The organism is Trabulsiella odontotermitis, from assembly GCF_001188485.1.
GTDB classification, from domain to species: domain Bacteria; phylum Pseudomonadota; class Gammaproteobacteria; order Enterobacterales; family Enterobacteriaceae; genus Trabulsiella; species Trabulsiella odontotermitis_A.
The window spans coordinates 1-115,343 of sequence record NZ_JNGH01000105.1 but is presented as its reverse complement, the minus strand read 5'-3'; the positions used below and the strand labels follow the sequence as shown (position 1 = coordinate 115,343).

General features: G+C 55.5%; 87 protein-coding genes, 3 tRNA genes, 26 pseudogenes and 1 other annotated feature (1 of these 117 running past the window's edge). Of the genes and pseudogenes, 55 read left to right on the top strand and 61 right to left on the bottom strand.

Translation table 11 applies throughout. From position 1 onward, the window contains the following. From nhaR to GM30_RS18215, 3 genes are all read right to left on the bottom strand, one after another. Positions 1 to 2 carry a 2-nt sliver of a transcriptional activator NhaR gene (gene nhaR / locus GM30_RS18225; protein ID WP_049849780.1) on the bottom strand. Its footprint begins 898 nt before the window's first position, so a 2-nt sliver of its 900-nt coding sequence is all that appears in the window; the start codon is cut by the window's left edge — 2 of its three bases fall inside, at positions 1 to 2; its stop codon lies beyond the left edge, outside the window. Positions 3 to 57: 55 nt separating this feature from the next. Beyond that, entirely contained in the window at positions 58 to 1,203 is a 1,146-nt protein-coding gene (gene nhaA / locus GM30_RS18220) for a Na+/H+ antiporter NhaA (RefSeq protein WP_049849779.1), read from the bottom strand. Between the two features lie 149 nt (positions 1,204 to 1,352). Continuing rightward, positions 1,353 to 3,116: a glycoside hydrolase family 18 protein gene (locus GM30_RS18215; RefSeq protein WP_155484008.1), complete on the bottom strand. Its 1,764-nt coding sequence runs from the start codon at positions 3,114 to 3,116 to the stop codon at positions 1,353 to 1,355. A gap of 435 nt (positions 3,117 to 3,551) precedes the next feature. Between GM30_RS18215 and GM30_RS18210 the strand changes: the two genes are divergently transcribed. Then, positions 3,552 to 3,923 carry a winged helix-turn-helix domain-containing protein gene (locus GM30_RS18210; protein WP_238582679.1) on the top strand — a complete coding sequence of 124 codons (372 nt, stop codon included), beginning with the start codon at positions 3,552 to 3,554 and terminating at the stop codon, positions 3,921 to 3,923. A 57-nt stretch (positions 3,924 to 3,980) separates the two neighbouring features. Here GM30_RS18210 and GM30_RS18205 read toward each other — a convergent pair. Continuing rightward, positions 3,981 to 4,929, bottom strand: a pseudogene (locus tag GM30_RS18205) (molecular chaperone DnaJ). 84 nt (positions 4,930 to 5,013) lie between these two features. Further along, positions 5,014 to 6,933 carry a molecular chaperone DnaK gene (gene dnaK, locus GM30_RS18200; protein WP_049849776.1) on the bottom strand — a complete coding sequence of 640 codons (1,920 nt, stop codon included), beginning with the start codon at positions 6,931 to 6,933 and terminating at the stop codon, positions 5,014 to 5,016. Positions 6,934 to 7,222: 289 nt separating this feature from the next. Between dnaK and satP the strand changes: the two are divergent. Beyond that, positions 7,223 to 7,750: pseudogene (gene satP, locus GM30_RS18195) on the top strand (acetate uptake transporter); the annotation flags it as partial. Positions 7,751 to 7,787: 37 nt separating this feature from the next. Here satP and GM30_RS18190 read toward each other — a convergent pair. From GM30_RS18190 to tal, 3 genes and pseudogenes are all read right to left on the bottom strand, one after another. Continuing rightward, a pseudogene (locus tag GM30_RS18190) lies at positions 7,788 to 8,890 on the bottom strand (MFS transporter); the annotation flags it as partial. A gap of 112 nt (positions 8,891 to 9,002) precedes the next feature. After that, a complete protein-coding gene (gene mog, locus GM30_RS18185; RefSeq protein ID WP_049849775.1) occupies positions 9,003 to 9,590 on the bottom strand; it encodes a molybdopterin adenylyltransferase in 588 nt (195 codons plus the stop codon). A 110-nt stretch (positions 9,591 to 9,700) separates the two neighbouring features. Beyond that, on the bottom strand, positions 9,701 to 10,654 hold the full coding sequence (gene tal, locus GM30_RS18180; protein ID WP_049849774.1) for a transaldolase: 954 nt from the start codon (positions 10,652 to 10,654) through the stop codon (positions 9,701 to 9,703). 204 nt (positions 10,655 to 10,858) lie between these two features. Between tal and GM30_RS18175 the strand changes: the two are divergent. Then, positions 10,859 to 12,155, top strand: a pseudogene (locus GM30_RS18175) (alanine/glycine:cation symporter family protein). A 66-nt stretch (positions 12,156 to 12,221) separates the two neighbouring features. Beyond that, positions 12,222 to 12,998, top strand: a complete 777-nt coding sequence (yaaA, locus tag GM30_RS18170) for a peroxide stress protein YaaA (RefSeq protein WP_049849773.1) — start codon at positions 12,222 to 12,224, stop codon at positions 12,996 to 12,998. A gap of 39 nt (positions 12,999 to 13,037) precedes the next feature. On the opposite strand, the pseudogene thrC reads toward yaaA, so the two are convergent. The 6 genes and pseudogenes from thrC to yjjY form a co-directional block, all read right to left on the bottom strand. Beyond that, a pseudogene (gene thrC / locus GM30_RS18165) lies at positions 13,038 to 14,275 on the bottom strand (threonine synthase). Next, positions 14,275 to 15,110: pseudogene (thrB, locus tag GM30_RS18160) on the bottom strand (homoserine kinase). The pseudogenes thrC and thrB overlap by 1 nt, the downstream one beginning before the upstream one ends. Before the next feature lies 1 nt (position 15,111). Then, a complete protein-coding gene (gene thrA / locus GM30_RS18155; protein ID WP_072094167.1) occupies positions 15,112 to 17,403 on the bottom strand; it encodes a bifunctional aspartate kinase/homoserine dehydrogenase I in 2,292 nt (763 codons plus the stop codon). 24 nt (positions 17,404 to 17,427) lie between these two features. Then, positions 17,428 to 17,548, bottom strand: a sequence feature (Thr leader region). Then, positions 17,484 to 17,555, bottom strand: coding sequence for a thr operon leader peptide (gene thrL, locus GM30_RS26335; RefSeq protein ID WP_124966103.1), 72 nt, complete (start codon positions 17,553 to 17,555; stop codon positions 17,484 to 17,486). (Overlaps the previous feature by 65 nt.) Positions 17,556 to 17,763: 208 nt before the next feature. Then, positions 17,764 to 18,450 carry a tRNA/rRNA methyltransferase gene (locus GM30_RS18150; RefSeq protein WP_049849772.1) on the bottom strand — a complete coding sequence of 229 codons (687 nt, stop codon included), beginning with the start codon at positions 18,448 to 18,450 and terminating at the stop codon, positions 17,764 to 17,766. Between the two features lie 400 nt (positions 18,451 to 18,850). Beyond that, complete coding sequence (yjjY, locus tag GM30_RS26330) at positions 18,851 to 18,991, bottom strand: YjjY family protein (protein ID WP_152958365.1); 141 nt, start codon at positions 18,989 to 18,991, stop codon at positions 18,851 to 18,853. A 95-nt stretch (positions 18,992 to 19,086) separates the two neighbouring features. On the opposite strand from yjjY, the gene arcA reads away from it, so the two are divergent. Further along, the gene (arcA, locus tag GM30_RS18145; RefSeq protein WP_038155765.1) at positions 19,087 to 19,803 is read left to right on the top strand and encodes a two-component system response regulator ArcA; all 717 of its coding nucleotides are present in this window, start codon (positions 19,087 to 19,089) and stop codon (positions 19,801 to 19,803) included. 42 nt (positions 19,804 to 19,845) lie between these two features. Here the strand turns inward: arcA and creD are convergent, their stop codons facing one another. From creD to creA, 4 genes are all read right to left on the bottom strand, one after another. After that, positions 19,846 to 21,144, bottom strand: a complete 1,299-nt coding sequence (creD, locus tag GM30_RS18140) for a cell envelope integrity protein CreD (protein ID WP_049849771.1) — start codon at positions 21,142 to 21,144, stop codon at positions 19,846 to 19,848. A gap of 59 nt (positions 21,145 to 21,203) precedes the next feature. After that, entirely contained in the window at positions 21,204 to 22,610 is a 1,407-nt protein-coding gene (gene creC, locus GM30_RS18135) for a two-component system sensor histidine kinase CreC (RefSeq protein WP_049849770.1), read from the bottom strand. Further along, the gene (creB, locus tag GM30_RS18130) at positions 22,610 to 23,299 is read right to left on the bottom strand and encodes a two-component system response regulator CreB (protein ID WP_049849769.1); all 690 of its coding nucleotides are present in this window, start codon (positions 23,297 to 23,299) and stop codon (positions 22,610 to 22,612) included. Before creB ends, creC begins: the two co-directional genes overlap by 1 nt. Positions 23,300 to 23,310: 11 nt before the next feature. Beyond that, positions 23,311 to 23,784, bottom strand: a complete 474-nt coding sequence (gene creA, locus GM30_RS18125; RefSeq protein WP_049849768.1) for a protein CreA — start codon at positions 23,782 to 23,784, stop codon at positions 23,311 to 23,313. A 209-nt stretch (positions 23,785 to 23,993) separates the two neighbouring features. On the opposite strand from creA, the gene robA reads away from it, so the two are divergent. Beyond that, a complete protein-coding gene (gene robA, locus GM30_RS18120) occupies positions 23,994 to 24,863 on the top strand; it encodes an MDR efflux pump AcrAB transcriptional activator RobA (RefSeq protein WP_049849767.1) in 870 nt (289 codons plus the stop codon). A 6-nt stretch (positions 24,864 to 24,869) separates the two neighbouring features. On the opposite strand, the gene gpmB is transcribed toward robA, so the two are convergent. Beyond that, the gene (gpmB, locus tag GM30_RS18115) at positions 24,870 to 25,517 is read right to left on the bottom strand and encodes a 2,3-diphosphoglycerate-dependent phosphoglycerate mutase GpmB (protein ID WP_049849766.1); all 648 of its coding nucleotides are present in this window, start codon (positions 25,515 to 25,517) and stop codon (positions 24,870 to 24,872) included. Positions 25,518 to 25,570: 53 nt separating this feature from the next. On the opposite strand from gpmB, the gene yjjX reads away from it, so the two are divergent. Next, entirely contained in the window at positions 25,571 to 26,086 is a 516-nt protein-coding gene (gene yjjX, locus GM30_RS18110) for an inosine/xanthosine triphosphatase (protein ID WP_049849765.1), read from the top strand. Here the strand turns inward: yjjX and trpR are convergent. Both trpR and sltY read right to left on the bottom strand, forming a co-directional pair. Then, the gene (gene trpR / locus GM30_RS18105) at positions 26,077 to 26,406 is read right to left on the bottom strand and encodes a trp operon repressor (protein WP_049849764.1); all 330 of its coding nucleotides are present in this window, start codon (positions 26,404 to 26,406) and stop codon (positions 26,077 to 26,079) included. The two genes, yjjX and trpR, sit on opposite strands and share 10 nt — an antisense overlap. 90 nt (positions 26,407 to 26,496) lie before the next feature. Next, positions 26,497 to 28,376 (bottom strand): annotated as a pseudogene (gene sltY / locus GM30_RS18100) (murein transglycosylase). 181 nt (positions 28,377 to 28,557) lie between these two features. Here sltY and ettA point away from each other — a divergent pair. Next, positions 28,558 to 30,225 carry an energy-dependent translational throttle protein EttA gene (gene ettA, locus GM30_RS18095; RefSeq protein WP_049849763.1) on the top strand — a complete coding sequence of 556 codons (1,668 nt, stop codon included), beginning with the start codon at positions 28,558 to 28,560 and terminating at the stop codon, positions 30,223 to 30,225. 93 nt (positions 30,226 to 30,318) lie between these two features. Here ettA and GM30_RS18090 read toward each other — a convergent pair whose 3' ends face one another. After that, positions 30,319 to 31,218, bottom strand: coding sequence for a LysR family transcriptional regulator (locus GM30_RS18090; RefSeq protein ID WP_049849762.1), 900 nt, complete (start codon positions 31,216 to 31,218; stop codon positions 30,319 to 30,321). A gap of 108 nt (positions 31,219 to 31,326) precedes the next feature. On the opposite strand from GM30_RS18090, the gene GM30_RS18085 reads away from it, so the two are divergent. Next, the gene (locus GM30_RS18085; RefSeq protein WP_049849761.1) at positions 31,327 to 32,328 is read left to right on the top strand and encodes a zinc-binding alcohol dehydrogenase family protein; all 1,002 of its coding nucleotides are present in this window, start codon (positions 31,327 to 31,329) and stop codon (positions 32,326 to 32,328) included. A 54-nt stretch (positions 32,329 to 32,382) separates the two neighbouring features. On the opposite strand, the gene nadR is transcribed toward GM30_RS18085, so the two are convergent. From nadR to serB, 3 genes and pseudogenes are all read right to left on the bottom strand, one after another. Further along, positions 32,383 to 33,615, bottom strand: coding sequence for a multifunctional transcriptional regulator/nicotinamide-nucleotide adenylyltransferase/ribosylnicotinamide kinase NadR (nadR, locus tag GM30_RS18080; RefSeq protein WP_049849760.1), 1,233 nt, complete (start codon positions 33,613 to 33,615; stop codon positions 32,383 to 32,385). Between the two features lie 33 nt (positions 33,616 to 33,648). Then, positions 33,649 to 34,991 (bottom strand): annotated as a pseudogene (gene radA / locus GM30_RS18075) (DNA repair protein RadA). A 9-nt stretch (positions 34,992 to 35,000) separates the two neighbouring features. After that, positions 35,001 to 35,972 carry a phosphoserine phosphatase gene (serB, locus tag GM30_RS18070; protein WP_049849759.1) on the bottom strand — a complete coding sequence of 324 codons (972 nt, stop codon included), beginning with the start codon at positions 35,970 to 35,972 and terminating at the stop codon, positions 35,001 to 35,003. A gap of 104 nt (positions 35,973 to 36,076) precedes the next feature. On the opposite strand from serB, the gene GM30_RS18065 reads away from it, so the two are divergent. Beyond that, complete coding sequence (locus GM30_RS18065) at positions 36,077 to 36,724, top strand: YtjB family periplasmic protein (protein WP_049849758.1); 648 nt, start codon at positions 36,077 to 36,079, stop codon at positions 36,722 to 36,724. Positions 36,725 to 36,759: 35 nt separating this feature from the next. Next, positions 36,760 to 37,776, top strand: coding sequence for a lipoate--protein ligase (lplA, locus tag GM30_RS18060; protein WP_049849757.1), 1,017 nt, complete (start codon positions 36,760 to 36,762; stop codon positions 37,774 to 37,776). A 43-nt stretch (positions 37,777 to 37,819) separates the two neighbouring features. On the opposite strand, the gene deoD is transcribed toward lplA, so the two are convergent. From deoD to deoC, 4 genes and pseudogenes are all read right to left on the bottom strand, one after another. Continuing rightward, entirely contained in the window at positions 37,820 to 38,539 is a 720-nt protein-coding gene (gene deoD / locus GM30_RS18055; RefSeq protein WP_049849756.1) for a purine-nucleoside phosphorylase, read from the bottom strand. A gap of 66 nt (positions 38,540 to 38,605) precedes the next feature. After that, complete coding sequence (deoB, locus tag GM30_RS18050) at positions 38,606 to 39,829, bottom strand: phosphopentomutase (protein ID WP_049849755.1); 1,224 nt, start codon at positions 39,827 to 39,829, stop codon at positions 38,606 to 38,608. A 98-nt stretch (positions 39,830 to 39,927) separates the two neighbouring features. After that, positions 39,928 to 41,001 (bottom strand): annotated as a pseudogene (deoA, locus tag GM30_RS18045) (thymidine phosphorylase); the annotation flags it as partial. Between the two features lie 24 nt (positions 41,002 to 41,025). Continuing rightward, positions 41,026 to 41,805 carry a deoxyribose-phosphate aldolase gene (gene deoC / locus GM30_RS18040; protein ID WP_049849754.1) on the bottom strand — a complete coding sequence of 260 codons (780 nt, stop codon included), beginning with the start codon at positions 41,803 to 41,805 and terminating at the stop codon, positions 41,026 to 41,028. Between the two features lie 231 nt (positions 41,806 to 42,036). On the opposite strand from deoC, the gene GM30_RS18035 reads away from it, so the two are divergent. Next, positions 42,037 to 43,575 (top strand): YjjI family glycine radical enzyme, encoded by a 1,539-nt coding sequence (locus GM30_RS18035; RefSeq protein WP_049849753.1) that lies wholly within the window; start codon positions 42,037 to 42,039, stop codon positions 43,573 to 43,575. Further along, a complete protein-coding gene (locus GM30_RS18030; protein WP_049849752.1) occupies positions 43,547 to 44,410 on the top strand; it encodes a YjjW family glycine radical enzyme activase in 864 nt (287 codons plus the stop codon). Before GM30_RS18035 ends, GM30_RS18030 begins: the two co-directional genes overlap by 29 nt. On the opposite strand, the pseudogene GM30_RS18025 reads toward GM30_RS18030, so the two are convergent. The 9 genes and pseudogenes from GM30_RS18025 to GM30_RS17990 form a co-directional block, all read right to left on the bottom strand. Beyond that, positions 44,405 to 45,671: pseudogene (locus tag GM30_RS18025) on the bottom strand (NupC/NupG family nucleoside CNT transporter). The gene GM30_RS18030 and the pseudogene GM30_RS18025 overlap by 6 nt on opposite strands. Positions 45,672 to 45,820: 149 nt before the next feature. Next, the gene (locus GM30_RS18020) at positions 45,821 to 46,600 is read right to left on the bottom strand and encodes a metal-dependent hydrolase (RefSeq protein WP_049849751.1); all 780 of its coding nucleotides are present in this window, start codon (positions 46,598 to 46,600) and stop codon (positions 45,821 to 45,823) included. After that, positions 46,597 to 47,611, bottom strand: a pseudogene (locus tag GM30_RS18015) (patatin-like phospholipase family protein). The gene GM30_RS18020 and the pseudogene GM30_RS18015 overlap by 4 nt, the downstream one beginning before the upstream one ends. Positions 47,612 to 47,725: 114 nt before the next feature. After that, entirely contained in the window at positions 47,726 to 47,887 is a 162-nt protein-coding gene (locus GM30_RS24820; protein ID WP_007373037.1) for a DUF1328 domain-containing protein, read from the bottom strand. A 126-nt stretch (positions 47,888 to 48,013) separates the two neighbouring features. Further along, on the bottom strand, positions 48,014 to 48,607 hold the full coding sequence (gene osmY / locus GM30_RS18010; protein ID WP_049849849.1) for a molecular chaperone OsmY: 594 nt from the start codon (positions 48,605 to 48,607) through the stop codon (positions 48,014 to 48,016). Positions 48,608 to 48,736: 129 nt separating this feature from the next. Next, entirely contained in the window at positions 48,737 to 50,326 is a 1,590-nt protein-coding gene (gene prfC, locus GM30_RS18005) for a peptide chain release factor 3 (RefSeq protein WP_049849750.1), read from the bottom strand. 91 nt (positions 50,327 to 50,417) lie between these two features. Continuing rightward, positions 50,418 to 51,095: a pyrimidine 5'-nucleotidase gene (yjjG, locus tag GM30_RS18000; RefSeq protein ID WP_049849749.1), complete on the bottom strand. Its 678-nt coding sequence runs from the start codon at positions 51,093 to 51,095 to the stop codon at positions 50,418 to 50,420. Positions 51,096 to 51,111: 16 nt separating this feature from the next. After that, a complete protein-coding gene (gene rimI / locus GM30_RS17995; protein ID WP_049849748.1) occupies positions 51,112 to 51,558 on the bottom strand; it encodes a ribosomal protein S18-alanine N-acetyltransferase in 447 nt (148 codons plus the stop codon). Further along, on the bottom strand, positions 51,527 to 51,940 hold the full coding sequence (locus GM30_RS17990) for a DNA polymerase III subunit psi (RefSeq protein ID WP_049849747.1): 414 nt from the start codon (positions 51,938 to 51,940) through the stop codon (positions 51,527 to 51,529). Before GM30_RS17990 ends, rimI begins: the two co-directional genes overlap by 32 nt. Positions 51,941 to 52,043: 103 nt before the next feature. Between GM30_RS17990 and rsmC the strand changes: the two are divergent. The 4 genes and pseudogenes from rsmC to GM30_RS17970 all read left to right on the top strand — a co-directional run bounded on the left by rsmC (position 52,044) and on the right by GM30_RS17970 (position 53,242). After that, a pseudogene (rsmC, locus tag GM30_RS17985) lies at positions 52,044 to 52,788 on the top strand (16S rRNA (guanine(1207)-N(2))-methyltransferase RsmC). Positions 52,789 to 52,923: 135 nt separating this feature from the next. Further along, a tRNA-Leu gene (locus tag GM30_RS17980) sits at positions 52,924 to 53,010 on the top strand. Positions 53,011 to 53,038: 28 nt separating this feature from the next. After that, positions 53,039 to 53,125 (top strand) — tRNA-Leu (locus GM30_RS17975). 30 nt (positions 53,126 to 53,155) lie between these two features. Beyond that, positions 53,156 to 53,242: transfer RNA gene (locus tag GM30_RS17970), tRNA-Leu, on the top strand. Between the two features lie 31 nt (positions 53,243 to 53,273). Here GM30_RS17970 and GM30_RS17965 read toward each other — a convergent pair. Further along, on the bottom strand, positions 53,274 to 53,513 hold the full coding sequence (locus GM30_RS17965) for a DUF1435 domain-containing protein (protein ID WP_049849746.1): 240 nt from the start codon (positions 53,511 to 53,513) through the stop codon (positions 53,274 to 53,276). A 254-nt stretch (positions 53,514 to 53,767) separates the two neighbouring features. Here GM30_RS17965 and GM30_RS17960 point away from each other — a divergent pair, with 254 nt between their 5' ends. Next, positions 53,768 to 54,832 (top strand): GGDEF domain-containing protein, encoded by a 1,065-nt coding sequence (locus GM30_RS17960; RefSeq protein ID WP_049849745.1) that lies wholly within the window; start codon positions 53,768 to 53,770, stop codon positions 54,830 to 54,832. Between the two features lie 99 nt (positions 54,833 to 54,931). Continuing rightward, positions 54,932 to 55,720 (top strand): siderophore-iron reductase FhuF, encoded by a 789-nt coding sequence (fhuF, locus tag GM30_RS17955; protein ID WP_049849744.1) that lies wholly within the window; start codon positions 54,932 to 54,934, stop codon positions 55,718 to 55,720. Positions 55,721 to 55,759: 39 nt separating this feature from the next. Here fhuF and GM30_RS17950 read toward each other — a convergent pair whose 3' ends face one another. Beyond that, the gene (locus tag GM30_RS17950; RefSeq protein WP_049849743.1) at positions 55,760 to 57,103 is read right to left on the bottom strand and encodes a PTS sugar transporter subunit IIC; all 1,344 of its coding nucleotides are present in this window, start codon (positions 57,101 to 57,103) and stop codon (positions 55,760 to 55,762) included. A 323-nt stretch (positions 57,104 to 57,426) separates the two neighbouring features. Between GM30_RS17950 and GM30_RS17945 the strand changes: the two genes are divergently transcribed. After that, entirely contained in the window at positions 57,427 to 57,885 is a 459-nt protein-coding gene (locus GM30_RS17945) for a YbaK/EbsC family protein (protein WP_049849742.1), read from the top strand. Positions 57,886 to 57,897: 12 nt separating this feature from the next. Here the strand turns inward: GM30_RS17945 and bglJ are convergent, their stop codons facing one another. Together bglJ and GM30_RS17935 are read right to left on the bottom strand one after the other, a co-directional pair. Next, entirely contained in the window at positions 57,898 to 58,581 is a 684-nt protein-coding gene (gene bglJ / locus GM30_RS17940) for a DNA-binding transcriptional activator BglJ (protein ID WP_049849741.1), read from the bottom strand. Beyond that, positions 58,542 to 59,261 carry a helix-turn-helix domain-containing protein gene (locus tag GM30_RS17935; protein ID WP_049849740.1) on the bottom strand — a complete coding sequence of 240 codons (720 nt, stop codon included), beginning with the start codon at positions 59,259 to 59,261 and terminating at the stop codon, positions 58,542 to 58,544. Before GM30_RS17935 ends, bglJ begins: the two co-directional genes overlap by 40 nt. A 420-nt stretch (positions 59,262 to 59,681) precedes the next feature. Between GM30_RS17935 and GM30_RS17930 the strand changes: the two genes are divergently transcribed. The 6 genes from GM30_RS17930 (at position 59,682) to opgB (ending at position 65,385) form a co-directional block, all read left to right on the top strand. After that, the gene (locus GM30_RS17930; protein ID WP_049849739.1) at positions 59,682 to 60,458 is read left to right on the top strand and encodes a threonine/serine exporter family protein; all 777 of its coding nucleotides are present in this window, start codon (positions 59,682 to 59,684) and stop codon (positions 60,456 to 60,458) included. Next, entirely contained in the window at positions 60,449 to 60,922 is a 474-nt protein-coding gene (locus GM30_RS17925; RefSeq protein ID WP_049849738.1) for a threonine/serine exporter, read from the top strand. The genes GM30_RS17930 and GM30_RS17925 overlap by 10 nt, the downstream gene beginning before the upstream one ends. A gap of 96 nt (positions 60,923 to 61,018) precedes the next feature. Continuing rightward, positions 61,019 to 61,447, top strand: coding sequence for an organic hydroperoxide resistance protein (locus GM30_RS17920; RefSeq protein WP_049849737.1), 429 nt, complete (start codon positions 61,019 to 61,021; stop codon positions 61,445 to 61,447). Between the two features lie 129 nt (positions 61,448 to 61,576). Then, entirely contained in the window at positions 61,577 to 62,122 is a 546-nt protein-coding gene (dnaT, locus tag GM30_RS17915) for a primosomal protein DnaT (RefSeq protein WP_049849736.1), read from the top strand. Next, on the top strand, positions 62,119 to 62,856 hold the full coding sequence (gene dnaC, locus GM30_RS17910) for a replicative helicase loader DnaC (RefSeq protein ID WP_049849735.1): 738 nt from the start codon (positions 62,119 to 62,121) through the stop codon (positions 62,854 to 62,856). The genes dnaT and dnaC overlap by 4 nt, the downstream gene beginning before the upstream one ends. A gap of 237 nt (positions 62,857 to 63,093) precedes the next feature. Then, positions 63,094 to 65,385, top strand: a complete 2,292-nt coding sequence (gene opgB / locus GM30_RS17905) for a phosphatidylglycerol--membrane-oligosaccharide glycerophosphotransferase (RefSeq protein WP_049849734.1) — start codon at positions 63,094 to 63,096, stop codon at positions 65,383 to 65,385. Between the two features lie 28 nt (positions 65,386 to 65,413). Here the strand turns inward: opgB and GM30_RS17900 are convergent, their stop codons facing one another. After that, positions 65,414 to 66,226, bottom strand: a complete 813-nt coding sequence (locus tag GM30_RS17900; RefSeq protein WP_049849733.1) for a GNAT family N-acetyltransferase — start codon at positions 66,224 to 66,226, stop codon at positions 65,414 to 65,416. Positions 66,227 to 66,263: 37 nt separating this feature from the next. On the opposite strand from GM30_RS17900, the pseudogene GM30_RS17895 reads away from it, so the two are divergent. After that, positions 66,264 to 66,768, top strand: a pseudogene (locus GM30_RS17895) (GNAT family N-acetyltransferase). A 35-nt stretch (positions 66,769 to 66,803) separates the two neighbouring features. Here GM30_RS17895 and tsr read toward each other — a convergent pair. The 3 genes and pseudogenes from tsr to GM30_RS17880 form a co-directional block, all read right to left on the bottom strand. Next, positions 66,804 to 68,457: pseudogene (tsr, locus tag GM30_RS17890) on the bottom strand (methyl-accepting chemotaxis protein). Between the two features lie 141 nt (positions 68,458 to 68,598). Beyond that, the gene (locus GM30_RS17885) at positions 68,599 to 68,991 is read right to left on the bottom strand and encodes a M15 family metallopeptidase (protein WP_192901484.1); all 393 of its coding nucleotides are present in this window, start codon (positions 68,989 to 68,991) and stop codon (positions 68,599 to 68,601) included. 12 nt (positions 68,992 to 69,003) lie between these two features. Continuing rightward, positions 69,004 to 69,387 (bottom strand): putative holin, encoded by a 384-nt coding sequence (locus GM30_RS17880; RefSeq protein ID WP_049849731.1) that lies wholly within the window; start codon positions 69,385 to 69,387, stop codon positions 69,004 to 69,006. Positions 69,388 to 69,465: 78 nt separating this feature from the next. On the opposite strand from GM30_RS17880, the gene GM30_RS17875 reads away from it, so the two are divergent. The 3 genes from GM30_RS17875 to GM30_RS17865 all read left to right on the top strand — a co-directional run bounded on the left by GM30_RS17875 (position 69,466) and on the right by GM30_RS17865 (position 75,953). Further along, a complete protein-coding gene (locus GM30_RS17875; RefSeq protein WP_155484007.1) occupies positions 69,466 to 70,758 on the top strand; it encodes a hypothetical protein in 1,293 nt (430 codons plus the stop codon). Between the two features lie 67 nt (positions 70,759 to 70,825). Continuing rightward, a complete protein-coding gene (locus tag GM30_RS17870) occupies positions 70,826 to 74,704 on the top strand; it encodes an RHS repeat domain-containing protein (protein ID WP_049849729.1) in 3,879 nt (1,292 codons plus the stop codon). Between the two features lie 55 nt (positions 74,705 to 74,759). Next, the gene (locus GM30_RS17865) at positions 74,760 to 75,953 is read left to right on the top strand and encodes an RHS repeat-associated core domain-containing protein (protein WP_049849728.1); all 1,194 of its coding nucleotides are present in this window, start codon (positions 74,760 to 74,762) and stop codon (positions 75,951 to 75,953) included. A 734-nt stretch (positions 75,954 to 76,687) separates the two neighbouring features. Here GM30_RS17865 and GM30_RS17855 read toward each other — a convergent pair. Continuing rightward, the gene (locus GM30_RS17855; protein ID WP_049849726.1) at positions 76,688 to 77,539 is read right to left on the bottom strand and encodes a LysR family transcriptional regulator; all 852 of its coding nucleotides are present in this window, start codon (positions 77,537 to 77,539) and stop codon (positions 76,688 to 76,690) included. Between the two features lie 375 nt (positions 77,540 to 77,914). Between GM30_RS17855 and GM30_RS17850 the strand changes: the two genes are divergently transcribed. The 7 genes and pseudogenes from GM30_RS17850 to mdtM all read left to right on the top strand — a co-directional run. Continuing rightward, positions 77,915 to 80,068, top strand: a complete 2,154-nt coding sequence (locus GM30_RS17850) for a carbon starvation CstA family protein (protein ID WP_049849725.1) — start codon at positions 77,915 to 77,917, stop codon at positions 80,066 to 80,068. Between the two features lie 96 nt (positions 80,069 to 80,164). Beyond that, positions 80,165 to 80,368, top strand: a complete 204-nt coding sequence (locus GM30_RS17845; protein ID WP_038155920.1) for a YbdD/YjiX family protein — start codon at positions 80,165 to 80,167, stop codon at positions 80,366 to 80,368. A 10-nt stretch (positions 80,369 to 80,378) separates the two neighbouring features. Continuing rightward, positions 80,379 to 81,335 carry a GTPase gene (gene yjiA / locus GM30_RS17840; protein WP_049849724.1) on the top strand — a complete coding sequence of 319 codons (957 nt, stop codon included), beginning with the start codon at positions 80,379 to 80,381 and terminating at the stop codon, positions 81,333 to 81,335. A 9-nt stretch (positions 81,336 to 81,344) separates the two neighbouring features. Beyond that, complete coding sequence (locus GM30_RS17835; RefSeq protein WP_049849723.1) at positions 81,345 to 82,154, top strand: AraC family transcriptional regulator; 810 nt, start codon at positions 81,345 to 81,347, stop codon at positions 82,152 to 82,154. A gap of 48 nt (positions 82,155 to 82,202) precedes the next feature. Next, a pseudogene (locus GM30_RS17830) lies at positions 82,203 to 82,732 on the top strand (LysE family translocator). A 51-nt stretch (positions 82,733 to 82,783) separates the two neighbouring features. After that, positions 82,784 to 84,064: a DUF445 domain-containing protein gene (locus GM30_RS17825; protein ID WP_049849722.1), complete on the top strand. Its 1,281-nt coding sequence runs from the start codon at positions 82,784 to 82,786 to the stop codon at positions 84,062 to 84,064. Between the two features lie 68 nt (positions 84,065 to 84,132). Next, a pseudogene (gene mdtM, locus GM30_RS24815) lies at positions 84,133 to 85,356 on the top strand (multidrug efflux MFS transporter MdtM); the annotation flags it as partial. On the opposite strand, the pseudogene metC reads toward mdtM, so the two are convergent. Both metC and GM30_RS17805 read right to left on the bottom strand, forming a co-directional pair. Further along, a pseudogene (metC, locus tag GM30_RS17810) lies at positions 85,348 to 86,503 on the bottom strand (cystathionine beta-lyase). The pseudogenes mdtM and metC overlap by 9 nt on opposite strands. Positions 86,504 to 86,542: 39 nt before the next feature. Then, entirely contained in the window at positions 86,543 to 87,775 is a 1,233-nt protein-coding gene (locus GM30_RS17805; RefSeq protein ID WP_049849719.1) for a dicarboxylate/amino acid:cation symporter, read from the bottom strand. A gap of 226 nt (positions 87,776 to 88,001) precedes the next feature. Between GM30_RS17805 and GM30_RS17800 the strand changes: the two genes are divergently transcribed. From GM30_RS17800 to GM30_RS17780, 5 genes are all read left to right on the top strand, one after another. Next, positions 88,002 to 88,928 carry a LysR family transcriptional regulator gene (locus GM30_RS17800; RefSeq protein WP_049849718.1) on the top strand — a complete coding sequence of 309 codons (927 nt, stop codon included), beginning with the start codon at positions 88,002 to 88,004 and terminating at the stop codon, positions 88,926 to 88,928. 40 nt (positions 88,929 to 88,968) lie between these two features. Beyond that, the gene (locus GM30_RS17795; protein WP_049849717.1) at positions 88,969 to 89,208 is read left to right on the top strand and encodes a DUF2164 domain-containing protein; all 240 of its coding nucleotides are present in this window, start codon (positions 88,969 to 88,971) and stop codon (positions 89,206 to 89,208) included. Positions 89,209 to 89,317: 109 nt separating this feature from the next. After that, positions 89,318 to 90,469, top strand: coding sequence for a double-cubane-cluster-containing anaerobic reductase (locus tag GM30_RS17790; protein WP_049849716.1), 1,152 nt, complete (start codon positions 89,318 to 89,320; stop codon positions 90,467 to 90,469). A 9-nt stretch (positions 90,470 to 90,478) separates the two neighbouring features. Beyond that, entirely contained in the window at positions 90,479 to 91,243 is a 765-nt protein-coding gene (gene yjiL / locus GM30_RS17785; RefSeq protein ID WP_049849715.1) for a putative 2-hydroxyacyl-CoA dehydratase activator YjiL, read from the top strand. Further along, positions 91,243 to 91,488 (top strand): putative Se/S carrier protein, encoded by a 246-nt coding sequence (locus GM30_RS17780; protein ID WP_049849714.1) that lies wholly within the window; start codon positions 91,243 to 91,245, stop codon positions 91,486 to 91,488. Before yjiL ends, GM30_RS17780 begins: the two co-directional genes overlap by 1 nt. A gap of 3 nt (positions 91,489 to 91,491) precedes the next feature. Here the strand turns inward: GM30_RS17780 and hpaR are convergent, their stop codons facing one another. Further along, positions 91,492 to 91,935 (bottom strand): homoprotocatechuate degradation operon regulator HpaR, encoded by a 444-nt coding sequence (hpaR, locus tag GM30_RS17775; protein ID WP_049849713.1) that lies wholly within the window; start codon positions 91,933 to 91,935, stop codon positions 91,492 to 91,494. Positions 91,936 to 92,206: 271 nt separating this feature from the next. On the opposite strand from hpaR, the gene GM30_RS17770 reads away from it, so the two are divergent. The 8 genes and pseudogenes from GM30_RS17770 to hpaA all read left to right on the top strand — a co-directional run bounded on the left by GM30_RS17770 (position 92,207) and on the right by hpaA (position 99,644). Next, on the top strand, positions 92,207 to 93,448 hold the full coding sequence (locus GM30_RS17770) for a fumarylacetoacetate hydrolase family protein (protein WP_049849712.1): 1,242 nt from the start codon (positions 92,207 to 92,209) through the stop codon (positions 93,446 to 93,448). A 40-nt stretch (positions 93,449 to 93,488) separates the two neighbouring features. Then, positions 93,489 to 94,622: pseudogene (locus GM30_RS17765) on the top strand (aldehyde dehydrogenase); the annotation flags it as partial. A gap of 1 nt (position 94,623) precedes the next feature. After that, complete coding sequence (gene hpaD / locus GM30_RS17760; protein ID WP_049849711.1) at positions 94,624 to 95,424, top strand: 3,4-dihydroxyphenylacetate 2,3-dioxygenase; 801 nt, start codon at positions 94,624 to 94,626, stop codon at positions 95,422 to 95,424. A gap of 9 nt (positions 95,425 to 95,433) precedes the next feature. Continuing rightward, positions 95,434 to 95,786 (top strand): annotated as a pseudogene (locus GM30_RS17755) (5-carboxymethyl-2-hydroxymuconate Delta-isomerase). Positions 95,787 to 95,889: 103 nt separating this feature from the next. Then, complete coding sequence (hpaH, locus tag GM30_RS17750) at positions 95,890 to 96,693, top strand: 2-oxo-hept-4-ene-1,7-dioate hydratase (RefSeq protein ID WP_049849710.1); 804 nt, start codon at positions 95,890 to 95,892, stop codon at positions 96,691 to 96,693. Between the two features lie 10 nt (positions 96,694 to 96,703). Next, positions 96,704 to 97,370, top strand: a pseudogene (locus tag GM30_RS17745) (aldolase/citrate lyase family protein). 21 nt (positions 97,371 to 97,391) lie between these two features. Beyond that, on the top strand, positions 97,392 to 98,744 hold the full coding sequence (gene hpaX / locus GM30_RS17740; protein ID WP_049849709.1) for a 4-hydroxyphenylacetate permease: 1,353 nt from the start codon (positions 97,392 to 97,394) through the stop codon (positions 98,742 to 98,744). A gap of 9 nt (positions 98,745 to 98,753) precedes the next feature. After that, entirely contained in the window at positions 98,754 to 99,644 is an 891-nt protein-coding gene (gene hpaA / locus GM30_RS17735; RefSeq protein ID WP_049849708.1) for a 4-hydroxyphenylacetate catabolism regulatory protein HpaA, read from the top strand. Between the two features lie 44 nt (positions 99,645 to 99,688). Here the strand turns inward: hpaA and lsrG are convergent, their stop codons facing one another. The 6 genes and pseudogenes from lsrG to lsrA all read right to left on the bottom strand — a co-directional run bounded on the left by lsrG (position 99,689) and on the right by lsrA (position 104,875). Next, complete coding sequence (gene lsrG / locus GM30_RS17730; RefSeq protein ID WP_049849707.1) at positions 99,689 to 99,985, bottom strand: (4S)-4-hydroxy-5-phosphonooxypentane-2,3-dione isomerase; 297 nt, start codon at positions 99,983 to 99,985, stop codon at positions 99,689 to 99,691. Further along, positions 99,982 to 100,869: a 3-hydroxy-5-phosphonooxypentane-2,4-dione thiolase gene (gene lsrF, locus GM30_RS17725; RefSeq protein WP_049849706.1), complete on the bottom strand. Its 888-nt coding sequence runs from the start codon at positions 100,867 to 100,869 to the stop codon at positions 99,982 to 99,984. Before lsrF ends, lsrG begins: the two co-directional genes overlap by 4 nt. Before the next feature lie 11 nt (positions 100,870 to 100,880). Beyond that, positions 100,881 to 101,695 (bottom strand): annotated as a pseudogene (locus GM30_RS17720) (substrate-binding domain-containing protein). Between the two features lies 1 nt (position 101,696). Further along, a pseudogene (locus GM30_RS17715) lies at positions 101,697 to 102,513 on the bottom strand (ABC transporter permease subunit). Continuing rightward, positions 102,514 to 103,398: pseudogene (locus tag GM30_RS17710) on the bottom strand (ABC transporter permease subunit). It lies immediately after the preceding pseudogene. Then, a pseudogene (gene lsrA, locus GM30_RS17705) lies at positions 103,395 to 104,875 on the bottom strand (autoinducer 2 ABC transporter ATP-binding protein LsrA). Before lsrA ends, GM30_RS17710 begins: the two co-directional pseudogenes overlap by 4 nt. Positions 104,876 to 105,092: 217 nt before the next feature. On the opposite strand from lsrA, the gene GM30_RS17700 reads away from it, so the two are divergent. Both GM30_RS17700 and lsrK read left to right on the top strand, forming a co-directional pair. Continuing rightward, on the top strand, positions 105,093 to 105,932 hold the full coding sequence (locus GM30_RS17700; RefSeq protein ID WP_049849705.1) for a sugar-binding domain-containing protein: 840 nt from the start codon (positions 105,093 to 105,095) through the stop codon (positions 105,930 to 105,932). A 35-nt stretch (positions 105,933 to 105,967) separates the two neighbouring features. Further along, positions 105,968 to 107,537 (top strand): annotated as a pseudogene (gene lsrK / locus GM30_RS17695) (autoinducer-2 kinase). A gap of 99 nt (positions 107,538 to 107,636) precedes the next feature. Here the strand turns inward: lsrK and GM30_RS17690 are convergent. From GM30_RS17690 to GM30_RS17670, 4 genes are all read right to left on the bottom strand, one after another. Beyond that, the gene (locus GM30_RS17690; protein ID WP_049849704.1) at positions 107,637 to 108,164 is read right to left on the bottom strand and encodes a DUF943 family protein; all 528 of its coding nucleotides are present in this window, start codon (positions 108,162 to 108,164) and stop codon (positions 107,637 to 107,639) included. A gap of 165 nt (positions 108,165 to 108,329) precedes the next feature. Continuing rightward, positions 108,330 to 108,812, bottom strand: a complete 483-nt coding sequence (locus tag GM30_RS17685; protein WP_049849703.1) for a DUF943 family protein — start codon at positions 108,810 to 108,812, stop codon at positions 108,330 to 108,332. Between the two features lie 308 nt (positions 108,813 to 109,120). Next, positions 109,121 to 109,591: a DUF943 family protein gene (locus GM30_RS17675; RefSeq protein WP_049849701.1), complete on the bottom strand. Its 471-nt coding sequence runs from the start codon at positions 109,589 to 109,591 to the stop codon at positions 109,121 to 109,123. Next, a complete protein-coding gene (locus GM30_RS17670) occupies positions 109,591 to 110,436 on the bottom strand; it encodes a YPO3983 family protein (RefSeq protein WP_049849700.1) in 846 nt (281 codons plus the stop codon). Before GM30_RS17670 ends, GM30_RS17675 begins: the two co-directional genes overlap by 1 nt. 263 nt (positions 110,437 to 110,699) lie before the next feature. Here GM30_RS17670 and GM30_RS17665 point away from each other — a divergent pair. Next, positions 110,700 to 112,554 (top strand): annotated as a pseudogene (locus GM30_RS17665) (oxidoreductase). 23 nt (positions 112,555 to 112,577) lie between these two features. Here the strand turns inward: GM30_RS17665 and rlmG are convergent. Beyond that, complete coding sequence (gene rlmG, locus GM30_RS17660; RefSeq protein ID WP_049849699.1) at positions 112,578 to 113,708, bottom strand: 23S rRNA (guanine(1835)-N(2))-methyltransferase RlmG; 1,131 nt, start codon at positions 113,706 to 113,708, stop codon at positions 112,578 to 112,580. Positions 113,709 to 113,901: 193 nt separating this feature from the next. Between rlmG and GM30_RS17655 the strand changes: the two genes are divergently transcribed. Next, entirely contained in the window at positions 113,902 to 114,396 is a 495-nt protein-coding gene (locus GM30_RS17655; protein ID WP_049849698.1) for a M48 metallopeptidase family protein, read from the top strand. Between the two features lie 73 nt (positions 114,397 to 114,469). Continuing rightward, positions 114,470 to 115,343, top strand: an 874-nt coding sequence (locus GM30_RS17650; protein ID WP_049849697.1) for a Gfo/Idh/MocA family protein, incomplete at its 3' end; no start/stop codon positions are given.

Sequence of the window (115,343 nt, the reverse complement as noted above, 5' to 3'; positions counted from 1 at the left end):
ATGCTTTCGCTCCCTGAGAAATGTCGTACAAAGCGCCCCACAGGGCGCTTTTTTCATTCAGGCGCTGACGTCGACACGCATCTGGAAGCGTAGCAGACAATAACCCACCACGGCCGAGGCAATGGAGCCAATCAAAATGCCCAGCTTTGCCCAGTTAATCAGTGCCGGAGCCACGCCGCCAAACGCCAGGCTGGCAATGAAAATCGACATGGTAAAGCCGATTCCGCACAACACGCCCACCGCCATGATCTGTTTGCAGGTAGTGCCTTCCGGCAATGTCGCCCACTTCAGCTTCAGCGCCAGCCAGCAGAATAAACCAATGCCCAGCGGTTTCCCAATAAACAGGCCAGCAATAATGCCCAGCGGCAGCAACGAGGTCAGCCCTTCAAAGGTCACGCCTGCCAGCGAAACACCCGCATTGGCAAAGGCGAACAACGGCAGGATCAAAAAGGCGACCCACGGATGCAGCACGTGCTCAAGCTGTTTCGCCGGTGATGTCCCCGCCGTCTCTTTTAACGGGATCAGGAAACCGACAATCACCCCGGCGAGCGTCGCGTGTACGCCGGATTTCAGCACCGCCGTCCACAGAATCGCACCGACCAGAATGTAGATCCCCGTCCGACGCACGCCGCTCAGATTCAGCGCTACCAACACCGCAATCGCCGCGGCCGCAACGCCAAGCGAGAGCAGCGACAGATCATTGGTGTAAAACAGCGCGATAATCACAATCGCCCCGAGGTCGTCGATAATCGCCAGCGCCATCAGGAAGATTTTCAGTGATGATGGAATCCGGCTGCCGAGCAGTGCCAGCACGCCCAGCGCAAACGCGATGTCGGTCGCCGCCGGGATCGCCCAGCCTTCGCGGGCAATCGGATCCGACACGTTAAACGCCAGATAAACCAGCGCCGGGACGGGAAACACCGCCTGACGGCGGCTGGCGAGCGATCCCTGCAGCAGTTCGCGCTTCACCTCAAGACCAATCAACAGGAAAAACACCGCCATCAGGGCGTCGTTAATCCATAACAGCATATTTTTATTGATTTCCAGCGCACCTACGCGCAGCTGCACAGGCGTTTCCAGAAACGAATGATAAATGCCGCTGGTCGCGCCGGTATTCGCCAGCAGCATTGCCAGCGCGGCGGCAATAATAAGGACAATGCCTCCAGATGCATCACTATTAAAGAAACGGTGTAAATATTTCATCTCAAATCCCGATTTACTTCGATAAAACAGAATGATTGAAATGATAGCTGCCCAATAAACTCGAAAAAAGCAGCTTATTTCTGCTTAACAATTCGTAAAAAACGAAAAAAAGACGCTCAATGAGCGTCTTTTGTAGAAGGGTTTTTCAATCAGATGGCCCCCAGGTCAATCCACGGCTGGCCAACAGCGCAGTTCAGATCCGGCTGGTCACCAACAGTCCACCACCCAGCTTTATACTGATGGCCTTTCCAGATAACCGTGTCATTTTCCATATAGGTTGCCGTCGCATCCCAGGTATCGGCAGGCGCGTCATCTTCATCAGGGGTCGGTTCCGGCTGCGGTTGTGGCTCAACGTCACCGTCGTCCGGAGTCGGTTCTGGCTGCGGCTCAACGTCAGTCTCTTCGTCCGGCGTCACACCATCGGTGACGTTAATCCCTTCGAAATAGAACGGTGCCATTTCAACCACCTGCGATTCGACGTCATAACCCAGGCCTTCACGTGCCGCATTCAGCAGCACGCCGTTGTCCTGGTCAATGGTCCAGGTAAACAGACCACCCAGATTGTGCTTCGCCGCGTATTCCCCTTTCGCTTTCACAGAGCGCGGCGTATCCAGGGACATGAACAGTTTCGTTTCCGGGTTATACAGGAAGTCTGCATTTGCCACGGTATCGGTGTAGACGTTGAAGCCGTTACGACCAGACTGGTTTTCCAGATCCAGGTAGTTATAAATGGTGTCGTACCATTCGGTGCAGCCTGATTCAAAAGAACCGGTAGTGCTGCCCTGACCCGGGTTGTAGGTGCCTTTCAGCGGAGAGAACGATGAGATCTCTGCGTTACGGGCGTTACGGGTATAACCGGCATAACCGATGTTGATGCGATCTGACGGGAAACCTTCGGCAATCAGATAATCAACCACCGCTTCTACACTCCAGCTCCCTTCGCTCAGCGGCGTCAGGTTGGTGTGGTGAGTCAGTTCTGCCGCCCACGGCGTACCGAAGAAGTCGTACGTCATCACGTTGATGGCATACAGACCGGCATCCAGCAGCGCTTTCACGTTGGAGTAGCCCAGCACTTCAACCACCGCCGAACTGGCGATAGAGATTTTCACATCGCTACGGCCTGCCGCATCCAGCTGTGATTTCAGCTCTTTGATGAGCAGCGCATAGTTTGCACCATCTTCCGGGCCATGCGGGTTACCGTTGCCGGCATTGTTCGGGTATTCCCAGTCGATATCCACTTCGCTGAACATTGGGAACTGTTTGAACAGTTTCACCACGCCTGCGGCAAAGACTTTACGAGAAGCGTCAGTTTTCGCCATTTCGTGGAAGCCGTTACTCATGGTCCAGCCGCCGATGCTCATGGAGAGCGCCAGTTCATGGCCCATGGTTTTGGCTTTCGCCTGCAGATCGCGCAGGCCGCCCAGCAGACCGTGCGTGGTGGATTGTGTTACGGTTTTCGCGTCAACGTCCCAACCACTGGTTTCCAGGTTACAGTTTACATAGGACTGGAAATCGCCCCACGGATCGAGGAACGTCGGCTCGTGAGTCACTTTACCAGTCTGCGACGCGGCGTTATTAATGGTGAACTGTTTTTCACCCTGATCGCCGACGATGCCCAGGAAACCAAAGATGATTTTGTCATAAGCAGTCGGTGCCACATTCGCCAGATCGTAACCGCGACCACGGCTTTCCGGCGTGTCCTGACCCTGCAGGCGGCCGTCATACTGAGACCAGTCGGTGTAGTAACCAAATACTTTCGGCTTACTGGCTTTCTTATAACGGTTATAAACCGGCGCAGCAACGCGAGCAGAGGTGTAGCTATATTTCTCTGTTTCTTTTGCCGGGTTAAAACCGTCAGTTGCGTTACTTTTCTCAGTCAGGCTGTCGCCCTTAATTAATTTAGACATTGTAATTACCTCGTTAATTTTCGTTTAAAGTGAACAGCGATGTGCTGTGGACATACCATTCCACGATTTCGAAAAATACGGTAATCACGAAATATAAAAATAAAACACGGCCTGACACGGTGAGTTTGTAAAAGCACATCACCCGTTTCATACCTCCTGATGATAATAGAATAAACACATCAAGAAGTCTAAAAGAAAAATATAAAAACAAGTAAAATCAATATGTTATGCACATCAATTTATATTATATATCTCATTATTTCCAAAAATAGGCAATGTCGACCATGGAATAGTCAGAATAAATCATTGGCTGTGTCAATATTTAACACGTCACTTATTGATTAAGGTATCGCTATGAGCCGCTATATCCTCAACGAGAACTGTATTTTTAGCGAAGAAAGTTTAGAAATAGAAAATCGGGACAACGCTATAAAGATAAAAATGACGCCCATGCGCGCACGTTGCCTGAGCCTGTTGATTGCAAAACAGGCAGAGAAAGTGATTAATAAAGGAACGATTACCGCAGAACTGTGGGGAGAACGCGGTCAGTTTGTCAGCGACGCCAATCTGACTCAGCTGTTGTATCTGCTGCGCAAAGACCTTCGCGATGCAGGTATTAATGATTTTATTATTACGGTGCCGCGCATTGGGATCCGCGTGAATCAGGAAATCTCTGTCACTGCGGTTGTGGCGCGTCAGTTTCCGTCAGAACAGAAAAAAATCAAACCAGAAACGGTGCTGCTTTCGACGTTACTTTGCCTGCTTTCTTTGCTGGCAACGATGGGATTATTTCAGGCTATCGCAGCGAATTAAGCTATAAAAAACCCGAAAGGCGCGAACCTTTCGGGTTTTATTCGGTATGTTCTGCGCTTAACGCGTCAAATCATCAAAGAATTTCTTCACGCCATCGAAAAAGCTTTTGGAGCGCGGGCTGTTTTTTTCGCCCGTCGGGCCACCAAAGCTTTCCTGCAGATCTTTCAGCAGCTGTTTCTGCTTCTCGTTCAGGCCAACCGGGGTTTCCACCACCACGCGACACAGCAGGTCGCCCTGTGCGCCGCCGCGAACGGATTTCACGCCTTTGCCACGCATGCGGAACAGTTTACCGGTCTGCGTTTCATGCGGCACTTTCAGCTTCACGCGGCCATCCAGCGTCGGCACTTCGATTTCGCCACCGAGTGCGGCCATGGCAAAGTTAATCGGCACTTCGCAGTACAGATTGTTGCCTTCGCGCTCGAAGATCGGGTGCTGTTTGACCTGCACCTGAACGTACAGATCGCCNNCGCAAAGAAGCCCTGACGCATCTGCACCTGGCCGGAACCATGACAGGTCGGGCAGGTCTGCGGCTGGGTGCCAGGTTTCGCGCCGTTGCCGTGGCAGACGTCGCACTCTTCCAGCGTCGGGATACGAATTTCTTTGGTGACGCCGCGAACCGCTTCTTCCAGCGTCAGCTCCATGTTGTAGCGCAANCGCGTGCCGCGCGCTGACGGCCACGACCGCCGCCAAAAATGTCGCCGAACACGTCGCCGAAGATGTCGCTGAAATCAGCGCCGCCGCCAAAGCCGCCGCCAAATCCGCCACCGCCCATACCGCCTTGTTCAAACGCGGCGTGACCGTACTGATCATACGCGGCGCGTTTCTGGTCGTCGGTCAGGATCTCGTAGGCTTCCTTGATCTCTTTAAATTTGGCTTCAGCGTCTTTGTCACCCTGATTACGGTCCGGGTGAAATTTCATGGCAAGGCGTTTATACGCCTTTTTGATTTCACGCTCTTCCGCGGTTTTGGATACGCCTAAAACCTCGTAGTAGTCTCTCTTAGCCATCTCTTTTCATTGCCCTTAACATGCGAGCACGGGCGGAGAGGAAACCTCTTCGCCCGTGCCAGTCTTTACCCGTTCAAAGGGCGATTATTTTTTGTCTTTCACTTCTTCGAACTCAGCGTCGACAACGTCGTCGTCTTTCGCGTTGTTCGCAGAAGCGTCAGCGCCACTTTCAGCCTGCTGCTGAGCGTGTTGCTGTTGAGCAATTTCCAGCAGTTTCTGGGAAGCCTGCGCCAGTGCCTGCATTTTCGCTTCGATATCCGCTTTATCTTCACCTTTCAGCGCGGTTTCCAGCGCGGTCAGTGCAGATTCGATAGCGGTTTTATCATCAGCTGGCAGCTTGTCGCCTGCTTCTTCGACCTGCTTGCGGGTGCTATGCAGCAGGTGATCACCCTGGTTGCGGGTCTGAACCAGCTCTTCGAATTTACGGTCAGACTCAGCGTTTGCTTCCGCTTCGCGAACCATTTTTTCGATCTCTTCTTCGTTCAGACCAGAAGAGGCCTTGATGGTGATCTTCTGCTCTTTACCGCTGTTTTTGTCTTTCGCCGAGACGTGCAGAATACCGTCAGCATCGATGTCGAAGGTGACTTCGATCTGCGGCATGCCGCGCGGAGCCGGGTTAATGCCATCCAGGTTGAACTGACCCAGAGACTTGTTATCGCCAGCGCGTTTACGCTCACCCTGCAGCACATGGATGGTTACCGCAGACTGGTTGTCTTCCGCCGTCGAGAACACCTGGCTGTGCTTGGTCGGGATGGTGGTGTTTTTGTTGATGAGCGCCGTCATCACGCCACCCATGGTTTCGATACCCAGCGACAGCGGGGTAACGTCCAGCAGCAGTACGTCTTTCACATCACCGGTCAGCACGCCGCCCTGAACCGCAGCACCGATAGCTACTGCTTCGTCCGGGTTAACGTCTTTACGCGGCTCTTTACCGAAGAATTCAGCCACTTTCTTCTGAACCATCGGCATACGCGTCTGACCACCGACCAGGATCACGTCCTGAACGTCAGAAACGGACAGGCCAGCGTCCTGCAGTGCAACCTTCAGCGGCTCGATGGAACGGTTCACCAGGTCTTCTACCAGGCTTTCCAGTTTCGCACGGGTCACTTTGATGTTCATGTGTTTCGGACCGGTCGCGTCTGCCGTGATGTACGGCAGGTTCACGTCGGTCTGCTGAGCGGAAGAGAGCTCGATTTTCGCTTTCTCAGCCGCTTCTTTCAGGCGCTGCATCGCCAGCGGATCATTACGCAGGTCAATGCCCTGATCTTTCTTGAATTCGTCGACCAGATAGTTGATCAGACGGGTATCGAAGTCTTCACCACCCAGGTGGGTATCACCGTTGGTTGCCAGGACTTCGAAGGTTTTTTCGCCGTCAACTTCGTCGATTTCGATAATCGAGATATCGAAGGTACCACCACCGAGGTCATAAACCGCGATAGTACGGTTGCCGACTTCTTTATCCAGACCGTACGCCAGTGCAGCCGCGGTCGGTTCGTTGATGATACGTTTGACTTCCAGACCCGCGATACGGCCAGCATCTTTGGTTGCCTGACGCTGAGCATCGTTGAAGTACGCTGGTACGGTGATTACCGCTTCAGTAACCGGTTCGCCAAGGTAGTCTTCAGCGGTTTTCTTCATTTTTTTCAGCACTTCCGCGGAGATCTGCGGCGGCGCCATTTTCTGACCTTTCACATCAAGCCATGCGTCGCCGTTGTCAGCGCCGATGATTTTGTACGGCATGATAGAAACGTCACGCTGAACTTCTTCGTCCTGGAAGCGACGGCCAATCAGGCGTTTGATCGCGAACAGCGTATTTTGCGGGTTCGTCACTGCCTGACGTTTAGCCGGCTGACCAACCAGAGTTTCACCATCGTTGGTATAAGCAATGATAGAAGGCGTGGTGCGATCGCCTTCGGCGTTCTCAAGCACGCGTGCTGTCGTGCCGTCCATAATCGCTACACAAGAGTTGGTTGTACCCAGGTCGATACCAATAATTTTACCCATCTAAACGTCTCCACTAAAAATTCGTCAACATGTGGTTGTGAACCTGTAATAAGGGCGAAACGTGCGGTTTCAAGCTCCCTGAATCGTTTTTTTTCAGGCTCACCACTGCGGTTGTGTACTAGATGGGGTCGCATCGCCGGGCATCAAGGGGTAAGGCGAAAATATTTTAATTATCCCCTGTTGAGATCATGGACACATCTGACCGCCCTGATTATGATGCCGCGCCCCGCTGCCCGAGGAGTGGCGCAGGGTAAGACAATTCACCATTTTATGATGATTTTGAGGAATTATGGGCAACACAACGTTGGCTAATCCGGCTCCGCTGGGATTGATGGGTTTCGGCATGACCACGGTTCTGCTGAACCTGCACAACATCGGGCTTTTCCCGCTTGATGGCATTATCCTGGCTATGGGCATTTTTTACGGCGGTATCGCGCAGATCTTCGCGGGGCTGCTGGAGTATAAAAAAGGCAATACCTTTGGCTTAACCGCGTTCACCTCGTACGGCTCGTTCTGGCTGACGCTGGTCGCTATCCTGCTGATGCCGAAAATGGGTCTGGCCGACGCGGCCAATTCGCATTTCCTGGGCGTTTACCTTGGACTGTGGGGTGTGTTTACGCTGTTTATGTTCTTCGGAACGCTGAAGGGCGCACGCATGCTGCAATTCGTATTCCTGAGCCTGACGGTGCTGTTTGCGCTGCTGGCGGTGGGTCATCTGGCGGATAGCGAGAGCGTCGTTCACGTTGCCGGCTGGGTGGGCATCGTCTGTGGGGCGAGCGCGATTTATCTGGCGATGGGTGAAGTGCTGAACGAGCAGTANNCGCTTCACTTGCCGGGCCAATCAGTCGGTATTTTTCCCGCCGCAGCCAGAAGCCAATCCCCATCCCCATTAACGACAGCGCTAAAACATACCAGGCAGGCGCCAGCGGCGACACCACCATCAGCATGGTGACCGCAATCGGCGTCAAACCGCCAAAAATCGCATAGGAAACGTTGTAAGAAAAGGAAATACCGGTGAAACGCACTTCTGCCGGAAACGCCCGCACCATCACATACGGCACCGCCCCCACCACGCCGACACACAGTCCGACGAGACCATACAGCGGCATAAGCAGTTCCGGGTGCAAGCCCACCCCGTGATAAAACGCCCAGCTCGCCGCCACCAGCAATAACGACCCGACAATAAGCGTGAGTCCGGAGCCAAAACGATCTGCCGCCAGCCCGGCAATCAGGCAGCCAAAACAGAGCATAACCGTGGCAATACTGTTGGCCTGAAGCGTTAACGCCGGGGCAAAACCGTACTGTTTTTGCAGCCAGACCGGCGACATTAAAATCACCACCACAATGCCTGCGGACAGCAGCCAGGTGAGCAGCATAAAGAAACCCCCCAGCCGCCATCGTGAATAGTCTGTTGTGTCATTGAAGTATTGATCAGCGTCGCCACCACCGAACCGAGCAGGATCCCCACGGTCAACCCGGCGGTCAGCGTGCCACAGGCAATGCCAATGCGACGCGTCGGGACATGTTCGGCAACAAACACCCACGCCCCTGGCACTTCACCACCAATGGCGGCGCCCTGCAGAATACGCATCAGCAGCAGTAGCAGCGGTGCGACAAGCCCCGCCGACGCAAACGTGGGCAGCAGGCCAATCGCCAGCGTCGGGATCGCCATTAGCAGGATGCTGAGAGTAAACATCTTCTTGCGCCCGACCAGATCGCCGAAATGCGCCATGATGATCCCGCCCAGCGGACGCGCCAGATAACCGGCAGCGAAGATCCCGAAGGTCTGCACCTGTCGCAGCCACTCCGGGATATCCGCCGGGAAGAACAGTTCGCCGATCACCGCAGCGAAAAAGACGAAAATAATGAAGTCATAAAACTCCAGCGCACCGCCGAGGGCGGCCAGCGTCAGGGTTTTATAATCCTGTCGATTCAGAGGGCGTGCATGCAGAGTCATAGCGGACCATTTGTTCAGCCAGAGTTATCGGTACTGTAAACAAAATGTTAATATACCGTAACGCTGTTAATGCGCCATGACATGCACAGGTTATGTCACAAACTTTCTGTATTCAGGAGATTGTTTCGCGACGCGCACTTTTCGGGCGAAAAGCTGCTACCACTTGCGGATCGGTGTCCACGTACGGCCCGTCCAGCAGTTGTATGCAATACGGGACGCTGGCAAAAATACCCGCCACCACCACCTTGCCGTCAGCGTCTTTCACGCCTTCGAGCGTTTCCTGAATCGACTTTGGCTGCCCCGGAAGATTGAGGATCAGCGCCTGCTTGCGGATCACCCCGACCTGACGAGAGAGGATCGCCGTCGGCACGAAATGCAGGCTGATCTGGCGCATCTGCTCACCGAAACCAGGCATTTCCCGATCGGCCACCGCCAGCGTGGCATCGGGCGTGACGTCGCGACGTGCCGGACCCGTACCACCGGTGGTCAGCACCAGATGGCAGCTCATTTCGTCCACCAGTTCGCACAAGGTCTGTTCGATGATGGCCTGTTCATCAGGAATAAGCCGCGTCTGCACCTCAAACGGGGTGGTTAGCGCGCTTTTCAGCCACGTTTCGAGTGCCGGAATGCCTTTGTCCTGGTAGACGCCGCTGGAGGCGCGGTCAGAGACAGAAACTAAGCCAATGCGTAAGGTATCCATATTCGTTCCGTTAACAATAAAACCGTTATGCGGAATGATACACGTTGAGGGGGAAGACAGACAGATTTGCGAAGAGGTAGCGTGACCGGGAGCCGGTCACGCTAATGTGATTACAGCAGATCGCTGATCACTTTTTCCAGTTTGGCCTGGTCAACCGCAAACTTACGGATACCGTCCGCCAGTTTGTCGACAGCCATTGGATCCTGGTTGTGCTGCCACAGGAATTCAGATTCCGTGATGCGTGCCGGGCGCGCCTTCACTTCCCCTTTGAAGGTCAGTTTCGGCTCAACCGCGCCTTCGCTTTCCGCCAGCTCTTTCAGCAGTGACGGAGAGATAGTCAGGCGATCGCAGCCCGCCAGTTCGAGGATCTCGCCGACGTTACGGAAGCTTGCACCCATGACCACGGTTTCGTAACCGTGCTGCTTGTAATACTCATAGATTTCCGTCACGGAAACCACGCCCGGATCTTCTGCCGGCGCGTACTCTTTCTTGTCGGTGTTGGCTTTGTACCAGTCGAGGATACGGCCAACGAACGGGGAGATCAGGAAAACGCCCGCTTCAGCACAAGCACGCGCCTGGGCGAAGGAGAACAGCAGCGTCAGGTTACAGTTGATGCCTTCTTTTTCCAGTTGCTCAGCGGCGCGAATGCCCTGCCAGGTGGAAGCCAGTTTGATCAGGATACGGTCGTTGCTGATGCCCGCATCGTTGTACAGTTTGATCAGGCGTTTCGCTTTTGCGATAGACGCGTCAGTGTCGTAAGAGAGACGCGCGTCAACTTCGGTAGAGATACGGCCCGGGATCAGCTTGAGGATTTCCAGACCAATATTCACTGCCAGTTTGTCAGTGGCATCAACAACCTGTTGAGCGTGGTCGCTGCTCTGGCTTTTCGCCCAGGTGACCGCGTCATCGATCAGTTTGCGGTACTCAGGGATCTGGGCCGCATTCAGGATCAGAGAAGGGTTAGTCGTGGCATCCTGAGGCTGGTAAAGCTTCATTGCCGCGATATCTCCGGTGTCAGCGACTACGGTTGTGTACTGACGCAGGGAGGTCAATTTATCCGTCATATTGTGTATCTCTTTAAACAGCGTGTTAGGGGGGATGTAATCGGTCTTTCTTGATGATAACACGACGTGGGGTCAGCGCAACCTGGACCGTGCAAGACCGCAGAGTATGATAAACTGTGACAATTAATCTTAAGAGAGATAATGGATTATCCCAAATTTGGTAGCGCTTACATTAGTAAGTCGGCATGTACAAGAGGACGTCTAATGCCTGATTTTCTTTCTTTTATCAACGACATGCTCTGGGGCTCGGTAATGATTTACCTGCTGCTCGGCGCGGGCGTGTGGTTTACATGGCAGACTGGATATATTCAGTTTCGCTATGTCAGGCAGTTCTGGAGAAGTCTGAAAGGCAGCTTCAGTCCGCAGGAAGGCGGACTGACTTCATTTCAGGCGCTCTGTACCAGTCTGGCGGCACGCGTGGGAAGCGGAAACCTCGCGGGGGTTGCGCTTGCCATCACCGCGGGCGGGCCCGGCGCGGTGTTCTGGATGTGGGTTTCCGCCATTATCGGCATGGCCACCAGCTTTGCGGAGTGTTCGCTGGCACAGCTCTATAAAGAGCGCGACGGCAACGGGCAATACCGCGGCGGACCCGCGTGGTATATGGCGCGCGGCCTCGGTATGCGCTGGATGGGCGTTCTCTTCTCGATTTTCCTGCTGGTCGCCTACGGGCTTATTTTTAATACCGTGCAGGCCAATTCGGTGGCGCTGGCTGTCAGCTACGCGTTTCATCTTCCCCCCTTCCTGACCGGTCTCGGGTTGGTTGCCTTAACGCTGCTGTTTATCGTGCGCGGCCTGCGTGGCATCGCACGGCTGTTGCAGTGGATAGTGCCGTTTATGGCGCTCATCTGGGTTATTGCCAGCGTGGCTATCAGCCTGAGCCATGCCGGGCAACTGCCGGGCATCCTGGAATTGATTGTACGCAGCGCCTTTGGCTGGCAGGAAGCGGCGGCGGGCGCGGTCGGCTACACCATCAGCCAGGCGCTGACCAGCGGCATCCAGCGTGGCATGTTTTCTAACGAAGCGGGTCTTGGTTCAACGCCGAACGCGGCAGAGCGGCATTGCCGGGATCACCCTCGTGCAGCACGCCATGGTCGGGCTGACCGGCAGCTGGGGCGCGGGTTTTGTCGCCTTTGTGGTGCTGCTGTTCGCTTTTACGTCTATCGTCGCCAACTATCTGTATGCGGAAAATAACCTCATCTTTTTGCAAATGCATACGCCGCGCAATATCTGGCTGTTGCGGGTCATCACGCTGGTGATGGTGATGGCAGGAACGCTGCTCAGCCTGCCTCTGGTCTGGCAACTGGCCGATGTTATTATGGCGCTGATGGCAATAACCAACCTGACGGCGATCCTGCTGTTATCGCCGGTGGTGAAAATCATCGCCAGCGATTATCTGCGCCAGCGAAAACTCGGCGTGCGCCCGGTGTTTGACCCCGCGCGTTACCCCGATATCAAGCAACAACTGGCCCCCGAAAGCTGGGACGATACGCCACACCAATAGCTGTCATTGATCCCTTCGCAAGCGTTTTTTGCTAAAGTCTCGGGAAAATGCCTGCAAGGACTGGATATGCTGATTCTTATTTCACCTGCTAAAACGCTCGATTACCAAAGCCCGCTGGCGACCGATCGCTATACCCAGCCAGAACTGCTGGATCATTCCCAGCAGTTGATCCGCGAAGCGCGCAAACTGTCTGCACCGCAGATTGCAAAACTGATGGGCATCAGCGACAAACTCGCCGATCTCAACGCCACCCGTTTCCATGACTGGCACCCGGATTTCACGCCGCAGAACGCGCGCCAGGCGATCCTCGCGTTTAAAGGCGATGTCTATACCGGTCTGCAGGCGGAAAATTTCAGTGAGGCGGACTTCGATTTCGCTCAGCAACATCTGCGTATGCTGTCCGGTCTGTACGGCGTCCTGCGTCCGCTGGATCTGATGCAACCCTACCGACTGGAAATGGGCATCCGTCTGGACAATGCGAAAGGGAAAGATCTCTACCATTTCTGGGGCGATACCATCACCAGCAAACTTAACGAGGCGCTGAAAGCGCAGGGCGACGACATCATTATTAACCTCGCCTCTGACGAATACTTTAAGTCCGTGAAGCCGACGCTGTTGAAGGGGAAAATCATCAAGCCTGTTTTCCTCGATGAGAAGAACGGCAAATTCAAGGTGATCAGCTTCTATGCCAAGAAAGCGCGCGGTCTGATGAGCCGTTACATCATTGAAAACCGTCTGACGAAACCAGAGCAGTTAACCGGGTTTAACAGCGAAGGGTATTTCTTTGACGGGGACGCGTCCGCCAACGGCGAACTGGTGTTTAAACGTCACGAACAGCAGTAAAAAACGCCCCGGCAACGCATTACCTGCCGGGGACACGCCTTACACTTTACTCATGAGCAACTGGCGCAGCGCCGCGAAATCGGCAGGCAGGTTGTGCGACAGTAGCGGCAAGTCCGCCCGCTCAGCCAGTTCTTTCGGCAGCGGCAGCGGCTCACCCAGAATCGCCTCAACACTCTCTTTGAATTTCGCCGGATGCGCCGTGCCGAGGAACAGCCCGTACTCACCCGGGTTCAGTTGATCGCGCAGCGCACGCCAGGCTACCGCCGCATGCGGTTCTGAAACGTACCCCAGCGCTTTAAGCTCACGCATCGTCGCTTTGGTGGTGTCATCGTCCACCGTGGCGTAACCCAGCTCTTTCAGACGCCAGATCTTACGGCGGAACAGCTCTTCCACGCGCGGCCAGTTATTCGGCTGGCTGACGTCCATCGCGTTCGACAGCGTGGCCTGCGTCGCGTGAGGTTTCCACTGATAAAACGCTTCACCGGCAGCCCCAGTGATTTCGCCAGCAGACCCGCGGTCAGATCGCCAAAGTTGCCGCTCGGCACGGAGATCACCAGTTGATTGCGCGCTTCCTGCGGCAGTTGCGCCACCGCTTCAAAGTAGTAGCAGATTTGCGCCAGCAGACGGCTGATGTTGATCGAGTTTGCCGAGTTCAGCCCCAGTGCTTTTTTCAGCGCATCGTCATCGAACGCCTGTTTCACCAGCGCCTGGCAGGCATCGAAATCGCCGTCGATAGCCACCGTTTCAATGTTGCCGCCCAGCGTACAGAACAATTTTTCCTGCAACGGACTGATTTTGCCGCGCGGATAGAGGATCACCACGCGCACGTTTTTCATGCCATAAAACGCGTGCGCGACCGCCGCCCCGGTGTCGCCCGAGGTCGCCGTCAGAATGGTGACCGGTTTGTCGCCGCTGATGTGCCCGAGCATCTGCGCCATAAAGCGCCCGCCGAAATCTTTGAACGCCAGCGTCGGGCCGTGGAACAGCTCGAGGCAACCAACGTCCTCCTGCACTTTTTTCACCGGTGCCGGGAAGGCGAACGCCGCGCGTACGCGCTCTTCCAGCAACTCCTGCGGGATTTCATCACCGATAAACGCCGCGAGGATTTTGGCGCTGCGGGTGATGAAATTCTGTTTCAGCATCTCATCGACTTCCGTCAGGCTGAACTCCGGCAGGTCATGCGGGAAGAATAACCCCTGATGTCTGCCCAGCCCTTGCGTCACGGCCTGCGCAAAACTGACCTGCTCGTTATGATCTTTTAAGTTGTAGAGTTTCATTAATTTTCCACCACGCGTGCGCCCGCTGTATCCAGCCGACAAATATGAACAAAGCCTTCCTGATTTTGCAGATAGTGTTTGCTGAGCCAGTCAGCCACCCGCTGCGCGGTCGCCGGGTTATCGCAGAGCGCAAACAGCGTCGGTCCGGAACCGGAAATANNAGCCCCGCCGCCAGTCGCGGCTGGCGCGAATAACAGGCATGAATAAAACCCGCCAGATGACGCCCGTGGGCAATACAATCCTGACGGCGATACTGCGCCGGTAAAATCGCCCGCGCTTCGGCGGTCGACACTTTAATGCCCGGATAGGCCAGCACCCACAACCATTCATCAAAGCCTGGCACCTGCTGGCTGATAATGTCACCCTCTTCGAGGATCAGCTGCATGCCGCCCAGATAGCACGGCGCGACGTTATCATAATGAATGCTGCCGGAAATACGCCCTTCAAGTTCGCCCATCAGCGCCAGCATTCGGTGTTCATTCAGCGGCTTACCGCAGTGTTCGTTCATCGCCACCAGCGCCGCGACCACCGAACAGGCACTCGAACCAAGACCTGAACCAATCGGCATATTTTTTTCTAACGTCATGGTGACCGGCACCGTTTTGCCAATCTCCTGACAGAAACGCTCCCAGCATTGCCAGACAATATTCTCTTGCGGATTAGCCGGCAACTTGCTGGCAAAGTGGCCCGCGTTGATCAGACTGAAATGGTCTGCGGCGTCAACGGAAACATTGTCGCCCAGCGGCGTACCGTCGACCGGCGTCACCGCCGCGCCAAGCACATCAAACCCCACGCTCATATTGGCACTGGAGGCCGGGGCATAGACTTTCACCATCTTAAACTCCTAACTTCCATGATAAGGTGCGCAGCAGATCGGCAAACACACCGGCCGCGGTCACGTCGTTGCCCGCGCCATAGCCGCGCAGGATCAGCGGCAGCGGCTGATAATAGTGGCTGTAAAAGGCCAGCGCGTTTTCGCCGTTTTTGACTTTATACAGCGGATCGTTACCGTCCACGTCGGCGATTTTCACCCGGCAGACGCCATCGTCCTCAATGTTGCCAACATAGCGCAGGACTTTCCCCTCATCACGCGCTTTTTCAATACGTGCGGCAAAAGCGGCGTCCAGCGACGGCAGGCGCGCCATAAAGCTGTCGACGTCGCCCGAGATATCAAACCCTTCCGGTAGCACGGGCTCCACCACGATATCGCTGAGCTCCAGATTACGGCCGTTTTCACGGGCGAGGATCAGCAGCTTACGCGCCACGTCCATTCCGGAAAGATCGTCACGCGGATCCGGCTCGGTATAACCCATTTCACGCGCCAGCGTTGTCGCTTCAGACAGGCTCATGCCCTCATCCAGCTTGCCGAAAATAAACGACAGCGATCCTGACAGAATGCCGGAGAAGCGTTGCAGCTCATCGCCCGCACTGAGCAGGTTTTGCAGGTTTTCAATCACCGGCAGCCCGGCGCCAACGTTAGTGTCATAGAGGAATTTGCGCCGCGAGCCTGCCGCCGCCTGGCGCAGTTCGTGGTAGTAGTTCATCGACGAGGTGTTGGCCTTCTTGTTCGGCGTGACCACGTGGAAACCTTCGCGCAGGAAATCAGCGTACTGATCCGCCACCGCCTGGCTGGAGGTACAGTCGACGATCACCGGGTTCAGCAGGTGGTACTCTTTCACCAGTCGAATCAGACGACCGAGGTTGAATGGCTCTTTCGCCTCCGCCAGCGCCGCTTTCCAGTTTTCCAGATTCAGCCCATGGACGCTGGTCAGCAGGGCTTTCGAGTTCGCCACGCCGCAGACGCGCAGATCGATATGTTTGTCTTTGAGCCAGGTTTGCTGACGCTTGAGCTGCTCCAGCAGTGCACCGCCGACGCCGCCAACGCCAATCACGAACACCTCAATCACCTGATCGGTGTTGAACAGCATCTGATGCGTGACGCGTACGCCGGTGGTGGCGTCATCGTTGTTAACGACCACCGAGATCGAACGCTCTGACGACCCCTGCGCGATAGCCACGATATTGATATTGGCGCGGGCCAGCGCGGCAAAGAATTTGGCTGAGATCCCACGCAGGGTACGCATACCGTCGCCGACCACAGAGATGATCGCCAGACGCTCCATGATCGACAATGGCTCCAGCACACCCTCTTTCAGTTCGAGGTAGAACTCATCTTCCATTGCCTTTTTCGCGCGACCGCAGTCGCCCTGCGGCACACAGAAGCTGATGCTGTATTCAGAAGACGACTGGGTAATCAGCACCACGGAAATGCCCGCGCGCGACATGGTTGCGAACACGCGCGCCGCCATCCCGACCATCCCTTTCATGCCAGGACCCGAGACGTTGAACATCGCCATGTTGTTGAGATTGGAAATCCCCTTCACCGGCAGACCGTCTTCGTCGCGGCTGGCGCCAATCAGCGTGCCTGGCGCCTGCGGATTGCCGGTATTTTTGATAAGGCAAGGGATCTGGAACTGGGCGATAGGCGCGATGGTCCGCGGATGCAGCACTTTGGCGCCAAAATAGGAGAGCTCCATCGCTTCCTGATACGACATCGACTTCAGCAGGCGCGCATCCGGCACCTGGCGCGGGTCACAGGTATAAACACCGTCAACATCCGTCCAGATTTCACAACAGTCGGCGCGCAGGCAGGCCGCCAGTACTGCCGCCGAGTAATCGGAGCCGTTACGCCCCAGCACCACCAGTTCGCCTTTCTCGTTGCCCGCCATAATGGCGATAGAGAGTTTTTCGCCGCGGCAGATGATCGCCGCGTTGACGCTGTCCGGGCATTGCCCGAGCAGGCTGATACCATGCAAAACGTGTTTAATCTGAGCGAATTCTTGTTCGACGAAGAGTTTCAGTTGCGCCAGGGGAAATCCTGGCTGGGCATCGGCAAGACCCTGAAGAAGTTCGGCAAAAATGCGTTCGGCGTCGCTGATATTATTGAGCGCGTCCTGGCCGCCAATGGTTTTTTCAATCATCGCCACCAGGTGGTTAGTGATTTTGGCCGGGGCAGAGAGCACGGTTGCTACCTGCCCCTGCCTTGCGTTGCTCTCAAGAATATCGGCAACCCGCAGAAAACGCTCCGCATTCGCCACTGATGTACCGCCGAACTTCAACACTCGCATGGTCATACCCCTTGATCTTTGGACGAAAAAAAAGCCCGCACTGTTCAGGTGCGGGCTTTTTTCTTTATTTCCTGTACGCGTCAGCCCGCACCGTTACCTGTGGTAATGGTGGTGGTGGTGATAATGGTGATCATCATGCTGATGCGAATCATGTTGTTGTGTGCTCTGTATAGTTATCTGTCTGTGCAGTACCTATATTGGTTAAAGTATCTGCCTGCTTAAGTCAACGAATTTTTACATTTGTCACGTTCCGTAATCACTTCAGTATTCGCTGAGTCTCACCTGATATTTAACCGCATTGACCGAAATCATGACTTGTAAACAGACCATGCCGCCATAACGAAACGACAATGCGATATTTTATTCTGAGAGATTTTTTTCTATATCATGCAGCAAACGGTGCAGCATTGCCGTGTCGCGCTGCTCAAGCAGCCCCAAACGCTGTTGTAACCAGTCGGCCAGTTTGATGTCGCCCGCCACCCCGAGACGATCGAGCAGCGCCATGGCGCGTGACCGTAACGCCTGAAGCTGATTGTCCTCGCCAGACGTTACCGGCGCTGATGAATTATGCGTCAATGCCGAAAGCTGATAGCAATATACCATCACCGCCTGACCCAAATTTAACGACGGGTAATCCGCTACCATCGGCACACCGGTGAGCACGTCCGCCAGCGCCAGCTCGTCGTTGGTAAGGCCGGAATCTTCCCGCCCGAACACCAGCGCGGCATGGCTCATCCATTGCGATTTTTCCTGTAAAAGCGGGACTAATTCCTGCGGCGTGGCGTAGTAATGAAAGCGTGCGCGGCTGCGCGCCGTGGTCGCGATGGTAAAATCCACGCCCTGTAACGCGTCGGCGAGCGTCGCGTAAGTGGTTGTATTTTCTAGGATATCGCCAGAACCGTGCGCTACCCACTGGGCGGCCGGTTCGAGATGCGCCAGGCTATCGACGATGCGGAGATCGCGAAAACCCATGGTTTTCATCGCCCTTGCGGCGGCACCAATATTTTCTGCTCTTGCTGGAGCCACCAGCACGATGGATAAATGCATTTTTCATTCTCTGCGTTTTCTTCACGGCGATCAAAATGTGATGCGGCTCAACATATTGCGCAGCGCGAATTTACAAAATTGCAACAAAAATCACTGAAATAGTGTTTCTTAACATATAAAAAACGCTAAACTATTATCTGATAATAATCCGGGTTATAATGTTAACAGAAGCTTTATATCCCTATGTTTATTAATGATATTGTCATAAACTCCGAAAACCATACATAGGATTCGCCCCCTTAATTAGTTAGGCTGTGCAACTAATTAAAATGTTGAAAAATTGTGATAACCGATAGCATTTTGCTGCAGGGATTTCACTAGAGTGTTAACGTGCTACAATTGAACTTGATATATGTCAACGAAGCGTAGTTTTATTGGGTGTCCTGTGTCTCTTAGCCTGTTATGTTGCTGTTAAAATGGTTAGGATGACAACCGTTTTTGACACTGTCGGGTCCAGAGGGAAACTACCCACGACCAAGCTAATGATGTTGTTGACGTTGATGGAAAGTGCATCAAGAACGCAATTACGTACTTTAGTCATGTTACGCCGTTCATGTTAATTTGCGACATGTACCAGGCAGGTCAGGGACTTTGGTACTTCCTGTTTCGATTTAGTTGGCAATTTAGGTAGCAAACATGCAGACCCCGCACATTCTTATCGTTGAAGACGAGTTGGTAACACGCAACACGTTAAAGAGTATTTTCGAAGCAGAAGGCTACGATGTTTTCGAAGCGACCGATGGCGCGGAAATGCATCAGATCCTATCTGAAAATGACGTCAACCTGGTGATCATGGATATCAACCTCCCAGGGAAAAATGGCCTTCTGCTGGCGCGTGAACTGCGCGAGCAGGCGAACGTTGCGCTGATGTTCCTTACCGGTCGCGACAACGAAGTGGATAAGATCCTCGGTCTGGAAATCGGCGCCGATGATTACATCACCAAGCCATTCAACCCGCGTGAACTGACTATCCGTGCCCGCAACCTGCTTTCCCGTACCATGAATCTCGGTACCGTGAGCGAAGAGCGCCGCAGCGTTGAGAGCTACAAGTTCAATGGCTGGGAGCTGGATATCAACAGCCGTTCACTGATTAGCCCTAACGGCGACCAGTACAAACTGCCGCGTAGCGAATTCCGCGCGATGCTGCACTTCTGTGAAAACCCAGGCAAGATTCAGTCACGTGCTGAACTGCTTAAGAAAATGACCGGCCGTGAGCTGAAGCCGCACGACCGTACCGTTGATGTCACCATCCGCCGTATTCGTAAACACTTCGAATCGACGCCGGACACCCCGGAAATCATCGCCACCATTCACGGCGAAGGTTATCGTTTCTGCGGTGACTTACAGGAATAATCCTGCACACATAAAGAAAAAGGCGCCTGACGGCGCCTTTTTTCATTTCCACACTCTTAACTCATCACTCTCAGGCATGGCGGGCTTCGCTTTCGGTTTCGATAGCGAATACCAGTCGAAATGCCGCGTCAGGAACATCACCGCGCTCAGCGCCGCCAGCAGCACGCCGGTGCCCAACAGCAGCGCGCTGTCTTCAGAACGCAGCAGCACCCACATCACGCCATCCAGCATCAGCAGCGCCGCGGTGAACAGCAGACTGTTGCGCCACCCTTTCAACACCGCCTGCAGATAAATACCGTTGATGAAGGCCCCGGTCAGGCTGGCGGCAATCCACGCACGGGTAAAGCCAATATGTTCCGACAGCGCCAGCAGCACCAGGTAAAACATCACCAGCGACAGCCCCACCAGGAGATACTGCATCGGGTGCAGACGCAGCGCCGTCAGGGTTTCGAATACAAAGAACGCCATAAAGGTTAGCGCAATCAGCAATATCGCGTATTTGATTGCCCGATCCGTCAGTTGATACTGATCCGCAGGTGTCGCAACCGACACGCTGAACGCCGGCAGTCCGTCCCAGGAGACGCGATAGCCACGGTTAAACTGGCTACCCAGATCGGTAGCGAACCAGCTGCTCTGCCAGCGCGCGCTGAATCCTTTATCATTGATTTCACGCTGGACCGGCAGGAAATCACCGAGGAAGCCCGGGTGCGGCCAGTTGCTGGTCAGCGCCAGTTCACTGTTACGCCCGACAGGCACAACGGAGAAGCTTCCCGTTCCGTTCAGATTCAGGGTCATCGACAGCGAAAGCGTTTTAGCGCCGAGCGTCGCGACGGAAAGCGGTATATGCAACCCCGGTAAATCGCCATGCAGTCCACTGCCCGGCTCGACCGTCACCGGCACGCCGTTCAGCTCNAGAAACGGCTCGCCCAGCGTGACGTTATCTTCCGCCAGCGCCTCCAGCTTGCTGCGGTCAAACTGCGCTTTTACCGCCAGCGCGGTATGCCAGATTTGCCCTTCATAGATGCCAATCTGACGGGATTCGACATTTTGCTTACCCTCCACCGCCAGCGATTCCGGCAGCCAGTAGCGGTAATACATACGCTTACGCACCACTTTTTTGTCATCCTCTACCTCGGTGTAAACCTCGGTAGCAGGAACGGCAATCAGCGGGCCAATCAGCTTCTGCGGCCCGCTGGTACTTTGCCGTAAGCTGTCTTCCACCAGAGAACGATAGCTCGCGCGTTCAGACACCAGATTGCTGACCATCATTAAGGGAACCAGTAATAAACCGACGCAGCCTATCAGCGTGGCGATTTTGAAAAACAGGGGGGATTTAAACATAGCCTTCTCCTTTTTATGATGCTGGCAGGATATCGGGGCTATGTGGGGAGAATTTGAAGTTATGTGAAGGGACGGTGAAGTCGCAGCATCGCCCTGACGCCACCGTCCGGCAGGTTGATTAGCTGGATGTCGCCCTGGTGCAGACGCGCCACTTCCTGGACGAACGCCAGCCCCAGGCCGCTGCTCTTCTGGCCATTTTCACGCGGCAGAGAATAGAAGCGTTCAAAAATACGCCCAAAGGCGTAGTCGGGAATACCGCTGCCGGTGTCGGTGACGCTAAGACTGATTTCGTTGTCCTGCCTCTCGGCTCGAAGCGTAATAACGCCACCTGCCGGGGTAAAGTCGATGGCATTATCCAGCAGATTTCCCAGCGCCTGCTCCAGCAGTTCTTCATCGGCGGTCACGTCACTCGTCTGCACATCGCGTTGCAGTGCAATCCCCTTCGCTTCCAGCGCCACGCTGCGCGACTGCGCAAGCCGCGCAAACAGCGGTTCGAGTTCAACGGTAAGCTGGGGGATGTCGGCACGGTTTTCCAGCCGCGCCTGCGCCAGCAGCTTTTCTACCAGCGACTGCATGCGCGTATTCTGCACCAGAATGTTATCGCTAAACCGGGAGACAACCTCCGGCGGCGGCAGCTCTTTGAGGATCTCCGCCGCGCCGCGAATGGCGGCCAGCGGGCTTTTCAGTTCATGGGTCAGGGCATAAACATACTGTTCGATGTAGTTCTTGCCTTCCAGACGCAGNTTACGCAGCTCGCTGCTGCCGACGTCCGGTAACGGCAGCGCGTTATTTTGGGTGACCGAATCGGCATAGCGCGAAAGCTTGCCGATCGAACGGTTGATCCACCACACCATTCCCGCCCCGACCAACAACGCGATACCCAGCAGTGCGCCGCCCGCCCACAGCATGCGCCGTTCGCTGCGCTTAATCACCGGCGCCACCGCGCTGTTCGGTTTGCCAACCGAAATCACGCCGATGATGCGGATGATGCGCCGGTTTTCCAGCACCGGCGCAGCAACATACATCACCGAACTGTCGGGATCGGCGGGGTCGCGCGCCGTACTGCGGGCGCCGTACTGACCGCGCAGCGTCAGCCAGACGTCATTCCAGCGCGAGTAATCCTGCCCGACGGCTTTGCCTGCGGAATCAAACACCACCACGCCGTTTTCATCGGTCATGTAGACGTGATATTCGTTACGGACTTTATTGATGCCGCCAATGTTCGCGCGGAACGGGCGATGCTGTAATTCGTCGAACGCCTCCGCCAGCCTGCCATGCGCCGGATCGCCGGATTGCAAATCGTCCCGCGCCAGCGCCGCCAGCAGGGTGGCGGTGTCGATAAGCGTGCCTTCTGTCGCCCGCCGCACGCCTGGCTTTATCTCTTTTACGAAGATGAACAGCACAAACCAGGCGGCAATCGCCACAATCAGGAAATACCCCAGCAGCAGCCGCATCCCGATCCGCATCAGTGCATCCCCAGGCTATAGCCGAGGCCGCGGTGGGTGCTGATCGGCGATACATCAGGATTGATGGCGCGAAGCTTGGCGCGCAGCGTTTTGATGTGCGTATCTACAGTGCGATCGAAACTCTCCTGATCGTCGCCCCAGACCTGGTCCATCAGTTGCTGGCGGGAGAAGACACGCCCGGGCGACAGCAGCAGCGTTTTCAGCAGCAGGAATTCGTAACGCGTCAGCTGCAATGGCTGTCCGCACCAGTCAACGTGCGCCGCGGCTTCATTCAGCTCAAACTGACCAATGCGCAGCACCGGCGGCGGGGTGGCGAATTTTTGCAGACGGCGCAAAATGGTGCGCACTCTGGCGCATACTTCGCGTGGAGAAAAGGGTTTGGCGACGTAATCGTCAGCGCCGATTTCCAGCCCCAGCAGCTTATCAACCTCATCATTGCGCGCGGTCAGGAACAGCACTGGCAGGCCTGGCGCCTGCGCCAGCAGCCGACGACACAGCTCAAATCCGCTGATATCCGGCAAGCCCACGTCGAGGATCGCCAACGCCGGCAGGGACATGTGCGCCGCGTCCAGCACAGGTAAACCGCGCTCAAACGCCTTCACCCGAAAGCCTTCCTGCTGGAGCATATAAATCAGCGTGTCGGCAATGCCAATCTCATCCTCAACCAGCCAGATCAGGGGTTGTTCCATACGCTATCCCGTTACTGTGACCACGGCATGATCGGCACCGCGCTGAGGGCGTTTTTCGGTGAACCTTCCACCACTCTGTCGGAGTAGGTCAGGTAAATCAGCGCGTTACGTTTAGCATCATAGAAACGCACCACCTGCAGCTTTTTAAACACCAGAGAGGTCCGTTTCTGGAACACCACATCCCCCTGCGCTTTGCCGTTTTTGATCTTGTCACTGACTTCAATCGGCCCGACTTGCTGGCAGGAGATCGCGGCATCGGCAGTATCTTCCGCCAGCCCTAAGCCGCCTTTGATACCGCCGGTTTTGGCGCGGCTCAGGTAACAGGTGACGTTTTTGACATCCGGATCGTCAAACGCTTCAACGACAATCTTATGGTCCGGACCAAACATCTTAAAGACGGTGTCGACGGAACCAATCTGCTCCGCATGCGCGGCCTGGCCCATAACGCAAAGAACTATTGCTACGATCAAACTCTTATATTTCATATTGTTACCATTTCTAAAAATTGAGCTGCGCAATTATTCAACATTTCAGCAGAAAATACATAGAGATCACAGCGTTAGGATAATTATGCCCGAATTATGTTCAGAATCGCACTTAAGAACAAAAAAAACACTGAATGCTAAAACTTCAAACAATGTTATTATCCGCTACCTTATTATCAGGCATCTGCGATTAAGGACGAGGACTTTATATGGATCAGGCAGGAATTATTCGCGATCTCCTTTCCTGGCTTGAGGGCCATCTGGATCAGCCTTTGTCACTGGATAATGTGGCAGCCAAAGCGGGATATTCCAAGTGGCACCTGCAGAGAATGTTCAAGGACGTTACCGGCCATGCCATTGGCGCTTATATCCGCGCGCGTCGTCTGTCCAAATCCGCCGTTGCCCTGCGCCTGACGGCACGTCCTATCCTGGATATCGCCTTACAATATCGCTTTGATTCACAACAAACGTTTACCCGCGCCTTTAAGAAACAGTTCAACCAGACGCCCGCGCTGTATCGCCGTTCGCCGGACTGGAGCTCGTTTGGCATGCGTCCGCCGCTGCGTCTGGGCGAATTTGCGATGCCGAAGTATGAATTTGTTACGCTGCCGGACACGCACCTCGTCGGGATTACCCAGAGCTACACCTGTAAACTGGAAGAGATTTCTGATTTCCGTAATCAGATGCGCGTGCAGTTCTGGCGTGAATTCCTCAGCAATACCCCGTCGATTCCCCCGACGCTGTACGGGTTACACGAACCGCGCCCGAGTAAGGATAAAGACGACGAGCAGGAGGTGTTCTACACCACCGCGCTGACGCCGGAACTGGCGAACGGGCACGTCCAGAACACGCATCCGGTGACGCTGGAAGGCGGGGAATATGTGATGTTCATCTATGAAGGGTTGGGAACCGGGCTGCAGGAATTTATTCTGACGGTCTACGGCAGTTGTATGCCGATGCTCAACCTGACGCGCCGCCGTGGCCTGGATATCGAACGCTTCTTCCCGGAAGATGAAGCAAAGGGACAGGAACCGCCAATTCAACTGCGCTGCGAGTACCTGATCCCTATTCGTCGCTAGTCGCGGTTAACGCTGCAGCTCATCTAACGCAGGGGCATCAAGATGCGAGACGTCCCCTGCAGTCTCAACGACCCATCCTGACGCCAGCCACGGGCTCTGCTGATAATCCACGCGGGAAATCGAACAGTTACGTAAACGTAAACGGCGTTCGGCATAGGCCGGAAGCCCGAGGATCGTACTGACGAGGCAGCCCAGCGCCATGCCGTGGCTGACCAGCAATGGGCGGCTCCCTTCCGGCAGCTCAAGGCAGGAGACCAGCGCGGCGTTCATACGGTTGCCCAGCTCCTGCATCGATTCGCCATCCGGAATGCGACCGTCCGGCGTGCCGTTGACCAGTTGACGGCGCCAGCCCTCTTCCTCTTCGGTCAGCGATTCAATGCGGCGTTTTTCCAGCACCCCCATGTCCAGCTCACGCAGGCGCGCGTCAAGCGTGACACTACATCCGCAGGCTTCGGCGATGATCTCAGCCGTGCGGCGCGTACGCCCTAAATCGCTGGAGATGATATGAGTGATGCCTAATGTTCTGGCGCGTTCACCCACCTGCCAGGCCTGTTGCTCACCTTTCTCGGTCAGCGGACTGTCGGACTGGCCCTGAATGCGTCGCTCGGCGTTCCACTGCGTTTCACCGTGGCGAACAAGGTATACCTGTAACATGCTTTTTATCCGTTATACTGCGATGACAATTTCTTTGTAATGATATCTTGATTATGCACCATGTTGTCTCAGCAACCACCAATCCTGCCAAAATTCAGGCGATTCTTGCCGCTTTTACCGAGATTTTCGGCGAAGGATCCTGCCATATTGATGCTATCTCCGTCGAGAGTGGCGTACCGGAACAGCCGCTTGGAAGTGACGAAACGCGCGCTGGCGCACGGAATCGCGTCGATAATGCCCGCCTCGCTCGCCCGGACGCCGATTTCTGGGTGGCGATAGAAGCCGGTATCGACGAGGGCAGCACCTTCAGTTGGGTGGTGATTGAAAACCGCGAACAGCGCGGCGAAGCGCGTTCCGCCACGCTTCCCCTGCCGAAGGTCATTCTGGATAAAGTGCTTGCCGGTGAGGCGCTGGGGCCGGTGATGTCACACTACACCGGCATTGATGAGATTGGCCGCAAAGAAGGCGCGATTGGCGTGTTTACCGCAGGCACGTTGACCCGCAGCAGCGTTTACCACCAGGCCGTGGTGCTGGCGCTCAGCCCGTTTCACAACGCCATTTATCGCTGAGTGCCTGGCAGCGTCTCTTCGAGCCACTGACGCAGCTCCGCCGGTGCCGACTTCAGGCTGTTTGACCCGCGCGTGATGGTGGCAATGCCCGCGCCAAGCTCGCTTTTCAGCTCGCGCTGGCTCATTTCGCCACGTAAAAGCTCCTCAATAATGCGCACGCGCGTGCCCAGCGCTTCGCGCTCATCGGGCGTCAACATCAGGCTGAGCAGCGGAAGATGCAGATCGGCGCTGTACGCCTGGCGAAGCAACTCCACAAAACGAAGCCATTCCTGATGGCGCTGTTCGGTCACCGCCGCTGAATAAGGGGATTGCTGATTCATGTCAGGTCACCATGTCAGGGTGGGCAGCGAGATTGCCGCCCACTATTTGTACTCTTCAACGAGTACAAAGCATAACATACTCCCTTCGAATCAGTAACGCTGGCGCCATTCCGAATCGCTCAAAATCACCGGTTTGTCGCCCATGAAGTAGCGATAGTAGGCGTCATACGCCAGCACGTTCTTCACATAGCTGCGGGTTTCCGAGAATGGAATGCTCTCGACAAAGGCCACTGCATCAATGCGTCCCGCGCTGTTGCCGCGCCACGTCCGTACGCGACCCGGACCCGCGTTATATGCCGCCGAAGCATAAATGCGATTATTCCCAAACTGCTCGTAGACGTACTGCAGATAGCGCGTGCCAATGTTGATATTGGTTTCAGGATCGAGCAGTTGGCTCTGGCTGCTGTAACCCGGGATGTTGAACATTTTCACCGTATGGCTGGCCGTCGCGGGCATCAGTTGCATCAAGCCCGTCGCGCCGACCGGCGAACGCACTTTCGGGTTCCAGGCGCTTTCCTGCCGCGAAATCGCCATTGCATAGCTCTGCGAGATGTCCTTGTCGCGGGTGTAACGCGCGTAGAGATCTTTATAGGCCAGCGGGAAGCGTTCCTGCAAGTTATCCCACAGTTTCCCGGCAATGGTCGCCTGCACGCTGAGATCCCACCAGTCCTGGTCGAAAGCGTAACGCGCCAACTGCGCCTGTTCGTTTTTCGTCCGGCTGCTGACCAGGTTGGCCCATTCGCTACGGGCGGTGTTATCCAGCCCCCAGTACATCAGTTCACGCACGCGTGCCATTTCCTGACCGTTGACCAGCAGCGGCGCAATGGTACCCTCGGCTTTTTCAACGCGCAGTGGATAATCTTCGCCGAGACGCTGAGCGGCCACCATCGGGTAGAAACCGCGCTGCTGCATCAGCGAGCGTAAAATCTCTTTGGCTTCAGCGTCGCGCCCGCGTTNNGCCGCGACAGCCAGGTGTTGAGACCCCGGCGATCGCCGATGCCAATCGCCATGCGCACGCGGCGCTCCAGCAGCGATGTGGATTGCGAGCGCATAATCGCGTCGTCACGCCAGCGCGCCTGTTCGCTGGTAACGTCGTTGCCCATCAGACGCCAGGCCACGATGTCGCGCAGTTCCTGCGTCTGCGCGTCATTCAACTGCTGCGCCTGTACCAGCGATGGGATCATCAGGCGGGCGTTTTCCGCATCCTGCCGCGCAACGCTGGCAAAGGCCACCGCCGCCATCTGGCGAGTGAAATCCGTTGCGCCGGTTGTACTGGCGAACGTCAGCACGTTCTGCGGATTATTGGCGAGATCGGTGACCGCCGCCGCGATGGTGAGATAATCGCCCGGCATCTGTGCCGCCAGCGCTTTCACCAGCCCGGTGTTGCCTGCGGTCATCGCCAGGCGGATGCGCTCCAGATACGCCAGTGGATCCTGCGTTCCTGACGAACGCCAGGCGCTGAAAAGTTTATCACAGGCGTTCGGCTGGCTCTTGCCGGTCAGCCACAGATCTTTCGCGCCCGCCCAGGCGTCTTGCGTCAACCCGACGCTGTATTTGGCGAAATAGTAGTTACATTGCGCTTCGGTGGTGCCCGGTTTTTCCGGGCTGAAGGCCAGCAGGCCACGCCAGTCTTCACGGCGCGCCAGCTCGTTCACAAAACGGTTTTGCAGCGTACGCGCCGGGGGTAACGTCGGGTTGGCGCGCACAAAATTGGTCACGGTAATCGCGGGTTCATTCATCAGATCGTCAGTGAGCTGACGGTATTCCAGATAGGGATACAGCGGATAGTCTTTCAGCGTGGGCATCAGTTGTGCAACCACGTCCATTTGCCGGTTATCCCACGCCTGTTTGACCTGGAGATAGCGGCTACGCTGTTCATCCAGTGAATCGGCATGCGCCAGGCTGTTTACTGACAGCAGGCAGACGCTGGCGGCCAGCAAACGCCAGGCCAGGGTTTTGGCTCTTTCCACACGCTCTTCCTCAATATAAAAATGCAGCATCGTGCCGCTTAGGGCCTATCTTATGCTAATCAGACATTGCCGAATGCGCCATGTTCCAGACACTTTTTTACCTTGCTGGGCTTAGCCTGCGAAAAAGGCTACACTTCGCCTTTGAAAACTTCCGATCAAAATAAAAGAGGCGAAGTCCAACGTGGCTCAATTCGTTTATACCATGCATCGTGTCGGCAAAGTGGTTCCGCCGAAACGTCATATTTTAAAAAATATCTCGCTGAGCTTCTTCCCTGGCGCAAAAATCGGTGTTCTTGGCCTGAACGGCGCCGGTAAGTCTACCCTGCTGCGCATCATGGCGGGCATCGATACCGATATCGAAGGCGAAGCCCGCCCGCAGCCTGGCATTAAAATTGGCTATCTGCCGCAGGAACCTCAGCTGAATCCTGAACAAACCGTGCGTGAATCCGTGGAAGAGGCGCTCTCTGAAGTGGTTAACGCTCTGAAACGGCTGGATGAAGTCTACGCGCTGTACGCCGATCCGGACGCCGATTTCGACAAACTGGCTGCCGAACAGGGCAAGCTGGAAGAGATAATCCAGGCACACGACGGTCATAACCTGAACGTGCAGCTGGAACGCGCAGCCGATGCGCTGCGTCTGCCGGAGTGGGATGCGAAAATCGCGAACCTGTCCGGGGGTGAGCGCCGCCGCGTGGCGCTGTGCCGCCTGCTGCTGGAAAAACCAGACATGCTGCTGCTCGACGAACCGACCAACCACCTGGACGCCGAATCCGTGGCCTGGCTGGAACGCTTCCTGCACGACTTCGAAGGCACCGTGGTGGCGATTACCCACGACCGTTACTTCCTGGATAACGTCGCCGGCTGGATCCTCGAACTTGACCGTGGCGAAGGCATTCCGTGGGAAGGCAACTACTCATCCTGGCTGGAGCAGAAAGACCAGCGTCTGGCGCAGGAAGCCTCTCAGGAAGCGGCACGCCGTAAATCCATTGAGAAAGAGCTGGAGTGGGTGCGTCAGGGAGCGAAAGGCCGTCAGTCGAAAGGCAAGGCGCGTCTGGCTCGCTTTGAAGAACTTAACAGCACCGAATACCAGAAACGCAACGAAACCAACGAACTGTTTATTCCACCTGGCGCGCGTCTGGGCGATAAAGTCGTTGAGGTCAACAACCTGCGTAAATCCTACGGCGATCGCCTGCTGATTGACGATCTGACCTTCTCAGTACCGAAAGGCGCGATTGTCGGCATCATCGGTCCGAACGGCGCGGGTAAATCAACCCTGTTCCGCATGATGTCCGGTCAGGAACAACCGGACAGCGGCAGCATCACCCTCGGCGAAACCGTGAAGCTGGCGTCGGTGGATCAGTTCCGTGACAGCATGGACAACAGCAAAACCGTGTGGGAAGAGGTTTCCGGCGGGCTGGATATCATGAAGATCGGCAACACCGAAATGCCGAGCCGCGCGTACGTTGGGCGCTTTAACTTCAAAGGCACCGATCAGGGTAAACGCGTGGGTGAGCTGTCCGGTGGTGAGCGTGGTCGTCTGCATCTGGCGAAGCTGCTGCAGGTGGGCGGTAACGTGCTGCTGCTTGATGAACCGACCAACGACCTGGATATCGAAACCCTGCGCGCGCTGGAAAACGCCCTGCTGGAGTTCCCGGGCTGCGCGATGGTTATCTCGCATGACCGTTGGTTCCTCGACCGTATTGCGACCCACATTCTGGATTACCAGGACGAAGGTAAGGTCGAATTCTTTGAAGGTAACTTTACTGAATACGAAGAGTACAAAAAACGCACGCTGGGCGCCGACGCGCTGGAGCCGAAGCGTATTAAGTACAAGCGTATTGCTAAGTAAGTGCCTGAGTGCCGGGTGGCGGCTTCGCCTTACCCGGCCTACGGTTACGTGCGGTTTGTAGGCCGGGTAAGCGTTAGCGCCACCCGGCTTTTTTCAACGCCCCACATAAAACCGCTTCACCTCATCAAACTGCATCGCAAAGTCGATATAGCGCATCAGCGCAGGCGAGTTCAGCTTACGGCTCGGGTAGGCCAGCCACAGGTCGTTCCCCTCCACGTTCCACTCAGACAGCACCTGAACTAACGCCCCTTTCTCAATCTTATCTTCCAGCAAAAAAGCGGGCAGCAGCGTGATCCCGGCACCAGCAATCGCACACTCGCGCGCGTAAACCAGGTTATCCGTCAGATGGGCGTTATCCGGCAAATAGCGATGATCCTCACTGCCGCGTTGCAATACCCACTCCGACCAGGCTTTGTGCGTAATACAGCGATGCTCCACCAGCTGACGAGGGTGTTCGAGCGGAGCAAAACGCGCGAGGTAATCCGGCGACGCCAGCATATAGCGCGGGCAGTGGCCGATCATGCGGCCGATCAGGGAGGAATCCTGCGGCTTACCGGTGCGCAGCGCCACGTCAAAGCCAGACTCCACCAGATCCACCACGTCGTCCGAAATCGAGACATCCAGCGACACGTCCGGGTAGCGGCGCTGAAACTCGGCGTTCATATGCGCCAGCAGCGTCGCCCCCAGCCCCGCCGGACAGGTAATGCGAAGCCTCCCACTCGGGTTATCCCGCAGGCGCTGAATGGCGTACTCCGCCCGCTCGCTGGCGGCCAGCATCTCCCGGCAATGCACCAGATAATGCTCGCCCGCAAAGGTCAGATTGAGCTTGCGCGTAGTGCGGTTCAGCAGCCGGATGCCCACCTGCTCTTCAAGCTGGCTGATGCGCTGGCTGACGCTGGACTTCGGCAGCCCGGCTTTTTGCGCGGCGGCGGTAAAACTGCCCATCTCGGCCACCAGCGCAAACAGCGCCATGTCATGTAGCTGTTTAAACATGATTGTTCATCCTGTGCGAACACTTCGTTCTTGATTGTCCATCTTATCACGCAGCTGACCACTTTATAGACTAGCCTCAACACAACGCATTCCATTGAGGAGCACACCATGTCAGTTAAAGCCATCGCCGTTAACCCAGAAAATCCCTCCACGTTTATTGAAATCAATCTGCCCCTGCCCGCGCCGGGCGAACACGATCTGCTGGTCGAGGTGAAAGCCGTTTCGGTGAACCCGGTGGATACCAAAGTTCACGCCGGTATCGCTAAAAGCGGTATTCAAACGCCGCGTATTCTCGGCTGGGATGCCAGCGGGATTGTCACCGCCGTGGGCAGCGCGGTGACCGGATTTAAACCGGGTGACGAAGTGTGGTACGCGGGGGACATCACCCGTCCCGGCAGCAACACCACCCACCAGCTTATCGACGCGCGCATTGTCGGACATAAGCCCGCCAGCCTCGACTGGGCGGCCTCTGCGGCGCTGCCCCTGACCGCGCTGACCGCCTGGGAAGGGCTGTTTGAACGCCTGAATATTCAGGATGCAGGATCGGAAAAAACGCTGCTGATCATCGGCGGCGCGGGCGGCGTCGGATCCCTTGCGATCCCGTTTGCGAAGCACAACAGCAAGGTGAAGATCGTCGCGACGGCATCACGAAAAGATTCCGCCCAGTGGTGTCGCGATCGCGGCGCTGATTTAGTGGTGAACTACCGGGATCTGAAAGGCGAGCTGGCAAAACAGGGCATCAGCTTTGTGGATTATATTTTTATTCTTAACGATACCGACGGGCACTGGGACGCGGTGAGCGAACTGATCGCACCGCAGGGGCATATTTGTTCCATCGTGGAGAATCAACACCCGCTGAACCAGGACAAGCTGAAATCCAAATCCGCCGCCCTGCACTGGGAGTTTATGTATACCCGCAGCATGTACCAGACCGAAGATATGGCGCGTCAGGGAGAGATCCTCAATGACGTGGCGAAGCTGGTGGATGACGGCGTGGTGGAAAGCTCGCTCAGCGAAACGCTGCACGGACTGAGCGTGGAAAGCATTACCGAGGCGCACCGCAAAGTGCTCGACGGGCATATGCGGGGGAAAGTGGTGGTTGCGTTCTGAGTGGTCTGATGCCCTCACCCCGACCCTCTCCCACAGGGAGAGGGAGGTTAAAGCTTACCCCTGCTCGCCCATCATCTCTTTCACCAGCTCCACGCAGCGCAGGAATCGCCCGTCGTAATCCGACTCTTCCACATGCACAAACTCAATGTTGTTGGCGTTGAGCATCTCCACCAGTAGCGCCTGAAACTCCTGCCGATCCACCGAACTGCCGAGGCTGCGCAGGCCATCCGCCACCCACGGCGTGTTATTTTCCAGCAGAATAACCAGGTGGAAACGGTATTCATCAATCAGCGCCTGCACAAACGGGTGCTCGCGCCCTTCGTATTTTTTACAGAACGCCTGCGTGGTGACGAAATCGGTATCGACAAACGCGACTTTATTGGCGTATTTGACCGCGAAATCAATATATTGCGCATGACCGAGCGCGATCTTGTCATAGTCGGAATACTGCAGCGCCATCTCATCACCACCGAGGTGCGAAAAGACATAATCGCGGCCATATTCCCAGGCGCTGGTGGTGTTGAAAATATTGGCGAGCTTGTTTACCAGCGTCGATTTACCGCTTGATTCGCCGCCCAATATCGCCACGGTGCGCACGAAAAACGGCTTCACTTCCGTTGGGATGTATTCCCAGTAGCGGAACGGGTTCTCGCGGATCTGCGCGCCGCTGATGTTCATGAAGGTACGTTTCGGATCGATAATCACCGTCTCAACGCCCAGATGCTTCAGATACTGCGGCGCATCGGCCTCTTCGGAGGTGTAAATCCAGTTCGGCGCGATCCCCTTCTCTTCCATGAAGGCATGAATGCCGCGGCTCCAGACGTCCCAGCCGTGTGGATAGGGCTCCATCCCCTCTTCATTGAAGGCGTGAATGCGGATGTTTTTCTGGTATTTAAAGGTTTGCAGCAGCCAGCGCAGGCGATCCGGCACGGTCGGCTGCTGGGACATGGCGCTGTCTTCGAACAGCTCGCGGTCGCGCGTGTCGTCATACCCCATAATGATGTGCAACTCATCGACCTGGCTACAGGCACGCTGAATCAGATAGATATGACCGGTATGCAGCGGATAAAACTTACCAAACACCACGCCGATATTTTTCTCACGACGCGGAAACTCAAGCCCCAGAAAACGGTGCAGCGCTTCCAGCTTTTGCGCGCTGGGGCTTTTAATTTTGGCATTCAACAGCTGGCTTAAATAGCCTTTGGTCATGCCGCTGGCATCCGCCACCTGCTGCAGGGTGCAGCCTTTCTGGCGGATGGCGGTTTTCAGATAGTCAAATGACGACATGAATGCCCCTCTGAAATGAAGTCGTGCTTTGTATTATAAGTCGTCAAAGACACTTAACGCATCAGAGAGTTTTTTAACACCAAAGACTTGCATCCCTTCCGGGACTTTTTTCGGCACGTTGGCGGCAGGTACAATCGCCCGCCGAAAACCGTGTTTGGCCGCTTCGGAAATCCGTTCCTGACCGCTCGGCACCGGACGAATTTCACCCGCCAGCCCGACTTCACCAAAGACGACCAAATCCTGCGGCAGCGGCCTGTCGCGCAGGCTCGAGACCATCGCCAGCAGCAGTGCCAGATCGGCGCTGGTTTCGGTGACCTTCACGCCGCCGACCACGTTAACGAAAACGTCCTGATCGGCCATCTGCAGACCGCCGTGACGGTGCAGTACCGCCAGCAGAATCGCCAGTCGGTTCTGTTCCAGCCCCACCGCCACGCGGCGCGGGTTAGCCATCATCGAGTGATCCACCAGCGCCTGAATTTCCACCAGCAGCGGGCGCGTCCCTTCCCATACCACCATCACCGAACTGCCGGAGGTTACTTCATCGCCGCGACTCAAGAAAATTGCCGACGGGTTGCTGACTTCACGCANGCGCCAAAGCGGTTCTTGTGGCTGCGCAGCGTACGAAAGCGGGAATCGGCGTCGCCGTCGAGCATTACCGAGCAATCGATGCAGTGCTCAAGCACTTTCGGCCCGGCCAGCGAGCCATCTTTGGTGACATGGCCGACCATCACGATCGCCACGCCGCGCGTTTTGGCGAACCGCGTCAAATAGGCGGCCGTTTCACGCACCTGCGCAACGCTGCCGGGGGACGACTGGATATCCGCCATGTGCATCACCTGAATGGAGTCGATGACCATCAGCTTCGGCTGTTCTTCGTCGGCAATCAGGCAGATTTGTTCGATGCTGGTTTCTGACAGCATATTGAGATTTGCCGTGGGCAAATTAAGACGGTGCGCGCGCATCGCCACCTGTTGCAGCGACTCTTCGCCGGTAACGTACAGAGTTTTCATCTGTTCAGCGAGGCGGCACAGCGTCTGCAGCAGCAGCGTGGATTTCCCCGCGCCGGGGTTGCCGCCAATCAGGATCGCACTGCCTGGCACAACGCCGCCGCCGAGCACGCGGTCAAACTCTTTAAAGCCGGTGGAGAAACGCGGCAGTTCTTCAAGGCTAATATCCGACAGCTTCTGGACTTTCGCCGGGCCACCGCTGCCCGCATAGCCGCTCAGACGCTCATTACGCGCCACTGTGGGCGAAGCGGCAATACGCACTTCGGTGATCGTGTTCCAGGCATGACAGGCGCTACATTGCCCCTGCCAGCGCGGATAATCCGCACCACATTCGTTACAGACAAAGGCGCGTTTGGGTGCTTTCGCCACAGAGACCTCTTACTTTTGATTCAGGCTGCCGGAGAGAATACAGAAGATCCCCATCAGGTCAGCGTGACGGATAGACACTTCCGTCTGTTCATTAACTTTTGGTTTGGCGTGATAGGCAATGCCCAGCCCGGCGGCTTTGATCATCGGTAGATCGTTGGCGCCATCGCCCACGGCGACCGTTTGCCCGTCCGGAATTTCATATTTTTCCGCCAGACGCTTCAGGGTATTGGCTTTGTATTTCGCATCGACAATATCACCGACCACGTGGCCGGTCAGCTTGCCGTCCATGATTTCCAGTTCGTTGGCAACCACGCTGCTGAGGTGCAGTTTATCGCGCAGGTAGTCAGCGAAGAAGGTGAAGCCGCCGGAGGCGATGGCCACCTTCCAGCCCAATGCCTGTAATTTCAGCACGAGTTGCGTCAGCCCAGGCATCAACGGCAAATCGTCACGAACCTGGCGTAGAATAGAGGCGTCGGCGCCCTTCAGCGTCGCCACACGGCTGCGCAGGCTGGCGGTAAAATCCAGCTCGCCGCGCATGGCGCGCTCGGTGACTTCCGCGACCCTGTCGCCGGTACCGGCTAATTTCGCGATTTCATCGATGCATTCGATCTGAATGGCCGTAGAATCCATGTCCATCACCAGCAGGCCAGGGCTTTTAAGGTGCGGGATTTTACCGAGCGGCGCAACGTCCAGCCCGGCGTCATGCGCCAGACGCGTCGCGCGTGGGGTCAGCGAACCCGCCAGGCGGATGACCTGATAATCCTCCACGCACCAGGCGGAGACGATCACCATCGCCGCCCCTAACGTACGCTGATAGGTCGTCAGACGTGTTTTATCAAGGCCGCGGCCGTACAACAGCCAGCCGCTGCGGCCAGCATGATAATCCAGCGGCATCACTTCGTCGCCGCTTAAAGAAAGCGGCAATCCGGGCCACAGAGAGACGTCTTCTGAGAGATCGCACCAGGTCAGACTGTTCGGCATTACAGCTCCACACATCAACAAACAGATAAGGAAATTAACGCATGAGGCTACCTTGTAACCAGCGCTTCTGGCAACATTAAGCTGCAAATTTTCAAAGGTGGAATATGGTTCGCGCAAAACTGAAATTCCGGCTGCATCGCGCCGTGATCGTTCTGATATGTCTCGCCACGCTCGTTGCCCTGATGCAGGGAGCGTCCTGGTTCAGCCAAAACCACCAGCGGCAGCGTAATCCGCAACTGGAGGAGCTGGCGCGGACGCTGGCCCGACAGGTGACACAGAACCTGGCACCGCTGATGCGCACGGATAATCCCGATGAAAAGCGGATCGCGCATATCCTGACGCAGCTGACGACCGAGAGCCGCATTCTTGATGCGGGCGTCTACGACGGTCAGGGCGATCTGATTGCCCGCGCCGGGGAAGGTGTCAACGTCCGTGATCGGCTGGCACTGGATGGCAAAAAAGCGGGCGGCTATTTTAATCAGCAAATCGTGGAACCGGTGCAGGGCAAAAACGGCCCGCTCGGCTATCTGCGTCTTACGCTGGATACCCACACGCTGCCAACGGAAGCCCGGCAGGTGGATAACACTACTAATATGCTTCGTCTGATGCTGCTGCTGTCGCTGGCGACGGGCGTGGTGCTGGCGCGTACCCTGCTGCGTGGCAAACGCACCCGCTGGCAACAATCCCCTTTCCTGCTCACCGCCAACAAATCGGTGCCGGAAGAGGATGAGAGCGAGAAGAAAGAAGGATGATAGAATCAGGGTTCGTTTCAGAAAGGAAATCTGCCATGTCGACGCTCCGTCTGCTTATTTCAGACTCATACGATCCCTGGTTTAACCTCGCGGTGGAAGAGTGTATTTTCCGCCAGATGCCCGCCACGCAGCGCGTGCTGTTCCTGTGGCGCAACGCCGATACGGTGGTGATTGGCCGTGCGCAGAATCCGTGGAAAGAGTGCAACACGCGCCGTATGGAAGAGGATAACGTGCGCCTGGCGCGTCGCAGCAGTGGCGGCGGCGCGGTGTTCCATGATCTGGGCAATACTTGCTTTACCTTTATGGCGGGCAAACCGGAATACGATAAAACCATTTCTACCGCCATCGTGCTGGAGGCGCTCAACGCGCTCGGCGTGACAGCGGAAGCCTCCGGGCGCAACGATCTGGTGGTCAAAACGCCGGAAGGCGATCGCAAAGTCTCCGGCTCCGCCTACCGCGAAACCAAAGACCGCGGCTTCCACCACGGTACGCTGTTATTGAACGCCGATCTCAGCCGACTGGCTAACTACCTGAATCCTGACAAGAAAAAGCTGCAGGCGAAGGGAATCACCTCCGTGCGTGGTCGCGTCGCTAATCTTATCGAACTGTTGCCGGGGATCACCCACGAGCAGATTTGCCAGGCGGTCACCGACGCCTTTTTCGCGCACTACGGCGAGCGCGTGGAAGCGGAGATCATCTCCCCGGACAAGACGCCGGATCTGCCCAATTTTGCCGAAACGTTTGCCCGCCAGAGCAGTTGGGAATGGAACTTCGGCCAGGCGCCTGCGTTCTCGCATCTGCTGGATGAGCGTTTTACCTGGGGCGGCGTTGAGCTGCATTTTGACGTTGAGAAAGGCCACATCACCCGTACGCAGGTGTTTACCGATAGCCTCAATCCGGCGCCGTTAGAAGCGCTGGCGGCACGGTTGCAGGGCTGTCTGTATCGGGCAGATATGCTGCAGCAGGAGTGCGATGCGCTGCTGGGAGATTTTCCGGAGCAGGAAAAAGAGTTAAGGGATTTGTCAGCATGGATTGCGCAGGCCGTGCGCTAGTAAAAAAGCCCGCTGGCGCTGCGCCAGCGGGCACAGACAAGACTTACTCTTTATCGCCCAGCAGAACGGATTCCAGCGCGATTTTGATCATGTCGTTGAACGTGGTCTGACGTTCAGCGGCAGAAGTCTGCTCGTGAGTGCGGATATGGTCAGACACGGTGCAGATAGTCAGCGCTTTCGCCCCGAATTCTGCTGCCACGCCATAGATACCTGCCGCTTCCATTTCCACGCCCAGAATGCCGTATTTCTCCATCACGTCGAACATGCTCGGGTCCGGCGTATAGAACAGATCGGCAGAGAAGATGTTGCCGACGCGCGCATCAACGCCCAGCGCTTTTGCCGCATCTACTGCGTTACGCACCATGCCGAAGTCCGCGATAGCGGCAAAGTCATGATCTTTAAAACGCAGGCGGTTCACTTTGGAGTCGGTGCAGGCACCCATGCCGATCACCACGTCACGCAGTTTTACGTCCTGACGCACCGCGCCGCAGGAACCCACGCGAATGATTTTCTTCACGCCGAAATCGGTGATCAGCTCTTTGGTGTAGATGGAGCAGGACGGAATGCCCATGCCGTGGCCCATCACGGAGATTTTGCGACCTTTGTAGGTACCGGTGTAACCCAGCATGCCGCGCACGTTGTTCACTTCGCGGAAGTCTTCGAGGAAAGTTTCTGCAATATGCTTTGCACGCAACGGATCGCCCGGCATCAGCACAACGTCTGCGAAATCACCCATTTCTGCGTTAATGTGTGGGGTAGCCATCTTCAATTCCCTTATTAGTATGTTGGTTTATGCCGGGTGGCGGCTGCGCCTTACCCGGCAATGACGTTAAAACATGGCCTTGCCATATTCCATGTCGGAAGTGCCAAAGTATTTCGCCAGCGTCTGACCAATATCCGCGAATGTTTCGCGGTGGCCCAGAGAGCCCGCTTTCACTTTCGGACCGTAAACCAGCACCGGGATGTGCTCGCGGGTGTGGTCGGTGCCTTTCCAGGTTGGATCGCAGCCGTGGTCGGCGGTCAGGATCAGCACATCGTCCTCACCCACCAGTTCCATCAGCTCCGGCAGACGACGGTCGAACAGTTCCAGACCAGCGGCATAGCCCGCGACATCACGACGGTGACCCCACGAAGAGTCGAAATCAACGAAGTTGGTGAAGACAATGGTCTTGTCGCCTGCTTCTTTCATCTCTTTGAGGGTGGCGTCGAACAGCGCATCCAGCCCGGTGGCTTTCACTTTTTTAGTGATGCCGCAGTTGGCGTAGATATCGGCGATTTTACCCACGGACACCACCTGACCGTCTTTCTCGTCGACCAGTTTCTGCAGAATGGTCGGTGCCGGTGGTTCTACCGCCAGATCGTGACGGTTGCCGGTACGCTGGAAGTTCCCCGCTTTGTCGCCGATAAACGGACGCGCGATCACGCGGCCAATGTTGTAGCCGCCTTCGGTCAGCTCTTCACGGGCGATTTCACACAACTCATACAGCTTGTCGAGGCCAAAGGTCTCTTCGTGACAGGCGATCTGGAAAACTGAGTCCGCAGAAGTATAGAAAATCGGTTTGCCGGTTTTCATATGCTCTTCACCGAGCTGGTCGAGGATCACCGTTCCGGAGGAGTGGCAGTTGCCGAGGTAACCCGGCAGATTTGCGCGTTTCACCAGCTTATCCAACAGTTCCTGCGGGAAGCTGTTGTCGTGATCGGAGAAATAGCCCCAGTCAAACAGCACCGGTACACCGGCGATTTCCCAGTGACCCGACGGGGTATCTTTACCGGAAGAGAGCTCGTGCGCCCAGGCGTACGCGCCAATCACTTCCGCATTGCCGTCCGGGCCTGCAGCAATTTTACCGGTGGAGCCTTCGTGGGCTTTCGCCAGACCCAGACGGGTCAGGTTCGGCAGATTCAGCGGACCTTTACGACCGTTGTCAGCTTCCCCTTTGGCACAGGCTTCCGCGATATGGCCGAGGGTATCTGAACCCACGTCGCCAAAACGGTCAGCATCTTCAGTAGCACCGATGCCGAAGGAGTCCAGCACCATAATAAATGCACGTTTCATCAATCAATCTCCGTACTCTATGCGCTGCAAAAAAGCGATCAGATCAGTATATCGTTATTCGGTAATGCGGCGATAGACTGTTGGTGTCTCTTTTGGTGCTTTTTCANCCCCCCCACCACCCCCCCCGCCATACCCAGCGCGCGGGTATCCATCTGGCTGACGAACCCTTCAGTATCAGCGTAGACTGCTTTGCTCAGCGTCGCTGTCGGCAGATAACGACCATAATTTTCCACGAAGTCGGTGGGGCCTTTCTGCGCCGCGACCATGCGACCGAAGGTTTCCGCTGCTTTGCCGTTGTCGAGCACCGCCTGCAGTTTTGCGCGCGCCTCGGCGTCGTCTTTTGCCAGCTTGCCGGAGATCAGCATCTCCACGCACAGCGCCATGGTGACGTCGAACAGACGCGGGTTACGGTATTCGCCCGTCAGGAACTGCACCGCTTCGCGCACTTCGACGGCGTTACCGGCGCTGGACGCCAGCACCTGATTCATGTCGGTCAGCAGCGCTGTGGTACGTACGCCTGCGCCGTTAGCCACGCCAACAATCGCTTCTGCCAGCGCTTCAGAAAGTTCATAGGTCGGCATAAACGCGCCGCTGCCCACTTTCACATCCATCACCAGCGCGTCCAGCCCTTCCGCCAGTTTTTTGGCGAGGATCGACCCGGTGATCAGCGGAATGGAGTCCACCGTCGCGGTAATGTCGCGGGTGGCGTAAAAACGTTTGTCCGCCGGAGCCAGCGAGCTGGTCTGCCCGATAATCGCGACGCCGACGTCTTTGATAATGTCGCGGAAACGGTTGTCGTCCGGGAAGATGTCAAAGCCCGGGATCGCTTCCAGTTTGTCGAGCGTACCGCCGGTATGCCCCAGGCCGCGCCCGGAGATCATCGGCACGTAGCCGCCGCAGGCCGCGACCATCGGGCCGAGCATGAGGGACGTTACGTCGCCCACGCCGCCCGTGGAGTGTTTGTCCACAATCGGACCGTTCAGGTTCAGGCTCTTCCAGTCCAGCACGGTTCCTGAATCCCGCATCGCCATGGTCAGCGAGACACGTTCCGGCATGGTCATATCGTGGAAGAAAATGGTCATTGCCAGTGCGGCAATTTGCCCTTCCGAAATGGTGTTATCGCGAATGCCGTTGATGAAAAAGCGTATTTCTTCATCACTGAGTGCGTGACCNGATGCCCCGCCGCGAAAAGAGTATTAGTAGCTGCTTGCGCTTTTGCCGTCGCCGTGACCCAGCGCTTTCAGCAGGCTGGCCAGCAGGCTGGATGCACCGAAGCGGTAGTGACGAGAATCCGCCCAGTCGGCACCGAACAGTTCGTCGGCAATTGCGAGGAATTTCTGTGCGTCTTCCGCAGTACGCACGCCGCCCGCCGGTTTGAAGCCAACGGTTTTCTGTACGCCCATATCGCGGATGACTTCCATCATGATGCGCGCGCTTTCCGGCGTTGCGTTTACCGGCACTTTACCGGTTGAGGTTTTGATAAAATCAGCCCCAGCCTTGATCGCGATTTCAGAGGCTTTACGAATCAGCCCTTCTTCTTTCAGTTCGCCGGTTTCGATGATCACTTTCAGCAGCACGTTTGCCGCCGCGCAGGCGTCTTTACAGACTTTCACCAGGTCAAAACCGACCTGTTCATTGCCGGCGATCAGTGCGCGATACGGGAAGACCACGTCCACTTCATCAGCACCATAAGCAATCGCTGCGCGGGTTTCTGCCAGCGCAATGTCGATGTCGTCGTTGCCGTGCGGGAAGTTAGTAACGGTGGCGATACGCACATCCGGCGTACCCTGCGCGTTGAGGGTTTTGCGCGCAATCGGAATAAAACGCGGGTAGATGCACACAGCTGCCGTGTTGCCCACCGGCGTTTTCGCCTGATGGCACAGGGCGATCACTTTCGCATCGGTGTCGTCGTCATTCAGGGTAGTCAGGTCCATTAGTTTCAACGCGCGCAGGCTGCTTGCCGTTAAGTCGGTCATGTTTATCTCCGGATTTTCAATGTTCACCATGCGGGTCTGTGATAATTCTAACACTGACCCACGATTACACTTCGATCTTCATCACAGTTAGTGAAACTTACATTCATCATTGCATTTTCATAACGCGATTCAGATCACTATTTTTTGTCCACCAGGCGAAACTGGATCAAAAGTCCCACCCGGCCTTTTTCCTACAATGCCCCTCATCGCCCATGCGCCTGAGGAACCTGTATGTCTGATGCTTTCGAGCTACGTTGCCAGCAGATTGTGACCAGCTCACGCTTATCCCCTGAACAAAAGCGCCATTTTTTAGCGCTGGAGGCGGAAAACGCGCTTCCCTACCCGGCACTGTCCGCAGAAGCCCGTGCGGCGCTGGATGACGGGGTGATCTGCGATATGTTCGAAGGTCACGCACCGTTTAAACCGCGCTATGTTCTGCCTGATTACGCACGCTTTCTGGCAAACGGCTCAGAATGGCTGGAGCTGGAAGGGGCGAAAGATCTGGATGATGCGCTGTCGCTACTGACCATCCTTTATCACCACGTCCCTTCCGTGACCTCGCTGCCGGTTTATCTCGGGCATCTTGATGCGTTGCTGCAACCGTATGTTAGAATTCTAACACAAGACGATATCGACATTCGAATAAAACGTTTCTGGCGCTACCTCGACAGAACCCTGCCGGATGCCTTTACTCACGTCAATATTGGCCCGGCCGACACGCCGGTCACGCGTGCCATTCTGCGTGCGGACGCAGAGCTGAAGCAGACCGCGCCGAATCTGACCTTTATCTACGATCCGCTAATTACGCCGGACGATCTGCTGCTGCAGGTGGCGAAAAATATCTGTGAGTGCAGCAAACCACACATTTCCAACGGCCCACTCAATGATAGAATTTTCACAAAAGGCCAGTACGGCGTGGTCAGCTGTTACAACTCGCTGCCGCTGGCGGGCGGTGGCAGCACGCTGGTACGTCTGAATCTGCAGCAGGTTGCCCTGCGCAGCGACTCTATTGACGATTTTTTCACTCGCACATTGCCCTGGTATTGCCAGCAGCAAATCGCCGTTATCGATGCGCGCTGTGAATTCCTCTATCAACAATCAAACTTCTTTGAGCATAGCTTCCTGGTGCATGAAGGGTTGATCGATCCGCAACGTTTTGCCCCGATGTTCGGCATCTACTCGCTGGCGGAAGCGGTCAATGTGCTGTGCGAAAAAGCGGGGCTGGACGGCCGCTACGGCAAAGATGACGCGGCGAATGCGCTGGGCTATCGCATCAGCGAACAGCTCGCTGCGTTTGTCGAAAACACCCCGGTGAAATACGGCTGGCAGAATCGCGCCCTGCTCCATGCGCAGTCCGGTATCAGTTCCGACGTCGGCACCACGCCGGGTGCGCGCCTGCCCTATGGCGACGAACCCGATCCGATCACCCACCTGCGCACCGTAGCGCCGCATCACGCCTGGTATCCGGCGGGGATCAGCGACATTCTGACCCTCGACGAAACCGTCAAACGCAATCCGCAGGCGGTAATGCAGCTGTGCCTCGGGGCATTCAAATGCGGCATGCGCGAGTTCACGGCCAACGTCAGTGGCAACGTTCTGGTGCGCGTCACCGGTTATATGGTGCGTCTGTCCGATCTTGAGAAATACCGCGCCGAAGGTTCCCGCAGCAACACAACCTGGCTCGGTGAAGAGGCGGCACGCAATACGCGGATCCTGGAACGTCAACCGCGAGTGGTCAGCCATGAGCAGCAGATGCGCTTTAGTCAGTAACATCATCCCCTTCTCCTGCGTTGACGGGCCAGGGAGCCGTCTGGCGCTCTTCCTGCAGGGCTGCAATTTGCGCTGCCGGAACTGCCACAATCCGTGGACCATCGGCCGCTGCGACGACTGCGGCGAATGTGTGCCGCACTGCCCGCATAGCGCGCTCACTGTGCAGACGGGCCGGGTGATCTGGCGCGAGGCCAGTTGTCAGCAGTGCGATACCTGCCTGCAGCGTTGTCCGCAGCAGGCCACGCCGATGGCGCAGACGCTGGACATAGAAAATCTCATCAGCCACATCACTGCCGCTGAGCCATTTATTGAGGGGATCACTGTCAGTGGCGGCGAGGCGACCACTCAGCTTCCGTTTGTGGAAGCCTTGTTCCGGCGCGTGAAACAGACGCCTGCCTTGCGCCATCTCACCTGTCTTCTCGACAGCAACGGCGAGCTGAGTATCTCAGGGTGGGAAAAACTGCGACCGGTATGCGATGGTGTGATGGTGGATCTCAAAGCCTGGGGCGACGATCATCACCGCTGGCTCACCGGACGCGACAGTGCGCGCATCAAAGCCAGTATCCGCTGGCTCGCGCAGCATCACCTTCTGACCGAACTGCGTCTGCTGGTGATCCCGGAACACAGCGATTACCTGACGTCCATTGCGCCACTGAGCGCATTTATCGCGGAGCTGGGCGATGTGCCCGTGCGTCTTAATGCGTTTCATGCTCATGGGGTGTACGGCGAGGCGAAAAACTGGCGGAGCGCCCGGCCAGACGACATCAAGACGCTGGCCGATGCGCTACAGGCCAGGGGGATAACGAGGCTTATCCACCCGGCGCTGTATTTATAGTGCGAGGAAAACCCCGGCGATGGTAGCGCTCATCAGGTTGGAGAGGGTACCGGCCGCAACAGCCTTCAGCCCCAGTTGAGCGATATCATGACGACGGTTTGGTGCCATGCTACCCAGGCCGCCAATCAGAATGGCGATGGACGACAAATTAGCAAAGCCGCACAGAGCAAAGGAGATAATGGCCTTGGTGTGGCCGGAAATCNCCCCCCGCCACGGCAGCATCCTCTTTCAGATACTCACCAAAGTTCATGTAAGCCACAAACTCGTTGATGATCAGCTTCTGACCGATGAATGACCCGGCGACGGTCGCTTCATGCCACGGTACGCCGATGAGCCAGGCAATCGGTGCAAACACCCAGCCAAGCAGCAATTGCATGGAAAGCTGCGGATAATCAAACCAGCCGCCGATGCCGGAAAGAATACCGTTCAGCAGCGCAATCAGCGCGACGAATGCCAGCAGCATTGCTCCCACGTTCAGCGCCAGTTGCATCCCCGATGCCGCCCCGGACGCGGCCGCATCCAGCACGTTGGATGGACGGTCGATATCGTTGCCCTGCGCTTCAAGGTTCGGCGAGTCGTTCGGGGTTTCGGTTTCCGGCAGCATGATTTTGGCGAACAGCAGGCCGCCCGGTGCCGCCATAAACGACGCGGCAATCAGATACTCCAGCGGCACGCCCATTTGCGCATACCCGGCAAGCACCGAGCCCGCCACGGACGCCAGCCCACCGCACATCACCGCGAACAGCTCAGAACGGGTCATGGTAGCGATATACGGACGCACCACCAACGGCGCTTCCGTCTGGCCAACGAAGATATTGGCAGTGGCGGAGAGCGATTCGGTGCGCGAGGTTTTCAGCACCGCACGCAGCGCGCCGCCGAGAATGCGGATCACAAACTGCATGATGCCGAGGTAATACAGCACAGCGATAAGCGAAGAGAAGAACACGATGACCGGCAGCACGCGCAGAGCAAAGATAAAACCGCCGCCGCCAAAAAGTTCGAACATTTTGTCAGACACCAGGCCGCCAAACAGGAAGCCGATCCCTTCGTTGCCGTAGGCGATGACATTCGCCACGCCTTCCGACATTGCCAGCAGCACGCGGCGTCCGGCGGGTACGTAGAGGATCAGCGCACCGATACCGACCTGGATTAACCAGGCGCCCAGTACGGTACGCAGATTGATGGCTTTTCGATTACTGGAGAGCAGCACAGCGATAGCAAGCAGCGCCACCATGCCAATGAGTCCCATGAGGATTTGCATACGGAGTCCCTGTAATGAGGATAGTGTTATCAGCGAACCCGGTGATTATAACGATCCGTTACAGCGCTGCTCGTTTGATCTCACAAAATTGGCGCAACAATTAGAGATCAATACGTCAGAATGAGAACTACATCACCTTAACAAAGCGTTCATAAGCCTGCGAATAACGCTTCCGTGTTATTGATCAATGTATTAGCAATGAGTTGCGGTGATTCCGGGCGCAGTTCGCACAGCGTGGTAAACACGCGAGCCGCCTGTTCCGGGCGGTTTGGCATCCCCTGAAAGCCATTCAGCGGCATGTCGGGCGCATCGGTTTCCAGCAGCAGGGCACCGAGTGGCAGCCGGGCGATGACGTCGCGGGTTTTGCTGGCGCGCGGATAGGTGATGGTGCCGCCAACGCCAATTTTGTAGCCGAGATCAACGAACCGTTCGGCCTGTTGCAGGCTGCCGGAAAACCCGTGCACTACACCGGTTCGCGGCAAATTATGGCGCTTCAGGTGCAGCGCCAGCTTGTCATGCGTGCGGCGCGAGTGCAGGATCACCGGTAAATCAAAACGCTTCGCCAGCTTCAGTTGCTCATCCAGCAATGCCTGCTGTTTGTCGAATTGCGGATCGTCGCGGTAAAGATCGAGACCGATTTCCCCCACCGCGATCAGTTTTTTTGGCCGCGAGGCCAGCAGCGATTCCAGCGACGTCAGACAGGCGTCCGTATGCTTTTCAATGACGACAGGATGCAGCCCCAGCGCGGCATACACCGGTTCATGCTGTTCCGCCAGTTGCAGCACCCCGGCGAAACGGGAGGATTCCGTCGCCGGTACGATAATTTTGCCGACGCCCGATTCCGCGGCCCGTCGCAGGCTACGCGCTTCGTCGCCGGTAAACGGCGGAAAATCGAAATGGCAATGGGTGTCGATAAAACGGTACGTCACGCCAGATCCTCTTTATCAAAACTCGTGTCGTTGGCCTGCGGAATATCCAGTATCGGCGGAATAGTCGGCACCTCGTTGGCCACCGGCGCAGGCACGATAATGCGCGACGTATGGCGGCGCAGCGGCGGCTGCTCCGCCAGCAGTTTGCCCACCGTCGCAAGAAAATAGCGCCCGCACAACCGGCCCGTTTTGTAGTCCATGCGCAGCGCCGGAAGGCGGCTTCCCAGCGCCATACTGTTTAGCGGTTTTGGTGGATAGATCTCAAATATCCGCAGCTTACCTGGCGGTTTCTCNTACCAGGTTCACCAGCGACTGCAGACTGCTGTCGCCCAGCCAGCGCTCCATACGCTTGAACCACTGCGGCGTATAGTACATCTGCGACGGTACGGTGCGGATCACGACAATCGTTTTAGCACCGCGGCGGGCAGCTTCCTGCACCGGCACCGCATCACTGATGCCGCCATCCAGGTAGTTCACGCCATCAAGCAGCACGCCAGGACGATAAAACCCGGGGATCGCACTGGAGGCGCGGATCAGATCCAGCCAGGTTTTGTCGGTGGGCGCGAAATAGTTGGCGGTGTAGTCATCGCCACGGCAGGCGCACATATAAAATTCTTTGCCGAGATCGAACTGCCCGGCAGCATAGTTCATTGCCAGCGGCATTTTGCTGGCGGTCTCTTCCACCAGCCAGTCAAGATCGATGAGATTCCCGCCGCGGACAAAGCGCATCGGGTTAAAGAATTCACGGGACGTGGTGTAGCGGGTGATGACTTTTCGCGCGTAACCCGGCTGGTTACACAGATAGGCAGAAAGATTTTGCGCACCGGCGGAGGTGCCAAAGTAGAGATTGAAGGGGTTAAACTGCGCGCGCATAAACTCATCCAGTACCCCGGCTGTGAAAATACCGCGCTGGCCGCCGCCTTCACACACCAGCGCCAGTGGCCCCGGCTGAAAAGACTTTACGGTTAATGGCGCAATTGTGCCAAGCGTGACGGGAATTCTCTGCCCCACCTCTGCTTTCCTGTTTTGTGTTGTTATTCCTTCACCATAACGCAGTTTTTTCTCTCCTTAAACCAGTAAAGCCAGTCACAAGGACTGGCTTTTGTTACAACAGATTAACGTGCGCTATGGACGCCGGCGTCCCATAAACAGGCTGACCAGGAACAGGATGATGCCGACGATAAAGACGATTTTCGCCGCACCTGCCGCTGTACCGGCCAGACCACCAAAGCCCAGCGCGGCGGCAATTAACGCGATAACCAGGAAGATAATGCCCCAACGAAACATACGATTCTCCTTTACCATAGTAAGTGTCATACGTGGCTATGAGCGCTCAGGCGACTCACAGTAGATCGCTTTCTTGTGGTACATGCGCCCCACACACCTGTCCGGGGCGCATATTCTGAGAACTGCTTACTGCACTTTCAGATCGTTTTTGACGCTTTTCACGCCATCGATCGCTTTAGCAATGCTTTCCGCACGCTCGCTTTGTGCCTGGGATTCAACGGTCCCGGACAGTTGCACCACGCCATCGGTGGTTTCAACTTTCACTTTGCGTGACGGAACCACATCGTCAGCCAGCAGTTTGGCTTTGATTTCACTGGTCGTCGCGGCATCGCCTGCGTAGCCTTTCATCGATTGTGATTTGCTGTCGCGGACGTGCAGTTTGTCGCTGACTGAGGCCACACCTTCAACGCCTTTAGCGACGGTGACGGCCTGTTCCGCCTGCGACTGGCTCTCAACAAATCCGCTGAGGGTCACAACGCTTTTCTCCGTTTTCACGGAAATGTCGGTACTCTTGATAGAATCGTGATCGACCAGCGCGGCTTTCACTTTTGCGGTGATTGCGCTGTCATCCATGAAATTACCGACTTTATTCATTGAACTGTCGATTTTTTGCCCTGCGCTCTCGGTGGTCGATTCAGCCAGTGCGGAACCGCTCATCAAGGCAGTACCCAGCATCACTGCCAGCAGAGTTTTCGAATTTTTCAGTTTTATCATTATGATCGCTCCTGTCCTGTGGTTTACACGCAATCAGTAGTCCTGTTGCTGAGCCGCAAAAANAGAACAATCCGCAAGAGGTTAATAAAGCTGGAAATAAACAGGCACGGCGGATGCCGTGCCTGGAGGGAAGGATTAATGTTCGCGGGTTTTGCGGAACTGCACGTCTGGATAGCGTTCCTGGGTGAGGTTCAGGTTGACCATCGTTGGCGCGATGTACGTCAGGTTGTCACCGCCGTCGAGCGCCAGTTGGATCTCGTTCTTACGTTTGAATTCTTCGAATTTCTTCACGTCGGTGGATTCCACCCAGCGTGCGGTCGCCACGTTGACGGATTCGTAAATCGCTTCAACGTTGTACTCGCTCTTCAGACGCGCAACCACTACGTCAAACTGCAGCACACCGACCGCACCAACGATCAGATCGTTGTTGGCGATCGGGCGGAACACCTGTACCGCACCCTCTTCCGAGAGCTGAACCAGCCCTTTCAGCAGCTGTTTCTGCTTTAACGGATCCTTCAGGCGAATACGACGGAACAGTTCCGGTGCGAAGTTCGGAATGCCAGTGAACTTCATCATTTCGCCCTGGGTGAAAGTATCACCAATCTGGATGGTGCCGTGGTTGTGCAGCCCGATGATGTCGCCCGGATACGCTTCTTCCACATGTGAACGGTCGCCCGCCATGAAAGTCAGCGCGTCGGAAATCACCACGTCTTTACCAATACGTACCTGACGCAGCTTCATGCCCTTTTCATATTTCCCGGACACCACGCGCATAAACGCCACGCGGTCACGGTGTTTCGGGTCCATGTTGGCCTGAATTTTAAACACGAAACCGGTGAATTTTTCTTCAGCGGCTTCAACGACGCGGGTGTCGGTTTTACGCGGCATTGGCGCAGGCGCCCACTCCACCAGACCGTCGAGCATGTGATCAACGCCGAAGTTACCCAGCGCGGTACCGAAGAACACCGGCGTGATTTCGCCTGCCAGGAACAGCTCTTTGTCGAATTCGTTCGACGCGCCCTGCACCAGCTCCAGCTCATCGCGCAGTTGCTGCGCCAGATCGTCGCCGACTGCGTTGTCGAGATCCGGGTTGTTCAGCCCTTTGACAATGCGCACTTCCTGAATGGTGTGGCCTTTACCGGTCTGGTACAGATAAGTTTCATCTTTGTAGAGATGATAAACGCCTTTAAACAGCTTACCGCAGCCGATCGGCCAGGTGATTGGCGCGCAGCCAATCTTTAGCTCGTTTTCCACTTCATCCAGCAACTCCATCGGATCGCGGATGTCGCGGTCAAGTTTGTTCATGAAAGTCAGGATCGGCGTATCGCGCAGACGGGTGACTTCCATCAGCTTACGGGTCCGGTCTTCGACGCCTTTTGCCGCATCGATGACCATCAGGCAGCAGTCAACCGCCGTCAGGGTACGATAGGTATCTTCCGAGAAGTCTTCGTGCCCCGGGGTGTCGAGCAGGTTGACCAGGCTGTCATGATACGGAAACTGCATTACGGAGGTGGTGATAGAAATACCACGCTGTTTTTCCATCTCCATCCAGTCGGATTTGGCATGCTGGCTTGAGCCGCGGCCTTTGACCGTACCGGCCGTCTGAATGGCCTGTCCGAACAGTAACACTTTTTCAGTGATGGTCGTTTTACCGGCGTCCGGGTGGGAGATGATGGCAAAAGTGCGGCGTTTCGCCACCTCTTGCAAATAAGGAGACAACGTCATAGTTAGCGTCTTCTGTGTAAGTGCACGGCGTCAGGCCGCGCACGAGAATCGAAAAATGCGGCTATTTTACTCAAGACCGAAGGTCAGACAATCATTGTTTACACAGGAGTTGCTCCAGTTCATTTAAGGTGCTCACCGTCCACGTCGGCTGGATGCCTTCCGGCTGCTCATGATGGTGCGCATTCAGCCAGCAGGTTGCCAGGCCTGAATTGATGCCGCCGAGAATATCCGAGGCGGCGGTGTCGCCCACCATCAGCACGCGCGAACGGTCAGGATTGCCCGCTTTTTCCAGCGCGTAATCGAAGATTCGCGGGTCTGGTTTCGCCACGCCCACTTCTTCAGAAATAATCAGTAAATCAAAGTGATCGCGAAGCCCGGTGCGCTCCAGACGGATTTGCTGCAGCGAGGTGAAACCGTTGGTGATGATCCCCATTTTCACTTTGCCCTGCAGGGCGTTGAGCAGCGATACCGCGCCCGGCAACGGCGCGCAAATTTCCGCCATCGCGTTCATGAAGGCGTCGTTGAGATCGCCCGGCGGCACGTTCAGACGCTCGGACCAGTCCTGAAAGCGCTGATGCTGCAGTTGCAGCGAGGTGATCGCGCCATTCTGATAATCGATCCACAGCGGTTTATTGACGGCCTGGTAATCCTGGAAATCTTCGGCGGTAAACGTCACGCTATAGTCGAGAAACATCCGCTGTAAGCCGGTAAAAGAGTCAAACGTAAACAGCGTTTCATCGGCATCAAAGAAAATCCAGTCCCACTTCATCGTATCACCTTGTGTCTTACATACTTATTGGCAGAGCCATGATAATGGCGTCTTCGCGTCCCTCTGCGGTGGGATAATAGTTCTTGCGAATGGTCGCCTCGTTGAAGCCTATGCTTTCATAAAGTGCGATGGCGGCGACATTAGACGCGCGAACCTCCAGCCACAGCGTGATGACGCCGCGTTTTTCCAGCTCGTCGATCAGATGTTCCAGCAGCAATCGTCCCAGTCCGCGACGCTGGAAGGCGGGATCCACCGCAATATTAAACAGGGTAGCTTCATCCAGCACGACCTGCGTGATCGCAAATGCCGCTATCTCGTTTTCCGTCTCAAGTTTGAGGTTGAAGTAACGGTCGCCCTGGTTGCTGGCAAAGGTTTTTTCGCTCCACGGAAACGCGTGCGCGCGCTTTTCAATGTGCCACGCGCGGGGTAAATCAGCCGTGCTGAGGGAAGAAATCGTGTTCATGAGCACAAATCTGTTGCCATAGCGCCGTGCGCGCTGCCGCGCTGGCCTGTAATTCATCAAATGCAGGCGTTGATACCTGCGCCCCCTCCAGCGAGACGGCAGCTGGCGTTCCCAATAACCAGCTGTTGGCGCGGCTCCCCTCCGGCAGCATCACAGCGCGCTCTGGCGTCAGTTGTAATACCTGGTCCGGTGAAAGCATTAATGCGCGAAGGATATCGCCGATCAACGGTTCCGTCAGCGCGGGCAACGTCTCCGCTACCATCACCAGCCGCACATGCGGTGGAATTGCTATTGCAATCTCCCCCTGCAGCGCACCCGGGCGACGCAGCGTCCACTGAGTAATACCCAGTTGCTGTAATTGCCAGTCTCGTCGGGATGTCATCACGCCATTCTCCTGTCTGTCAGGCGCCGAAATATACCAAATTCGTCGAACTTGCGCCAACAAACCACTATAATCGCCGCCGTCGTTAATTGAGGATTTAGCCATGTCTGCTTTTACCCCGGCCAGTGAAGTCTTGCTGCGTCACAGTGATGATTTCGAACAAAGCCGTATTCTGTTTGCCGGCGATCTGCAGGACGATCTCCCCGCTCGCCTTGAAACGGCCGCCAGCCGTGCGCATACCCAGCAATTTCANCCGCCTCGAACCCCAGCCGACGTTCGATGCCAGCGCTTACTGGGGAGAATATCAACTCGATAATCTGACGATTAAAACCCTGCCGGGCGTTTTCAGCCGCGACGGCCTCGACGTTGGCAGCCAACTGCTGCTCTCCACCCTGACGCCGCATACCAAAGGCAAAGTGCTGGATATCGGTTGTGGCGCAGGGGTGCTCGCCGCGACGCTCGCCAGCCATTCACCGAAAGTTCGCTTAATGCTATGTGATGTCAGCGCATCGGCAGTCGAAGCCAGTAAAGCGACGCTGAGCGCGAACGGCATTGAGGGCGAGGTGTTCGCCAGCAACGTTTTCTCTGAGGTGAACGGTCGCTTTGATATGATCATCTCCAACCCGCCGTTCCACGATGGCCTGCAGACCAGCCTCGACGCCGCGCAAACCCTGATTCGCGGTGCGGTGCGTCATCTGAACAGCGGCGGCGAGCTGCGCATTGTTGCTAACGCCTTCCTACCCTACCCGAACGTGCTGGATGAAACCTTTGGTTTTCACGAGGTGATTGCCCAGACCGGGCGCTTCAAAGTTTACCGCGCCATCATGACCCGTCAGGCGAAGAAGTAAGTTTTCACCGTAACGGGGCCGATCGCCCATTTTTGCAGCGATCGGCAAAACCCCCACAATTAACTATTGACGAATAGCGGAAAACCACTAGAATGCGCCTCCGTGGTAACGATTCTTTCATAGAGTCGATGGTATGCGAAGGTGGCGGAATTGGTAGACGCGCTAGCTTCAGGTGTTAGTGTCCTTTCGGACGTGGGGGTTCAAGTCCCCCCCCTCGCACCATAAACCACGCAGATATCGCTCGCACTGTGCGAAGGTGGCGGAATTGGTAGACGCGCTAGCTTCAGGTGTTAGTGTCCTTACGGACGTGGGGGTTCAAGTCCCCCCCCTCGCACCAACGAGGCGATATTCAAAATAAGATGACTGTGCGAAGGTGGCGGAATTGGTAGACGCGCTAGCTTCAGGTGTTAGTGTTCTTACGGACGTGGGGGTTCAAGTCCCCCCCCTCGCACCAATTATCTTATCTCCTGGTTGTTCCTTCCTTGCTATCCCAGCAGCTTCATATTCAGCATAATCAGCATCATTCCACCGATCAGCGCGACGCATGATGGCAGCAGTACGTAATGGCGCAGCTTGTGGTGCCAGATCATCGACGATGTCAGCAGTAGCCCCACAACGATAAGCCCTCGCCAGGTCTCCGCAGAGAGATCCGCAAACCCGAGTGCGGCGATGATGCTTCCGGGGATCAGAATGCCCCAACCACTTCCTAATGCGCGCTGCAACATGATTCTGCCTCTCACACCGATAATGATAACCAATAGCATATGATAATTTTTATCATTTGTCAGTTTAAGATTCAATGCCGCTTAACTTTACGTTAGCAGTAATGACAGACCCACCGGAAGGTGATAAATTGTGCACCTAAAATAAATACATTTGATTCACTTATGTTTCTCCATGCCTCTTATTTGCATGGTGTTTTTTTTCATCTTTGGCGCCATGGATTTTTTAATATTCAGATTAATAAACGATATATCCTATGACAGCACAAGCCTGGAAATCTCTGCGCACAAAAAAATATCAGCTCTCCCTGCGGTTATTTCTTTTTCTTAATTTATGTTCAGCTTTCTTTTCATTGCTGAACCCGCTCTACAGCGTCTACAGCAGCACCCTGCCCGTGGTGTTTCTCGCTGCGGGCAGCGGCTTGTTATTGTTATGGCACTGGCGTTTTCCGCAAAAGAAAATAAACATCTTATTCATTTCTTTAGCATTTGGTTGTTTATGGGCGTGGCATGTTGGTATAAAAACCCTCGAGCTTCCGAGCAATAATACCAGCTATGTCATGATCGCGTTATTAACGATTCTCTTTATTGGAACCATTTCTTTTTCTAATAACATCAGGGCATTTACGTTAAACGCGTTGCCGATCGTGATAACCTGCCTGGCGGTCACCCATGGTGAGCAATGGGTACGTATGCTCTACTGTTTTGCCCTGCCGCTGGTGGGCGTCTCCATCCACTACATCATTCAGAAGCGTAACGACACCTTTGCTCAGGAACTGATGTTCCAGCTTATAGCCGAACGCGAAACGTTGAACGATCTCAGCATGCTTGATCCCCTGACCGGACTGTACAATCGCCGCGGATTGCAACACCGTCTGGATACGCAGCTGGCGCTGAACACAGAAGATCACTACGTGATGCTGCTCGATATCGATCACTTTAAAGCTTACAACGATCACTACGGCCATATGATGGGCGATAAAGCACTGATCCGCGTGTCCGCCGCCATCCGCAACGCCGTACGTTCTCGCGACATTGTCGCCCGCTATGGTGGTGAAGAATTTATGGTCGTGTTGCCGCAAAGCGATGCCCAGAGTGCAATGCGCACCGCTGAGCGGATCCGCCAGCAGGTGTACGATCTGAAAATCCCGCACATGTTTAATGAAAGCGTGGCAACTAACGTGACGATCAGCATCGGTATCGCGCCGCTGATTACCGACAACGTCGAGCTCGCGCTGGAAAAAGCCGACCGGGCGCTGTACGAAGCCAAGCACATGGGTCGCAACAATATACTTACCAGCGAAGCACTCCAGCCGGCGTGACGGCCCCCGTCACGCCATAGCGATAAAAACCTTGCGATTGTTTTTATCTATAGCTAGGATTGGCAATCATTATCATTTAGATTTGTATCCAGCAATCCTATGGCATTTCGTTCCGCAACGCTCGCAGCTGACATCATCTGGCGAACACCGCTTCCTTCACCGGAAAGCACGTTGGCGGCGTCGGTTCGGGCAAAAATCACGGAACTGCGCCCGCATCTGCTGGATTTCATTCGTCTTGATGAAACGCCTCCGCATCGGACGAAAACGCTGGCGCAGTGGACTCGCCCCAACGAGTTGAGTTCTCTGCTTGCCACTTATTCCGATCATATTTACCGTAACCAGCCGACGCTGATCCGCGAAAACAAGCCCCTGATTTCGCTGTGGGCGCAGTGGTACATCGGTCTGCTGGTACCGCCGCTGATGCTGGCGCTGTTAACCGAAACGCAAACCATCGCGCTCTCCCCGGAACATTTCCACGTTGAATTTCATGAGACCGGCCGCGCCGCCTGTTTCTGGATCGATGTACATCACGATCGTTTCACCAGCCAGCTGTCCCCCGCCGATCGCATGGAGACGCTGATCACGCGCGCGCTGATGCCCATCGTTGATGCACTCGAAGCGACCGGTGAAATTAACGCGAAGCTTATCTGGAGCAATACCGGTTATTTGATCCACTGGTATCTGGGTGAGATGAAAACGCTGTTGGGCGAGGAATTGCTCGATACGCTACGCCATCGCTGCTTCTTTGAAAAACAGCTTTCCGACGGGCAGGATAACCCGCTGTGGCGTACCGTGGTGCCGCGCGACGGCCTGCTGGTTCGCCGCACCTGCTGCCAGCGTTACCGCCTGCCGGATGTCCAGCAGTGCGGTGACTGCACGCTGAAATAATCAAAACACCCGGCAGCCATCCCGCCACCGGGCATCGCATTATGCCGCCTGTTCGTTCTCTTCAGCAGAACGCTGTGCTTCGGCGTCTTCCTGCGCCAGCAGCTGTTTCTCATAAACCTTGAAGAACGGGTAGTAGATCACCGCAGACACGAAAGCCAGAATCACCACCAGAATCGCCGCACGGAAATCCCAGCCTAATGCCCACGCACCGCCAATCGGCGCCGGTGCCGTCCAGGGCACCACCGAAATCACCCGGCCAATCAGATCCAGCTTCATCGCGGCCCAGGCAATGATGGCGTTGATCGTGGGTGCCAGCAGGAACGGAATAAAGAACACCGGGTTCATGACAATCGGCGTACCGAAAATAACCGGCTCGTTGATGTTGAAAATGCTCGGCACCACGCTCAGACGACCGATGGAACGCAAATGCACCGAGCGGCTGCGCAGATAGCAGATCACCAGCCCCATTGTTGCGCCAGAGCCCCCGACCACGATGAAGAAAGTCCAGAATGCTTCCATAAAGATGTGCGGTAGCGGCGCGCCCTGCGCCAGCGCGGTCTGGTTCATGCCGAGGTTGGTGAGCCAGAACATCTGCAGCATCCCGGAAACTATTGCCGCTCCGTGAATGCCCGCAAACCACAACAGGTGACCAATCAATACCGCCAGTAAAATCGCCGGCAGCGAATCCGCCGCCGCCACCAATGGTTTGAAGATCGCCATAATCGCCTGTGGGATCAGCATGCCGAACTGGCTCTGAATCAGCAGACTTAACGGATACAACGTGACCACCACCACCAGCACCGGGATCAGCAGATCAAACGAGTTTTTGATCATCGGTGGCACCTGGTCCGGCAGGCGAATGCCGATATTGCGCATGCGCAGGAAGCGCATCATTTCCACGCAATAGACCGCCACCAGAATCGCGGTGAAAATCCCCGTACCGCCGAGACTGTCTACCGGCAGCGTGCCGTTGGTTTTCGGTGCGGCCACCAGCAAAAACGCCATAATCGACAACATGGCGCACATGAACGGATCGAGCTGATGCGCCTTTTCATAATGCTTGCCCAGGTTGTAGGCAATGGCGGCGCAAATATAGATGGACATGATCCCCATCGTCATATCGAACGGCGTGAGAATGCGCCCTTCATATTCTTTCGCCAGATCCAGCCAGGCGCGGGCGAAACCCCAGGTCGTGTCCGGGGAAAATGGCGGGTAGGCAAAGACCAGGAGGAATGAACCAACAATCATAAACGGCATGGCGGAAATAAAGCCGTCGCGGATCGCCATCACATGACGCTGAGACGAAATACGACCGGCGATGGGGCTGACGTAATTTTCAACAAAGCGGAATATCAGATTAAACGCAGCATGGTTAGCAGACATAGCAGCTCTCCTGACAGGCCATAGGCAGTAGCACAGCGATTAATAGTTTATTGCCATGCGGTGAACTGCCTGGCACGCCGGATAACCCGGCGGTAATGCTCAGTAGGTTTCGTTTCATACACGGCTCTAATTATGTGATACAGAGGAAGTTACAAATTCAGTATTAATCGCCACGACGCTGACTGCAACCGGTTACTGTAACCGGTTGCAGTGAATGTGAAGAGGATCGAGAAATCGACATGTTATCGAATTATTAAGATGGATATTTACAGCGACTATCCGCTTGTGTCAGATTTGCGCTAACTTTTTTTGGAGATAAAAACGTGAGTTTGCAGTCGGTAAAGCAATTCTTTGCTGAACACGCCCCCGAAATTGAAATTATCGAGCTCAACCAAAGTACCGCCACTGTCGCGCTCGCCGCGGCAGCCCATAACGTTGCCCCAGGCCAGATTGCCAAAACGCTTTCATTGAAAGTGAAAGATCAGGTGATCCTGGTGGTCGCAAAAGGCGATGCCCGGCTGGATAATAAAAAACTGAAAAATACCTTCGGCGCGAAGGCCCGCATGCTGAGCAGCGACGAGGTCGTTACTTCCACCGGGCATCCGGTTGGCGGCGTCTGCCCTTTCGGCCTGGAGACGCCACTCGCGGTGTATTGCGATGTGTCGCTCAAACAATATCAGGAAGTGCTGCCCGCGGCGGGTGGGATCCACAGCGCGGTGCGCATTTCGCCAGAGCGCATGGCGGAACTGACGCACGCCACCTGGATTGACGTCTGCCTGTAAACAGACCGACCGTTAAAGTTTAACCGCCAGATCGGGTGGGGCACTCGCGTTGCTGGCGGGTAAATGCATCAGGATATCCGCCGCGCTCAGCAGCCCCATATCGGAATTCACCCCCAGCTTCGCCATCGCATTAAATTTATGCGCGCGGATCGTCTTAATATTGCGCGCTAATTGCGTGGCGATTTCCGGCATCGAATAGCCGTATGTCATATAGCGCAGAATGGCGAGCTCCGTCGGGCTAAGACAGCCGTTGTGGCTCATCACCCACTGGTTGATTCCGTCGGCGCTCTCCTGTCGCGTGCCGTTGAGCAACGCGAGCAGCCGCTCGCTGAGCCAGGCCACCGACTCTGATTTGCTCAAAATACCGTGCAGTCCGGAAGGGGAAAGATGACGAATCAGCAGCGCTTCGTCGTCATTATTCGTCAGCACAATGCGCTTTGTGTCAGGGTATAACTGCGACACGGCGTTCAGGCACAGCAAACTTTCCTGTCGCAGTTCCCGCCCTCCGGAGAGCGAGTAAATAACGGCCCAAAACGGCTGCCGTGCCAGCGCGGCATTGAGGGCCTGAACATCGCGAAAAAGATGGACAACGTAACGGTCATCGGATGACTGCTGGAATAAATGGCTCAGACCCGCTTCCGTTAATGTACAGCGTTCTACGATAGCGACATGTCGCTGGTGTGTATCGTTTTCCATTCTTCCTGTTCTCCATAAACAGCGAATAAATTCAGCTCTTTCATTCCTCGCGAGCTGTTAATCCATGCGTACATTTCAGCATTGCTGCGCAGGGCCAGACGACGCATGGCGCTATTTTTCTGTGCGCTGATAGTTTTGTTGCTTTTCTTCAGCAAAGAGGCGATTTGATTGATACACCACCCTTTTGCCAGCAGACGCAACACCTTGCGCTCAGAAATGGTCAGGACGTCCTGATCGTCATCATCGTGAGCATCTGACTCCGCCGGGCAGAGCAGCGTCTGGCTGATGCGTTCCGCCGAGGCCAGCCCGGACCGAAAGACCCGCGCCAGCTGTTCTACAGGCTCCGCATCGGACAGCAGCGTGGTCTCCGGGCGCAGCAGATATTCCACCGCGAAAGGGTAGCAGGCGCGCGACACCAGAAAAACCCAATGGATGTCCCGATATTGGGAAATCAACGAATAATATTGTACGCACAGACTGCGCGCCTGATGGCTGTCGCCAGTCAGTTCAACCACCACCAGCGTCGCGCGCCGCAGCTGCAGCAGCGTGAGTTCCTCGTGTGATCCACAGTACGTCATTTCATAGTCGGGTAAGCTGTCACGAATAATGCCGTGCAACCCCACCTGAACGACGGGTGATTTACTAATAATGATTCCGTAATTGCAGCATCCCGCTCGCATAAAATCTCCGCCTCCCGCAAACTTTTTGAAACATTCAGGACATATCGCCAGAAAAGAAGGACAATTCATTGCCCAACGCAGGCAATGAATCATTTATTTAGTGAATAAATAAAATAACAGCGGAATCTCATAGAGAATCGCCCAGGCACTATCTCACATCGACAATAAAAAATTAATCGTGTACGGATTAGAAAATATAAAAACAATAATTAGTAAAATTAAATATCTTTATTTGTCAGGCAATTCTCAGCAGAGATATATTAAGGGAACACGTACTCGATCGGACAAGTGGCTCCGACGTGGCGAAAAAGGCGTTTTTTGCACATTATTTGATCTCAACCAGAAGCCCGTCGGTGGCGCTTCAGGTAAAAGTAATCCATTGCGCGCGACTCTCTTGCGCGCCTGACGGCAGAGTGATTGATGGAAGTTGAGCAAAGTGAACAGCGACAGGTCACGCGCTTGTGTATTCAGTGCGGCCTTTTTTTATTGCAGCACGGTGCGGAAAGCGCGCTGGTTGAAGAACTTTCCACCCGCCTGGGATTGGCGCTGGGGATGGACAGCGTGGAGAGCGCCATTTCCGCCAATGCCATCGTTTTAGCCACCATTAAAGACGGGCACTGTCTGACCTCGACCCGCAAAAACACTGATCGCGGCATTAACATGCATGTGGTGACCGAGGTACAGCATATCGTCATCATGGCCGAGCATAACCTGCTGGACTATAAAGACGTTGAAAAACGCTTTGCGAACATTCGCCCGCTGCGCTACCCCAACTGGCTGGTGGTGTTGATGGTCGGTCTCTCCTGCGCCTGCTTCTGCAAGCTGAACAACGGCGGCTGGGATGGCGCGGTCATTACGTTCTGCGCCAGCACCGTCGCAATGTATGTGCGTAAACTGCTGACGCAGCATTCCATTCATCCGCAAATTAGTTTCTGTATCACCGCCTTTGTTGCGACCACTGTTTCAGGGCTACTGCTACGGCTACCGCTTTTTACGAACACCCCGACGATTGCCATGGCGGCGAGCGTGCTGCTACTCGTTCCCGGTTTTCCGCTGATTAATGCCGTGGCGGACATGTTCAAAGGGCATATCAATACCGGTCTGGCGCGCTGGGCGATTGCCAGTCTGCTGACGCTCGCGACCTGTATTGGCGTAGTCATGGCGATGACATTATGGGGGCTTCCGGGATGGGCATAATCGATTTTCTGCTCGCGCTGGCGCAGGACATCGTGCTGTCGGCGATCCCCGCCGTCGGCTTTGCGCTGGTATTCAACGTGCCGCAACGCGCCCTGCCCTGGTGTGCGCTGCTGGGGGCGATTGGTCACAGCTCGCGCATGATCATGATGACCGCCGGGTTTAATATCGAATGGTCCACATTTGTTTCGTCAATGCTGGTCGGCAGCATCGGCATTCAGTGGTCCCGCTGGTATCTCGCGCATCCGAAAATTTTCACTGTCGCCGCGGTGATCCCGATGTTCCCCGGCATCTCTGCCTATACCGCGATGGTGTCGGCGGTGAAGATCAGCCACTTTGGCTATTCACCGGAATTAATGGAACTTCTGATCAGTAATTTTCTGAAAGCCTCATCCATCGTCGGTGCCCTGTCTATCGGGCTTTCCGTGCCAGGACTGTGGCTTTATCGTAAGCGTCCGCGCGTCTGACCGGCAGCAGCATTCCACACAGGGACTATTATTGAATGTTAACAATCCATAAAAATGGGATCGACTTTCTGTTCAACATGCAATGAGGAACCTGCTATGTCATTAGAAAAAGTGGTCTATACCGCCAAAGCCAAAGCCACCGGAGGACGTGATGGTCGTGCTGTCTCCTCTGACGGCGTGTTAGACGTGAAGCTGGGCGTGCCGAAAGAGATGGGCGGCGCCGGCGGTGAAGTCACCAACCCGGAACAGCTGTTTGCGGCGGGCTATTCCGCCTGCTTCCTCGGGGCGATGAAATTCGTCGCCGGACGCGACAAAATCACCCTGCCAAAAGACGCGTTTATTGAAGGCGAAGTGGGCATCGGGCCGCTGCCAACCGGCTTTGGCATCGAGGCTAAACTCAACATTCATCTGCCGGGCATGGACGAAGCCGAAGCGAAAAAACTGGTGGATGCCGCGCATATCGTCTGCCCGTACTCTAACGCCACCCGCAACAACATTGACGTCACCCTGAATATCATCGCCTGATGATATCCCCGTCACCCTCTCGCACAGAGAGGGTGTGCCGGTTCCCCTCCTCTCTGTGCTACTATGTGCCAGAATCAGTTGCGGACTCTCCGCGTCTTCTCCGTTATCTTTCTGTGTTGAGATGGTGATATGACTTCTCGTATTTTGACTTCCGAGGTCATCGGTATTGACGCCTTAGTGGACAATCACGCCACGATACTGGCACAGGCTGAAGGCGGCGCCGTGGCGGTTTTCGCCAATAACGCCCCCGCGTTTTATGCGCTGACGCCTGCGCGTCTGGCGGAGCTGCTGGCACTGGAAGAAAAACTGGCGCGCCCTGGTAGCGACGTTGCGCTTGATGCGCAGCTGTTTGCCGAACCGGCGCCCGTGCCGGTTGCCGTGCCGATGGGGAAATTCGCCATGTATCCCGACTGGCGTCCTGATGAAGACTTCCCGCGCCTCGCCGCCCTGTGGGGTATCGCGCTGAACGCCCCGGCCACGCCGGAAGAGCTGGCGTCGTTTATTGCCTACTGGCAGGCGGAAGGGAAAGTGTTTCACCACGTACAATGGCAGCAGAAGCTGGCCCGCAGTATTCAAATCGGCCGCGCCAGCAACGGTGGACAACCGCCGCGCGACAACAGCATGATGTCCGAGCCGGATAAATCGATTCCGTTTGGATTCAGGGGAGCAAAATGAAAAACCTTGGCGACTTGATGAAACGCCTGCAAAAGGTGATGCCAGCGCACATCGAACCCGCGTTTAAAACCGGGGAAGAGCTGATCGCCTGGCAGAAAGCGCAGGGTGAAATCCGCTCGGCAGCCATTGCGCGTGAAAACCGGGCGATGAAAATGCAGCGCACGTTTAACCGTTCCGGTATTCGCCCACTGCATCAGAACTGCTCCTTCGATAATTATTCGGTCGAGTGCCAGGGGCAGCTTGATGCGCTGAATCAGGCGCGCCAGTATGTCGAAGAATTTGACGGCAACATCGCCAGCTTTATCTTTTCCGGCAAGCCCGGCACCGGCAAAAACCACCTTGCGGCGGCTATCTGCAACGAACTGCTGCTGCGCGGAAAATCGGTGCTGATCATTACCGTTGCCGACATCATGTCCGCAATGAAAGGCACTTTTGGCAATCGCGACATCAGTGAAGAACAGCTGTTGAGCGATCTCAGCAATGTGGATCTGCTGGTGATCGACGAGATCGGCATGCAGAACGAATCCCGTTATGAGCAGGTGATCATCAACCAGATCGTCGATCGTCGTTCCTCCTCCAAACGCCCCACCGGCATGCTGAGCAACCACAACGCTAACGAAATGACGCGCCTGCTCGGCGAGCGCGTCATGGATCGCATGCGTCTCGGCAACAGCCTGTTTGTTATATTCGACTGGCCGACGTTCCGCCCACGCGTTACCGGCAAAGAGTATTAAAAACCACGCGTCCGGGTCGCACTGCATCCGGTCGCGTTACTTTTCGCAAATTTCCTTTTCTGTTTCCCGCCATGCCGGGTGTGAGCCCGATCAAAAAAGTCCGTTTCTAAACCAATTCTGAACCACAGCACAATTCGATGACAGTAAAATTGCACTAAGGTGACGGTGCAATTAAAGTGGAATTCGGAAAATTGTGCTGATTGGCCAGCGTGCGGCTGGCGCTATTGAGGGTGCGTTGTGTCAGAGTTGTTATCCATCGCTCTTTTTCTTGCCTCCGTGGTCATTTACGCCTGGAAAGCGGGGCGTAACCGCTGGTGGTTTGCCGCCACCCTGACCGTGCTCGGTCTGTTCGTGGTGCTTAACATCACGCTTTACGCCAGCGATTATTTTACCGGCGACGGCATCAACGACGCCGTACTCTACACCCTCACCAACAGCCTGACCGGCGCGGGCGTCAGTAAATATATTCTGCCTGGCGCCGGGCTGGTGATCGCGCTGGTGCTGGTCTTTGGCGCGCTCGGCTGGGTGCTCCGTCGCCGTCGCCATCTCCCCCACCATTTTGGCTACAGCCTGGCGGCACTGCTGCTGGCGCTGGCATCCGTTGACGCCAGCCCGGCGTTTCATCAGCTCAGCGAGCTGGTGAAATCACAGTCCCGCGAAGGCGATCCGGATTTTGCCGTGTACTACAAAGAGCCGGCGAAAACGATCCCCCATCCGAAGCTCAACCTGGTCTACCTCTACGCGGAAAGTCTCGAGCGTACGTATTTCGATAACAACGCGTTCCCGGATCTGGCGCCGGAGCTGAATAAACAGAAAGACGACAGCCTCGATTTCAGCCACACCGCGCAATTACCGGGCACCGATTACACCATCGCCGGCATGGTCGCGTCGCAGTGCGGCATTCCGCTGTTCGCGCCGTTCGAGGGCAACGCCTCAGCCTCAGTTTCCAGCTTTTTCCCACAGAATATCTGCCTTGGCGATATCCTGAAGAACTCCGGTTATGAAAACTATTTCGTGCAGGGCGCGAATCTGCGCTTCGCCGGGAAAGACGTGTTCCTGAAATCTCACGGCTTCGACCACCTGTACGGCGCGGAAGAGCTGAAAACGGTGGTTGACGACCCGAACTACCGCAATGACTGGGGTTTCTACGACGACACCGTGCTGGACGAAACCTGGAAGAAATTCGACGAACTTTCTCGCGCGGGCAAGCGTTTCTCGCTGTTCGCGTTGACGGTCGATACGCACCATCCGGACGGTTTTATCTCGCGCACCTGCCAGCGTAAGCGCTACGACATCAACGGCAAAGCCAATCAGTCTTTCAGCGCCGTCAGCTGTAGCCAGGAGCACATTGCTGCGCTGATCGAAAAGATCAAAGCCTCGCCATATTTCAAAAACACGGTGATCGTTGTGTCGTCGGATCACCTGGCGATGAAAAACACCGCCTGGGATCAGCTCAGCAAGCAGGATCGCAACAATCTGTTCTTCGTGATTCGCGGCGACCAGCCACAGCAGGACGTGGTGGGCGTGAAGCGTAGCACCATGGATAACGGCGCAACCGTGCTTGATATCCTCGGCGGCGACAACTTTATCGGCCTCGGGCGCAGCAGCCTGTCCGGTCAGTCGCTGTCGGAAGTGTTCCTGAACATGAAAGAGAAAGTGCTGGCGTGGAAACCGGACATCATCCGCCTGTGGAATTTCCCGAAAGAGATGAAAGACTTCACCGTCGATGCCGACAAAGGCATGATCACCTTCTCCGGCAGCCATTTCCGTCTGCCGCTGCTGCTGCGCGTCTCCGATTCCCGCGTTGAGCCGCTACCGGAAAGCGAATACTCCGCGCCACTGCGCTTCCAGCTGGCGGATTTCGCGCCGCGCGATAACTTCGTCTGGATCGATCGCTGCTATAAGATGGGTCAGTTGTGGGCATCGGAGATGGCGCTCTCCACCGACTGGTGCGTCTCGCAGGGGCAACTGGGCGGCGAGCAGAAAGTCCAACACGTCGACAAAGCGCAGTGGAAAGGCAAAACCGCGTTTAAAGATACCGTGATCGACATGACGCGTTACAAAGGCAACGTCGATACACTGAAAATTGTCGATGACAACATCCGCTATAAAGCCGACAGCTTTGTCTTCAACGTGGCGGGCGCGCCGGAAGAGGTGAAGCAGTTCAGCGGCATTTCGCGCCCGGAACTGTGGGGCCGCTGGTCTAACGCACAGCTCGGCGATGATGTGAAAATTGAGTACAACGAACCGTTGCCGGAAAAATTCGATCTGGTGATCACCGCGAAAGCGTTCGGGCCGAACGCCAACAAGCCGATTCCGGTGCGCGTTGGCGACAGCGAGCAGATGCTCACGCTCAGCAACACGCTTTCGACCACCACGCTGCACTTTGACAACCCGTCACGCAGCAACCTGCTGCAGATTGTGCCGCCGGATCCGCAATCCACCAACGAGGGCAATATCCTCGGCCATTCGCCGCGCAAGCTGGGCATCGGGATGGTGGAAATTAAAGTGGTGAAAACCGAAGGGTAAAACGAGGGGAGCGCAGGCTCCCCTTTTTTCATATCAGCGCCGCCCGCATTTCATACTGACTGATTGGCATGGTCATGTACCCCGCAGAGGCAAACAGCGTAGTAAACGACTCCGGTACCGAGACCACCGACGCCAGCGCCGGGAACTGCTGATTCAGCGCGCGCAACATTTCACGCCCCTGACCGCGATGGCGCAGCTCCGGTGCGACATAAATCATCCGCAGCTGCGGTTTATTCGCCAGAAACGAGACCACCGCATACGCCTGCTGATGAACAAACGCGCGGCACGGCAGGGTGATGAACGTCGCCGGATCCATCAGCCACGGTAATCGTTCTTTCGACGCCGACATCAGCGTGCGCACCAGCGGCATCACCGCCGTTTCCTGCAGCGACCGCGTGGTCGCCTGCCCCGGCTGCATACCCTGATAGCCGAACAGCCCCTGCGTGATGGTAAAACCGAGCGACTGATACAGCGCCACGCCGGGCTGGTTGTCGCTGATCACCTCCAGCCACATCTCCTGCACGCCGTCGTTACCCAGTGCCTCCATCAGCGGTGCCAGCAGTTTTTTGCCCAGGCCTTTGCCGCGATACGCCGGGCGAATGGCAAACGCCGCCAGCCGAGCCGACTGTCCGCGACGGGTAATGATCGCCACCGCCACGGGGTTATCGCCGTCCATCCAGACGCAGGAATCCATCAGGCTGAGCCCTTCCGCGCCAAAGCGCTGAGCAAACACCGAAACCGACATCAAAACCGGAACACTGTAACCTTCGAAACAGTCATTCAGCATGGCGGTAAGCTGTTCGCAGCTAAAACGGGTCGCGGGTACGACGGTAAATGGCATAGAATTCTCCTTAATTCACAATGAACAGGCTTACGCGATGAAAACTAACACCTTTCAGGACGCGATACTGTTTCGCCGTACGCAAAACGACGATGTCCCTGCGCTTCCTGCTATCGAGCGATCGGCGGCGCAGGCGTTCCTGGCTATACCGTCGCTGGCCTGGATAGCGCAGGATGACATCGTTAGCGAGACAACGCATCGCCAGTTTGCCGAGCGCGGCCAAAGCTGGGTGGCGGTGCATCAGCAACAGCCCATCGGTTTTTTACTGACGGAGCCGCTCGATGATGCGCTGTTTATCGCGGAAATTTCGCTGCATCAGGCATGGCAGGGAAAAGGCATCGGTCGCCGCTTTCTGCAGTTCATCAGCGAGTACGCACGGAAAAAGGGTTATCCGGCGTTAACGCTGACCACGTTTCGCGACGTGCCGTGGAATGCGCCATTCTACGCAAAGCAGGGTTTTGAGACACTTGGCGAAACGCGATAAAGAAACGGCGCATGGGTTGCCGCGAGAATCGCGGTGCGCCATGCGCCGTGAAGGGTAAACCCGGCGTACAAAACACCGCCGGGTATCAGTCAATCAGAAGGATTCCCAGCTGTCGCCGTTATCCGTTACCGCCACTTTTTTCAGCGGTGCTGGTGCCGGAAGCGTTTTTGCCAGCGTATTCTGTTTCGCCTGCTGGTGAATGAACCCCCGCCACGGCCTGCGTCAGACGGCTGGCCTGCTCTTCCAGCGCAGCGGCGGCGGCGGCAGATTCTTCCACCAGCGAGGCGTTCTGCTGCGTGACGCGATCCATCTCCGCCACGGCCAGACCGACCTGGTCGATGCCACGGCTCTGCTCGTCGGACGCCGACGCGATTTCACCCATGATGTCCGTCACGCGGGTAACCGCATTCACGATCTCATCCATGGTTTCGCCCGCGCTTTCCACCAGCGTAGAACCCACGTCCACACGGCTGACGGAATCTTCAATCAGGCTCTTGATCTCACGCGCCGCCTGGGCACTGCGCTGCGCAAGGTTACGTACTTCACCGGCTACAACCGCAAAACCACGGCCCTGTTCACCGGCACGCGCCGCTTCCACCGCCGCGTTGAGCGCCAGAATGTTGGTCTGGAAAGCAATACCGTCGATCACGCTGATAATGTCAGCGATTTTCTGCGAACTGCCAGCGATGTCGCGCATGGTCTGCACCACATTGTCGACCACTTTGCCGCCCTTCTGCGCCGTTTCGGACGCGCTCAGCGCCAGATTGCTGGCCTGACGGGCGTTTTCGGCGTTCTGTTTCACGGTCGCGGTCAGCTGTTCCATGCTCGCAGCGGTTTCTTCCAGCGACGCGGCCTGCTCTTCGGTACGTGAAGAGAGATCGTTGTTGCCCATCGAAATTTCACTGGCACCGCTGTAAATCGCGTCAGCACCGTTACGCACTTCACCCACGGTGCGTACCAGCTCGCTCTGCATGTGACGCAGAGAATCCGCCAGTTGCCCCATTTCGTTGGTGCCTTCCACATCAATGCGCTTCACCAGATCGCCGCTGGCGATATGACGAATGCTGCCGATCAGACGGTTCAACGGGCCAAGCAGCGCTTTATGAATGCCCAGCCAGACCGCTGCGATCACCGCAAATACCACGATCATTACGCTGATCAGCACCCAGATCGCCTGGGAATAGGAGCTGCTGCTGTCGTTAACCGCGATTTCATACAAATGATCGTTCTGCGTCAGGTAGTTAACGTACTGTTTTTCAAAGCCGTCCTGGTAGCCCTGGGTCGGCTGATCAAAAAACTCGTTGATCTTGCCTGCGCCCAACAGCTGAATAAGCTCCGCCAGCGCGCCGTGGTAAATGTCGTAATTACGTTTAATTTCCAGCGCGGCAGCGTCGCTTTGACGCGGGTCGCGCGGCAGGGCTTCATACTCGGCCCAACGTTTTTCCGCTTCCACCAGCGATTTTGAGGCGATCTGCATCAGATCGGCTACGGTTGCGCCACTGCCGATATTGCTCTGATCCATCATGTAGCGGATGCCTGCGCGGTTCAGCGTATTACGGGTCTGCAGCAGCGCGACCCAGCTGGCGTTCAGCGTTGACTGCTGCTGGCGAATGGTCTGCAACACGGTGAAGTTTTCTTTGTCGTGCTTGAGCGCGTTAAAGAACAGCCCGCCCGACGTCAGTTGCAAAAGTCCAAATAACATAAGCACCAGCACGAGACTGGTGACAATCCTGATACGGTTTAACATGTTTTTCTCTTTCCTTTTGACAGATGACGGTATTTTCGGCCTGAGGAAGAAAAACTTTACGGGAATTCGTGCTGGAAATGCGGGGAAGGAGAAGACAGGACGCCTCTTTCTCCAGGCAGGAGAGAGAGGCGATCGCTGGGATCAGGCAGGGTATTCACTCCAGGTTAACTGAAAATGTGGGCCGTCTTTCAGGGTTTTCCAGTCGCCGCCCCATTCGATGCTGTGCCCGAGACTTTTCGCCGCTTGCTTAAAGGCGTTGGAGATCAGCTCATAATCGGCAAAATCCCAGGAGCCCGCTGGCGTCGGATAGGCGAAAACATCAATCGCATGGCCGGTCAGATGACGGCTGTTCATGGTCTGCGATTTACCGGTTCTCACCATCTCTTTCTGTTTTTCGATGGTGCGAAGACCTTCGGTAATCCCGAAATCAATTAACGTCAGATCCAGCGCTTTCTGGCAAATTGCCACCAGGTCCGGGTGAACACCGCGCAGATTCTTTTCACTTCTTTCGCTAAATTTAAAGCTTTGCATAATAACCTCAATAATTTATTTACGTTTCAATAGATCAAAAATGGATGTGGTCTTTTCAGGTTTTTCACAGAAAAAACTCAAAAGACGGACGGATACCACCGAGCCAATTAAGGCGCCGATGGTGTCGGGCACATCGACGGTAATTTTCAGGAAATCCTGAAGCAGGGCGCATGACAGTCCGGCCACGAAATGGGCAGACAAGACGCCGACAATAAAAGATGCGGTAAATAACGCGAGGCGGGCTTTCGTATTAAAGTCTTTCGCCGTGACGGTAAAAACAATACTGCCGGCGAGCGCCGCCATAATAATGTGCGGACTTTTAAAGGTCGTGACCTCGGTCTGCACAACATATTTCTCAACCAGCGACAACGCCGCCAGCACACTTTCTTCACTGACCATAAACCACCTCAAAGAATGAAATAAAAATGAGCAACCTTTCGTGCTTAAGGAAATTCTAATTTTCAGCAGAAATGCAGAGTGACTAAAAAGCAGACACAGTTAACTCTTTTCGCTTCATTTCTTCGGCTGGTTATTAAAACGGGAAAAATAAAAGTTTCTCTTTTTTGCGCAGCTTTGGCTAAAAGCCAGGCAATCAGCATCATTGCGTCTCCCTATACTCAGTCTCATTCACGAACGGTTCGTGAAATGCAATCAACGTTCATTAATTTAAAACGAGGTATTATCATGTCGTGGAATGATGTAAGTGGAGTTTCTAAATTTCAGATCTGGACTGAACCCTGTGCATCAAGCACTGATGGCTCTGAAGCATGGCTGTTCGTAAACAGTCGCCACCAGATTAAAGTGACCGTGGGTATTTCTCTTGGTCTGAATTATGACGGCACTGAATTACCGTCGGTTGATGAAGTGAAAAACGCGTTGACGTTGGTCAGTAACAAAGACGGCGGTAGCATTAAGTACCTGGTTGCAGGTAACGCTGGATCTTATTGTGAGGTTTACGAGCCAAACCATTCAGCACTGCAAGCAAATTTGAAGGCCAACAACTTTCAATACACCTTCGAATACTATTTTTCCAGCAACACTGCAAAAAACCCCAATATTGCCAGTGAAGAAATTTCCGCAAAACTGACCTATACGGACAAATATGGCAATGTTATTTCCAATGATATGTCTGCTAATAGTGATTATTATCAGAAAGGGTATATTAAAGTACATTGCCTTTCGCAACGGACTAACAAACACAAAATCGTGAAGAACACATCACAGCCGTATTACAATGTTTTCGATAACAGCAGCTGGGGACATGAAGATCCCTTTGTCGATGTTTATCGCATGACAATCGAGGATTCTTATTTCAACATTCAGGATTTTAGTTTAACCCCGCAGTCATGGCGGAAAACGCAAAAAGGGATCACCTGCCTGGCCTTAGATATGTATCAAAGCGATGGCCCGAAATGGCAGAACACAACGCAATGTTTCTGTCCAACACTGGATTACGGGCTGGGTGAAAAATGGTATTCCGTTGATGCCTATGTTTATCAATGGCCAGATCCAAAAGATGGCTCTTATTATGGCAATTTCCGAATTGAAGGTTATACCCAAAAAGCCCATGAGATTGTCTTCTTCTGTACAACAATCGATTTCGATGATCGTGATTCTAACCATCGTGTTCAACGCCCGACCGCGCATTTTATAACACACGATCAGTTTGGCAATGAAACTACTGTTGACGTTGCTATTAATTATGGCGAGCCATGCTGGCATATGGTCTGGCCAACGCTGGACGGTAACGTTCCTCCTTTCGGTCAATAACGTTCTCGCGCAGCCTGAATAATTTCAGGCTGCAAATCACGCATTCCTGTTTCTTAAAGGTAATATCATGACCCAGTCCTATACCACACAAACGCCAAATTTTATTAGCTCCGGCTCATCAGACGTTGATCCGCGTACGCGTTTATTCAGCTTTAACTGCACGTTTTCCAGTATTAATGTCAATAACGGCATGGGGCCGGAGTTTGGCATTACCGTTGGCTACAACCCGGCAACCGATAAAAACTATTGGGCGCTGGGCAAAGGCATGGCGTATAACCTGACGCTGTATGCGAAATCCAGCGGCGACCTGATGCTCAGTTCCGGTGAAAGCTATAAAGTGAACGACTCTGGTTCCGCGCCGGTTATCAAACAACAGAAAATTCAGACGGTGAACTTTGTTCGCGTCGACAGCAAACATTACCGCGTTACCGAACGCAATGGCACGGTCTCCTTCCTGACGGATATTCTGGGCAACGGTATCTTCTACCCGGAAAAAATCGCCACCCCGCTGGGACGCATGATGACGCTGAAGTGGGGCAACTCCAACATGGGGCTGGTGTTGCAGTCTATCGTCGATGACGATGGCGTCACCTATTGCTCGATGTCGTACACGACCGATCGAACCACATTGACGTTCTACCCTGGCCAGCCAGAAAGCTTCACTATCACGCTGAACATGTTTAATGGCTATCTGAACTCCATCATCCATTCTGAACTGGGCAGCAACGCCCCGTGGACATTCACCTACACAGACGTCGGCATGGGCGGCGGTCTGCTGACACTGACCACGATTAAAACGCCAACCGGTCTGACCAAAACTGCCGTCTACAATTACAATACCAAAACGGGTCTGATGCGTTTTCCGCAGTCTGCCGGGCTTGCGCCACTGCCTGCTGTAACACAGCTTACGGTGTCTCCAGGCCAGGGTCAGCCGGATATGGTGACCCAGTACTCTGCCACCGAAAATGGCAGCGATGCCTCTACCGCATTCCCGAACTACCTGGGCTACGGCTATAACTACGGCAGCGGCTGGAACAAAGATTCTGATTTCATGTACGGTTCTGTCGATCCGAACTACACCTACCGTACCTATGCCACCCAGTCTGGCACCGACGGCGGTAACACCATCAAAACCACCTACATCTACGACAACTATCATCTGCTGAAATCCACAGAGACCCTGCAGGGTGCGACACGTCATCTGGTAGAAATGAAATACTATCTGGATGATTACCCCTACAAAAACTTCGACGCCCTGCCGTCGCAGTTTCAGTTCCCGAAACGTCAGAGCGAGAGCTGGAGCCTGAATGGCGCGACCTTTAAGCAAAACACCAGCTACGAGTACGATACCAACGGCAACCTGACAAAGCAGATCGATCTTTGTGACGATAATGGCAATGTCGCCGCCTACAGCACCGTGACCACCAGCGAGTTTTACAGTGCTCAGGGCGAAAGCACCAGTAGCGATCAGACCACCGGCTGCCCGGCGGATCCGAACGGTTTTGTCCGCTGGATGAAACGTCAGGTTGTCACGCCTCCTGCTATTAACGGCTATGCCGTGCCGACGCGCACGACGCTGTATCGCTATAAATCGGTGGCAACCCGCAGCGGCATGCCAGTGTCTATCGCTGTCCTGCCTGCGCAGGAAACCCATAAAGCGTCCGATGTGGCCTCTTCAAGCCAGAATTTGCTCACCCGCGTGGTGTCGTATGACGAAAACACTGGCTCGATGAACTTTGGCCGCCCGTTACAGCAGAAAGCGACCATTTTTGACAACAGCGGCAATGGCTATACCCAGCAGCTCGACTACACCTGGGCGCGGGATAACAGCACCATTACCGAGACGCAAAAGCTCACCAGCCATGACAATATCGCCACTGTTATCTCGGAGTGCCGCTCACGCTTCACTAACCAGTTGATGACATCAACCGATGAACTGGGGAATGTGGTGAAAATGACCTATGACCGCCTTGGCCGCCCGCTGACGCAAACCGCAAACCCGGGTACCGAGTATGAGTCAAAAGAGACATGGCAATACGTTCTGGCCACCTCAGGCAGCAATGTCACCGGTATCACCACCACGCATACCGATCCTAAAGGCAATAGTCTGCAAACGCTGTATGACGGTATGGGCCGTCCGTTCCAGCAGTGGCGTAATCTTCAGGATGCCGGGAAACCGAACGACTGGCGTACCGTGGTTCAACAGTTCTGGGATGCCTGGGGCCGTCAGAAAGAGATCGTCGAAAGCGATTTCGCCGATCCAAACAAAGCATCCGCCAGCTTCAGCGTGACGACCCAGGGGCAGTTTGATGACTGGGGGCAGATCATTAAAAGTAAATACTCCAGCGGTCAGAGTGTTTCCGCCGTCTGGGATCCGGTAAACCGCAATAAAAAGACCCAGTTGCTCTCGTCAGACGGTCGGGTGCTGTTAGGCGCGTCGCGCGTGGACGTTGACAGCCGTAACCTGCCGGTGAAAGAAACCCTGCTGGATAAAAACGGCAATGCCTATGCCGCCACGCAGAAGGAATATGACGGTCTGGGACGTGTGCGCAAAGAGATCGATCCGCTGAACCGGGTGACCACGTATACCTACGATCCGTTCGATCGCGTCAGCAGTAAAACCCTGCCGGGCGGTGCGGTGCAATCATGGACTTACGCGCCGTTCACCCACGAGGCGTTGCAGACGACAGTTTCACTGAATGGCCGCGTGATGGGCTCGCAAACCTTTGACGGCCTGGGGCGTAAAACGCAGTTCACCTGCGGTGGTCGTACGGAAAAAGCGAGCTATTCTGGCGTCAACACCGTGCCGGATACCACCACCAACGCCGCAAATCAGCAGCAGAGCTACAGCTATATCAAACAACTGGGGAATGCGCTGAAAACCCTGTCAGGGAGCAAGGTTACGCAGAATTTCACCTATGAAAACACCACGGGACGTCTGCTGACCGCGGGGGAAAACGGTAGCCAGAGCAGCAGTTACAGTTGGTTGCCGTCCGGTGGGCTGCAGCAGGAATCGATGAGCAATCAGGGGACTTCCCGCCAGGCGAAATACACCTGGACGCTACAGGGTAAACCGCTGACCTACACCGATGTGGCCGGTAACACCACGACCATGGCTTATGATCAGTATGGCCGTGTGACCTCAATTACCGATCCGCAGGTGCAGGTTATTTTGGGGCGTGATACTGCGGGCCGCGTGACGAATCAGATGGTCAAATCGCTGCACAGTACGGATTCAATGTCCACCACGCTGACGCTGGATGAGTTTGGTCGGGAAACAATGCGCGAGATCGCGCCGAATACCGGCGAAAAAATGACGATTGCGCAGACGTACTACGTCAATAACCAGTTACAAAGCAGAACGGTTCGCCTGGGTGCCAGAACGCTGCGCACGGAAAACTTCTTCTATGATGAGCGCAACCGACTGGTCAAACAAACCTGTAGCGGCAGCGAACTACCGGTAGACGGTTACGGGCAGCCTTACACACAGCTTGATTTTGTGCTGGATGTGTACAGCAATATCACCAGTTGTGTCACAGCGTTAAGCAACGGTCAGCAGGATACCTGCACGTATCACTACGACAATGCTAACGATCCGTGCCAACTGACGTCCATCACCCACACGCTGACCAGCGTTTACCCGGCCAATATCTCACTGGCCTACGACGCGAACGGCAGAATGATCAAAGACGAGGCGGGCCGCACGCTCTCCTACGACGAGTCAGGACGCCTGGTAAGCATCAGCGGCAACGGTGGCAGCAGCACCTACGGTTATGACGCGTTCGATCAGCTGGTGTGGCAAAAGCTGAACAACAACGAAACCCGTCAACTGTATTACCTCGGCAACCGCCTGATGAACGAAGTGTGTCCGGAAAATAACAAAAACACCCGTTATATTCCCGGCGCATGGGGTGCCTCAGCGGTCAGTGACGAAACGTTAAATTAAGAAAATAAGCACAGGCTCCGGTTTTTACCGGGGCCTTTTCTTTGAGGAAAATTCCATGTCTTTAATCCTTAACGGCACCGACCGTCACGGTAGCCCACACCTTTCACTGAACAGTGGCGTACTGAGCACGTCGGCCTGGAGCCCCTTTGGTGCAACGCCCCGTCAATCATCCTCCTTACCCGGTTTTAATGGCGAACGCGCCGACCCCGTTTCTGGCGTCACCCATCTCGGCAACGGCTATCGCGCTTACAGTCCGGTACTGCGCCGCTTCACCTGTCCGGACAGCGAAAGCCCCTTCGGCATTGGTGGTATCAACCCTTACGCCTACTGCGAAGGAGATCCGATCAACGGTACCGACCCCAGTGGTCATGGGCTTATCACATGGCTGATACGTAAAGTGCTCAGTATTGGTATTCGGCTTGGCATCAAAGCCGCCCAGGCCGAAGCATTAAGTGCCTCAGTCGCGACGGTTTCGGCGATCGAAACGGGCGTTGAAGCAGGGTTATCGCTCGCCACCGGCGTAGCGTCTGGCATCACGCGTGCAACCGGTCATCCGGATGTGTCGAAAGCGTTAGGCTGGGCATCAATGGGCCTGGGCCTCGCGGCGACCTTTGGTGCTGCAGAGATTATCGCCCCGAAAATCCGTGACAAAGTACAGGGGCTGTGTCGCAAAGCAAAACGAGTCCCTGCCCCTGAACTGATGAGCTATGAATTAACAGAATACGTGGGTGAAACTCTGGCTGAAACACGCGTCGGGCCGTCGGCCAGCATCACGAATTTACCCGCACCCGCCTATGATGCCATCTTCTCGCAGCTCGACTCGACGTCAACGCGCAGCTTTTTCCGGGCGATATCAGGGTCAGAATACAGCGGAGCCTTAGAAGAGAGCCTTCGCCCCCGGTTGCGCCGGGCCGTTCGATCTGACATCAAGCAGAACATGCTGAAGGCACTGAGGGATTTTGATAATGCGACAGATGTTGCCAAAACGTCTACCAGCCGGCAGGCCATGGTCCACGAGGCGTGGCTGCAGCGAGGAAGCAACGGTCTCCATATGGATGATATCGCTGAAATTTTCCACAGAGTGAACGATAGTTCCAACTTAACGTTCACGGCACAACAAGGTGTCCATTTTCAGAGCTGGGTCGGTTTTGACTTCATCCATACGCATCGTCTACCTGGCGGTTTTAACGGTAGCACGTTGGCTTTTAATCCAGCGAAGGGGAGGGGTTTTGTCAATCCCATTAGATAAAGGTAAATAAAAAGTCAGCGCGAATTATAACCCGAGACCGGAAATGAACAGACGCATTATTCATTTCCGGTCATTTTCTGACGGGATTTTATAAACCTGATGCTTTTTCCCTTTAACAAAACGCCTTAACGATAACCCTTAACGGTACATCGAGAGGGACGTTATCCATCCACCAACCTGATGCCAACTAAATTTTCATGCTCTTCATAGGGTTATGAAAATCTGCAATTCTGCTCTTCTCCATTTTCATGAAGCCACTCACAAACACAACGTTAAGCATTGCTGTTAAATAAAGCAGCCATAATACTTAAGTTAATATAAATAATTTGATCTTTTTCAATGAGTTACATGTAACGGAGCAAAAGACACTTAAAAATCGATCATAATCAACAGGTTATGCTACAATTCCCCTGCCGTTCTAATAATAATTACTGGATATAGAAAACGATGATTTCAATTTCAGAATATTATGAAACAAGCGCAATCTCTCTCGCCATAAACAAGAAGATCTTCATTAACAATCAGTATTTCGGTCTGTTTCTGGACATTTCAGGCCACGATCTGGACAGGGACGTCCTGGCATTCATTTTCAAACTTGAAAATAACCAACTCGTCTCCATTCCGGCCTATGATACCAGGATCAACTTTGTCTATGAATTTGAGAACGGGCAGAAGAGTTATCTGAATCCTCTTCTGCATTGTCTGATGGTCAATGAGTGATATAAACGATTCGGTTAAATAAATGCGTTGAGTATGCCTTTGATTTTCTCTTTCTCACTGGCATACTCTGGTTTTAAGCAGTGATAGGCACGAATTTTTAAGTTCACATTTTTTAGTGGAATAACATCAACGCCATCGACTTTAAACAAGGTAGCGAATTTCTCCGTCATGATGCTGCAGCCTTTTCCTGAGTGAATGTTGTACAACACGCTGAGAAACTCCCAGTTATGCTCAATAAACTCCACGTTTTTGTACTTATCCGCCAGCAGGTTTTTGAAGATTTGTTTTGAGTAATGCACATTGGCATCTTTCCAGACAAACAGCTTTATCTCGTTGTCCGGTCTCTGCCCTTTCGGTGCCAGCAGCACCAGGTTGCCGCTGAACCACTCATCCCGCTGCACAGCGTAGGAGAGCGAAATATCGCGCAGCGAGAAAACAATGCAATTTGAATTATAACGAAGGTTGTCGATATCGGCCGGGTCAACGACTCCCCGTTCACAGCGCACTTTCAGGCCAGAAGATTCAATCACCATCGCGATATGTTTAAAAACCAGTTCCGGGAACGTGACGTCGAATAAAATCAACAGCTCTTTCGCCGTTTCTTTATTCTGAATCTCACTTTCCAGATCCATTAACTGGGTATAAACCGAACGAAATTTATTATAATATTCATGCGCCAGTTCTGTGGGCTCTAACTCGTTGTATTTTCTCTTGAACAAAATGCCACCGAGATAATCCTCCAGTTCACAAATGACTTTACTCAGCGGCGATCGCGTAATGCACAGGGCTTCTGCTGCTTTCGCGAAATTTCTTAACTCCATCGTCACCATAAAATAACGCATTTTTTTCGACAACAGATATCCCATAGGTCGCTCTTTAATTCCTGTTTATCATCTCAATACAATATAAGACACCGATTCACTTTCAACAATGTGCTAAAAAAGAGACAAAGTTGTTCACTTTATGAAAAGTGTCGACATTGATAAAAATCAAATAAACTATTTCCTGCCTGAACGGCCATCGTTACAATACGTGACGAGCATCACGAAATAAGACCACCTTAAGATTTTACCTAACCGCTTACTGATAAACACAACCGCTTAATACGCCATACGACCACTTACCCTTTTCCCCACCGGTAACGGCTTTTCTCTCTGGCAAGATCGCCCCTGCATTACCGTCACTACCTCCCCAACAACAAGTACTGATCCAATTTTCACTTATAAAAACCAGGTCTCACTATGGATACGAAAAAATTTCTTAAGCACGTACCCTGGGCCATCCTCGGGATCATCGGCGCTATTTGTTTGTCCGTCGTGGCGCTACGCCGCGGCGAGCACGTCAGCGCGCTGTGGATTGTCGTCGCCTCGGTATCTGTTTATCTGGTGGCATATCGCTACTACAGTCTGTACATCGCTCAAAAGGTGATGAAGCTCGACCCTACCCGCGCCACCCCGGCGGTGATTAACAACGATGGCCTGAACTACGTGCCGACCAACCGTTACGTGCTGTTTGGCCACCACTTCGCGGCCATCGCTGGCGCTGGCCCGCTGGTGGGTCCGGTACTGGCGGCGCAAATGGGCTACCTGCCTGGCACCCTGTGGCTGCTGGCGGGCGTGGTGCTCGCGGGCGCAGTGCAGGACTTTATGGTGCTGTTTATCTCCTCGCGCCGTAACGGTTCTTCTCTGGGTGAAATGGTCAAAGAAGAGATGGGCCGCGTGCCTGGCTCGATTGCCCTGTTCGGCTGCTTCCTGATCATGATCATCATCCTCGCGGTGCTGGCGTTGATCGTGGTGAAAGCGCTGGCCGAAAGTCCGTGGGGCGTGTTTACCGTCTGCTCGACCGTACCGATTGCGCTGTTCATGGGCATCTACATGCGCTTTATCCGTCCGGGCCGCGTGGGTGAAGTGTCGGTGATTGGTATTGTGCTGCTGGTGGCCTCTATCTGGTTCGGCGGCGTGATTGCGCACGACCCGTACTGGGGCCCGGCGCTGACCTTTAAAGACACCACCATCACCTTCGCGCTGGTTGGCTACGCGTTTGTCTCCGCCCTGCTGCCGGTATGGCTGATTCTGGCACCGCGCGACTACCTCGCCACCTTCCTGAAAATCGGCGTTATCGTCGGTCTGGCGCTCGGCATCGTGTTCCTCAATCCGGATCTGAAAATGCCTGCGGTAACGCAGTACATCGACGGTACCGGCCCGCTGTGGAAAGGTGCGCTGTTCCCGTTCCTGTTTATCACCATCGCCTGTGGCGCCGTGTCTGGCTTCCACGCGCTGATCGCCTCCGGCACCACGCCGAAACTGCTGGCGAACGAAAAAGATGCACGCCTGATTGGTTACGGCGCAATGCTGATGGAATCTTTCGTCGCCATCATGGCGCTGGTCGCCGCGTCGATCATCGAACCGGGTCTCTATTTCGCGATGAACACCCCGCCTGCGGGCCTCGGCATTACCATGCCGAACCTGCATGAAATGGGTGGCGAAAATGCGGCGATGATCATGGCGCAGCTCAAAGACGTCAGTGTTCATGCCGCCGCCACCGTCAGCTCCTGGGGCTTCGTGATCTCGCCTGAGCAGATCATGCAGACCGCGAAGGACATCGGCGAACCGTCCGTCCTCAACCGTGCGGGTGGCGCGCCAACGCTGGCCGTCGGTATCGCGCATGTGTTCCACAAAGTGCTGCCGTGGGCGGACATGGGCTTCTGGTATCACTTCGGTATTCTGTTTGAAGCGCTGTTTATTCTTACCGCGCTGGACGCCGGTACCCGTGCTGGCCGCTTTATGCTGCAGGATCTGCTCGGCAACTTCGTCCCGTTCCTGAAGAAAACCGACTCGCTGGTCGCTGGCGTGCTGGGCACGGCAGGTTGTGTTGGCCTGTGGGGCTACCTGCTGTATCAGGGCGTGGTCGATCCGCTGGGCGGCGTGAAGAGCCTGTGGCCGCTGTTCGGTATCTCTAACCAGATGCTGGCTGCGGTGGCGCTGGTGCTCGGTACCGTCGTACTCGTGAAGATGAAACGCACCAAATACGTCTGGGTGACCGTAGTGCCAGCGCTGTGGCTGCTGCTCTGCACCACCTGGGCGCTGGGTCTGAAACTGTTCAGCGCCAACCCGTCGCTGGAAGGTTTCTTCTTCATGGCTAACCAGTACAAAGCGAAGATTGCGGCGGGCGGCGCAGGTCTGACCCCGCAGGAAATTGCTAACATGAACCACATCGTGGTGAACAACTACACCAACGCGGGCCTGAGCATTCTGTTCCTAGTGGTGGTGTACAGCATCATTTTCTACGGCATCAAAACCTGGATGAAAGTGCGTAACGCCGAAGGACGTACGGATAAAGAAACCCCGTACGTGCCGGTTCCGGAAGGCGGCGTGAAAACCTCTTCTCATCATTAAAAACATGGCGGGTGGCGCTGCGCTTACCCGCCCTACGAAGTCTGCGTAGGCCCGGTAAGCGTAGCGCCACCGGGCTTTTTCTATCTGGAAAGCAAAATGTTTGGTAACTTAGGCGAAGCCAAAAAATATCTCGGCCAGGCGGCGAAAATGCTGATTGGCATTCCGGATTACGACAACTACGTCGAGCACATGAAAACCAACCATCCGGACAAGCCGTACATGACCTACAGTGAATTTTTCCGCGAGCGTCAGGAAGCGCGCTACGGCGGAAGTGGAGAAGGCGGCGTACGCTGTTGCTAAAGGAGAGACCATGACACCTGTTGCAGTCACCCTGCTCACCGGCTTTCTCGGAGCAGGCAAAACCACGCTGTTGCGCCATATCCTCAACGAGCAGCACGGCTATAAAATCGCCGTTATCGAAAACGAATTTGGCGAAGTGTCAGTGGACGATCAGCTTATCGGCGATCGCGCCACGCAGATCAAAACCCTGACCAACGGCTGCATTTGCTGCAGTCGCTCCAACGAACTGGAAGACGCGCTGCTGGATCTGCTCGACAGCCTCGATCGCGGCGACATCCACTTCGACCGGCTGGTGATCGAGTGCACCGGCATGGCCGATCCCGGGCCGATCATTCAGACCTTTTTCTCGCATGAAATCCTGTGTCAGCGCTACCTGCTGGATGGCGTGATCGCGCTGGTGGATGCCGTTCATGCGGACGTTCAAATGAACCAGTTCACCCTTGCCCAATCGCAGATCGGCTATGCGGATCGCATTCTGCTGACCAAAACCGACGTCGCCGGTGAGAGTGAAAAACTGCGCGAACGCATTGCGCGCATCAACGCCCGCGCGCCGGTGTACACCGTGACGCACGGCGATATCGACCTCGCGCAGCTGTTCGACACCAACGGCTTTATGCTGGAGGAGAACGTAGTGCAGCCGACGCCGCGCTTCCACTTTATCGCCGACAAGCAAAACGACATCGCCTCTATCGTCGTTGAACTGGATTACCCGGTCGGTATCAGCGACGTGTCGCGGGTGATGGAAAATCTGCTGCTGTCGTTTGCCGATAAACTGCTGCGCTACAAAGGCATGCTGTGGATTGACGGCGAGCCGAACCGCCTGCTGTTCCAGGGCGTGCAGCGCCTGTACAGCGCCGACTGGGATCGCCCGTGGGGCGACGAACCACCCCACAGTACGCTGGTGTTTATCGGCGTGCAGTTGCCGGAAGCGGACATCCGCGCCGCCTTTGCCGGTCTGAAAAAATAGGGCGCCCACATGGCCTCCCCGCGCGATATCAACCAGCGTTTTCTGCGCCCTGCCCACCTTCCATGGGTGGAGCTGCGCAGTACGCAGCAGAGCCGTCAGGCGTATAAGCGCCATCAGCATGCCGGGCTTTCCATCGGGGCGATTGTCGACGGGGAAACCTGTTGCGTATGTGACGGGCAGGAATACCGGCTACGGCCCGGTGATATTATCGTCATCCCACCACAGGTGGCGCACAGCTGTAACCCGGTCGCGTCGCAGCCGCGCAGCTATCATATGCTTTTTCTCGACGCGTCATGGTGTCTGGCGCAGTTTGCCCCGGCGGCCTCGCAGCTCACCATCGCCCAACCGGTGATCCGCGATACCACGCTGTTTGCGCATTATCTGGAGATCGTCGCAATGATGGCAGCGCCGCCGTCGCCGATGCTGGCGTCCCGATTACAGGCGCTGTTTCAGGCGTTACCGTTGATTCCCTCTGTGCCGCTGCCGGTGCATCGCGCGTCACGCCAGCTCGGCGATCATCTGCTGGAGAACCTCCAGCGACCGCTGGCGCTGGAGGCGCTGGCAAAAACCTTCGCCCTGCGCAAAGAGACGTTGATCCGCCTGTTCCGTCAGGACACCGGCCTCACGCCCGGCGCGTTTCTCAATATCGCCCGCATCGAATATGCCAAATCCCGCCTGCGTGCAGGTGAAGATATTGCCGACGTCGGTTACCAGAGCGGGTTCGCCGACCAGAGCCATTTTCACAAAACCTTCGTCAGCTATACCGCCGCCACGCCCCGGCAATACGCTCGCGGCAGATCAATATCAGACAATAATTAATCCGCGCTGGGCCCTAAGGTGAACTCAGGTATTCGCGCTGAGGTCATCATGGAATCGTTGTCTGTTCTGTTTCCGTCTGCGTTTGTCGCGCTGGCGCTGTCGCATTTTGTCGCCCTGCTCAGCCCCGGCCCGGATTTTTTCCTGCTGACAGGTTACGCCATTCGTTACCGGCTGCGTGGCAGCCTCGGGCTGTGCATCGGCATCGCGGCGGGCAACGGTCTTTATATTCTGCTCGCCATTCTTGGCTGGAGCGCCCTGCGGCAGTTTTCGCAGTTGTTCACCGTCATCGAACTGGCCGGCGCGGCGTATCTGTTATGGATTGGCGTGCAGCTGATTCGCTATGCCACCCCCTCACTGGAACTGGATAACGTGCAGGGCCATTGTCCGTCGCTGCCGCAACAGGTGCTGCTCGGGCTGGGCTCTTCGTTGCTGAACCCTAAAAACGCGCTGTTTTATTTGTCACTGATGACCGCCCTGCTCGGCCCGCAGGTGACGCTNATATCGGAGGTATTGAACGCATCGCGGGAGGGGTCCTGATCGGCTTTGGCAGCTGGATTTTATGGCGGTTTGTGGTCTGAACACCGAAGCCGTAACTACAAAAATCGCCTGTCGCGCTCTATGCTTACCGGATGGATAAATTAGCTGAACTCAAACGCGCCCGACGGCTGGCGCTGTCGCTGCTGCTGGTGGCCGCGGCGATTTTTATCACGACGTTATTTCTGCCACCGGTCTGGTGGGTAGGCGCGCTCAAGGCGATGTCGGAAGCGGCCATGGTCGGCGCGCTGGCTGACTGGTTCGCGGTAGTGGCACTATTCCGCCGTATTCCTGTCCCGTTAATTTCCCGCCATACGGCGATTATTCCGCGCAATAAAGACCGGATTGCCGATAATCTCGGCCGTTTCGTGCAGGAAGAGTTTCTCGATACGCAATCGCTGGTGACGCTTATCCAGCGCCACGAACCGGCAATGATGATCGGTGCCTGGTTCAGTCAGCCGCAGAACGCGCAGAAAGTGGGGCATCATCTGGTCAACGTCATGGGCGGATTTCTGGAAATGACCGACGATGCGCGCATTCAGGGCTTGCTGAAACGCGCGGTGCATAAAGCCATCGACAAAGTGGATCTCACCGGTACCAGCGCGCTGATGCTCGAAAGCATGACCAAAGACAACCGCCACCAGACGCTACTTGATGCACTGATCGCTCAGTTGATTGTGCTGATCAATCGCGACAGTACCCGGCGCTTTATCGCTAAACAGATCGTCCACTGGCTGGAAACCGAGCATCCGCTGAAGGCCAAAATCCTGCCCACCGAATGGCTTGGCGAGCACAGCGCCGAGCTGGTCTCCGAGGCGGTGGATACGCTACTGGACGACGTGACCGTCGACAGTACGCATCAGATTCGTCAGGCTTTTGACCGCGCGGTGCTGAAGCTGGTCGACTCGCTGAAAAGTGATCCGCAACTGGCGGCCAGAGCCGAGGACATCAAACGTTATCTGAAAAATGATGCGGCGTTTAACGGCTATCTTGGCGAGCTGTGGGCCGATCTGCGTCGCTGGCTGAAGGACGATCTCCACACCGAAGACTCCCGCGTCCGGCAGCGCGTTGCCGAGGCCGGGCAGTGGTTTGGCGAAACGCTGGTGGCCGATGGCGCACTGCGCGCCTCGCTGAATGAACACCTGGAACAAGCCGCCCGCCGCGCCGCGCCGGATTTCGCGGCGTTCCTCACCCGTCACATCAGCGACACGGTCAAAAGCTGGGACGCGCGCGAAATGTCGCAGCAGATTGAACTGAACATCGGCAAAGACTTGCAGTTTATTCGCATCAACGGCACGCTGGTCGGTGGCAGCATTGGGTTAATTCTCTGGCTGGTGTCACAAATTCCGGCACTGATTGCCGCGCCCGTGGGCTAAAATAGCCGCGACTGGATTTCGCAGTAGCTGTTTTTCTCCGCACAAGGAGTACGATTTTTATGCAACGGATGTTGTCTTTTTTTCGTCGCCATGCCGCCACGCTGTTCTTTCCGATGGCGTTGATTATTTACGATTTCGCCGCTTATCTGACGACGGATTTGATCCAGCCGGGCATTATCCACGTGGTTCGCGATTTTAACGCCGATGTCAGTCTCGCGCCGGCTTCGGTCAGCCTCTATCTGGCGGGCGGGATGGCGCTACAATGGCTGCTCGGGCCGCTCTCAGACAGGATTGGTCGTCGCCCGGTACTCATCACCGGCGCGCTGATTTTTACCCTCGCCTGCACCGCCACGCTGTTTACCACCACCATGGAACAGTTCCTGGTGGCGCGGTTCGTACAGGGCACCAGCATCTGCTTTATCGCCACCGTTGGCTACGTGACCATTCAGGAAGCGTTCGGACAGACGAAGGGCATCAAGCTGATGGCGATAATTACCTCCATCGTGCTGATTGCGCCGGTCATCGGCCCGCTCTCCGGCGCGGCGCTGATGCACTTCATGCCCTGGAAAGCGCTGTTTGGCATTATCGCCTTCCTTGGCTTTGTGGGCTGGCTCGGCCTGCTGCTGGCAATGCCGGAAACTGTACAGCGGGGCGTGGTGCCATTGAGCGTGTCCGGCGTGCTGCGGGATTTCCGTAACGTCTTTCGCAACCGGGTTTTCCAGCTCGGCGCGGCGGCAATCACCCTGAGTTACATCCCGATGATGACCTGGGTGGCGGTGTCACCGGTGATCCTGATCGACGCCGGGGGGATGTCGACCGCGGCGTTCGCCTGGGCACAGGTGCCGGTGTTTGGCGCGGTGATCGTCGCGAATATGGTCGTGGCGCGGTTCGTGAAAGATCCCACCGAACCCCGGTTCATCTGGCGGGCGATCCCCATCCAGTTGTTCGGGCTGATCTTGCTCATCGTCGGGAATCTGCTGTGGCCGCACGTCTGGCTGTGGTCGGTCACCGGCACCAGCCTGTATGCATTCGGCATCGGGCTGATTTTCCCGACGCTGTTCCGCTTTACGCTCTTCTCAAACGACCTGCCGAAAGGCACGGTGTCAGCCTCGCTGAACATGATCATCCTGACCGGCATGGCGCTGGGTGTTGAGGGCGCGCGCTGGTTGTGGTTTAACGGCGGCCGGATCCCGTTCCATTTGCTGGCGGTAGTGGCGGGGTTCGCGGTGGTGTTTGCGCTGGCGGGGTTGTTGCGACGCGTCCGGNAGTGCGGGGCCATTTTTTTAGCCGATACGAGCGAACCCGGCTTCCAGATCGGCAATCAGATCGTCCACCGCTTCCAGACCGATATGCACCCGGACCAGTGTGCCGGTGAAATCCACCTTGCCCGCCGGACGGATCTCATTCAGCTCTTCCGGCTGGTTCGCCAGAATCAACGACTCAAAACCGCCCCAGGAATAAGCCATGTGGAACAGCGTGAAGTTGTCGAGGAAATGCGCCAGTTGCTCATCGCTCAGGCGTTTTTTCAGCACGAAGGAGAACAACCCGGAACTGCCGGAGAAGTCGCGCTGGAAATACTCATGCCCCGGGCACTGTGCCACTGCCGGATGATTGACCCGTGCCACTTCCGGGCGGTTCATCAGCCATTCGGCGATGGTGATGCTGCTCTNGGCCAGGGCTGCCGTTGTAGGCGGTGTCGGCATCCAGCGTCTGGCCCATCAGGTAGGAGTTTTCACGCAGGCGATCCCAACAGCGGGCGTTGGACACTGCCGTGCCCAGCATCCCGTCCGAATGGCCTATGGTGTACTTCGTCCCCGCCTGAATCGAAATGTCGACGCCGAAATCCAGCGCTTTAAACAGCACGCCCGCCGCCCAGGTGTTGTCGATCATGATGACAATGTCCGGGTTAACCGCGCGGATCGCCTTCACCATTCCCGGCACATCCTGCACTTCCATAGTGATAGAGCTGGGCGATTCCAGAAACACTACTTTGGTATTGGGGCGAATAAGATCGACAATGCCGGTGCCAATCATTGGATCGTAGTACGTCGTTTCCACCTTGAATTTGCTGAGGATCTTCGTGCAAAAATCCTGCGTCGGTTCATACGCCGCGCCGGTCACGAGGAGATGATCGCCGCTCTCCACAAACGCCAGAATCGCATTGGTTACCGCCGCCGCACCGCACGGATAAAGCGCACATCCGACGCCCCCTTCCAGTTCGCTCATCGCTTTCTGGAAAGCGAAGTGAGTATAAGTGCCGCGTCGACCGTAAAACAGCTCCCCGTTCGCCCGGTTGGCGGTCGCAAATTTCTTCTCTTTCACCGAATCGAACACCAGCGACGAAGCGCGCTGGATCACCGGGTTAACCGCGCCCTGGGTGTAGCGTTTATCGCGCCCGGCAATGACTAACTGCGTTTCGAGCTTGATGGAATCTTTCATAACGTCTCCTGTGACATCCTTTTAATCCGTTTGGGAAATTTATAACGCCGCGGCCGTCTGAGTGGCTTCCGTACTGGGCTGTTTTTTCCCGGTGAAGCGTTCGATAATCTGCGCCGCGTTCAGGTCGTGAATCACGTTAATCAGCGTGGCAGGCGCATCGGTAATCGTGCCCAGCACCACCAGCATCGGGATCGTCTCCATCGGCAGTCCCAGCGTGGTGACGATGAAAATCTCACCAAGGAACGCGCCGCCAGGCACACCGCCGACGATAATGGCGGAGAGCACGGCAATCAGCATGGTGAGGAAGAAGGTCTCGGTGGTGAATTCCATGCCCAGCACCGAGTAGATAAAGACGATTTTCAGCGCCGCAATCATCGCCACGCCGCCCTTGTTAAGGTTCACCAGCAGCGGCAGGGAAACGTCGACGATTTCCGGGTTGATGCCCATCGCTTTACCGGCGCGAATAGTGACCGGTAGCGTACCGAGTGAAGAACAGGTTCCCAGCGCGGTAACCGAAGGGGGGATCGCATTACGCCAGAACGCTTTCACCGCAGGCATGCCGCCGCCAATCCAGGAATAAAGAATGGAGCCGAGGATGTAATAAACCACCGTCGCCGCCATGAACAGAATAATGGCGCGAGCAAAGGTCAGCAGAATGCCGGAGTCCTGGCTGGCCATCGTTGCGGCGAAGTAGCAGCCCAGCCCCACTGGCGCAACCGTCATGATGATGGAAACTATCTTCATGATCACCGTGTTGGCATCTTCCAGCAGCGAGGCGATGCGTTGACCGGCGTTTTCAGACTGACCAATCGCGATCCCCGCGATAATCGCCATCACAATCAGCGCCAGAATGTTGGTTTTTGAGAACAGCCCCACGAAATCATGGGTGGTGATCATGCTGACAAAATCCATCTTGCCACTGCCCGCCTCAACAGATTTCGACAGGTCGATCGTCACCCCTTGCGCCGGGTTGTACCACAACGCGAGTGCGACAATCCCTGCTGCCGGAATAAGCGCCATGGCGATCGAAACAATAAAAATAATCGCCATAATACGACCCAACCGTTTCAGGTCAGTCATTCTGGCAATGGATGACATCACGCTGATGCCCACCAGCGGGACGATGATCATAAATAACAGGTTAAGGAAAATTTGACCTATGGGTTGAAGTTTTGCGGCAAACGTTGGCGCGTAAATTCCCAGAACGCCGCCAGCAATCAAAGCAAGTAATAAAATAATAGACGATCTGTAGGGTTCGAGTCGTGACCACATAACAGGCACCTTTTTTAATTTAAATAGTATTAACAGAGATAACATTCACATTTTTATTATCTCTGATGCGACTTCATTTTATTTTGTGACGCACTTCACTGGCGTTGTCATCTTTTCATTTTGTCAGGAACTCATTTCCTGTGATTCAATAGTTGCATGTTTCAAATGGGATTGTAACGGGCTATTCGTACCGTTTTCGCAAATCACTTGTGAATGGAAGGAAACAATGAGCACCCCCATTTCGCTAAAGCATCTGGAATTTTTCGTCAGGATTGTCGACTGTGGTGGATTATCTGAAGCCGCATCACAATTAAATGTTTCTCCCTCTGCGGTGAGTAAAAGTCTGACGGCAATGGAAGATATTCTTGGCACAACGTTAATTAAACGCACAACGAGAAGCATTACGTTGACAGACGCCGGGCAATATCTCTTTAATCGTGCTAATAAATTACTGAAAGAATTTGATGAAACCCTGAATACCACCACCGGTTATTATCAGAATCCTCAGGGAGAATTACGTATTACCTGCTCTATTGCCTTCGGTTATGCGCGACTGGTGAATCTGGTGGATAAATTTCGCAATATTTGCCCGGACGTGAATCTGTATATTGATCTGAATGACAATTTTGTGAATCTGAATGAAGCGGATTATGATATCGCCCTGCGAATTTCCATGGCGCCACCGCAAAACTATGCCATGCGAAAACTCGCCCCCATCCGCTGGGCGTATTGCGCATCACCAGGATATCTGCGCAAAAAAGGCATTCCGCAGCGACGCGTGGATCTCGTCGATCATGATTGCCTCGTGTACCCCGGCCTGACGCCGGTGCTCAAAGTGCCGGACGATCAGGAGCGGCTTCATCAGCTAAAAGTACGGATGCCCATCCAGGCGAACAGCAGTCTGGTATTGTTAAAATCGGTACTCGAAGATCAGGGTGTTGCCTATCTTCCCACCTATCTGATTGGCGATCATATTCAGAAGGAGGAGATCACCCCGCTGATGCTGGATGGCAACATCACCTGCGAAACGCATGCGTTGTACGCGCTCTATTTTCCCAGCAAATACAGCAACCCGAAGGTGCGCGCGTTTATCGATTTCCTGGTGGAAGAACTGGCATCGATCCCCGCATGGGACAGCTGGCTACCGGGGTGAGAACGTAAATAAATCAATGGCAAAACAGGAAAGCCAGACCATGACGGATATCAACCTGACACGCGAACAACGCGACGCGCTGCGCCACAAGCTGGCAACGTATTGCGAAGAACATTTTGACCTTGAACTGGAACAGTTTGACGCCGAATTTTTCGTCGATTTCATTGCCGCCGAGATCGGCCCAACGTTCTACAATGCGGGCATTGATGAAGCCATCCGCACGCACATGGCGTGGAACGAACGCATTCAGGAAGAAATGGATGTGAAGAAAATCCTCTGAGGTATTGCAGTGCTCTGAATCCCATCGCAGATCAACATAACCACAAATAGTTTATGGTTATAATGCATGCTCTTTTCATTATCTCCCGTGTTACGGGGAAGGAAAAAGCATGTCACTTATCACCGAATTACCCGCCCTGTTCGATCAATTCTCAGAAGCGCGCCAGAAAGGCTTTCTCACCGTCATGGAGCTGAAGGATCGCGGTATTCCGCTGGTCGGCACCTACTGCACGTTTATGCCGCAGGAGATCCCCATGGCGGCGGGCGCGGTGGTGGTTTCGCTGTGCTCGACGTCCGACGAAACCATCGAAGAAGCCGAAAAGGATTTGCCACGTAACCTCTGCCCGTTGATTAAAAGCAGCTACGGCTTTGGCAAAACCGACAAATGCCCCTACTTCTACTTTTCCGATCTGGTCGTTGGCGAAACCACCTGCGATGGCAAGAAAAAAATGTACGAGTACATGGCGGATTTCAAGCCGGTTCACGTCATGCAGTTGCCCAACAGCGCCGACGATGCCGCCTCGCGCGCCTTGTGGAAAGCGGAAATGCGCCGCCTGCAGCAGGCCGTTGAAGCGCGTTTTGGCACCACGATTGACGAATCCGCATTACGCGACGCTATTGTGCTGAAAAATCGCGAGCGTCGCGCGCTGGCGGATTTCTATCGTCTCGGTCAGCTCAATCCCCCCGCACTGAGCGGCGTCGATCTGCTGAAAGTGGTTTACGGCGCTACCTTCCGTTTTGACAAGGAGGCGTTGATTGCCGAACTGAACGCGATGACCACCCGGGTGAAAGCCGAGTGGCAGGCCGGGAAACGGCTCGACCCTCGCCCGCGCATTCTGATCACCGGCTGCCCGATTGGCGGCGCGGCAGAAAAAGTGGTGCGCGCCATTGAGGACAACGGCGGCTGGGTGGTCGGTTATGAAAACTGTACCGGCGCCAAAGCCACCGAGCGTAACGTGGCGGAAACGGGCGATGTCTGGGACGCGCTGGCGGATAAATATCTGGCCATCGGCTGCTCATGTTTGTCACCGAATACTCAGCGATTAACGCTGTTAAGCCAGATGGTGGAAGAGTATCAGGCCGACGGCGTGATCGACGTGATCCTGCAGGCCTGTCACACCTACGCCGTAGAATCGCTGGCCATCAAGCGCCACGTCCGCCAGCAGCACAACATTCCTTACATGGCGATCGAAACGGACTACTCGACGTCCGATATCGGACAGCTCAGCACGCGCGTCGCGGCGTTCATTGAAATGTTATAAGGAGCGGGAATGTCACTGACGGTAGGCATAGATTCCGGCTCCACCGCCACCAAAGGCGTACTGCTGGAGGGGAACACACTTGTGCGGCGTTTCCTCTGCCCGACGCCCTTTCGCCCGGCGCAGGCGATAGAACAGGCATGGCGCGAGCTGAGCGAGGGTCTGACCGAACGGCCGTTTCTGACGCTGACGGGATACGGTCGCCAGTTGGTTGATTTTGCCGACAAGCAGGTGACCGAAATCTCCTGCCACGGTCTCGGCGCTCGCCTGCTGATGGCGGACACCCGCACGGTGATTGATATCGGCGGCCAGGACAGCAAAGTCATTCAACTGGATGAGGAAGGCAATCTCACCGATTTCCTGATGAATGACAAATGCGCCGCCGGCACCGGGCGTTTTCTTGACGTGATTTCCCGCACGCTGGGTGCCAGCGTCGAGCAACTGGATGCGCTGGTGACCGGGGTGGAACCGCACGCCATCACCAGCATGTGTACGGTGTTTGCTGAATCGGAGGTGATCAGCCTGCGCTCGGCGGGGATTGCGCCCGACGCGATTCTGGCGGGCGTTATCAACGCCATGGCGCGGCGCAGCGCCAATTTCATCTCCCGCCTGACGTCGCAGGGGCCGGTGCTGTTTACCGGCGGCGTCAGTCATTGCCACACGTTTACGCAAATGCTTTCGGCGCATCTGGGCGCGGAGGTGCAGACGCACCCCGACGCGCAGTTTGCCGGGGCGATAGGCGCGGCGTTGATCGGTCAGCGACAGCGGAGACGATAATGGCGCACTACATTCTGCTGTTTCATTCAACACTCGGCGTGGTCCAGACGCGGAAAAAATTGCAGGCGGCAGGCGAGCCGTTTACGGTGAAGGATATTCCGCGCGGCCTGCGCGGCGGCTGTGGGTTGTGCATTCATCTGCACGGCGAGGCACCTGAACGCTGGGTGATCCCCGGCTTAACGGAGAGCATTTACCGCTGCGACGAGGAACACTTCCACCCCGTCGCGCAGTATCCGGCGCCGTAAGCGCTACTCTTCTTCATCGCGTTCGGCAGCCTGCGGGTTGCCCAGCGCGATAAACTCTTCCAGCAGCGCGGTCAACTGCTGCATTTTCTCCGGTGTGAATTCCATTTCAATCTGCCGGTACGCCTCTTCCACCTGCGACTGCGCGTGTTCGTACAACGCATAACCCGCTTTGGTCAACGACACGTACAGCTTACGCTGGTCGGTCACTGGCTTCAGGCGCAGCACCAGGCCGTCGCGCTCCATGCGCGTCAGAATGCCGGTCAGGCTCGGGCGCAAAATGCAGGTGCGAAACGCCAGATCGTGAAAGTCCATCGACGGGTTATCTGCCAGCACGCGAACGATTCGCCACTGCTGCTCGGTGAGGTTATGCCGTTTGACGATCGGCCGAAAATAACCCATCGCCGCTTCCCGCGCCTGTAACAACGCAATGGTTAACGAATCATGCATTGCTGCCACCCCGTACATTCCCAACAATCATTAACAAATAAATAATTTAAAAACGGTGCTTTTTCCAGCAGCCCGCGTATGACTGAAAAGTCTACCAGATTTATAGATAAATTATTAATTACTTGAAAAATAACAACTATAATTTTCAAATGTAAATTTATCGTTAAACTGATCACAAATAATTCACCTTTAGTTGCCAAAACACCGCCATCGGCATAAAGATAATCGTTAATATATTAATGAAATCACGAACGGATCTGAGGAGTGGTGAATGAAAGGCACTGTTTTTGCCGTTGCGCTCAACCATCGCAGCCAAATTGACGCCTGGCAGCAGGCATTCCGGCAAGCCCCCTACAACGCACCGCCGAAAACGGCAGTGTGGTTTATCAAACCGCGCAACACGTTGATCCGCGGCGGTGAGGCGATCCCGTATCCTGAGGGTGAAACGGTGCTGAGCGGCGCTACCGTGGCACTGATCGTTGGCAAAACCGCCAGCAAGGTAAGCGTGGCCGAGGCGCCGGAATACATTGCGGGTTATGCGCTGGCTAACGAGGTCAGCCTGCCGGAAGAGAGCTTTTACCGCCCGGCCATTAAGGCAAAATGCCGCGACGGTTTCTGCCCGCTGGGCGAAATGGCCGCGGTGAACAACATTGACAACCTGACCATCATCTCCGACATCAACGGTCACGAGGCCGATCGCTGGAGTACGGCGGATTTACAGCGCAACGCCGCCGAACTGCTGAGCGCGTTGAGCGAATTCGCCACCCTGCAACCCGGCGACGCCATTCTGCTCGGCACCCCGCAAAGCCGCGTGGCGCTGAAACCTGGCGATCGCGTACGTGTGCTCGCCGAGGGTTTCCCGCCGCTGGAAAACCGCGTGGTGGATGCGCGTGAGATCGCGGAGGTTCGCACTGTTGCGCCACAACCGCACCCCCACGGCACGCTGTTTGCCCTCGGCCTGAATTATGCCGATCACGCCAGCGAACTGGATTTCAAACCGCCGGAAGAGCCACTGATTTTTATCAAAGCCGCCAACTCGTTTACTGGCGATAAGCAAACGTCTGTCCGCCCGGATAACGTCGACTACATGCATTACGAAGCCGAGCTGGTGGTGGTGATCGGCAAAACCGCGCATAAAGTCAGTCGTGAAGCGGCGATGGAATATGTGGCGGGTTACACGATTTGTAACGACTACGCCATCCGCGACTACCTGGAAAACTACTATCGCCCGAACTTGCGGGTGAAAAGCCGCGACACGCTGACGCCCATCGCGCCGTGGATCGTCGACAAATCCGCCACCACCCCCGCCGATCTGATTTTCGACATCCCCTTCCTGATCGCTTATCTGAGCGATTTTATGACCCTGCAACCGGGCGACATGATCGCCACCGGCACGCCGAAAGGCCTGTCCGACGTGGTGCCGGGCGACGAAGTGGTGGTGGAAGTGGAAGGCGTGGGCCGCCTGGTCAACCGCATTATCAGCCAGCAGACGTATGAGGAGACGCTGAAATGAAAAAGATAAATCACTGGATTAACGGCAAAAANCCCCCGCCCTGCCGATCCACCAGACCAAAAACGTGCTGATCCCGCGCGCCTCGCATAACTTTGAGTTTTTCGCCGAAGTGTGCCAGCAGATGAACGGCAAAACCTACCCGGTTGACGACAAAATGCTCAACTACACGCTGGTGCAGCCGGTGGGCGTCTGCGCGCTGGTGTCGCCGTGGAACGTGCCGTTTATGACCGCCACCTGGAAGGTCGCGCCGTGTCTGGCGCTCGGCAACACCGCAGTACTGAAAATGTCCGAACTGTCGCCGCTGACCGCCGATCGTCTCGGTGAGCTGGCGCTGGAAGCAGGGATTCCGGCGGGCGTGCTGAACGTGGTGCAGGGTTATGGCGCCACGGCGGGCGATGCGCTGGTGCGTCATCACGACGTGCGCGCCGTGTCGTTTACCGGCGGCACCGCGACGGGACGTCGCATCATGCAGAACGCCGGGCTGAAAAAGTATTCGATGGAGCTGGGTGGCAAATCGCCAGTGCTGGTGTTTGAGGACGCTGACATCGAGCGCGCGCTGGACGCCGCGCTGTTCACCATTTTCTCGCTCAACGGCGAACGCTGCACCGCAGGCTCCCGCATTTTCATTCAGCAGAGCATTTACCCGGAATTCGTGAAGCGTTTTGCCGAACGCGCCAACCGCCTGCGCGTCGGCGATCCGACCGATGCGAACACCCAGGTGGGGGCGCTGATCAGTCAGCAGCACGGGCCGGACAAACCTGCCGACCTGCCCGCGCATCTTAAAGGCGGCAACTTCCTGCGCCCGACGGTGCTGGCAGATGTCGACAACCGCATGCGCGTGGCGCAGGAAGAGATTTTCGGTCCGGTGGCCTGCCTGTTGCCGTTCAAAGACGAAGCTGAAGGGCTGCGGCTGGCCAACGATGTGGAATACGGCCTCGCCTCTTACATCTGGACGCAGGACGTCAGCAAAGTGCTGCGTCTGGCGCGCGGTATCGAAGCCGGGATGGTGTTTGTGAATACGCAAAACGTGCGCGACCTGCGCCAGCCGTTCGGCGGTGTGAAAGCCTCCGGCACCGGTCGTGAAGGGGGCGAATACAGCTTTGAGGTGTTCGCCGAAATGAAAAATGTCTGCATTTCCATGGGCGATCACCCGATCCCCAAATGGGGAGTCTGATATGGGCAAGTTAGCGTTAGCCGCCAAAGTGACTCACGTTCCATCGATGTATCTCTCTNNAGAAATCAGCAAGCGCTGCCGTGAGATGGGCGTCGATACCATCATCGTTTTCGATACCCACTGGCTGGTCAACAGCGCCTATCACATCAACTGCGCGGATCATTTCGCGGGCGTTTACACCAGCAACGAGCTGCCGCATTTTATTCGCGATCTGACCTACGAGTACGACGGCAACCCGGCGCTCGGCCAGTTGATTGCTGATGAAGCCATTAAGCTCGGTGTGCGCGCCAAAGCACACAATATCCCGAGCCTGAAGCTGGAGTACGGCACGCTGGTGCCTATGCGCTACATGAACAGCGACCGCCATTTCAAAGTGATCTCCATTTCGGCATTCTGCACCGTCCACGATTTCGCCGACAGCCGCAAGCTGGGCGAAGCCATTATGAAAGCCATTGAGCAGTACGACGGCACCGTAGCGGTGCTCGCCAGCGGCTCGCTGTCGCACCGTTTTATCGACGACCAGCGCGCAGAAGAAGGCATGAACAGCTACACCCGTGAATTCGACCGTCAGATGGATGAGCGTGTGGTGAAGCTGTGGCGCGAGGGCAAATTTAAGGAATTCTGCAGCATGCTGCCGGAGTACGCCGACTACTGTTACGGCGAAGGCAACATGCACGACACCGTGATGCTGCTCGGCCTGCTCGGCTGGGATAACTACGACGGCAAAGTGGAATTCATCACCGACCTGTTCCCCAGCTCCGGCACCGGTCAGGTCAACGCCGTTTTCCCGCTGTCTGCGTAAGGATCCCTGATGCCACATTTTATCGCTGAATGTACTGANNCCTGTTTGCCAAAGTGAACGACGCGCTCGCCGCCACCGGCATCTTCCCGATCGGCGGCATTCGCAGCCGCGCGCTGTGGCTCGACACCTGGCAAATGGCCGACGGCAAGCACGATTACGCCTTCGTGCATATGACGCTGAAAATCGGGGCGGGCCGCAGCCTGGAGAGCCGCCAGCAGGTTGGCGAGCAACTGTTCGCGCTGATTAAAAGCCATTTCGCCGCACTGATGGAGAGCCGTTATCTGGCGCTCTCCTTCGAAATCGAAGAGTTGCACCCGACGCTGAATTACAAGCAGAACAACGTGCACGCCTTGTTTAAGTAGCGCGCGATTTGCCCGGTGGCGCATTCGCTTACCGGGCCTACAGCGACCCCGGACCGTAGGCCGGATAAGCAACGCGCCATCCGGCACTGCCACAGGAATGACTATGCTCGATAAACAGACCCGAACCCTGATCGCCCAGCGGTTGAATCAGGCCGAAAAACAGCGTGAGCAAATCCGTGCGATCTCGCTCGATTACCCGACCATTACCATTGAAGACGCCTATGCCGTACAGCGTGAATGGGTTGACCTGAAGATCGCCGAAGGGCGCGTGCTGAAGGGGCATAAAATTGGCCTGACCTCCAAAGCGATGCAGGCCAGCTCGCAGATCAACGAACCGGACTACGGCGCGCTGCTTGACGACATGTTTTTTCACGATGGCAGCGATATTCCGACCGATCGTTTCATCGTCCCGCGCATCGAAGTGGAACTGGCCTTTGTGCTGGCGAAACCGCTGCGCGGCCCGAACTGCACGCTGTTCGATGTCTACAACGCCACCGACTATGTGATCCCGGCGCTGGAGCTGATCGACGCCCGCTGTCACAACGTCGATCCCGAAACCCAGCGGCCACGCAAAGTGTTCGACACCATTTCCGATAACGCCGCCAACGCCGGGGTGATCCTCGGCGGTCGCCCGATTAAACCTGACGAACTGGATCTGCGTTGGATCGCTGCCCTGCTCTACCGCAACGGCGTGATCGAAGAGACCGGCGTCGCCGCAGGCGTGCTGAATCACCCGGCCAACGGCGTGGCGTGGCTGGCGAACAAACTGGCGCCGTACGACGTGCAACTGGAAGCCGGGCAGATCATTCTCGGCGGTTCGTTTACCCGCCCGGTGCCGGCGCGCAAGGGCGACACCTTCCACGTTGACTACGGCAACATGGGCGCCATCAGTTGCCGCTTTGTGTGAGGAATTGAGCATGAATAACGCTTTCAAAGACGCGCTAAAAGCCGGGAAACCCCAGATTGGCCTGTGGCTGGGATTGTGCAGCAGCTACAGCGCTGAATTGCTGGCAGGCGCAGGGTTTGACTGGCTGCTGATCGACGCCGAGCATGCGCCGAACANGGTGCAGATCAAACAACTGCTGGACGTGGGCGCGCAAACGCTGCTGGTGCCGATGGTGCAGAACGCCGACGAAGCGCGTCTTGCCGTGAGCGCCACGCGCTATCCTCCCGCCGGGATTCGCGGCGTGGGCAGCGCGCTGGCCCGCGCCTCGCGCTGGAACCGCATCCCCGATTACCTGCAACACGCCAACGACGCCATGTGCGTGCTGGTGCAAATCGAAACCNNGCGTGTTTATCGGCCCGGCGGATCTCAGCGCCGACATGGGTTTCGCCGGTAATCCGCAGCACCCGGAAGTGCAGGACGCCATTGAGCGCGCCATCGCGCAAATCCTGAGCGCTGGCAAAGCACCGGGCATTCTGATGGCTAATGAAACGTTAGCGAAACGCTATCTTGAACTCGGCGCGCTGTTTGTCGCCGTCGGGGTGGATACCACCCTACTCGCCCGCGCCGCCGAAGCGTTAGCGGCGCGTTTTATCGATACACCGGTTACGTCAGTCAATAACAATAAATCCGTCTACTAACCGTACGATGTGGAGCGCATCATGACGACCTCTACCCTGCAACCTAATGATAATAAAGCTGTTGAGCATCGCGTAATTAATAAGCTGTTCCGTCGTTTGATCGTGTTTCTTTTTATTCTGTTTGTTTTTTCGTTTCTCGATCGCATTAACATCGGCTTTGCCGGGCTGACGATGGGCAAAGATCTGGGTCTGACGTCCACCATGTTTGGCCTGGCGGCGACGCTGTTTTACGTCACCTACGTGCTGTGCGGGATCCCGAGCAACATCATGCTGGCCAAAGTCGGCGCACGCCGCTGGATAGCCGGAATCATGGTGGTGTGGGGCATTGCGTCGACCTGCACCATGTTCGCTACCAGCCCGCATACGCTGTACATCCTGCGGATGCTGGTGGGCATTGCAGAAGCCGGTTTTCTGCCGGGGATCCTGGTCTACCTGACCTGGTGGTTCCCGGCGTATCATCGCGCCCGCGCCAACGCGCTGTTTATGATCGCCATGCCGGTGACCATGATGCTCGGTTCGATCCTCTCCGGCTATATTCTGGCGCTCGATGGCCTGTGGAATCTGAAAGGCTGGCAGTGGCTGTTCCTGCTGGAAGGGCTGCCGTCTGTCGTGCTCGGCGTGGTGACGTGGTTCTTTCTCAATGACACGCCGGATCAGGCCACCTGGCTGGACGATGACGAAAAACAGACGCTGAAGGCGATGATCGCCCGCGAACAGGAAGTGGCGATGTCGACGTCGGTCGCGCCGCGCTCCCCCCTGCGCGAAGTGCTGACGCCGGCGGTGCTGCTCTATACGCTGGCCTATTTTTGCCTGACCAACACGCTCAGCGCCATCAACATCTGGACGCCGCAGATCCTGCAAAGCTTCAACACCGGCAGCAGCAATATTGTGATTGGCCTGCTGGCGGCGATCCCGCAGTTTTGCACTATCCTCGGCATGATCTGGTGGAGCCGTCGTTCGGACAGGTTAAAAGAGCGAAAAAAGCACACCATCCTGCCCTATCTGTTCGCCGCAGCGGGATGGCTGCTGGCCTCAGCAACCGATCACAGCCTGATCCAACTGCTCGGCATCATTATGGCCTCGACCGGATCGTTTACCGCCATGGCGATATTCTGGACCACGCCGGATCAGGTGATTAGCCTGCAGTCCCGCGCGGTGGCGCTGGCGGTGATCAACGCCATCGGTAACGTGGGATCCGCCGTCAGCCCGTTGTTGATCGGCATTCTGCGTGATGCCACGGGAAGCTTCAGTTCAGGGTTGTGGTTCGTTGCCGGACTGCTGATGGTCGGGGCGCTGGTGCTGACGCGCATTCCGATGACGCAGCGGGAAAGCCGCCAGCACACTGCGGGCATGGCGCCGCAGAAGATCCACTAAGGAGCCGCCATGTGCCAGCCGACCATTGCGAATATCGATATCAGCAAAGACTACGATGAAACGCTGGGCAGTGAAGATGTTCATTATCAGTCGTTTGCCCGCATGGCGGCCTTTTTTGGCCGCGACATGCAGGCGCACCGCCACGACCAGTTTTTTCAGATGCACTTTCTCGATACCGGGCAGATTGAGCTGCAGCTCGACGACCATCGCTATTCGGTGCAGGCGCCGCTGTTTGTGCTGACGCCGCCGTCGGTGCCGCATGCGTTTATCACCGAATCGGACAGCGACGGCCACGTATTGACGGTGCGCGAAGATCTGGTCTGGCCGCTGTTAGAAGTACTCTACCCCGGCACGCGGGAAACGTTCGGCCTGCCGGGGATCTGCCTGTCGCTCGCCGATAAGCCCGAAGAGCTGGCAGCGCTGGCGCATTACTGGCAACTGATTAAACGGGAATCCACCGCCGGGCTGCCGGGGCGCGAGCACACGCTGGTGCTGCTGGCGCAGGCGGTGTTTACGCTGCTGCTGCGTAACGCAAAGCTCGACGACCACGCCGCCAGCGGCATGCGCGGCGAACTGAAGCTGTTCCAGCGCTTTACCCAGCTGATTGACGCGCATTACCACCAGCACTGGACGTTACCGGATTACGCGCATGAACTGCACATCACCGAATCGCGGCTGACGGACATCTGCCGCCGCTTCGCCAACCGCCCGCCCAAACGACTGATCTTCGACCGGCAGATGCGCGAAGCCAAACGGCTGCTGCTCTTCTCCGACAGTGCGGTAAATGAAATCGCCTGGCAACTGGGATTCAAAGACCCGGCCTATTTCGCCCGTTTTTTTAACCGGCTGATGGGATGCTCACCGAGCGCGTACCGCGCGAAGCAGGTGCCGGTATCGTAAGAGAACCCTCTCCCGAGCGAGAGAGGGTCAGGTGAGGAGAAACATTACACTTCCGGTAATAACCCAATAAAACTGCGTTTTTTACGCGGTTCGGACATCAACGCTTCCAGTTTTTCCACGCAGGCCAGATAGTGCGGAGTTTTCTTGTGCGCCAGCACAGCCGCATCGTCTTTGTAGGCCTCGTAGATAAAAAAGCGCGTTTTGATCTCGGGATCCTGCAACACGTCGAAACGCAGATTGCCCGGCTCCGTTAGCGCGCCTTCATGGTTGGCGCGAAATACCGCCAGAAATTCGTCCACCCGTTCCGGTTTGATGTTGATTTCCACCAGCGTCACATTCATTTCACTTCTCCCTGTTTTTCCTCCTGCCAGAACTGGAACGCCTCACGGGCGCTCATGTTCTCGTGAACCACCTTTTTCACCGCTTTCAGCATCGACAACGGCGCGCTGGACTGGAAGATGTTGCGTCCCATATCCACCCCGGAAGCGCCCTGATCAATCGCCCGCCAGCACATTTCCAGCGCCTCCTGTTCCGGCAGCTTTTTGCCACCGGCAATCACAATCGGCACCGGGCAGCTGGCAGTGACTTTTTCAAAGCCCTCTTCCACAAAATAGGTTTTCACGAACTGTGCGCCCATTTCAGCGGCAATACGGCTGGCGAGGGAGAAATAGCGGGAATCGCGCGCCATCTCCTTCCCGACACCGGTGACCGCGAGTACCGGCATACCGTAACGGTTACCGGCATCCACCAGTTTGATGATGTTGTTGATCGACTGATGCTCGTGTTCGCTGCCGATGTAGACCTGTGCCGCGACCGCACATACGTTGAGGCGCAGCGCATCTTCCATTGCCACCGCCACGCACTCGTTGGACAGCTCGGTCAGAATCGAGTTGCCGCCCGACGCGCGCAGCACAACCGGTTTGTTGGTCGCCGCAGGCACCTGACTGCGCAGAATACCGCGCGTGCACATCAGCACGTCGGTTTCCTGAAACAGCGGCGCAATGGAGAGATCGATACGCTCAAGCCCGGTGGTTGGCCCCTGAAAATAACCATGATCGAACGCCAGCATCGCGGTTCGATTGCTTTTCGGGTTAAAAATACGCGCCAGTCGCGACTGCATTCCCCAGTCCAGCGAACCGCAGCCTTTCAGGGTGTAGAGCGCGTTTTTCTGCGGCGTACCAATGCCAAAATCTTTCCCGTCTTTGATGTCGTCTAAATCAGCCATCTTCTCCCCCATCAGAAATCGTAGTTATTGATGTTCTCTTTAGTGAACACCACCCGCTCCGGCAGCAGCACGATGCCGTTGCCTTTCGCTTCATACTGATAACCCTGCACGCTGTTTGGCTCGACCTTCAGCGTGCCGATATCTTTCACCTCAACGCTGTCGCCAGGGTTAAGATCGCCCTTTTTCAGCAGATGATCGGCGACGTTGACCGCAATTTTGCCCTGCTGTACCACATCCCACAGACCGAAGGCTTTTACCGTGCCGCGCTCAACGTACGGACGCATGACGTTTGGTGTACTGAAGCCGACAATCGCCACTCCTTCACGCTTCAGGTTTTCTGGGGGTCCCCCCCCCCTGCCACTGCGGATGATCTTTGGCAATTTTGGCTTTCGCCTCTTTGACCCACGCGTTCTGGTCGGTCACCGTCGGACTGGAGTAGAAAAACGCCACTTTTGCCGCTGGTTTGGTGACCTGTTTTGCAGCCATATCCACCAGCAAGCCGCCCAGCTGTTCCGGCGTGCCCTGGTTGATGTAAATGCTGCGGCATTCCGGTTTAGTGTCGGAATCCCAGGTCAGCACTTTCACGCCGCGCTGCATGGCACGTTTGAGCGCAGGACACAGGCCATCAGGCGACACGGCAGAGACGATAATCGCGTTGTAACCCTGGTTGACGAAGTTATTGATCAGCTGCACNTTGGCCGCCGCTGGTGAAGAACCCTACACCCACCAGCTTCGGAATAAAGGCAATACGATCTGCGGCCTGGGCGGTCGCCACACTCATGGCCAGCGCCAGCGCACTCAGTTGCACTATCAGTTTTACTTTCATCTCATGCTCCGATTGTTTTTCGCGAGATAACCCGACGCCATGCCGTGCGCACCCATTCACGGTGCAAACTCAGCGAGCGTCCCATCACCACCACCACCAACAGCGCACCCGATAACGCGCTCGACACCTGGTTGGGGATNCCGGGAGCCGAAATAGGAGACCATCACCAGCGCTGCAATCGCCGACGCCACGCCCACCATGCCGTACAACGCGTAGGGCATACCGTTCACCGACAGCGCGGCATAGCGCGCCGCACGCGGGTTCTGGCCGATAAGAAACAGATGGCGGCCAAAGCGACCGCGATGGGTAATCAGCCAGAAAAAAGCGGTGATTATCCATCACCAGCGGCACCGGCAGCCCCAGCAGCGTCAGGTTGGCGAACGCCGTGAAGCTGTCCGGGAACCCGCCAATACCTTCATAGCCGGTCGCCCCCGCCATGCCGGAGAGCAACAACGCACCACCGCCGTAGAGGTAGAGCGTGCCGAGGGTGATCACCAGTGGGTTGATGCCGGTGTAGTGGATCAGCGCCGCGTTAAACAGGCCGCACGCCAGCCCGAGCAGCAGCGTCAGCGGTACGGCAATACTCATCGGCAGCCCGGACTGCATCATCACGCCCAGCGCGATGGCGCACAGGAAATGTCGATGCCGCCGCTGATGATCACCAGCGTCAGCGGCAGCGCCACGATACCGATGCAAATGAAATCGCTGGTGCTGAACAGCAGCATATTGATGTCGAGCATTCGCGGATTGAGCGTGCCGAACAGTAAAATCTCCAGCACCAGCAGGATCAGTAGCGCGCTTTCCCAGTTCAGCTTCATTTACGCCACCTCTCTGTTTTTACGCTTTGGAAAAGGGGAGACCTTTTTCCCGCCTTTGTTGCCAGGCTGAANNAACGGCTGTATTTCAGCGCCCGCTGATGGCGCGTCAGCGCCTGACGCAGACGACCATCAAGCACCAGCACCCCCAGCAGCACCAGCCCGGCGATGAAGTCGTTCCACCACGCCGGCAGCCGGAACAGCACCAGCACGGTATCAATTTGCGTTAAGAAGAACGCACCGAGGAACGCGCCAATAAGCGTGCCGGTGCCGCCCAGCAGGGAGATCCCGCCGAGCACGCAGGCGGCGATGGCTTTCATCTCCAGCCCGCTGCCGGTCTGGTTTGGCACGAAACCGATTTGTGCGGCAAAGACGATCCCGGCGCAGGCCGCCATCATCCCGTTGAAGGTAAAGGCCAGCATCCGCGTGCGGTTAACGGCCACGCCGAGCTGGCGGGCGGCGGCGAGGTTATCGCCAACAGCGTAAAAATCACGGCCGAACGCAGTACGTGACAGTACCCACGCCCCGACAGCCAGCAGGCACAACACCAGGTAACCGAGCGGCGAAATGCCCAGCGCCACTGGCTCCGACAGCGATTTCAGGCTCGCCGGTAATCCTTCAATCCATTTGGCTGTAGCCGCTGTTCAGCGCCACACCAACGGCAATCGCGCACAGGCCAACGGTGGAGCCGACCGAGACGTCGATATTGCGCGTCAGCATCACCATCGTGGCACCCAGCGCCAGCAGGATCAGGATCTGGCTGCTGGCGAAAATCATGCCCAGCGTTTGCAGGCTGAAGTACGCCGGGTTCAGCGCCACCAGCACGGCAAACAGCGCCAGAATGGCGAGGAACGCGCTCAGTTCGCGGTTTTTAAACAACGTTTTCATGCGTGACCTCCAAACGCGAGCGCCATCATGCGATCGACGCTGATCGCCTGTTGCGTCAGTTCGCCGTTCAGCACGCCCTGATGCATGACCAGCACCCGATCCGCCAGCCCCGGGAACTCATCCAGATCCGAGGAGATCATCAGCACGGCGACGTTCTGCGCCGCCACGCTTTTCAGCAGCTGGTAGATATCAGCGCGGGCGGAGACGTCCACACCGCGCGTCGGTTCATCAACGATAAGCAGTAACGGGTTTGCCTCCAGACAGCGCGCCAGCAGCACTTTTTGCTGATTGCCGCCGGAGAGCGTGCGCAGCGGCTGTTCGGTGCTGTTGAGCTTGATCCCCAGCGCCCGGTGATAGCGTTCCACTACCGCCGACTCGCGTTTGCGCTGCTGCCAGATGGACGGCTCGTTCAGCGCCACGGTGTTCCAGCGTACCGGCGCATCGAGAAACAGCCCGGAGACCTGCCTGTCTTCGGGAAGATAAATCAGGCCACGCGCCAGACGCGCCGCCGTGGATTCGCGGTTGATCTCCTGATTTTCCAGCCAGACTCTGCCCGCCCGTACCGGTCGCAGCCCGTAAAGGGTTTCCGCCAGTTCGGTGCGCCCGGAGCCCACCAGCCCGGCCAGGCCAACGATCTCTCCGGCGTAAACCTCCAGGTTGAGATCGATAAACCCTTCGCCGGTCAGATCCTCCACCCGCAACACCGGGAAATCCTGCGCCTGCGTGCGGCGNGCGGCGCCAGCCACAGTTTTTGCGTATCGCTGAGCGCATGCTCGCGGCTGGCGGGGGTCATGGCGGCGATCAGCGCATTATTGTCGAATTGCGCCGTCTCACCGCTCAGAACCACCGCGCCATCGCGCATCACTGAAACGTGGCTGGCGAGCTGGCGGATCTCCGGCAATTTATGGGAGATAAACACAATGCCCACGCCCAGCCCCTGCAATGCGCGGATCTGGCTGAACAAGCGATCCGTTTCCCCTGGTGTCAGCGACGCGGTAGGTTCGTCGAGGATCAGGATCTGTGCCTCCCGCATCAGTCCGCGGAGGATTTCCACCATCTGCTGGTCGGCCACTTCAAGGGTGCTGGCGGCGGCCTGTAAATTGAGCTGGCAGTTAAGCTGTTGCAGCTTTTCCGCCAGCAAGGTGTCGGTGTTGGCGTTACGGGGCAGACGGAAGAGAATATTTTCCCGCACGGTCAGATTCGGAAAGAGCATCGGCTCCTGCGGCACCAGGTAAATGCCAAGCTGGTGCGCCTGTCCGGGTTTCAGGCGGGAAAAAGCTTTGCCATTAATGCTGAGCTCGCCGCTGTCCGGCGTTTCGACGCCCGCGATGATCTTCATCAGCGTCGATTTCCCGGCGCCGTTGCCGCCCATCAGCGCGTGTACCTGGCCTGAAAGCAATGTGAAATCAATGCCCTTCAGGACCGGCACACCTGAGAATGCCTTTCGGATAGCTTTTGCTTCTATCAGTGGGGTCATCATCGCTCCGCATTTGAACAAATGATTTTTAAATTTAATAATGTTCAAAATCGTAGTCGGTGAACTATAATTATTATCGTGCGGCGATCACACTTTTAACCATTAGCGTCTCAGGAATGGTCAACTTCTCGCCAAAAGTTCACTTTTGCCACGCGGCTCACACTTTCTGCGCGCACAATGATGAACATATGATCTAAATTTTTATAAGAGTTCAGCTATGAGCGAAAAAAGAGCAATGGATGAGGGACGTTTCGCGGGCCTGGCGCTGGCGGAAGAAGAACTGGTGGCGCGTGTGGCGTGGTGCTATTACCACGATGGCTTAACGCAAAACGACATCGGTGAGCGTCTCGGACTGCCGCGACTGAAGATCTCGCGCCTGCTGGAAAAGGGCCGTCAGTCGGGGGTGATCCGCGTGCAGATCAACTCCCGCTATGAAGGCTGTCTGTCGCTGGAAACCGAGCTCCAGCAGCGGTTCGGGTTGAAAATCACGCGCGTTCTCCCCGCCCTCAACACGCCAACGATGAACGTTCGGCTGGGCATTGGCGCCGCACAATCGCTGATGGGGGTGCTGCAGCCGGATCAGCTGCTCGCCGTCGGTTTTGGCGAGGCGACCATGAGCTGTCTGCAGCATTTGAGCGGGTTTATCGGCTCACAGCAGGTACGCCTGGTGACGCTTTCTGGCGGCGTGGGTCCGTACATGACCGGCATCGGCCAGCTCGACGCAGCCTGTAACGTCAGCATGATCCCCGCCCCGTTGCGCGTCTCGTCGGCTGAGGTGGCGAACATCCTCAAGNNGATGTTTGCCCGCAAAGGCGCGGTGGGCGACATCCTCGGCTACTTCATTAATGCCGAAGGGGAAAAGGTGGAAGGGTTAGAGATCCACCGCGAATTACTCGGCGTGACCCTCGATGAGCTGGCGCAGTTACCCACCATCCTCGGCGTCGCCGGAGGCGAAGAAAAAGCAGAAGCGATTTATGCCGCACTGAAGGGTCGCCGTATCAATGGCCTGGTGACGGAAGAGATGACAGCCCGCGCGGTACTGGCTCTGGCGCATTAGTTGCGCCGCCGCGCAAACATAGCGAGGCGTTGGTCATGAGTTACCTTTTAGCGTTAGATGCAGGGACAGGCAGCATTCGCGCCGTGATCTTCGACCTGAACGGTCGGCAGATTGCCGTGGGACAGGCCGAGTGGAAGCACCTGAGCGTGGAGAACGTCCCCGGCTCGATGGAATTCGACCTTGAGACCAACTGGCTGCTGGCCTGTCGGTGCGTGCATCAGGCGCTGGAGCGCGCCGGGCTGACCGCGGCGGATATTCAGTCCGTCGCCTGCTGTTCAATGCGCGAAGGGATCGTGCTCTACGATCGCAACGGCGAGGCCATCTGGGCCTGCGCTAACGTGGATGCCCGCGCCAGCCGCGAAGTGGCGGAGCTGAAAGAGATCCATGATTATCGTTTTGAATCTGAAGTGTATGAAGTCTCCGGTCAGACGCTGGCGCTGAGCGCGATGCCGCGTCTGCTGTGGCTGGCGCACCATCGCCCTGATATTTACCGCAAAGCGGCGACAGTGACGATGATCAGCGACTGGCTGGCAGCGAAGCTGTCCGGTGAACTGGCCGTGGATCCGTCTAACGCCGGCACCACCGGGATGCTCGATCTGTTCACCCGCGACTGGCGTCCCGCGCTGCTGGATATGGCCGGGCTGCGCGCGGATATTCTCTCACCGGTGAAAGAGACCGGCACCGTGCTCGGCGCGGTAACAAAAGCGGCTGCGCAGCAAAGCGGCCTGCGGGAAGGCACTCCGGTAGTGATGGGCGGCGGCGATGTGCAGCTTGGCTNGCCTGGGACTTGGCGTGGTACGCGCCGGGCAAACCGCCGTGCTCGGCGGCACCTTCTGGCAGCAGGTGGTCAACCTGCCGCAGGTGCGTACCGATCCGGACATGAACATTCGCGTGAACCCGCACGTCATTCCTGGCATGGTGCAGGCGGAATCGATCAGCTTTTTCACCGGCCTGACCATGCGCTGGTTCCGCGATGCCTTCTGCGCCGAAGAAAAACTGATTGCCGAACGGCTCGGCGTCGACACCTATTCATTGCTGGAAGAGATGGCCAGCCGCGTCCCGGCAGGCTCCCACGGCGTAATGCCGATTTTCTCCGACGCAATGCACTTCAAGCAGTGGTACCACGCAGCACCGTCGTTTATTAACCTCTCCATCGACCCGGAAAAATGCAACAAAGCGACGCTGTTCCGCGCCCTGGAAGAGAACGCGGCCATCGTCTCCGCCTGCAACCTGGCGCAGATCTCCCGCTTCTCCGGCGTGCAGTTTGACAGCCTCGTCTTCGCGGGCGGCGGTGCCAAAGGCGCGTTGTGGAGCCAGATTTTAAGCGACGTCACCGGTTTGCCGGTGCGAGTACCGGAAGTGAAAGAAGCCACCGCGCTCGGCTGTGCGATTGCCGCAGGCGCGGGTGCCGGACTGTTCAGCGACATGGCCTCCGCAGGCGAACGACTGGTGAGCTGGAGCCGGGAATTTACCCCCAACCCCGCCCACCGCGAGCTCTACGACGGCATGATGCAGAAATGGCAGGCAGTCTACACCGAGCAACTGGGCCTGGTGGACAGCGGCCTGACAACGTCAATGTGGCAGGCGCCGGGGCTTACGGTCTGATAGTGCCGGATGCGCTGCGTTTATCCGGCCTACAATCCCGTAGCGCCGGTAAGCGCAGCGCATCCGGAGAACAATGTCGAGCCTGTTTAATGACGACTGTTAATGGAACAGCCAACGATCGAGGCTTGTACCTAGTCTGTCGTCCACATCATCAAAATAGCGTTCATAATTGCTTTTTTGCACGCTGCCATCCGTACTCTGGACATAAATACCACCAAAACTGTGAATATAAAACGTCACGGTATCATCCTGAGCACGAGTAACATTAACTTGTAAACTTTTATCGACGCAACGATAGTCACTATCAATATGGTTGAAGCAATAATAGTCATCTATCCATCGGCTATTAATGTTTTTTATGCCATCGACAGCCTCAATTATCGTTATCTCGTTAAAATCTTCCATTGAAATAGCATAACGGTTTTGTAGCATTTTTTTGTTATCATTAAACCAGTTAATTTTATCTCTATCGGTTAGCGGGAGATGGTCGACTGCTATCACATAATCACCAGCCCATACGTGATCAACAAACAAAACATTCACGTTCTGAAGCGTCCACGCATTATATAACGCTACTATTATGAATAGTGTTGCAAGCAGTTTTCTAAAATGAATCGTAACACTCATCAGAATTCACCAATATTCACTACAGTATGAAAATTAGTGAAAACGGTTTAAAAACATGCCATTCTTCGCACACTCTTCTGGCGGAAGCCTTTTCCCTGCTATAAATTTCATACTCACTAACACTGTGCCACCAAATAACATTTTCACTGTTCTAACTCCTCGTTATTAATCATGCACATTTGGCCATTCCTGTATTTCAGGCTGGATATTGCCATTATCATCTAGCGAATATATCTTTCCACCATAACCCATCTGAAAATGCACCAGGCTTTGCGCTAAAATATCTACAAGAAGTACGGTGTTTTTGATCACGCATTTATTTTCAGAAGGAATATCATCAAAACAGCGTAAATCCTCATTCGGATACTCCTTAAGATTTAATAAACCACCTTCTGCATCAATAATAACAACTCTACCCGTCCAGTAATTTATTGCTTTGTATCTCCTTTTGAGTTCTTCTTCATGATCTAAAAACCACAGAATTTTGGCTCTATCTGTTAATGGAGTATGGTCAACCACAACAACAGTAGTCCCATTCCAGTATGGATTTACATATAGAATATTAATATTTCTTGTTGTCCATAAATTGTATATGGCGACAATCATAAACGCGACCAGTAATAAATATTTTGTTTTCCTTTTTCTCATTTATATTCACTCCATGAATTATTACCGATGAAAAGACGTTATTCCAGACGTTCAATTTGTATTTAATTAAAAATTCCAGCCAGGCTGTAGACAAAAGATGCTTTCCAGGTCGCCATGCGTGCAAGTCGAGTTATAACGATGAGATCTTTGATTCCCATCTTTTTCAGGAAGAGCGCTCTTTTCTCAGACGAGCAGTTGGCAGTCTCGTCTTTGCCGGTAAGCGCAGCGCATCCGGAGAACAATGTCGAGCCTGTTTGACGACGACTGTTTGCAGCCTTTGTTTGTTGTTATTAAACCCACTGATTTCATCATGATTCCTTAGGTGGATAAATAACTTCCAGTTTATTATCAGGCGTAAGTTGATAATCAGTTTCACTATCAGGTATATACAATCGAGTATTACTTCCAGCATATTCATCAACGATTAAGAGGTAGTTTTTAACAATACAATTGTTCTCGTTCTTTAGCGTCGGGTAACATCTAAGATCCTCATGTGGGCTTTTTTCATAATTAGTAAAACCTTCACCTATATCAGTGATGTAATATGTTTGATAGTTTTCATCTGATAATGGATATTTTCTTTTGAACTCGTCACGATGCGTCAGATACCAAGCAATTTTGTCCCTGTCAGTCCAGGGTAAATGATCCACTACCATAGAGACGGTCGAACCGGCATCTGAGTAAACATATAATATGTTGACAGGGCGAAGCGTCCAAAGATTATAAATTCCGCCTGTTAAAAACAGGCACAATAAGAGTTTGGGGAATTTCCTTTTCATCAATATTCTCCAATTTTCCCTATTGCGTGAAAGTTTGTAAAAAAAGGTTTAAAGGCAAAATTTCTGTGTCGCTGTAAGAAAAACCAGATACGAAAGAAGCGGAATTGGCTATAAACTTTGCTTTTAATATCAGTAATATCAAGGCCAAAATGATCCTGCGCATCGAAATATACCGTAGCGCTCCATCCCATAGCGTATTTATGTAGATTTGTCAGTACAATCTTCTGAGCCGCAATATCATGAACACTGATCCCCAACCCATTGATTCTATCCTTTTTTTCGTTAAATTTTGGCAAGCTAGAATCCAAAAGTTTAACCTTTATTGAATGCAAGAGTGATGGGTAATATGTTGACGTGGAGTTAAACTTAAACTCATTCCGAATGGTATCTTCAATTCTGGAAAGTGGATTTCCAGGCGAATAGCTATTAATCCTGTCATAGAAAGCTAAATTCAACCGTTGGCTATAAAACCCATTGCCATTCCCATATCTAAAATGATCAATCATTTCTGCGATAATCGCTTTATACACACCTTGAAAAGAAAATAATTTTGAAAGCTCTTTCATTTCTTTAAATAAAATGTCGATACATTCTTCATGTGATATTTTTATACCTCTGGCGGTTGCCCATGAAATCCCATCGACAGGTGTTGTGTAAGGAATGTCGTAACGAATGAGGCGATAAGGATCCACTTTCGCTGATATATCTCTAAGACCAAGTGAAAGCAGTTCCTGTTCTCCCATATCGCCACACTGCATGTCGTCGGCAGAAGAATCGTTGAAGCATTTAACGGTTTCAAAGAGCGTGTCAGGTAGATACATTGATGAGTTGAAACTCTGATCCATATTCAATTTACCCCATGAATAACAAATGGTTACGACATATAATTTGCAAACATTAAAATAAAAAGCGCGCCGAAAAAGCGCCACACTTCACACTATCTTCTGGGGTTGAGATCAGGACTTTTTTGGTTTTACTGAGGTCCCCTGGTCAGTTCTTTGATTCCCATCACAATCACAGCCTTCCCCCTTTTCCCTTTTGCTTCCTGGTGGCTAAATTAGTAACTCATCCGACCACATAACAATAATTTTACATACTGGAAACGTTTATGAGCCGCTATCCGTCGCTTTTCGCCCCGCTTGACCTGGGCTTCACTACGCTCAAAAACCGCGTGTTAATGGGTTCGATGCATACCGGTCTGGAAGAGCGCCCAGACGGTGCAGAGCGGCTGGCGGCGTTTTATGCCGAGCGGGCGCGTCACGGCGTGGCGCTGATTGTGACCGGCGGCATTGCGCCGACGTTATCCGGGGTGACGATGGAGGGCGCGGCGGTACTGAGCGATGCCAGCCATCTACCGCACCACCGTCTGATTACCGATGCGGTGCATCAGGAAGGCGGCAAAATCGCCCTGCAGATCCTGCATTCCGGGCGCTACAGCTATCAGCCGCGTCCGGTGGCCCCCTCGGCGATTCAGGCGCCGATTAACCGCTTTACGCCCCACGAATTAACGCACGACGAAATCCTGACGCTAATCGCTGAGTTCGCCCAGTGCGCGCAGCTTGCCCGCGAGGCGGGGTATGACGGCGTGGAAGTAATGGGATCGGAAGGCTATCTGATTAACGAATTCCTCGCCGCCCGTACCAATCAGCGCACTGATGAATGGGGCGGCGATTATCCGCGCCGGATGCGTTTTGCGCTGGAAGTGGTGCGCGCAGTTCGCGAACGGGTGGGTGAGGATTTCATCATTATTTATCGCCTGTCGATGCTCGATCTGGTCGAGGGCGGCGGCACTTTTGCCGAAACCATCGAACTGGCGCGTGCAGTGGAAGCAGCAGGCGCGACCATCATTAACACCGGCATTGGCTGGCATGAGGCGCGCATTCCTACTATCGCCACACCGGTGCCGCGCGGAGCGTTCAGTTGGGTGACACGCAAGCTGAAAGGCTGCGTGTCGATTCCGCTGATCACCACCAACCGCATTAACGATCCGCAGGTGGCAGACGATATTTTGTCGCGCGGCGATGCCGATATGGTGTCGATGGCGCGCCCGTTCCTGGCAGATGCCGAGTTGTTAACCAAAGCACAGCAGGATCGCGCCGATGAAATTAACACCTGCATCGGCTGTAATCAGGCGTGTCTCGATCAGATTTTCGCGGGCAAAGTCACTTCCTGCCTGGTGAATCCGCGCGNTGCTGGCGGTGATAGGCGCAGGCCCGGCGGGGCTGGCGTTTGCCGTTAATGCCGCCGCGCGCGGTCATCAGGTGACGCTGTTTGACGCAGCGGCCGAAATCGGCGGCCAGTTTAATATCGCCAAACAGATCCCCGGCAAAGAGGAGTTCTACGAAACGCTGCGCTATTACCGGCGGATGCTCGACATCACCGGTGTTGACGTGCAGCTCAACCGCACCGTCTCGGCCGATCAGTTGGGCATGTTTGATGACGTGATCCTCGCGACCGGTATCGAACCGCGGATCCCGACCATCGACGGTATCGATCATCCGAAAGTGCTGACTTACCTCGACGTGCTGCGCGACAAAACGCCGGTCGGCGAACGCGACACCAGTCTGAATCCCGCCGGCGGATTGCGCCCGGAAGGGCCGCAGTTGCCAAAAAGCCCGCGGCAGATCGTCATGCTGCAACGTAAAGCCGGGAAACCTGGCGAGGGCTTAGGCAGAACCACCGGCTGGATCCACCGCACTACCCTGCTGTCCCGCGGCGTGAAGATGATCCCGGCGGTCAGCTATCAGAAGATCGACGACGACGGATTACATGTGCTAATCGGCGGCGAACCGCAGCGGTTTGACGTGGATCATGTGGTGATCTGCGCCGGGCAGGAGCCGCTGGCGCAACCGCTACGGCAACTCGGCAAAACAGTGCATTTGATTGGCGGCTGTGATGTGGCGATGGAGCTGGATGCACGCCGGGCCATTGCGCAGGGGACGAAACTGGCGCTGGAGATTTAACGTTTTGCCCGGCGAGACGGCGTTTAACGCTTTTTACGCACCTTCACCGCTTTCAGCACCACAAACTTGTTGTTGGTATCGAGCGTGGTGCAGTTGCCAAACACGCGTTTCAGCTTGCGGAAATAATCCAGATGGCGGTTGCCGACGATATACAGCGCGCCGCCATATTTCAACGCACGGCGGGCATCGTTGAACATCTGCCAGGCGATGTGATCGGTAATGGCATGCTGCTGATGAAACGGCGGATTGCAGAACACCGCATCGAAACGATCCGGATCCTCGCCTGCCAGCGCGTTGTTGATCATAAATTCGCTGCGCGTTATCGCCTCCGGCAGATTACGCTCCACATTCAGCTGGCTCGACGCCACCGCCATGTGGGATTCATCGACGAACAGCACGCGGGCGTCCGGGTTTTTCGCCAGCAGTTGCAAACCAATCACCCCGTTGCCGCAGCCGAGATCCACCATCTCCCCTTCAATGCCTTCCGGCAGATGCTGCAGAAACAGCCGCGCGCCGATATCCAACCCGCTGCGGGAAAAGACGTTGGCGTGGTTATGAATGGTGAATTCCGTGCCTTCAAGCGGCCAACTGAAGATGTCCGTTGCCTCCTCAAGCGCAGGCGCGGTAAAGGTGCAGTGGATCAACCGGGCCTTTTTCCACGCCAGCGACGTGGTGGTCGGGCCGAGGATCTTTTCAAACAGCGCCATCGTCGAATTGTGGATATCGCGGGTTTTCGCTCCAGCGATGATGCGGGTGTCCGGCGTCACCACCTCGCGCAACGCCCGCAATTGTTGCTCGAGCAGCGCCAGCTGTTTCGGCACTTTGATCAGCACCAGCGCCGGCGCAGAAGGCAGCGGCGACAGGCTGTCCTGGAACGTGACGCAGGACTCATCAATACCGTTCATCCGCAGGTTGTGGCCTGTCGCCAGTTCAGCGACGTACGAATCGCCAATGCTGACCGGATGACGTTCGGCCAGCGTACAGGCCAGCGCGCCGAAATTGTCGTTGAGGATAAGCGTCAGGCCTTCGGTGTCGCCCACCTGCTGGAGCAGATACTCATCGGCGGCGTCCCACGCCTGTAACGATGGATCCTCCACGTTGGGTGGAAAACGATCTAAGGTGAAAAACTCACCGTTTAACTCTGCCTGGCTCATCGCCCCTCCGGGATGCTAAAATTCGCGCGTTTTATCGCTTAATTACCCATTTACACAAAATCATTCGAGTTGCATCGCGGCGGCAACTGAGTGAACCCCGGGAGCTTACACTAGTAAGTGACTGGGGTGAACGAAAGCAGCCAACAAAGAGGCAACTTGAAGGATGACGTGTAAAAATGTAAACCTATTTATTATGCTCACTTATTTACACGGTTATCCTGAATCCCTGCTGACGCAGGTCAGAACGCTGATCGACCAGAACCGCCTCGGCGAAGTGCTGGAAAAACGCTATCCGGGTCATCATGACGTCACCACGGACAAAGCGCTGTACCAGTACACCCAGGATCTAAAAAATCAGTTTCTGCGCGGCGCGGCCCCGGTAAACAAAGTGATGTATGACAACAAAATCCACGTGCTGAAAAATGCGCTCGGCCTGCACACTGCTGTCTCACGCGTACAGGGCGGTAAGCTGAAAGCGAAAGCGGAGATCCGCGTCGCCACTGTCTTCCGCAACGCGCCAGAAGCATTCTTAAAAATGATTGTGGTCCATGAACTGGCGCACCTGAAAGAAAAGGATCACAACAAAGCGTTCTACCAGCTCTGCTGCTATATGGAGCCGCAATACCATCAGCTGGAGTTCGATACCCGGCTGTGGCTGACGCACCTTTCATTAAACCGTTCTGCGTAATAGCGCACTCGTTTTGTCATCATTACATGCTAGAGTGACAAAAGATCCCACGCTACGGAGTACATGAACGTTTATGATACGTTTTGCTGTCATTGGAACGAATTGGATCACCCGCCAGTTCGTCGATGCCGCCCATGAAACCGGCAAATACAAGCTCACCGCCGTCTATTCCCGCAGCCTTGAACAGGCGCAGACTTTCGCGAACGATTACCTTGTCGAACACCTGTTTACCTCGCTTGAGGATATGGCACAGAGCGATGCGATTGACGCGGTGTATATTGCCAGCCCGAATTCGCTGCACTATCCGCAAACGCGCCTGTTTCTGAGCCACAAAAAACACGTCATTTGTGAAAAGCCGCTGGCCTCTAATCTGCATGAAGTGGAAAGCGCCATCACCCTGGCGCGCGAAAACCAGGTGGTGCTGTTCGAAGCCTTTAAAACCGCCAGCCTGCCGAATTTCCTGACACTGCAGCAGTCCCTCAGCAAAGTGGGCAAGCTACGTAAAGCGTTTATTAATTACTGCCAGTACTCGTCGCGCTACCAGCGTTATCTGGATGGCGAGAACCCGAACACCTTCAATCCGGCGTTTTCCAACGGCTCGATTATGGATATCGGTTTCTACTGCCTCGCCTCCGCCGTCGCGCTGTGGGGCGAACCACATGGCGTTCAGGCCAGCGCAACCCTGCTGGAGAGCGGCGTGGACGCTCATGGCACCGTGGTGCTCGACTATGGCGATTTTGACGTGACGCTGCACCACTCGAAAGTCAGCGATTCCGTGCAGCCAAGCGAAATCCAGGGCGAAGCGGGCTCGCTGGTCATCGAGAAGATTTCTGAATGTCAGAAGTTGAGCTTTATTCCACGCGGTGGAAAAGCGCAGGATCTGACCCAGCCACAGCATATCAATACCATGCTGTACGAGGCAGAGACCTTTGCACGACTGGTTGAAA

What these genes read in the sequence shown, in the direction of transcription:
- GM30_RS18030 (WP_049849752.1), top strand. Translation starts at nt 43,547, where the DNA reads ATGAGCAGCAGATGCGCTTTAGTCAGTAACATCATCCCCTTCTCCTGC.
- deoB (WP_049849755.1), bottom strand. Translation starts at nt 39,829, where the DNA reads ATGAAACGTGCATTTATTATGGTGCTGGACTCCTTCGGCATCGGTGCT.
- GM30_RS17655 (WP_049849698.1), top strand. Translation starts at nt 113,902, where the DNA reads ATGCTCACTTATTTACACGGTTATCCTGAATCCCTGCTGACGCAGGTC.
- yaaA (WP_049849773.1), top strand. Translation starts at nt 12,222, where the DNA reads ATGCTGATTCTTATTTCACCTGCTAAAACGCTCGATTACCAAAGCCCG.
- rlmG (WP_049849699.1), bottom strand. Translation starts at nt 113,708, where the DNA reads ATGAGCCAGGCAGAGTTAAACGGTGAGTTTTTCACCTTAGATCGTTTT.
- serB (WP_049849759.1), bottom strand. Translation starts at nt 35,972, where the DNA reads ATGCCGAACAGTCTGACCTGGTGCGATCTCTCAGAAGACGTCTCTCTG.
- yjiA (WP_049849724.1), top strand. Translation starts at nt 80,379, where the DNA reads ATGACACCTGTTGCAGTCACCCTGCTCACCGGCTTTCTCGGAGCAGGC.
- deoC (WP_049849754.1), bottom strand. Translation starts at nt 41,805, where the DNA reads ATGACCGACTTAACGGCAAGCAGCCTGCGCGCGTTGAAACTAATGGAC.
- GM30_RS17790 (WP_049849716.1), top strand. Translation starts at nt 89,318, where the DNA reads ATGTCACTTATCACCGAATTACCCGCCCTGTTCGATCAATTCTCAGAA.
- hpaX (WP_049849709.1), top strand. Translation starts at nt 97,392, where the DNA reads ATGACGACCTCTACCCTGCAACCTAATGATAATAAAGCTGTTGAGCAT.
- gpmB (WP_049849766.1), bottom strand. Translation starts at nt 25,517, where the DNA reads ATGTTACAGGTATACCTTGTTCGCCACGGTGAAACGCAGTGGAACGCC.
- GM30_RS17865 (WP_049849728.1), top strand. Translation starts at nt 74,760, where the DNA reads ATGTCTTTAATCCTTAACGGCACCGACCGTCACGGTAGCCCACACCTT.
- GM30_RS17855 (WP_049849726.1), bottom strand. Translation starts at nt 77,539, where the DNA reads ATGGGATATCTGTTGTCGAAAAAAATGCGTTATTTTATGGTGACGATG.
- GM30_RS17965 (WP_049849746.1), bottom strand. Translation starts at nt 53,513, where the DNA reads ATGTTGCAGCGCGCATTAGGAAGTGGTTGGGGCATTCTGATCCCCGGA.
- GM30_RS17950 (WP_049849743.1), bottom strand. Translation starts at nt 57,103, where the DNA reads ATGTCTGCTAACCATGCTGCGTTTAATCTGATATTCCGCTTTGTTGAA.
- GM30_RS17845 (WP_038155920.1), top strand. Translation starts at nt 80,165, where the DNA reads ATGTTTGGTAACTTAGGCGAAGCCAAAAAATATCTCGGCCAGGCGGCG.
- nadR (WP_049849760.1), bottom strand. Translation starts at nt 33,615, where the DNA reads ATGTCGTCATTTGACTATCTGAAAACCGCCATCCGCCAGAAAGGCTGC.
- GM30_RS17670 (WP_049849700.1), bottom strand. Translation starts at nt 110,436, where the DNA reads ATGGATCAGAGTTTCAACTCATCAATGTATCTACCTGACACGCTCTTT.
- GM30_RS18150 (WP_049849772.1), bottom strand. Translation starts at nt 18,450, where the DNA reads ATGCATTTATCCATCGTGCTGGTGGCTCCAGCAAGAGCAGAAAATATT.
- GM30_RS17850 (WP_049849725.1), top strand. Translation starts at nt 77,915, where the DNA reads ATGGATACGAAAAAATTTCTTAAGCACGTACCCTGGGCCATCCTCGGG.
- yjiL (WP_049849715.1), top strand. Translation starts at nt 90,479, where the DNA reads ATGTCACTGACGGTAGGCATAGATTCCGGCTCCACCGCCACCAAAGGC.
- prfC (WP_049849750.1), bottom strand. Translation starts at nt 50,326, where the DNA reads ATGACGTTGTCTCCTTATTTGCAAGAGGTGGCGAAACGCCGCACTTTT.
- GM30_RS18210 (WP_238582679.1), top strand. Translation starts at nt 3,552, where the DNA reads ATGACGCCCATGCGCGCACGTTGCCTGAGCCTGTTGATTGCAAAACAG.
- yjjY (WP_152958365.1), bottom strand. Translation starts at nt 18,991, where the DNA reads ATGACTAAAGTACGTAATTGCGTTCTTGATGCACTTTCCATCAACGTC.
- GM30_RS17925 (WP_049849738.1), top strand. Translation starts at nt 60,449, where the DNA reads ATGGGCATAATCGATTTTCTGCTCGCGCTGGCGCAGGACATCGTGCTG.
- dnaC (WP_049849735.1), top strand. Translation starts at nt 62,119, where the DNA reads ATGAAAAACCTTGGCGACTTGATGAAACGCCTGCAAAAGGTGATGCCA.
- GM30_RS17835 (WP_049849723.1), top strand. Translation starts at nt 81,345, where the DNA reads ATGGCCTCCCCGCGCGATATCAACCAGCGTTTTCTGCGCCCTGCCCAC.
- dnaK (WP_049849776.1), bottom strand. Translation starts at nt 6,933, where the DNA reads ATGGGTAAAATTATTGGTATCGACCTGGGTACAACCAACTCTTGTGTA.
- GM30_RS17800 (WP_049849718.1), top strand. Translation starts at nt 88,002, where the DNA reads ATGAGCACCCCCATTTCGCTAAAGCATCTGGAATTTTTCGTCAGGATT.
- GM30_RS17935 (WP_049849740.1), bottom strand. Translation starts at nt 59,261, where the DNA reads ATGCGAGCGGGATGCTGCAATTACGGAATCATTATTAGTAAATCACCC.
- bglJ (WP_049849741.1), bottom strand. Translation starts at nt 58,581, where the DNA reads ATGGAAAACGATACACACCAGCGACATGTCGCTATCGTAGAACGCTGT.
- GM30_RS17685 (WP_049849703.1), bottom strand. Translation starts at nt 108,812, where the DNA reads ATGAGAAAAAGGAAAACAAAATATTTATTACTGGTCGCGTTTATGATT.
- GM30_RS18090 (WP_049849762.1), bottom strand. Translation starts at nt 31,218, where the DNA reads ATGTTTAAACAGCTACATGACATGGCGCTGTTTGCGCTGGTGGCCGAG.
- GM30_RS17960 (WP_049849745.1), top strand. Translation starts at nt 53,768, where the DNA reads ATGACAGCACAAGCCTGGAAATCTCTGCGCACAAAAAAATATCAGCTC.
- fhuF (WP_049849744.1), top strand. Translation starts at nt 54,932, where the DNA reads ATGGCATTTCGTTCCGCAACGCTCGCAGCTGACATCATCTGGCGAACA.
- hpaA (WP_049849708.1), top strand. Translation starts at nt 98,754, where the DNA reads ATGTGCCAGCCGACCATTGCGAATATCGATATCAGCAAAGACTACGAT.
- trpR (WP_049849764.1), bottom strand. Translation starts at nt 26,406, where the DNA reads ATGAATCAGCAATCCCCTTATTCAGCGGCGGTGACCGAACAGCGCCAT.
- lsrG (WP_049849707.1), bottom strand. Translation starts at nt 99,985, where the DNA reads ATGAATGTGACGCTGGTGGAAATCAACATCAAACCGGAACGGGTGGAC.
- GM30_RS17825 (WP_049849722.1), top strand. Translation starts at nt 82,784, where the DNA reads ATGGATAAATTAGCTGAACTCAAACGCGCCCGACGGCTGGCGCTGTCG.
- GM30_RS17880 (WP_049849731.1), bottom strand. Translation starts at nt 69,387, where the DNA reads ATGGTCAGTGAAGAAAGTGTGCTGGCGGCGTTGTCGCTGGTTGAGAAA.
- hpaR (WP_049849713.1), bottom strand. Translation starts at nt 91,935, where the DNA reads ATGCATGATTCGTTAACCATTGCGTTGTTACAGGCGCGGGAAGCGGCG.
- robA (WP_049849767.1), top strand. Translation starts at nt 23,994, where the DNA reads ATGGATCAGGCAGGAATTATTCGCGATCTCCTTTCCTGGCTTGAGGGC.
- GM30_RS17870 (WP_049849729.1), top strand. Translation starts at nt 70,826, where the DNA reads ATGACCCAGTCCTATACCACACAAACGCCAAATTTTATTAGCTCCGGC.
- deoD (WP_049849756.1), bottom strand. Translation starts at nt 38,539, where the DNA reads ATGGCTACCCCACACATTAACGCAGAAATGGGTGATTTCGCAGACGTT.
- creB (WP_049849769.1), bottom strand. Translation starts at nt 23,299, where the DNA reads ATGGAACAACCCCTGATCTGGCTGGTTGAGGATGAGATTGGCATTGCC.
- GM30_RS24820 (WP_007373037.1), bottom strand. Translation starts at nt 47,887, where the DNA reads ATGTTTCGTTGGGGCATTATCTTCCTGGTTATCGCGTTAATTGCCGCC.
- GM30_RS18065 (WP_049849758.1), top strand. Translation starts at nt 36,077, where the DNA reads ATGGTTCGCGCAAAACTGAAATTCCGGCTGCATCGCGCCGTGATCGTT.
- thrA (WP_072094167.1), bottom strand. Translation starts at nt 17,403, where the DNA reads ATGCGAGTGTTGAAGTTCGGCGGTACATCAGTGGCGAATGCGGAGCGT.
- GM30_RS17675 (WP_049849701.1), bottom strand. Translation starts at nt 109,591, where the DNA reads ATGAAAAGGAAATTCCCCAAACTCTTATTGTGCCTGTTTTTAACAGGC.
- creA (WP_049849768.1), bottom strand. Translation starts at nt 23,784, where the DNA reads ATGAAATATAAGAGTTTGATCGTAGCAATAGTTCTTTGCGTTATGGGC.
- yjjG (WP_049849749.1), bottom strand. Translation starts at nt 51,095, where the DNA reads ATGAAGTGGGACTGGATTTTCTTTGATGCCGATGAAACGCTGTTTACG.
- nhaA (WP_049849779.1), bottom strand. Translation starts at nt 1,203, where the DNA reads ATGAAATATTTACACCGTTTCTTTAATAGTGATGCATCTGGAGGCATT.
- arcA (WP_038155765.1), top strand. Translation starts at nt 19,087, where the DNA reads ATGCAGACCCCGCACATTCTTATCGTTGAAGACGAGTTGGTAACACGC.
- GM30_RS18085 (WP_049849761.1), top strand. Translation starts at nt 31,327, where the DNA reads ATGTCAGTTAAAGCCATCGCCGTTAACCCAGAAAATCCCTCCACGTTT.
- GM30_RS17900 (WP_049849733.1), bottom strand. Translation starts at nt 66,226, where the DNA reads ATGCCATTTACCGTCGTACCCGCGACCCGTTTTAGCTGCGAACAGCTT.
- mog (WP_049849775.1), bottom strand. Translation starts at nt 9,590, where the DNA reads ATGGATACCTTACGCATTGGCTTAGTTTCTGTCTCTGACCGCGCCTCC.
- hpaH (WP_049849710.1), top strand. Translation starts at nt 95,890, where the DNA reads ATGCTCGATAAACAGACCCGAACCCTGATCGCCCAGCGGTTGAATCAG.
- yjjX (WP_049849765.1), top strand. Translation starts at nt 25,571, where the DNA reads ATGCACCATGTTGTCTCAGCAACCACCAATCCTGCCAAAATTCAGGCG.
- GM30_RS18035 (WP_049849753.1), top strand. Translation starts at nt 42,037, where the DNA reads ATGTCTGATGCTTTCGAGCTACGTTGCCAGCAGATTGTGACCAGCTCA.
- dnaT (WP_049849736.1), top strand. Translation starts at nt 61,577, where the DNA reads ATGACTTCTCGTATTTTGACTTCCGAGGTCATCGGTATTGACGCCTTA.
- GM30_RS17770 (WP_049849712.1), top strand. Translation starts at nt 92,207, where the DNA reads ATGAAAGGCACTGTTTTTGCCGTTGCGCTCAACCATCGCAGCCAAATT.
- lplA (WP_049849757.1), top strand. Translation starts at nt 36,760, where the DNA reads ATGTCGACGCTCCGTCTGCTTATTTCAGACTCATACGATCCCTGGTTT.
- GM30_RS17805 (WP_049849719.1), bottom strand. Translation starts at nt 87,775, where the DNA reads ATGTGGTCACGACTCGAACCCTACAGATCGTCTATTATTTTATTACTT.
- tal (WP_049849774.1), bottom strand. Translation starts at nt 10,654, where the DNA reads ATGACGGATAAATTGACCTCCCTGCGTCAGTACACAACCGTAGTCGCT.
- GM30_RS17780 (WP_049849714.1), top strand. Translation starts at nt 91,243, where the DNA reads ATGGCGCACTACATTCTGCTGTTTCATTCAACACTCGGCGTGGTCCAG.
- GM30_RS17990 (WP_049849747.1), bottom strand. Translation starts at nt 51,940, where the DNA reads ATGACATCCCGACGAGACTGGCAATTACAGCAACTGGGTATTACTCAG.
- lsrF (WP_049849706.1), bottom strand. Translation starts at nt 100,869, where the DNA reads ATGGCTGATTTAGACGACATCAAAGACGGGAAAGATTTTGGCATTGGT.
- GM30_RS17930 (WP_049849739.1), top strand. Translation starts at nt 59,682, where the DNA reads ATGGAAGTTGAGCAAAGTGAACAGCGACAGGTCACGCGCTTGTGTATT.
- GM30_RS17920 (WP_049849737.1), top strand. Translation starts at nt 61,019, where the DNA reads ATGTCATTAGAAAAAGTGGTCTATACCGCCAAAGCCAAAGCCACCGGA.
- GM30_RS17795 (WP_049849717.1), top strand. Translation starts at nt 88,969, where the DNA reads ATGACGGATATCAACCTGACACGCGAACAACGCGACGCGCTGCGCCAC.
- GM30_RS17690 (WP_049849704.1), bottom strand. Translation starts at nt 108,164, where the DNA reads ATGAGTGTTACGATTCATTTTAGAAAACTGCTTGCAACACTATTCATA.
- rimI (WP_049849748.1), bottom strand. Translation starts at nt 51,558, where the DNA reads ATGAACACGATTTCTTCCCTCAGCACGGCTGATTTACCCCGCGCGTGG.